This window comes from Ruegeria sp. BHSC037, from assembly GCF_059613045.1.
The window spans coordinates 230,687-344,785 of the sequence record NZ_JBXWRT010000001.1; the positions used below are offsets into that span (position 1 = coordinate 230,687).

A 114,099-nucleotide genomic window follows, 5' to 3' on the forward strand; every position below is an offset into this window, starting at 1 on the left:
GATGCCGCTGCGGGGGGATGGCGCGATGCGCCTGACCACGTCGCGGTACTACACGCCGTCGGGCCGCTCGATCCAGGCGCTGGGTGTCAGCCCGGACATCATCGTGGAACAGCCGCGCAACCGACCCGAAGAGGACGAGGACGAAGAGGCGGCCGCCCGCACCCGGTCCGAGGCCGATCTGCGCGGAAGCCTGAACAATGACAGCCTGACCGAGGACGAGAACCGCCAGATCGAAGAAGACCGCGCCAAGGCCGAGGCGACCGCGGAACTGCGCAAGCAGGATTATCAACTGGCCTATGCCATCGACATCCTGAAGGGTTTGTCCGCGTTCAACCCGACCGCCCGCGCCTCGCAGTAACGACCGGGCATCGAACAGCACGGGTCGCGCCGGGCGCGGCCCGTTTTCGTGTCGTCAGCTTTCAACCTTGTGCAGTTTCTTTTCGTCCAGCAACAGGGCAAGGATGATGCCCATCGAAACCGACAGGGTGGCAAACACGAAAGCCATGTTCATTCCCGTATCGAATGCCGTGGCAATGGCGGATTTGACCGTCTCGGCCTGGTCTGCATCCAGCTTGCCCATGATGGCCTGTGCCGTCCGGGTCGTCAGGGTGCCGCCATTGATCGCCTTCTGATCGGCGGCCGGCATGTCGATGCCCGCCTTGGCGAGCTGACTGCCGAGGCTGGACAGGCTGGTCGTGTACATGATCGCGGTGGCAACCGCGACCGAGACCGCGCCATAGACCAAATGCGCCATGAAGCTCAGGCCCCCGACCAGCCCGGCGCGCTCGGGCCGGACAGCACACACGGCGGCCGTACCAGAAGGCCCGACCGTCAGCGTGGCCCCCAATCCGATCAGGGCCATGCCCGGCAGGATCTGCAGGTATCCCAGGCTCATCGGCAGGATGACGATGCTGGCGGCGCCGGTCGTGGCCGACAGGTAGCCCCAGAACATGAGCCGCTTGGGGCCAAAGTCGTTGTACAGCGTGCCCGACACGATCGAACCGACGGCCAGCAGGACCGTCAGAGGCGCCAGGCCCAAGGCGGATTCGAAAGTCGACCAGCCCAGGACCTTTTGCATGTATTGCGGGAAATACAGCAGCCCCACAAAGGCGGCCGAGACATTGAACATGTTCAGCCCCAGCGTGATCCGGAATTGCGGGTTGTGCATCATCTGCGGCAGCAGCAGCGGTTGGCGCACACGATTTTCGACCCTCGAAAACAGCCCCAACAGCACCGCGCTGACGAAAAACACCGCCAGCAACGGAACCGAGAGCCACCCCCAGTCGGCCCCGACATCCAACCCGTACAGCAACAGCAGAACCGCCATCGACAAAATGCCCATTCCGGCAAAGTCGATGTGTTCGCCGTTCTTGTGATCGGTCTCGCGCGGGATCAGCGTCAGCGTGGTGCCCATCGAGACGGTCGAAAACACCACATTGGCGAGGAAGAACAGGCGCCAGTCCCCCAGATTGACGACGAACCCGCTGATCATCGGGCCAAAGACATTGCCGCTGGTGACGCCGGCCAGGATCAGGCCCATCACCAGCGCCCGGTGTTCGTCTCGCGAGACCTTGGTGGCGCCTAGGGCCAGGGTGCATGGCCAGACGCACCCGGCACCCACTCCCTGCAACGCCCGGGCACCGATCAGAAAATCCAGGTTCGGTGCGACGAGGCACAGAATCGACGAAAACAGAAACACCGACAGACCGATCAGCATGACCTTGCGGTGGCCGTACAGGTCTCCCAGCCGCCCGCCCGCGACCATGGTCATGGCAAAGAACAGGGCATAGATGTTCAGAACCCATTGGGTGCTGGTGATGTCGGCGTCGAAGGAATTCTCGATCGCGGGCACCAGCATCAGAGCACCGGTGAAGTCGATCCCGATGCCGAAGGCGGTCACCATCAACGCGATGACCTTGATGATGCTGTCGCGTTCCATGACGCATCCCGGCCGTTTCGAATGCCCCATCAAGCCACAAATCCCGTCAAATTGACAGGTCGCAGTTGGAGTCGGCCCGTGCGGCCCGGCGGATCGGGGTGGCGCTACCCCTGGTTCATTCTGCGCACGACGCGTTTCAGCATGTCCAACTCGGCCCGCAGCAGTTCAAGCTCGGTCCGGATGTCGCCCGAGGCCGGCGCCCCGGATATCACCGAAAAGTCGCCCAGTTTCGACTGGCGCTCGCAATCCCAGATGGTGACGCAATGCACCCCGTCCGACAGCAGGGCCGGCGGTACGGGAACCCGTAGCATCCAGCCCGCGTCGTTCGGAGTGACCTCGACGCCCGGCAGCGCCTCGCCCAGATGCCGGGCCTCGACCCGGGGTTCCGATGCGGCGGTCAGTTGCCCCTCCCAGAGGGCGTTTTCGAACCGGATCGGTACAAGCTTTGCATGGGTCATGTCGGTGTCCTTCACAGATCTGCGCGATGATAGCGGCACAGGGTCAGGTCGCGAATGACCACCCGGTTCATGGCCGGCCCGTCAAGGATCAGATCCAACCAGATTTTCTGGACCCGACGTTCGTTCAGTTCCAGGTGGGCCAGATCGAAATCCACCGTCGAAACCTCGGACCCGGGCGGCAGTTCCCGAAGGACCTGTTCGGTGTTTGGGCCGTGCTGGATATTCAGACGCGCGAACATCCGCGCCTGCCGCTCCTGTTCCGACTGGACGCTGGCGCGGAACATGTGCTGGCGGCTGAGGGCAGCCCGGGCCTCGGACGGCAATTCGACGGACACTGACAGGAACGAACCGCGGAAATCGAACACATCCAGAGCCAGACCGAACGGGGCCAGATCGCGTTCGTCGCTGTTGCGCACCTGCTGCATGCCGATCTCGGCCTGCGGGCAATCGTGGAAGATGGTCGTCTGTTCATCCAGCCGCTCCTGCCGCGCGACCGGACAGACGCCCCGTCCGGGCATCGGCCCGCGCCACAAGTCGGGTCGCCACGACCAGTCTGTGCCCAGCGGTTTGGGGAATTGTCGTGAACCGATCCGGGGCCGCATCAGGCGGCTGTCAGCCTCATGAATCAGGCGATTGAGCTCGAACCGTAGCAGGCGCGCCTGATCGCGCTGCAGGCGCAGTTGCGGCAGGCTGGCCGTGCCGGCGGTCGCGGCCGCCCGGCGCCATCGGTCCAGCACCTTTCGGTTGAAATAGCGTGTCAGAAGCTTGCGCATGAGCCCTTGCATCGAGAAACGCCACCTCTTTAGTCGATTTGCCGGGGCAGGATAAACCCGCCTTCGTGCGGGGTGCGGCAAAATTCGCGGTGACGCGGGGTGGGCGGAACAATTTTTCGGGTGTTCTTGAAATGGCTCCGGCCAAAGCTTACCGTCAGGCACCCGGCCGCAGTGGAACCTTTGCAACGGGCCGCAGTCCAAAACTTCAAGACAAGGCCGGGCATGGAACCCACCCTCTTTGCATTTATTTGGAAGCATTCGAAGAAACAGCAGTTCATCCTTCTGTTTCTGACCGTGATTTCCTTCCCATTCCTTTACGCCTCACTCGAGCTGCCCAAGCGGATCATCAACGACGCAATTGGTGCCACGGGCAACACGGTGACGTTTTTCGGCGTGACGGTGACGCAAGTTCAGTACCTTATGATCCTGTGCCTTGCGTTTCTGGGAACAGTGATCGCCGGCGGCATCATGAAGATGCGGATCAACACGATGAAGGGCATTGTGGCCGAACGCATGTTGCGCCGCCTCAGGTTCACCCTGATCCGGCGGATGCTGAAGTTTCCGAAACCCTATTTCTCTTCGACCAGCCAGGGCGAGCTGGTGTCGATGATCACCGCCGAGGCCGAGCCGCTGGGCGGGCTCATGGGCGATGCCATCGCCCAGCCGGTCTTCCAGTTCGGCCAGATGATGACCATCGTGACCTTCCTGTTCATGCAGAGCGTGTGGTTCGGGCTGGCCGCGATTGCGCTCATTCCGTTGCAGGCCTGGCTGATCCCGCGCCTGCAGCGCCAAATCAACTTGTTGAACAAGGAGCGCATCCAGGAAATCCGGCACCTGAGCACCGAGATCGGCGAGACCGCAGCCGGTATCAGCGATCTGCGGGTGAATGGCGGCTGGCGGTATCGGCTGGCCCAGTTCAGCCATCGGCTGGGAACCCTGTTCGAGATTCGCGTGAAGATCTACAACAAGAAGTTCTTCATGAAATTTCTCAACAACTTGATCACCCAGATCACACCCTTCCTGTTCTATTCGATCGGCGGGTATCTGGCGATCACCGGCAAGGTCACGGTGGGGGCGCTGGTTGCGGCACTGGGCGCCTACAAGGACCTCAGCGGCCCCTGGCGCGATCTTCTGACCTATTACAACCAGGTTCAGGACATGTCGCTGCGCTGGCAGGTCGTGACCGAACGCTTCAACCCCGACAACATGATCCCCGAGGAGCTGTTCGAAGGTGAACCCGACGCCATCCCGCATCTGCATGGCGACATCGAACTGAAGAACGTCACCGTGCGGGACGAGGACGGAAAGATCGTTCTGGAAGATATCGACCTGACCATTCCCAGCAAGGCGCGTGTGGCGATCAAGGCCTCGCACGAATCTGAGCGGCGCGCCCTGGCCGAGCTGCTCACGCGTGAGGTCTTGCCCGCCCAGGGCGAGGTCACCCTGTCGGGACACAAGCTGGACGAGCTGCACCAGGCCGTGATCGCCGCCCGGATCGGATACGCGCATTCGCGGCCCTACCTGTTCAGCGGGACCTTGGGCGACAACCTGCTGATGCCCCTGCGCACGCATCCCCAGTACGAAACCGAGGATGGCAAAGTGCCATCGCGCTTCGCGATCGAAGCGGCCCGGTCGGGCAATCTGCCCGATTCACTGTCCGATGACTGGGTTGATCCCAGCCTGGCGGGTCTGGACAGCGTTGAAGACATCCGGGATTGGTGGTTCCAATTGGTCGAGGCGATGGGGATCGACGAATTCATGCTGCGCCGCACGCTGCGGTCGCAGTTCGACCCCCGGCAGCATCCGGCCCTGGCCGACGAAATTGTCCGACTGCGGCCCAAGGTCGCCGAACGGCTCAGGGAAAAGGGGCTGGACAAGTATATCTTTCGGTTCGACCCGGACCAGTTCAACCCGGCGGTTCCGCTGGGGGGAAACCTGTTGTTTGCGTCGCCTCTGAATGACATTTCCGCAGACCTTCTGGCCGGGGATGCCCGGTTTCTGGAAATGCTTCGGGCGCATGAGCTGGATCGCGATGCGCTGAGCATCGCCAGCGCCGTTCTGGACACGCTGAACCAGACCTTCGGCCGCGAAGGCGCCGATCATCCTCTGTTCCTGCGCCTGGGGCTGTCGAAGGAACTGTATCACCGGCTGCTCGACATCGAGGAGCGCCGCCGCAGCCAGGGCGAAGACAGCCTGTCGGAGGGCGAGAAGGCCTTGCTGTTGACGGTGCCGTTCATGTTGACGGCCGAACAGATCGGGCCGAGCTTTCCCGAGGAATACAAGGACAAGATCCTGAAGATCCGCAAGACCCACGCCGACAGCCTGCACCAGTCCTTCGACGGGCTGTTCGTCAAGGTCGGGCCGGATGTCTACGTCCCGCGCCTGACGGTGATGGAAAATGCCATCTACGGCCGCGTGTCGCTGACCGCGGGTAGTCACGACCGGGACATCGAGGACGTGGTCGCCGAGGTGTTGAACGAGGCCGGGCTACGACGGCGGCTGGCGGCCATCATCTATGATCTGTCCACCGGTCTGGGCGGGGCCAACCTGCCGACGGTGTTCCAGGAAAGGGCGGCCTTTTCCCGCGCCGCGATCAAGCGGCCGGATATTCTGATCCTGGACAAGGTGCTGGCCAGTCACGATTCCGAAAGCCGGCATCAGACCCGCATGAAACTGCGGCAGCTGTTGCCCGATTCGATCATGATCTTTATGGAGGATCATTTTTCCCACCCCGAGGCCTATGACCTGTATCTCGAGATCAAGGACGGGCGCATTGACGGGGTTTCTCGGGCGGCCCTGCCGGTCGAGGAAGGCGCTTCGGATGACTTCACCCGCAAGCTGAAGGTGATTGCCGCCACCGAACTGTTCTCACGGCTGGATGGCCGCAACCAGCGGCTCTTGGCCTTTTCGGCAAAATGGTACGACGCGGCGGCCAGGCAGGTCATCTTCTCGCGCGGGCAGACGCCCGATGCGGCCTATCTGTGCGTGTCCGGCCAGGCCAGCCTGGAATGGTCGATGCCCGACGGCGAAAAGCGCCGCATCTCGACCGTCGAGCCCGGACGCCTGATCGGAGATCTGTCGATCATTACCGGCGCGCCGCGGCAACTGGATCTTGTCGCCCTGACCGATTGTTCGTTCCTGCGCATCGGCGCCGAGGAACTGAGGGCTGTCATCGAAAGCGATCCCACGGTTGCGGTCAGCCTGCTGGAAACGGTTGCGGGCTATCTGACCTCGGTATCCGAACGGTTCCTGGCGGCGAATATCGAGCTTCCCCCCGAGGTCGAAACCGGGGCTGGCGGATGACCGAGCCCGGCGAAGTGACACGCGCCTATGCGGCACACGAGGCGCTGGTCGCCCCGGTGCGCGCCCATGCGGCCTTGTGGCGGCTGTTCGGCGGGGTGGCCCTGGTGGTCGCGACCGTCGTCGCGTTGAACCTGGTGCTGTTCGCCGCCGTGGTCGGCCTGGCCCCGCCAGACCAGGTGGCCGGGTTCCAAAGCGGCGCGTCGCCGATGGCGGTGTTGATCCTGCTGTTCAGTTTCGGCTTTGTCACGCTGGCCGTGGCGCTTGCCGTCCGCCAGTTCCAGAATCGCAGCCTGTGGTCCGTCATCGGGCCCCGGCGCAAGGCGGTGGCGCAGTTCTGGCGCGTTCTGCGCGCGCTGCTCGTCCTGGGGGTCGTGCTGTTCCTGCTGCCACCCTATGGCATGGGCGTTTCGTTCGAACCCAACCTGCCGGTCGGTCTGTGGCTGGGTCTGCTGCCGCTGTCTCTGGCCGCAGTCCTGATCCAGACCAGCGCCGAGGAGATTCTGTTCCGCGGCTACCTGCAACAGTCATTGGCGGCACGGTTTCGTTCACCCGTGATCTGGATCGGCGTTCCCGCGGTTCTGTTCGCGGCCGGCCACTATGCGCCCAATGCCGCCGGCGAAAACGCGGCGCTGGTTGCGGTCTGGGCCTGCGTGTTCGGTGTGCTCAGCGCCGATCTGACCGCCCGCGCCGGAACCTTGGGGCCGGCCATCGCCCTGCATTTCGCCAACAATGTCACGGCATTGCTGATCGTGTCCCTGCCCGACAGCCTTGGGGGGCTGGCGTTGTTTCACCTGCCGTTCGACATGTCCGATACCGGGTTTCTCCGGCAATGGCTGTTTGTCGACTTCGGCGTGATGATCGTCGGGTGGCTGACGGCTCGCCTTGCGCTCAGGCGCTGATTGCATTTCCTTCCGTAGCGTCTTATTTGACTGCAACCCGCATCAGCAAGGTTCCGACATGAACTGGATCACGAACTACGTCCGCCCCCGGATCAACTCGATTTTCTCCCGCCGTGAGGTGCCCGAGAATCTCTGGCACAAATGCGACGAGTGCGGAACGATGCTGTTCCACCGCGAACTGGCGGACAACCAGAATGTCTGTACCCAGTGTGGACACCATATGCTGATCACCCCGCGCGAACGGTTCAAGCATCTGTTCGACGGTGGCATTTTCTCCGAGGTCGCGGTGCCCGCGCCCAAGGATGACCCGCTGCAGTTCCGCGATCAGAAGAAATACCCCGACCGCATGAAGGCGGCGCAGAAAAAGACCGGCGAGAAAGAAGCGATGCTGGTCGCCACCGGCGAGATCGGCCGCACCCCCATCGTGGCCGCGGCGCAGGATTTCTCGTTCATGGGCGGGTCGATGGGAATGTATGTCGGCAACGCCATCATCGCTGCCGCGCAAGAGGCGGTAAAGCTCAAGCGCCCGCTGATCCTGTTTTCCGCCGCCGGCGGCGCCCGGATGCAGGAGGGCATCCTCAGCCTGATGCAGATGCCGCGCACCACGGTCGCGGTAGAGATGCTGAAAGAAGCCGACCTGCCCTACATCGTGGTTCTGACCCATCCCACCACCGGCGGCGTGACGGCCTCCTACGCGATGCTGGGTGACGTGCATATTGCTGAGCCGAACGCGTTGATCTGTTTCGCCGGCCCCCGCGTGATCGAGCAGACGATCCGCGAGAAACTGCCCGAAGGCTTCCAGCGCGCCGAATACCTGCTGGATCACGGCATGCTGGACCGCGTCACCAAACGGACCGAGCTGCGGGACGAGCTGATCACGATCACCCGGATGCTGATGGGGCTTCCCCCGGCGGTCAAAGGCGATCTGCCCGCCCCGAAAGAGGGCGCAACCGAACAGCCCGATGCGCAGGCCAAGCCTGCCGAAGACAAGCCCAAGAAATGACCGCGCCCACATCCGACGTCATCCTCGACCGGATGATGGCGCTGCACCCCAAGATCATCGACCTGACCCTGGACCGCGTCTGGCGTCTGCTCGAAGCCTTGGGCAACCCGCAGGACAGGCTGCCCCCGGTGATCCACATCGCCGGCACCAACGGCAAGGGCTCGACCCAGGCGATGATACGCGCCGGGCTGGAAGGGGCCGGGCTGACGGCCCATGCCTATACCTCGCCGCACTTGGCGCGCTTTCACGAGCGCATCCGCTTGGCGGGCGAGCTGATCTCGGAGCCCGACCTGACCGCCGTTCTGGATGAGTGCTACACCGCCAATGGCGGCGAGAACATCACCTATTTCGAGATCACCACCTGCGCAGCCCTGCTGGCGTTTTCCCGCGTACCCGCCGACTACACGCTGCTCGAAGTCGGGCTTGGCGGACGGCTCGACGCCACCAACGTGATCGAAAAACCCGCCGTCACGGTCATCACCCCAGTCTCGATCGACCACGAACAGTTCCTGGGCAACACGCTGGCCAAGATCGCCGTCGAAAAGGCCGGCATCATCAAACGTGGCGTGCCCTGCATCGTCGGCCCGCAGCCGGACGAAGCGATTGAGGTCATCGAGGCTACTGCCGCCCGCCTCGGCGCACCGCTTCTGGCTTACGGACAGCACTGGCACGCTCACGAGGAACGTGGCCGCCTGATCTATCAGGACGAAACCGGCCTGCGCGACCTGCCGCTGCCGAACCTGCTGGGCGCCCACCAGATCCAGAACGCCGGCGCCGCACTGGCGGTCCTGCGCCACCTCGACCTGGGCGACGAGGCCTACGAGGCAGCGGTCACCCGGGCCGAATGGCCGGCCCGGATGCAGCGCCTGAAGACCGGCCCGCTGGTCGAACAGGCGCCCCGGGCCGAACTCTGGCTCGACGGCGGCCATAACGCCGCCGCCGGGCAAGCGCTGGCGGATGTCCTGGCCAAACTGCCGCCGCGCCCGACGCACCTGATCTGCGGCATGCTCAACACCAAGGACGTAACCGGCTACCTCGCGCCTCTGGCCGAAAGGGCAAGCTCCCTGACGGCCGTGTCCATCCCTGGTGAAGCCAACACGCTCCCTGCCGCGGAAACCGCCGCCGCCGCGACTGCCGTGAACCTGCCCGCCACCACCGCCGACAGCGTGGCCCAGGCACTGGCCGCGATCACCGCCCGCGACCCGCAAGCCCGGGTCCTGATCTGCGGCTCGCTCTATCTCGCCGGCAACATCCTGCGCGAAAACGGCTAAGGCTTCATCTGGCGGAAAATATCCCGGGGGAGCCGCGCGCAGCGCGGCGGGGGCAGCGCCCCCCCTATTGCCCCCAGTCCTGTGCCTGCATCTCACGCAGGCGCGAAGCCGTGCGCTCGAACTCGAACGTCCCCTCGCCCTCGACGTAAAGCATCTCGGGCTCCGCCGCCGCTGAACAAATCAGCCGCACCTTCGCCTCGTACAGCGCGTCGATCAGCGTCACGAACCGCTTGGCCTCGTTGAAATTGTTGCGCGACAGGCGTGGAATGTCCTCGAGCACCAGCACCTTGACCGCCTCGGCAACTGCCAGGTAATCCCCCGGCCCCAGCATCCGGCCGCACAGATCATAGAACGACGCCCGCGCCACACCATTGCGAAACGCGGGCAACACCACCTCGCGCCCCTTGACGTGCAGGGTCAATGGTTCGGCCGGTCCACCTGACAGGTCGGCCCATACGGCCCGGATCTTCTCCCGCGCCTCGGGTCCGATGGGTGTGAAATAGACCGGCGAGCCTTCGAGCCGGTTTTGCCGGTAATCCGTGGGCGACGTCAGCTCCCACACTTCGAGCTGCTGCTTGATGTGGTGGATGAAAGGCAGGAACAGCTGCCGGTTCAGGCCATCCTTGTACAGATCGTCGGGATGACGGTTCGAGGTGGTCACAACGACGACGCCCCCCGCATGCAGCAGGTCGAACAGCCGCCCGACGATCATCGCGTCGGTGATGTCGGTGATCTGCATCTCGTCAAAGGCCAGCAGCCGCACGGATTTCACGACCGAAGCCGCCACCGGCGCCAGCGCATCCTGCACGCCGGTTTCGCGCGCCTGGTGCATGCCGGCGTGGATTTCCTGCATGAAGGCATGGAAATGGACGCGCCGGGCCGGAACATCGCCCAGCGTTTCGACGAACATGTCCATCAACATGGACTTGCCGCGCCCCACCCCGCCCCACAGGTACAAGCCCTTGGGCGCCGGCGGCGCCTTGCGGAACAGCCCGCGTTTCACCGGCGCGGCCAGTGCTGCCCGGATACGCTCGAATTGAGGCAGAACGGCCTCTTGCGCGTCGTCGCGGTTCAGGGTGCCATCGGCAACGCGGGCCTCGTACAACGAGATCATGTCGGTCATGGCCCGAGCCATAGCGCCCGCCCGCGCCGTTGAAAAGAAGGCATCCTCCGGCACGCATCAATTTTGGTTAATCGTGACCGCAAAACTCCTGAATTGACGAGCGGGCCCAAGCGGATACTGTCGGCGGGCTGAACCCGGAGGCCCCATGACCCCAACCGCCCGTCTGCTAAACCCGGTGCTGATTGTCGGATGCGTGATCATCACGGTCAGCTTTGCCGTGCGCGCTTCGTTCGGCGTGTTCCAGATTCCGATCGCCGAGGAGTTCGGCTGGCTGCGCACCGATTTCTCGCTGGCCATCGCGATCCAGAACCTGGCCTGGGGCATCGGCCAGCCGATTTTTGCCGCCATCGCAGAGAAGATGGGCGACCGGCGGGCGATCATTCTTGGTGCGCTGACCTATGCGGCGGGGATGGTCCTGTCGGCTTGGTCCGTCACGCCCTTCGGGCATCAACTCTATGCCTGGCTGGTGGGCTTCGGTATCGCGGGCACAGGCTTTGGCGTCGTACTGGCGGTGGTCGGGCGGGCCTCGACGGACCAGAACCGCTCGATGTCGCTGGCGATCGTGACCGCGGCGGGCAGCTTCGGGCAGGTGATCGGCGCGCCCACGGCTGAATGGATGCTGACCTTCCTGCCCTGGCAGCAGGTGTTCATCATCTTTGCCATTGCAATTCTGGCCCTTGTGCTGACGCTGCCTTTCATGCGCGCGCCCGCGCAGGTCAGCAAGGCCGAGTTGGAGGAAAGCATGGGCCAGATCCTGGGCCGTGCCTTCCGCGACCCGTCCTATGCGCTGATATTCCTGGGTTTTTTCAGCTGCGGGTATCAGCTGGCCTTCATCACCGCGCATTTCCCGGCCTTCGTGACCGAGATGTGCGGCCCGATCCAGCCCGGTGGCGTGCTGCATTCGATGGGCATCACCACCACCTCGGCGTTGGGGGCGGTGGCGATCTCGCTGGTCGGGTTGGCCAATATCGGCGGCACACTGTTGGCCGGGTGGGCGGGTAACCACTTCCCCAAGAAATACCTGCTGGCTGCGATCTATTCGGCGCGTACCGTCGCGGCCGCTGCTTTCATCCTGCTGCCGATCACGCCCATGTCGGTGATCGTGTTCTCGATCGTGATGGGCTCGCTTTGGCTGGCGACGGTGCCGCTGACATCGGGGCTGGTGGCGCATCTTTACGGCCTGCGTTACATGGGCACGCTTTATGGCGTGGTGTTCCTCAGCCATCAGATCGGAGGGTTCCTGGGCGTGTGGCTGGGCGGCCGGATGTATGACATCTACGGCGATTACACCGTCGTCTGGTGGATCGGGGTCGCGGTCGGCGCCTTCAGCGCGATCGTTCACCTGCCGATCCGCGAAAACCGCCCCGCGCAGCCCGCGGCCGCCTAGGATCAGGCGGCCTCGTCCGGGGTCAGCAGACCTTCGGCCACCAGCCTTTCGGCCCAGCCCTGCGGGCCGTTGAAATGGTGGGTCTGCCAACCACGGCTACGGGCGGTTTCGATGTTGTCGATCCGGTCGTCCGTGAACAGCAGCGTCTCGGGCGGCAGGCCGCAATCCTGTTCGACCATCTGGTAGATCGGGGCATGCGGTTTCACCATCTTCATCCGCCCCGAGACATAGTGCCGGTCGAACTCGTTCAGGAACGGATAGACGGTGGTGGCATAGTCGAAATTCTGCACCCCGAAATTGGTCAGCGCAAAGACCGGCACGCCTTTGGCTCGCAGCGCGCGCTGCAGCCGGACCGAATGCGGGATCTCGGGCGCGGCCAGTTCGATCCAGTTGTCGTGCCACATGCGGATCTCGTCGCGCCATTCTGGGTGTTTCTCGGCCCAGGCATAAATCGTTTCGGTGAAATGATGCCCCTGATCGACCAGGTCGTTCATCCCGTGGAGGTCGACGGCCGAGAACATCTCGCGGCGCCGATCCTCGCCGATCACGCGGTCATAATACCGCTCGGGCTGCCATTCGATCAGAACGTTGCCGATGTCAAAAACGACCGCTTCTACGGGCATGAGATTTCCTGTTCGCTTGTGTTGCGTTCGGGGCCGACTGAACCAACCCGCCGGGCGGGATGCAAGGCCAAACTCAGGTCCGCAGGGCGGCGCGCATCTCGCGCTCGAGTGCGTCCAGAAACCGCGACCGGTCGGCCTTGGAAAACGGTTTGCCACCGCCCCCGGCGCCCAGCGGGTTGGCGGCGCGCAGATCCGCCATCAGATCGCGCATCGCCAGTTGCTGGCCGATATTGGCGGCGGTGAAGGCCTCGCCATTGGGGCGCAGCACCCGCGCGCCGGCCTCGACGCATCTGGCGGCCAACGGGATGTCCGAGGTGATGACGATGTCGCCCGCGCAGCACCGCTCGGCGATCCACTTGTCGGCCTCGTCCGCGCCTTGCGCCACGGTCACGATCTGAACCAGCGAATTGGCCGAAGGGCGCAGCCCGCCATTTGCGACCACCACCATCGGCACCTTGTGCCGCGTGGCGACGCGTTCGGCCTCGGCCTTCACCGGGCAGGCGTCGCCATCGACATACAAGGTCGTCACGCCTGCTTGGCCTTTTTGGGCGCCAACTTTGCTGGCTCGGGCGTGTCCGGTTTGCGCACCTTGAACTCTTCCGGGATCGGCATCCGGTTGAAGGCGTCGAGCCCGGCGATCTTGTAGGCCTCGGCCAGGGTCGGATAGTTGAAGGTGTTCTGCACGAAATAGTCCACCGTGCCCTTCAGGTTCAGCACCGCCTGGGCGATGTGGATCAGCTCGGTCGCGCCCTCGCCGACGATCTGCACGCCCAGCACCCGGCGGGTTTTCAGCGAGAACAGCATCTTCAGCATCCCGTGCTCGAGCCCCATGATATGCCCGCGCGAGGTCTCGCGGAACCGGGCGACGCCCACCTCGTAGGGAATGCCGCGTTCCTGCAGCTCTTCCTCGGACATGCCGCAGGTCGAGATTTCGGGCACCGAGTAGATGCCATAGGGGAACCACGGGCTTTCGGGCAGGGTGGGGGTGTCCAGCGCGTGGCATGCGGCCACGCGGCCCTGCTGCATCGAGGTCGAGGCCAGCGAGGGATGGCCGATCACGTCACCGGTGGCATAGATATGCGGTACCGAGGTCTGATAGGTCTTGCGGTCGACCGAAATGCGGTTGCGGTGGTCGGTCTTGATTCCAACCGCTTCGAGGTTCAGCGCTGAGGTGTTGCCCATGCGGCCCGCCGCAAACAGCAGCATCTCGGCCCGGACATGGCGGCCATTGGCCATGGTGACCTCGACATGCTTGCCAGCGTCCTCGATCTTCTCCACGGCCGAGCCCAGGCGCAGGTCCACCCCGTTTTCGCGGATCTGGTGGGTGAATTCTTGGATGAGGGTCTTGTCGATGAAATCCAGGAAGGTCTCGCGCGGTTCGATCAACGTCACCCGCACGTCGAGCGCCGAGAACATCGTGGCGTATTCCACCCCGATGACGCCTGCGCCGATCACGCAGAGCGAGCGCGGGATCTCGGCCATTTCCAGGAACTCGTCGCCATCAACGATGGTCTTGCCGTTGAAGGGCACGTAATCGGGGCGATAGGTCTTGGTGCCGGTGGCGATCAGGAATTTCGCGGCCGTCAGGCGGGTGGTGTCGCCCGCATCGGCGGTGACCTCGATCTCGTGCGGGCCGACAAAACGGGCCACGCCGTCCATGGTTTCAACGTGGTTGCGGTTGAACTGGTGTTCCAGCACGTCAACCTCGTAGTCCAACGTCATGTGCAGCCGGGCCTTGAGGTCCTCGGCGCGGATCTGGTCCTTGACCCGGTACGAACGGCCGTAAAAGCTGCGCTCGCGCCAGCCAGACAGGTTCAGTACCGTTTCGCGGAGTGTCTTCGACGGGATCGTGCCCGTGTGAACCGACACGCCGCCCAAACGGTCACGACGGTCAACCACCAGAACCTTGCGTTTCAGCTTGCCCGCCTGAATCGCCGCCGCGCGGCCCGATGGGCCCGAGCCGATGATGATCAGATCATAGTCGTATTCGCTCATCCCTTAGTCTCCGTACAGGGCTTCGGCGTGGAAGGTGACGTGGTCCTCCATGAAGGTGGACACGAAAAAGTAGGAATGATCATAGCCCGGCTGCAGCCGGACCGTCGCCTGTTGACGGCGTTCGGCGATGGCCTGGGCCAGGGTCTCGGGTCGCAGCAGGTCGATGAACTGGTCGTGGGTGCCGGTGTCGATCAGGATTGGGCCGTCAAAGCCCTTTTCCTTCATCATTAGCGCCGCGTCATGTTTGGCCCAGGCGGCCGGGTCGTCGCCCAGATAGGCGCTCAACTGCTTGCGGCCCCAGTCGCTGGCCGTGGGGTTCGAGATCGGCGCGAAGGCCGAGACCGACCGAAACCGGCCCGGCAGGTTCATCGCCAGCGTCAGCGCGCCGTGGCCGCCCATGGAATGTCCGGTGATGGCCTGGCGGTCGCCGTCTATGGCGAAGTTTTCGACCAGCAGCGCGGGCAACTCTTCGGCCACATAGCCCCACATGTTGAAATGCGGGGCCCAGGGGGTCTGGGTGGCGTTCACATAGAACCCGGCACCCTGGCCCAGATCGTAATCCTCGTGGTCGGCGACCCCCTCGCCGCGCGGCGAGGTGTCGGGGAAGACCAGTGCGATGCCCTGTTCTGCGGCCCAGCCCTGCGCGCCCGCCTTGACCATCGCGTTTTCATGGGTGCAGGTCAGGCCCGACAGATACCACAGGACCGGAACCGGGCGGTCCTTGGCCTCGGCCGGTAGGAACAGGCCAAAAGTCATGTCGCACTGGCACGCCGCTGAGGCGTGGCGGTACACACCCTGCACGCCACCGAAACAGGCGTTTTCGGAAAGGGTTTCCATCTGGCATCATCCTTACGTTGGCTTTGCGCCATGGCTAACGGGCAAGGGACGCCGCGTAAAGTGCAGCGGGCCGGGAACGCGGCTTTTTTGTCCTGCTTCAGGGGGTCCCGACCCAGGCGATCACCAAGGGAATGGTCAAAATGCTGACCAGGGTCGACAAGAAAATTGCCGCCGAGGCCCGGTGCGGCGCCACCCCGTAGTGCGCTGCCAGCATGTAGACGTTCCCGGCCACGGGCAGGGCGGCAGCGGAAATGGCCACGGCGGCGGCAAAAGGATCGGTCGGCAGCAGCCACAGCAGCACCACGGCCACACAGGCCGGATGCACGGCCAGTTTGCAAAAGCTGAGCCATAACGCGATCTGAACCCGCTCGGCCGATTTGGTGGCCAGCGAGGCGCCGATGGCGAACAGCGCGCCCGGCGTGGCGGCGCCGCCCAGAATGGTCAGAAAATCGTTCAATGGGGCCGGCACCGGCATCTGCAGGGCCGACCAGATCAACCCGGCCGAGATCGAGACGATCATGGGGTTCTTCAGCAAACCGAGCCCGATCAATCGCAATGTCCCGACGCTCAGCCGACCATCCCGCCCGCCATTGATCAGGATCACGATCAGCGAGGAAAACACCACCAGATCGACCGTCAGAACCAGCATGACCGGCCCGATGGCGGCCTCGGAGAACAGCATGGCCAGCATCGGCAGACCCAGAAAGCCCACATTGCCGATGGCCGCGCATTGCGCTTCGACCGCCGCGGTGGGGATGTCGAGCCCGCGCAGCCAGGCCACCAGCGTCGCCAGCGCGTAAACGCCCGCCGTGCCTATCAGATAGCCCAGCATCAGCCGCGCATTGAAGATCTCGGCAAAGGGTAGCGTGGCGGCAAAGCGGAACAGCATCGCCGACAGCGCGAAGTAGAACACGAACTTGGTCAGATAGGCCGTGGCGTCCTCGGTGAAGAACCGGCTTCGCCCGGCCCAGTATCCCAGGCCGATGATCGCAAAGAAGGGCAGGGTGCGCAGAAAGATATCGACCATGGGCGAAGTGGTAACATGATTTGACCGCTTCGCAAGTCGCGTGTCACCCGCTGCCGATCAATATCCCCGCCGCCAGTACCATCGCCCCGCCTAGAACCACTTGGAAGGCCGCACGGAAGAACGGCGTTTCCATGTACCGGTTCTGAATCCATGCGATGGCCCACAATTCGACGAACACGATGAAGAAGGCGATGATCGTCGCGGTCCAGAAGTCCGGAATCAGATAGGGCAGGGCATGGCCCAGCCCGCCCAGCGTGGTCATCACCCCCGAGGCCAGCCCGCGCTTGACCGGCGAGCCACGGCCCGACAACTCGCCATCGTCCGAGGCGGCCTCGGTGAAGCCCATCGAGATGCCCGCCCCGACCGAGGCGGCAAGACCCACCAGAAAGGTCGTCCACGGATCATGGGTGGCAAAGGCGGTGGCAAAGATTGGCGCCAGGGTCGACACCGATCCGTCCATCAGCCCCGCCAGCCCCGGCTGCACCCAGGTCAGAATGAATTGCCGATGCGCGATGGCCTTCTCGGCCTCTTTCTCGTCATGGCCCAGATGGGCCTGTTCCAATTCGTTTGCCGTGGCCTGATGCCCGGCCTCGGCCGCCGCCAGATCGCCCAGCAACTGACGGGTCGCGGCGTCGGTCGTGCGCGCGGCGGCGGCCAGATAGAACCGCTCGGCGTCGCGCTCCATCATCTCGGCCTCTTCGCGGATGCGCTCGATACCGAGGTTCTCGACCAGCCATATGGGGCGGCGGGCATAGAACCCGGCGACGTGTTCGCGGCGGATCAGGGGAATGACCGGGCCGAATCGCTTTTCATGCAACGCGATCAGTCGACGGCGGTGCTCGTCCTCTTCGGCGGCCATGCCGTCGAAGATCTTCGACGTCGCCGGATAGTCCTGGCGCAGCATTTCCGCATAGGACCGATAGATTCGCGCGTCGTCCTCTTCGGACGAAATCGCAAGCGCGAGGATTTCCTGCTCGGTCAGATCCTTGAAGTGTTTGCGTTGGGTGAAAAACCGCATCTCTGCCCCATTTTTAGAATGGTTCTAATATATCCGGTGCGATCGGGCATTCAACCCTTGTCGAAAACCGTTGAAACTGAACTGTACGGTTTATAGATTTGCAGCACCACCCAGCCAAGGAGACACCATGACCCAAGCCGCCACCATCGTGCGTACCGGACGGAAATTCGACCAGGTTCTGAAAGGCGCCCGTGAGGTTTTCATGGCGGACGGGTTCGAAGGCGCCAGCGTCGATGACATCGCACGCGCGGCGGGCGTATCGAAGGCCACGCTCTACAGCTATTTCCCCGACAAGCGGCTTCTGTTTTCCGAGGTGGCGCAGACCGAGTGCTGCCGTATGGCTGAAAACGTGTTGGCCATGATCGATGAGACCAAGCCCGTGCGCGAGGCGTTGATGATCACGGCAACCCATCTGACCCGGTTTCTGGTGTCGGATTTCGCGCAGCAGGTGTTCCGCATCTGCGTGGCCGAGCGCGACCGGTTTCCCGAACTGGGCAAGGCGTTCTACGAGGCAGGCCCCGCCAACGGCCAGCGCCAGATGGCCGAATACCTGGAAAAAGCCGTGGCCAAGGGCGAACTGGCGATTGATGACGTGCATTTTGCCGCCGAACAATTCGCCGAACTGTGCAAGGTGCGCCTGTGGACGCTGGCGGCCTTGGGGATCCAGACCCGGTTCTCGGACGAGGAAATCGACGAAGTGGCCAGGAACGCGGTCGAGATGTTCATGGCGCGGTACGGCACCTGACGGATCGGCTCAACCCGACAGCCCAACCAGCGCCACACCGCCCGCCATCAGAACTGCGGCCCCCAGCCTGCGCACCCAATAGCCTTCGTGCAGGAAGACGAAGCCGATCAGGGCCGCAAAAATCACCGAGGTTTCCCGCAACGCCGAGACCGCCCCCAGCGGTGCGAAATTCTTGGCATAGAGCACCAGTCCATAGGCCAGCATCGATACGAAACCGCCCAGAATGCCGATCGCCCAGGTGCGCGCCGGAAGCTGTGCCAGAACCTGGCGCCGTCGAAGGCCCACAAATCCGGCGATGAACAGATGCAAAAACGCTCCCCAAGCCCAGTAGCTGAGCGTGTTTCCAGACAGCCGCACCCCGATGCCATCCACAACCGAATAGACCGAGATGCAAAGTCCGGTACCCACCGCAAACCCCAGCGCTGCGCCGCCGACCCCTTGCCGGAGCGAGCTCCAACTGCTGAGCTGGATGCCGACCGCGATCAGGCCGATGCCGATCCAGGCTTGCAGGGGCAGAACCTCATCCAGCAAAAGATAGGCCCACAGCGCCACCAACGCAGGAACGATGCCCCGCGCGATCGGGTAGACGACGCTGAGGTCCCCATGCTGATAGGCTTTGCCCAGCATGTAGTAATAGCCGAAATGCACCACCGTGGACAAAAGGATGTAGACAAAGCTTTCGCCGCCCGGAAAGGGCAGGATAAGGATCATGACGCTGGCCGGGATCACATGCCCGAAGGCCACAAGGCCCAGCGTGGTCGTCCGGTCGCCCGCGGTTTTGACGATGGCGTTCCAGACGGCGTGCAGGATGGCAGCCGACAGAATGATTGCAACGACGAATGGGCTCACCGGCGGTCCTCAGGTGATGGGGCGGCCCCAAGCAGGATCGGCCCGGCTGCAACTTTCTCGCACCGGGCTGTCAGCGGGGCCGCGCCGGTGGTCGATTCCGGTTACATCGGATTGGCCTGCGCGCGCAAGGTTCCTAAGTCTGGAACAGCAAGAGTCCAAAGGCGCGTTGCTGGTCCTAAGCCGTTGCACGCCGTCCGGCGTCGATGCCGGCGATCTTGTCCAACAGGTCGATGATTTCACTCGTTCCGCTACCGCTCCGCAGGTTGGTGAATACGAATGGCCGATCACCGCGCATCCGGGCCGCATCGCGCTGCATCACCGACAGATCCGCTCCGACATGCGGGGCAAGGTCGATCTTGTTGATGATCAGGATGTCCGACCGGGTGATCGCGGGGCCACCCTTGCGGGGGATCTCTTCGCCCGCGGCCACGTCGATCACATAGATCGTCACATCGGCCAGTTCCGGGCTGAAGGTGGCCGAAAGGTTGTCACCGCCGGATTCGATCAGAACGATCTCGACCTCGGGGTGACGGCGCACCATCTCGGCCACCGCGGCCAGATTGATCGAGGCATCCTCGCGGATCGCCGTATGCGGGCAGCCTCCGGTTTCCACCCCGATCACCCGGTCCTGCGGCAGGATCTGCATGCGCATCAGCGCCTCGGCGTCTTCTTGCGTGTAGATGTCATTGGTGATCACCCCGATCGAGTGGGTGTCGCGCAGCGCGCGGGCGAGGGCGGCGGTCAGGCTGGTCTTGCCCGCACCGACCGGGCCGCCGATGCCCACCCGCAGAGGGCCGTTCATGCTGCTCATGTGCGGAATATCCTTGGTTGTTGAGTTTCATGTTGCATGGCCGCGATCTCGGCCAGAAAGGCGGTGCCGGACAGGGCGGACAGATCGGCCTCCACCGCCGCGTGCGCCTGATGTGCGCACAAGGGCGCCATGTCTCGGACGACCCCTTGCGCAGCGGTCTGGCCGAGGGGCATCAGCCGCTGCGCGGCCGAAACAAGATTGCTGATGAACGCATGCAAATACAGCCGCGCGGTCGGTTCCACCGGCAAACCGGCGTGGCGCGCGGCGCAGCCGACGGCGACGGGATAAGTCAGATCCGCCAGCTCGATGTCCCAGACCGCTGCCGTCACACCGCAGAAGGCAGCGCCCTGTTGCGCGGTCTCGAACCTGCGCTCGAAGGGGCCGGCGAAGGCGCGGGCCATATCGTCAAGTTCGGCCACGGCAAGCTCGGATTTGGCGCGCCAAGCGGCGGTCAGAAACAGGGCATCCGACCATCCGGCACCGTATTCCAGCACGTCGTGCAGCCAATCCCGCAGGCTGGCCGCATCGTGCACCGCGCCCGATTGAACCAGACGTTCCAGACCGTGCGAATAGGCAAAAGCCCCGACTGGGTAGGCGGGTGACAGCCACTGCGTCAGCGTCAGCAGATCAAGGTCAGTGGCTGTGGCCATGCGTCCGCCCGTGCCCATATGCGCCGCCTTCGGGGCTGAAGGGCGCGCGGATGTCTTGAACCGTCGCGCCAAGTTTCAGCAGCATGTCGCGGATCACATGGTCGCGGCGGATCACCAGGCGGTCGGGCTCGATCTGGCAGGGGGTGTGGCGGTTGCCGATATGCCAGGCAAGCCGAGTCAGATCGGGGCCGGTGACGGCGAACAGGTCCTCTTCGGCGGCAACCACCTCGATCAGGCGGCCATCGGCCAGTTCGAACGCGTCCCCCCCGTCCAGCGACGTCGTCTGCGACAGATCCACCAGGAACTCCTCGTTCTGGGTGGTGCGTAGCATCCGGCGGCGCAGAAAGCGGTCTTCGTAGTTCAGCGTCACGGTGCCATGGGTTTCGTCCCACTGACCGTTGCGGCGGATTTTCTGTGATGTGGCAAGCATCGAGGGCATCCCTTTTCAGAACAGGAAATAGCGTTGCGCCATGGGCAGGGTTTCGGCGGGTTGGCAAGTCAGCAATTCACCGTCGGCGCGTACCTCGTAGGTTTCGGGGTTCACGTCGATTTCGGGCAAGGCATCGTTCAGTCGCAGATCGCGCTTGCCGATCGCCCGGGTGTTGCGCACGGCGACGGTCTGCTTGGCCAGGCCCAGACGCGCGGCGATGCCGTCCTCTTGCGCGGCTTCCGACACGAAGGTCACCGCGCCCTGCTCGACCGAGCGGCCATAAGCCCCCCACATCGGCCGGGAATAGACCGGCTGAGGCGTGGGGATTGAGGCGTTCGGATCGCCCATCTGCGCACAGGCGATGGTGCCGCCCAGCAAAACCATCTCGGGCTTCACGCCGAAAAAGGCGGGGTTCCACAGCACCAGATCGGCGCGTTTGCCCTCCTCGATGCTGCCGATATGGGTACCCAGCCCGTGCGCGATGGCCGGGTTGATCGTGTATTTCGCGATATAGCGGCGCACGCGGAAATTGTCGTTTTCGCCCGTTTCTTCAGGCAGGCGCCCGCGTTGTTTCTTCATCTTGTCGGCGGTCTGCCATGTGCGGATCAGCACCTCACCCACGCGGCCCATCGCCTGACTGTCGGACGCGATGATGCTGAAGGCGCCCATGTCGTGCAGAATGTCCTCGGCCGCGATGGTCTCGCGCCGGATGCGGCTCTCGGCAAAGGCCACGTCCTCGGGGATGGATTTGTCGAGGTGATGGCAGACCATCAGCATGTCCAAATGCTCTTCGACCGTGTTCACCGTAAAGGGCCGGGTCGGGTTGGTCGAGGAGGGCAGCACATGCGTTTCGCCGCAGATCTTGATGATGTCGGGGGCGTGGCCACCGCCCGCGCCCTCGGTGTGGAAGGCGTGGATCGTGCGGCCTTTCATGGCGGCCACGGTGTTTTCGACGAACCCGCTTTCGTTCAGCGTATCGGTGTGGATCATCACCTGCACGTCCATCTCGTCGGCCACCGACAGGCAGCAATCGATGGCCGCAGGGGTGGTGCCCCAGTCCTCGTGCAGCTTCAGGGCGCAGGCCCCGGCCAGGACCTGTTCGCGCAGAGCAGCCGGTTGCGAGGCGTTGCCCTTGCCCGCAAAGGCCAGGTTCATCGGAAAGGCGTCGGCCGCCTGCAGCATGCGCCCGATATGCCAAGGGCCGGGCGTGCAGGTAGTGGCTAGCGTGCCATGCGCCGGGCCGGTGCCGCCGCCCAGCATGGTGGTCAGGCCGGAATGCAGCGCATCCTCGATCTGTTGCGGGCAGATGAAATGGATGTGGCTGTCGAACCCGCCGGCGGTCAGGATGCGGCCTTCGCCGGCGATGGCCTCGGTACCGGGGCCGACGATGATATCGACGCCGGGCTGCGTGTCGGGGTTGCCCGCCTTGCCGATCTTGGCGATGCGCCCGTCCTTCAGGCCCACATCCGCCTTGTAGATGCCCGTCCAGTCAACGATCAGCGCATTGGTGATCACGGTGTCCACCGCGCCTTCGGCGCGGGTTGCCTGAGACTGGCCCATGCCATCGCGGATCACCTTGCCGCCGCCGAACTTTACCTCTTCGCCATAGGTGGTCAGGTCGCGCTCGACCTCGATGATCAGGTCGGTATCCGCCAGCCGCACCTTGTCGCCCTTGGTGGGGCCGTACATGGCGGCATAGTCGGAACGTTTGATCTGGGCTGGCATCAGAGGTCTCCCATGACTGCGCCGTTGAACCCGAACACGCGCCGCGCGCCGCCGATCGGGATCAGCTGCACTTCGCGCCGCTGGCCGGGTTCGAAACGCACGGCGGTTCCGGCGGCGATGTCCAGCCGCATGCCGTGGGCGGCGGCCCGGTCGAAGTCCAGCGCCGGATTTGTTTCGGCGAAATGATAGTGCGAGCCCACCTGCACGGGCCGGTCGCCGGTATTGGCCACCATCAGGGTGATCGCCGTCGCGCCCGCGTTCAGCTCGATCTGGCCGGGGGCAGTGATGACCTCACCGGGGATCATTTGCGCGCCTTCAGCCAGAATGCGACGCCGCCGATCGCCAGCAGCAGGACCAGCACCAGCCAAGTGCCCGAGTCATGCGGGTGCAGGTGCGGTCCGTCATGCGCCAGCGCGGGTGCGGCCATCAGGGCGAAGGGCAGGAAACCCAGGTATTTCATCGTCATCTCCTTCAGCGGATGGGGTTGTGCACGGTGACCAGCTTGGTGCCGTCGGGAAACGTCGCCTCGACCTGCACCTCGTGGATCATCTCGGGGATGCCGTCCATGCACTGGTCGCGGGTGAGGACCTGCGCGCCGGCCTCCATCATGTCGGCGACCGAGCGGCCGTCGCGGGCGCCCTCGACCACGGCATCGGTGATCAGCGCGATGGCCTCGGGGTAGTTCAGACGCACGCCCCGGGCCAGGCGCTTGCGCGCCACCTCGGCGGCCATGGCGATCAGCAGTTTGTCTTTTTCACACGGCGAGAGTTGCATGTCAGATCATCCAGGGTCTTGGCAGGGAATTGCGGGTCAGCCGGTTCAGGATCGGCACAAGGGTCTGGCGCAGCGCGAAACCGTCGGGCGCCAGCAGGCGCATCAACAGCATGTCATCACCCAAAAGGCTGACGCCGCCGGTGTCAGGCAAGGCCGCGCGGATCGGGTCCAGATGCGCAGCGGCATCCGGGCGGATCAGTATCAGGCTGCTGAGTGCGCCGGCGCCGTCGCCAACGCCTGGCCGGGCCATTTCCGCCGCCAGATCACCGGTCAAACGCAGCGCGTCCAGATGCGCCAGTCGGCCCGCGCGCCAGATTTCGATGCGGTCTTGGAAGTGAGCCGATGTCACCTGCTCGCCCATCGCCGCGCGGCCGAAGATCAGGGATTCCACCAGCAGCATGCTGGCATCGGGGGCCACATCGACACGCAGGCGGCGGTCGATCGCGCAACCATCGAACAGGATGGTTTCCTGCGGCAGCCAGTTCAACTGGCCGCCCGTAGCCACGGTCAGATGTGTCCGAATCTGGCCCGGAGCTGCTCCGGACGCGCGATAAGCGCGCTCGGCCGCCTGCGTGGTTATGGTCAGACGCGAATCTGCCCCTGCGGTGGCAGACAGGTCAAATCTGTCTCCGCCGGTGACGCCGCCGGCGGTATTGACCAGCACGGCCTGCATGTCAGCGCCATCGCGCCGTGGAAACAGCAACTTCAGCGACCCTTGCTGGCGCAGGTCCTGCAACTCGGTCCGGCCAGCGCGCCCAACCACGGACACCACGCCCCGCCCGACGGCACGAGGAGGCGCGGCGATCGCTTGTGCGGGCGTTATTGCGGACAAAGAAGTAATTGGAAGCTCCGGGCGAGAGGACTGTCGGATGCGAAAGCACCACAGCCATTTCCTCGAGTCAGCGCAGCCCGGCAGAGGCAATTGGGTCAGAACACTCGTTAGCCCATTTTCTGGGCACTATTTCCCCTGTCGCCCGAAGAATAATCACTTCGCCAATGCCTGTGATAATCCGGCCCTCGGCCACAAATCAAAAGAAAAGGGCGGCCAGTTTGGCCGCCCGTTCCGGTGTCTGTCGTCGGTCAGAGCGTGATGCGGAAGGCCGCGAAACCGTCGGCCCCGTTGCCTGCATCTTCCAGCGCCAACCCTTTGACGTCGCTGATGTAATCACGCGCTTTGGGGCCGGTTTCAAACAGAACTGTGGTGTCGCCCAGCGGTGCGAAGGACCAGTTGCCGTCGGCCTTGGGGTCGATCGTGCCTTGCTCGACGATATAGCGCACGATCACGTCGCGGTTGGTGTCGGGGGCCTCGAACACGATAGTGTCGCCCATCGCGCCCGGGAACGATCCGCCGCCCGAAGCGCGGTAGTTGTTGGTGGCAATGATGAACTCCATGTCGTCGGTCACCGGAGCACCGTTGAACTGCAAGTTCACGACGCGCGCTGCGTCGGGGTTGACCTCTTCGCCCTTTGGGCCAAAGCGCGAGGGCTGAGACAGGTCGATCTGATAGGTCACACCGTCGATCACGTCGAAATTGTAGGACGGGAATTCGGGGTTCAGCAGCAGCGCATCCTTGGCGCCCGGCTCGATCTGGTTGAACATCCCGGCCGAACGCTCCAGCCAGCCGCGCAATTGCGCGCCGTTCACGCGAACCGCGCGCACGGTGTTAGGATAGAGATACAGATCGGCCACGTTCTTGATCGCCACATCGCCCACCGGGACGTCGGTATAGTATTCGGGGCCACCCCGGCCACCGGCCTTGAAAGGTGCCGCGGCCGACAGGATCGGCAGGCCCTCATGCTCGGTGCCTTTCAGCATCTCTTCGATATACCATTTTTGCGCGATCGACACGATCTGGACCGAGGGGTCGTCGGCCACCAGCGCGAAATAGCTGTGCAGCGGGGCCGAGGTCTTGCCCACCGCGCGGCGCACATAGGCCAGCGTTTCCTCGTGATCCTGCGCGACCGAGGCCAGCACCTTGGGGTCGTCCTCGACCAGCGCGGTGATCGAGCGGTCTTCGTTGCGCTTCGAAATCGGCCGGGCCTCGGAGGTGGTGGTGACCACGCGCCATTCGTTGCCGTCGCGTTCCAGCAGCAGGTCAAGCACGCCCAGATGCGACCCCCAGAACCCGCCCATGACGGCCGGCTTGCCCATCAGCGTGCCCTTGTCCACGTCAACGCCGGCACGGTCGGCGAAGGTGGGCGAGGGGAAGACCAGGTGGTTGTGCCCGGTCACCAGCGCATCGATGCCATCGACCCCGGCCAGCGGGACCGAGGCGTTCTCCATCCCGTCCGCGTGATCGGCCGCGCCGATGCCCGAATGCGACAGGGCCAGGATCAGATCGCAGCCCTGCTCTTTCATCTCGGGCACAAAGGCTTTGGCGGTCTCGACGATGTCGCGGGCCTGCACGTTGCCTTCCAGGTGGCGGCGGTCCCAGTTCATGACCTGCGGCGGGGTGAAGCCGATGACGCCGATGCGGATCGGCTGCTTGCTGCCATCGCCCAGCTCGATCTCGCGGTCGAGGATGACATAGGGCTGCACCAGCGTCTTGTCTGCGCGCGGATTTGCACCCTGTTCCTTGGCGATATTTGCCAGCACGATCGGGAACTGCGCCCCGGCCAGCGATTTTTCCAGAAAGCTCAGGCCATAGTTGAACTCGTGGTTGCCCAGCGTCGCGGCATCATAACCCAACGTGTTGAACGCGTTGATGATCGGGTGGGTGTCGCCATCGTTCATGCCACGCTCGTAGGCGATGTAGTCGCCCATCGGGTTGCCCTGAAGAAAGTCGCCATTGTCGACCAGCATCGAGTTTGTGGCCTCGGCCCGGATCTGGTTGATGATCGAGGCCGCGCGCGACAGACCTACCGTATCGCGCGGCTTGTCGGCGTAGTAGTCATAGGGAAAGACGTGAACGTGAATGTCGGTCGTTTCCATGATCCGCAGATGCGCCTGATTGCTTGCGGCGGCGGCGGAAAACGGGTGCAGGGAAACCATGGCGACGCCAGCCGTGGTGGTGGCCAGGAATTGACGCCGCGACATCGCGAATTTGCTGGATAGGGTCATGAAGCACCTCTCGAAATAAATTGGTCGACGCATCATCTGAACGTTAATGACGACAATGACGTGACAGCGCGATCCGCGGGGATCACCCGGCGCGCCGATGGTTCAGACTGACCGCTTTTGACACCCGAGTAAAGCGTCCACGCGGCCATCGAGCTGCGCTCGGGCGGTGCGGCGCCTAACGCGCCGTGGTGCGGGCCCAGGCTGGGGCGCCCGGGCCGCGGCCTCAGTCTTTTTTCACGTCGCTAGCAAACCGCGCGGCGTTTTCCCGCGCAAAGGCACTGGCATCAGCCGCGGCATCCCAGAACTGAGGATTGGCCTTGGGAATGGTCAGCGCCTTCTGAACTGCGGGCCGGGCGTCGATGCGGTCGAACCATGCGTTCAGATGCGGAAGATCATCGACCTGAACCCGTGCCCAGACATAGGCCCGCGCCCAGGGGTACAGCATCATGTCCGCGATCGTATATTGCCCCGCCGCGATCCAGTCGCGCCCATTCAGGCGATCATTCATCACCTCCATCAGGCGGCGGCTTTCGTCCACGTAGCGGCGGATCGAGAACGGTTCGGTATGACCGTTGGGGGCGGCAATATGCTGGAAATACATCGCCTGGCCCATCATCGGACCCACATGTCCGACCTGGAACAGCATCCATTGCATCACCTCGGACTGCTGCACGGGGTCAGAGGGCAGGAATCGACCGTATTTCTGCGCGAGGTGCCACAGGATTGCGCCGCTTTCGAAAATCGCCCGTCCTTCTTCTCGGTCCTCGATCACCGGAATCTTGCCGTTGGGGTTCAGCGACAAGAACGCCGGCGTCTTTTGTTCCTGTTTGGAAAAGTCGATGGGGGTTAGGTCGTAGGGCACGCCTGCCTCTTCCAAGAAGATCACCGGTTTGTAGCCATTCATCGTGGCCGCGGTGTACAGGTGAATGTCAGGCCGCGACATGCGCGATCTCCTCGAAATGCTCTTTCAGATGCGCGTCGAACCTCTGGAAATCCTGTTCGATCCGGGGGTTCTTCATCACGTCGAAGGCCGCGAAGGTGGGCAAAGGCTGCATCGCCAGAAACTTGGCGTTCAGGTGCATGGGCCACAACAGGTCGTCGACGCTGGCCCCGGCAAAGAACGGCTCGGCCGGGTTGTCGAACGCCTCACGCGGGGCGTTGAAGGTGACCGACAGCATGTATTTCGTTCCGTGCAGCAGGCCACCGGTGCCATAGTTGGCCTTGGGCGCCTCGGCGGTCCGGCCGTCGCCGGCCAGCAACCGGCCGTCCATGCCCGCGGTGTAGACCTCGTCGATGTATTTCTTGAACACCCACGGTACACCCATCCAGTTCACCGGAAACTGCATGATGACCACATCCGCCCAGACATGCGCGTCGATCTCGGTGTTGATGTCGTACCCTTCGGCAACCGTGGTCATACGCACCTCGTGGCCCATACCGGCCAGTGCGTCCTGCGCCCGTTGCACCAGCGACGCATTCAGGCGGCCAGGTGCGAACTCGTAAGGCTGCGTACCGTTCACGATCTGGATCTTGCTCATCTTCATATCCTTGGTTTTGAAACTGCTTGCCCCTTGACTTTGGCCGGGGTGAAACCGAACTTGAGAACAGTAGTGAGGAATTGCAACCAGTTTACTTTTTGTAATCTACTGGATTGGAGAAGGCGATGCGTGCCCGTATCGAACAGGACGACCAAGGAAAGCGGCAAGCAGTGGATGCGTGCCGCGAACCATGCCCCATCGAACGCGGCATGCGGATCATCGGCGGCAAGTGGACCGGGTCAATCTTATGGCACCTCAAAGACGAGCCGGTGCGGTTCAATGACCTTTCGCGGATGATCGGTGGGGCCAGCAAAAAGATGATCGCCGAACGCCTGCGGCAATTGGAGCAACAAGGGCTGGTTCACCGCCAAGTGCTCGAAACCTCGCCGGTTTCGGTGCAATATTCGGTTACGGATTTGGGGCGCACTGCACTCGGTTTTCTAGACGAGCTGCGGAAATGGACCGAAACATTACCAGGCGGTGAAACCTGACTGGCGCTATGCCTCGGGGGATTGTTGCAAACCGTTGGAGATCTGGGCTGCGGCGCGCGTGACGCGAGCAGCCATCGCCTCAAGCTGGGCGTCCGAAAAACGGGTTGTGGGCCCGGAAATGGACAGGCCGGCAATCACGCGCCCCAAAACATCGAAAATGGGTGCCGCAATACAACGCATACCCAGAAAGCGCTCTTCATCGTCAATCGCCCAGCCTTGCGCCCTGCATCTTTGCAGTTCGTGCTTCAATTGCGCGACATCGGTGATTGATTTCGGTGTCTGGGCCTCGAGTTTCGACTTGCGCAGTAGGGTCTCAAGACGACCGGGGTCCATGTGAGCCATTATTATTTTGCCAACACCTGATGTGTGAAACTTGGTGGTGGTACCGTTCTTTATCGAGGCGCGGATCGGGTTGTCCGATTCGACTTGAACCAGGTACAGCAACGCTCCTCCGTTCTCGATGGCCAGATTGGCGGTTTCGCCTGTCTCCGCCGCGAGGGTGCGCATGACGGGCGGTGCGATTTCAAGAAGGTTCGAGCCGGGCTCAAACGCGTTGCCGATCCGGTATGCCTGTGGCCCGATGCGCCACATTCCGTCTGTCCCGTCCTGGGACACCAAACCCCGATTTTGGAGTGTTGCCAAAGCCCTGTGCACAGTTGGCGCCGGAATTCCGGTCTCGGTCGAAATCGCCGAAAGCGACGCCCGGCGCATGTCCGCCAAACACGAAAAGATACGCAGTCCGCGGTCCAGCGCCATCACCGGCGAGACATCGTTCGTTTCCATCGGAGATTTCCTGCGCGGACGTCCTCGGCGCGCGGCGGGCGTTTGTTCGGTCATGGAAATCCAAGCATCAATTCGTCAAATTCGTGTCCCTTTAACTTAGCGGCCAGAGCACAGTAAAAAAATGAAAAATATAATAGTGTTCAAAAACATAATGTTATGCGATTTTTTCTGCCTTTTTTTCAGGTATTTCCAAAATCTTTTGAAAAAATGGGATTCTGGCTTATCGTTGAGGCATCCGCAGGAGGGCGGATCGGAGCCAGCACCGCGCAAACGGTCAGTGCCCAACCAAGGGAGGAAACATGACAAAATCTTTGAACCGCAGAAATTTTCTGCGCGGGTCGGCCGTTGTGGGCGCAGGTGCGCTTGCGGCACCCGCGGTACACGCGCAGGAGGGAACCACACTCAAGATGCAGGCGGCCTGGGGCGGAGGCATCTTTCTTGAAAACGCTCAATCCTATGTGAACCGTGTCAACGAGATGACGGGAGGCCGCCTGACCATCGAACTGCTGCCCGTGAACTCGGTCGTGAAGACCAGCCAGATGCAGGACGCGGTTCACCGCGGTGTTCTGGACGCGGCCCATTACGTGGCGGCCTATTGGTATTCGAAATCCAAAACGGCCTCGCTGTTTGGGACTGGCCCCTGTTTTGGCTGGTCCAGCCAAGAAGTTCTGGGCTGGGTCTATTACGGCGGCGGTCAGGAACTGTTCGACGAATTGATGGCCAACTTGGGTCTGAACGTCGTGTCGTTCTTCAACTCGCCCATGCCGGCGCAGCCGCTGGGGTGGTTCAAAGAGCAGATCACCAGCGCCGACCAGATGAACGGTCTGAAATACCGGACCGTCGGATTGGCGGCGGATGTTCTGTTGGAAATGGGCATGTCTGTGGTGCAGCTGCCGGGTGGCGAGATTCAGCCTGCGATGAAGTCCGGCCTGATCGACGCGGCCGAGTTCAACAACCCGACATCAGACCGCGACTTCGGCATGCAGGACGTTTCGAAACATTACCATCTGGCCTCGTTCCACCAGAGCCAGGAATTCTTCGAGGTCACATTCAACAAGGACAAGTACAACGCCCTGTCGCCCGAGCTTCAGGCAATTCTGAAATACGCCTCCGAGGCCGAGAACTCGAACTTCTATTGGCACAACACCAAGCGCTACTCGGAAGATCTGGTAAAGCTGGCCGAAGAGCAGGGCGTGAACGTCTATCGTACGCCCGACAGCGTCATGCAGGCGCAGCTGGATGCTTGGGACGTGGTGGTCGAGCGGATTTCAGGCGAGGACCCGTTCTTTGCCAAGGTCATCGAAAGCCAGAAGGCCTATGCCAAGACGGTCATGAACTATCTGAACCTGAACCAGCCCGACTACAAGCTGGCCTACAAGCACTACTTCAGCTGACCAACGACGTCAGTAGCACCAAAGGAGGTCGCGCCCCGCGCGCGGCATCCTAATACGGGGTAGAACAGGCGAGGGACGGACCTTGATCAAGACAATCCACGCCATCGAAGGGCTGAGCCAATGGGTCGGCAAGGCCTTCGGATGGTGCATTCTGATATTGACGCTTTCTGTATCGTACGAAGTCTTCGTGCGCTATGTGCTCAACAGCCCGACCGTATGGGCGTTCGACATGATGGTACAGATGTATGGCGCGCTGTTTCTGATGGCAGGCGCCTATGCGTTGGCCCAGGACGCGCATGTCCGGGGCGACGTCCTTTACAGACTGTTTTCCGTCCGCTGGCAGGCGCGGGTCGATTTCGTTCTGTACATCCTGTTCTTTTTCCCGGGTATGTTTGCCCTGTTCTGGTACGGCTGGGAAATCGCAGCCGACAGCTGGCGCTACAAGGAAGTGAGCTGGAACAGCCCCGCGCGGATTCAGATCTATTTCTTCAAAACCCTGATCCCGCTTGCAGGCTTTTTGCTGATGGTCCAGGGCCTGGCCGAGATGGGCCGGTGTTGGTTGGCCATGCGCGATGGCGAATGGCTGCCGCGTCTGGATGATGTCCGTGAAACCGAAGACATGCTGATGGACGAAACCATCGACCGTCTGAATGCGACCCGTACCGAGAAAGGAGGGCGCAGCGATGACTGATCCTCAAGTCGCCATCCTCATGCTCAGCCTGTTCATCGTACTGGTACTGCTGGGCTTTCCGATCGCGTTCACGCTTTTGGCGATGGGCGTGGGTTTTGGGTACTATGCATACTACCAATCCGCCCCCGAAACCATTTCGGACATCTTCAACAACAACATATTCTACTTGCTGAACCAGAACACCTATTCGGTGATGGAAAATGACACGCTGGTCGCCATCCCTTTGTTTCTGTTCATGGGATACGTGGTTGAACGGGCCAATATCGTCGACCGATTGTTCTTCTCGCTGTATATGGCGGCTCGAAACCTGCCGGGGTCGCTGGCAATCGCTGCCCTGATGACTTGCGCGGTGTTTTCGACCGCGTCGGGGATCGTTGGGGCAGTGGTCACGCTGATGGGTCTTTTGGCCTATCCGGCGATGGCCAATGCCGGATACCAGCGCAGCTTTGCGGCCGGCGTCATTTGTGCCGGCGGAACGCTCGGAATTCTGATCCCGCCATCGATCATGTTGATCGTCTATGCGGCAATCGCAGAGTTGTCGCCACTGCGCCTCTATGCCGCCGCCGTATTTCCCGGCCTGATGCTGGCAGGATTGTACATCGTTTACGTGATGGTGCGGGTATGGCTGAACCCGTCGCTGGCCCCAAAGCCGGCCGAGGGTGACATCCCGCCCAAACGTCAGATCTATATGGATCTCTTGGTTTCCTTCGTGCCGCTGACCGTGCTGATCTTGCTGGTCCTCGGCTCGATCCTGGGCGGGCTTGCAACTCCGGCCGAGGCGGCTGCGATGGGTGCGCTCGGCGGGTTGGTTCTGGCCATGATCTATCGGTCCCTGACCTGGGATAAAGTCAAGCAAAGCGTCTTTCTGACCGCCAAGGCGACGGCGATGGTCTGTTGGCTGTTCGTCGGATCGTGGACTTTCGCGTCCGTGTTTTCCTATCTGGGGGGGCATGACGTCATCGAACACTGGGTCGTTGGCATGAACCTGCAGCCTTGGCAGTTCCTGGTTCTGGCGCAGTTGATCATCTTTCTGCTCGGCTGGCCGCTGGAGTGGTCCGAGATTCTGATCATCTTCGTGCCGATTTTCCTGCCGATGCTCGAGACCTTTGGGGTGAACCCGTATTTCTTTGCGATGCTCGTTGCCCTGAACCTTCAAACCTCTTTCTTGACCCCGCCAATGGCGATGTCAGCCTATTACCTGAAGGGGGTTCTGAAGTCGCAGATCGAACTGATGGAGATCTTCCGCGGGCTGATGCCCTATCTGGCGATCGTGATCCTGTGCATGGTGCTGATGTACCAGTTTCCGGGCATTGCGTTGTGGTTCCCGGACTATCTGTTCGGTGTGTGGGTGCCATGACGAAACACGACCTGACCCTGCTTTCGGCGGTTCACGCCGCCGATGCCATCCGGGCAGGCCGGATCACGTCACAGGCGTTGGTCGAGGCCTGCCTTGAAAGGATCGAGCAGACTGAGCCGGCGATCCGCGCCTGGGCTTATCTGGATGCGGGATCGGCGCTGGATCAGGCGCGGGAATTGGACCGCATCCGCAAAGCCGGGCGACCGACTGGAAAACTGCATGGCGTTCCGGTTGGCCTGAAGGATATCGTGGACACCCGCGACATGCCGACCCAACGGGGCAGCGCGGTGTTCGCCGGTCGCCAACCTGATGCCGACGCGCGGTTGGTCGAACGTCTACGCGACTCCGGTGCGGTGATCTTGGGCAAAACAAAAACCACTGAATTTGCCTTCATGCACCCGACCGACACGACCAACCCGTTTGATCCCACCCGTTCACCGGGCGGTTCATCCAGCGGTTCGGCCGCCGCCGTGGCCGCGCGGCATGTGCCGCTGGCGATTGGAACGCAGACAGGTGGATCGGTGATTCGTCCCGCCTCGTTCTGCGGGGTCTTCGGCATCAAGCCCACCCGTGGCACGATCTCGCGCAGCGGTGTGTTCCGCACCTCGGTCTCGCTCGATCAGATCGGCGGCTTTGCCAACTCGCTCGAAGATGCGGCGCTGTTGATCGACGCGGTGTCCGGCTATGACCAGACCGACCCCGCCAGCTTTGTCCGACCGCGCGGCGAGATGCTGGCCGGCGCGAGGGCCGAAGCCCCGGTCGAGCCTGATTTTGTGTGGCTGGACTTTCCCTTCAACGACCGTCTTGACGAAGATGCGGCCGAAGGCCTGAACGCCGTCGTCGACGCCCTCGACGGGCGCGTCGAACGCATTCCGGCCTCGGCACAGCTGGCTGATCTGGCAAACGTGCACAAAGTGATCTACGACCATGAGATCAGCCAGAACATGGCCGAGATTGCCGCAAGCGATCCCGACAGGATCAGCGCCGAGATGCACGAGGCCATCATCCGGGGCCAGAAGATCAGTGCGGCGCAATACGAAGATGCCTTGGGCATCATGGCCTCGGCTCAGGAGTTTTTCGCAAACTTCTTCAACGATTACGATGCGGTCATCGCACCGGCGGCAACGGGGCAGGCGCCCCTGCTCAGCGCCGGCCATACCGGCGATTCCGTGTTTTGCCTGACGTGGACGCTGGCCGGCCTGCCCTGTCTGAGCCTTCCCTTGCTGGTTGGTGAAAATGACCTCCCGGTCGGGGTCCAGTTGGTTGGGGCCGCCGAAGAGGATGACAGGCTTCTGCGCACAGCCGCTTGGTTGCAGCGCCAACTCGCCGCCGGGCCAGAAACAGGAGTATGAAATCATGTCGCGCTTGACGAACATAATCATGGCCGTGATCGGAACCGGGTTGATGATGGCCTTTGTTCTGGGCCTTGCCCACAGCATCTCGACCGGGTTTGCCGGGTTTTGGGGCGGGTTTCCGTTTCTGGTGATCGCGATCTTCGTGATCGCGCTGGCGCTGTACAACTTCTGGGAAGATGCCATCAAGAAGGACTGACGCCATGAGCGACAAACCCGTCCTGTGGCTTCCGCGTCGTGTGTCTGATGCAACGATCGCTCGGGCGCGACGCGACTATGAGGTGGTGCTGAACGAAGCGGACACACCCGGCACAGCCGACGATATCATCAGGATGAGTGCGCAGGTCGATGCGATGATGCCCTGCCATTCCGAGCATTTCACTGCCGAGGTCGTAGCCCAGTTGGATCCGCGGCTGAAGATCATCGCCAACCACTCGGTGGGTGTCGATCATTGCGATCTGGCGGCGCTTGCCGCCCGTGGAGTCGTGGTGACCAATACCCCGGACGTTCTCTCGGACGCCACGGCCGAGCTGGCGATGCTGTTGATGCTTGGGGCTGCCCGCCGTGCGGTCGAGGGGGACCGGTTGGTGCGCAGCGGCGGATGGAACAACTGGAGCCCGTCTTTCATGGTGGGCAAACAGGTGACCGGGGCCCGCCTGGGGATCATCGGTATGGGGCGCGTTGGGCGGGCTTTTGCAGCCAAGGCCCGCGGATTCGACATGCAAATCCACTATTTCAACCGCACGCGCTTGTCACCGGACCTGGAGCAGGGCGCAATCTATCATGCCAGTCTCGACAGCTTGCTACCTGTTGCGGATTTCCTGTCCTTGCATTGCCCCGCGACGCCGGACACCACGAACCTGATGAACGCCGAGCGGATTGCCGCTTTGCCGGATGGCGCCGTGCTTGTGAATTCGGCGCGCGGCGCGCTGGTGGATGAGGATGCCCTGCTGAACGCGATCAAAAGCGGCAAGCTGGCGGCGGCCGGACTTGATTGCTTTAAAACCGAACCGGGCGGAAACCCGGGTTTTGCGCCGTACGAAAACATCTTCATGCTCCCGCATATCGGCAGCGCCACGACCACGACGCGCGATGCGATGGGGTTTCGTGCTCTCGACAATCTGGACGCTTTCTTTGCCGGCAAAACCCCTCGGGATCTGGTGTAAGGCGACCTGAAGGCTGCGGATGTCTCGATCATTGCCGCAGTTCAAAGCCGGGAAGTGTTCGCGTTCGGATCGGTCTAATGCTTCTAGGCGACCGGCCCGGTGGTTTCGCGGGCGATGAAGCGGGCCGAGACCTCGGAAACGGTGGCAGGCATGTCCGGATCATTGATCCGGTCCAGCAAGGTTCGTGCCAGTCTGCGGCCCAGCTTTTTGGGCGAAACCGCCATGGTGCTGAGGGCCGGGATCGCGACCGAGGCGTCCTCGGTATCGTCAAATCCGATGATCGACACGTCGCGCCCGGGCTCCAGGCCGGCGCGCATCAACCCGTAACAGGCACCTAGGGCGACCATGTCGCCGTTGCAGACGATGGCGGTCACCTCGGGATGGGCGTCGCGCAGCTTCAGCATCTGCTCCATCCCCGCGCGCTTGGTATCGGGCGAGGGCCAGATGACAGGCGCGGCCAGCGATCTGGCCTGAACGGCGCGTTGATACCCGGCGATCCGGTCCTTGCGGACCGGGTTCATGCCGGTGCCGCCGAAAAACGCGATGTGCCTGTGGCCCAGGTCGGCCAGATGATGCGTGGCCGTTTCGGTCGCCTCAGCATTGCGGATGCCGACATGGTCGAAATCGGGGCTGATGTGACGCAGAAAGGTCACCGTGGGTACCCGATGGGTGCGCAGCAGGTCCAGCGTCTGCGCGCTGGTTTCCAGCGCAGGTACCCACAGCAGGGCGCCGCGCCCGTTGCGGATGAAATCCCGCAGTTGCCTGCCCTGACGGTCCGCGTCGTCGCGTGTATCCAGGATAGAAACCAGATACCCCTCGGCCTCCAGCAACTCGACCGCACCACTGACCACTTCGGCGTTGAACGGGTTTGCGAACTGGTTCAGAACGAACCCGATTTCCCGGTTCTCGCCCGACCGCATCGACGCCGCGCGCGAGTCCGTGACATAGTGCAAGGCCTCGGCCGCCTGCAGCACTTTCTTGCGGGTCTGCTCGGAAATCCGTCCGGTGCCGCGCATCACCTGGCTGACTGTCGGAATCGAAACTCCGGCAGCTTTGGCGACACTGGCGAGGGTAGGTTTGGCGGGCATTTCTCGGACTTCTGGTATATCGTTGCATCATCAAAATGCCCAACCCGCATGGGTATTGCAACGTGCAATTCCTGCGAACTTCAAAACATCGGGCCAACCGATTGGCAAAAATTCGTTGACGTAAGATATATCGTTATACCATGCTGACCGCATCGCTTGGGGTGAGTCGCTGCTCGACACGCACAGCAAACCGACCCCACCAGGCAGAACGGGCGAAAGGCCCAATCGAAACTCTGGGAGGAGTCCATGTCAATTCAATCCAAGCTGGTCGGTGCCGCATCCGGCCTTGTTCTGGCCCTGGCCACAAACGTGGCGCAGGCCGAGGTTCTGTTCTGGTCGACGCAGGCCAAGCCGGTCGAAGAGGCGCAGGCCATGCGCGAACAGGTTCTTTCAGGCTTCGAGGGTGGCGTGGACTACCAGCCCAATGACGGCGGCCCCTGGCTGACGCGTCTGCAGGCCGAATTGCAGGCCGGCTCGGGTACCATCGGCGTGCTGGGCGCGCTGCATGGTGATTTCTCGGCGATGAACCCCGATGATCTGGTCGACCTGGATGATCTGGGTATCGCTTCGGCCTCGGACACGTTCAACGAACTGGCCAAGCTGGGTACTAACAGCCTGCAATACATCCCCTGGATGCAGGCCAGCTATATCATGGCGGCCAACAAGGAGGCGCTGCAGTACCTGCCCGAAGGTGCCGACATCAATGCGCTGACCTATGACCAGTTGATCGAATGGGCCGCCAACGCGCATGAGGCTGCGGGCGAGCCGAAATTCGGCTTTCCGGCCGGACCCAAGGGCCTGAAGCACCGCTTCTTCCAGGGTTATCTGTACCCGTCCTATACGAACGGCGTGGTGCGGACCTTTGCCAGCGATGAAGCCGTAACCGCGTGGGAAAAATTCCGCGAGCTGTGGGCACATACCAACCCGGCCTCGACCAATTTCTCGTTCATGCAGGAACAGCTGCTTTCGGGCGATGCCTGGATCGTGTTCGACCACACCTCGCGTCTGGCGCAGGCGTTCAACGAGCGGCCTGATGACTTCGTGGCCTTCCCGGCCCCGGCGGGCCCGACCGGGCGCGGCTTCATGCCGGTTCTGGCTGGGGTTGCGATCCCCAAAACCGCACCGGACATGAAAGCGTCCAAAGCTCTCGTCGCCTACATGATGAAGCCGGAAACCCAGATCGCAACACTGCGTGCCACCAACTTCTTCCCGGTCGTCGCGGTTGACCTGCCCGCGGACCTGCCGCCGGCCGTCAAGGCCGCAGGCGACGCGGTCGCCAAGATGAGCGGCTCGGCCGATGCCAACCCCGGTCTGCTGCCCGCGGGACTGGGCGACAAGGGCGGTGACTTCAACCGTGTCTATACCGATGCGTTCGAGCGGATCGTGCTGGCCGGTCAGGACATCCGCACCGTGCTGGACGATCAGAAAGGCGCGCTGGAGGCGATCATGCAGGAAACCGGCGCGCCCTGCTGGGCTCCGGATGCGCCTTCGGACGGTCCATGCCCCGTCGAATAAGGGTCTGACCTGATCCCGACACCGGGCTTGACGCGGGCCCGGTGTCCCCCGAACTCTCTGCCCGAAACCACCGGAACTTCCGCAAGGAAAGGAGCGATCAGATGAACGCTCGTGTGTTGCCCTATGTGCTGATCCTGCCCGTGACGGCGTTTCTGTGTCTGTTCTTCCTGTATCCTTTCGTTTTGGTCGCCAAACAGGCCTTCAGCACCGGGGACGGATTCACGCTGGACAATTTCCGGCAGGTGGTCGGGTACTGGAAATTCCCGATCTCGTTGCAGAACACGCTGCTGCTGGCGGCGGCGGTGGTTCCAGTGCAACTGGCGCTGGCGTTGCTGATGGCCACCATGGTCAACAAGATGCAGCGCGGGCGCGATCTGGTTCTGTATGTGTGGACCATCCCGCTGGGTATCTCGGATCTGGCAGCGGGCATCATCTGGCTGGCAATCTTCGAACAGTCGGGTTTTTTGAACTCCATGCTTGCTGGGCTGGGCGTGGTGGACCGGCCGGTGAATTTCCTCAGCTATCAGCACCCCGGCGTGGTGTTCCTGGCCATCGCCCTGGCCGAGATCTGGCGCGCCACCGCGATCATGCTGGTGATCCTGGTGGCCGGGATCGGCCTGATCCCCAAGGAATATTACGAGGCGGCCGAGGTCTTTGGCGCCTCACCCTGGAAACGCTTCACCCGCATCACCCTGCCGCTGCTGCGCCCGTCGTTGCAGACGGCACTGGTGCTGCGCGTGATCCTGGCCTTCGAGGTGTTCGCCGTGGTTTTGGCCTTGGGCGGCACCCTGTTCCCCGTCCTCATGAGCGAAACCTACGCCTATCAGTTCGACCTGCTTGACAGCGGCGCAGCGGCGGCGATGGCGCTGATCATCCTCGCCATCTCGATCGGGTTCACCCTGATCATCCTGCGCGCCCTGCGTGTCCCGAAAGGAGCCACGATATGACGACCGTCACGACCGATGTCTCCGCGCCCGATACGCGCCGGGCCGGACGCTATGTCTACATCGCCGCGGTGGTGCTGCTGTGCGCCTGGGTGCTGGTGCCGCTATATTTCCTGCTGATCAACACGCTGTCCTCGCCGGAAACGGTGAACAGTTTCCCCAAGCCCTTCATCCCCGAATTCGACTTGGGCAGCCTGGGGTTCTTTGCGGGCTTCGCGGGCATCCTGACCGCACTCAAGAACTCGATCCTGGTGGCCGGGCTGACGATGATCATGTCGATCCTGATCGGCGCGCCGGCGGGCTATGCCCTGTCACGGTTCGACTTTCGCGGGAAAGAGGCGTTCCGCCTGCTGATCCTGCTGACCCGTGCCTTTCCGCTGCCGCTGCTGGCGCTGCCCTTGGCGGTGATGTTCATCCAGACGGGGCTGGATGACACGGTATTCGGCCTGTCCCTTGTGCACACCACGCTGGCGCTCCCATTTGCGGTGCTGATCACCTTTTCGCTGTTTTCCGGCATCCCGCTGGAACTGGAAGAGGCCGCCTGGACGCTGGGCTGCACCCGGCTGACCGCCTTCACCAAGGTGGTGCTGCCGTTGATCCTGCCGGGGATCACGGCCTCGGCCATCTTCGCCTTCGTGATCTCGTGGAACGAGGTGTTCGCCGCCGCCGTCCTGACGATCGAGAACCGGACCCTGACGGCCTTTTTGCTGCAGAACCTCGACACCTCGCCGCTGCATCTGAAATTCGCGGGCGGTTTCATCCTGGTCGTGCCGGCGCTGATCTTCATCTTCGCCGTGCGCAAATACCTGTTCGCCATGTGGGGCATCGCCAACCGCTGACAGCCCCAAGGAGTTGGAATAATGGCAGAAATTCAAATCAAGAATGTCGCGAAACGCTTTGGCAGCTATCAGGCGCTGCACGACATCAACCTGACCATCCGGGACCAGGAATTCATGGTTCTGCTGGGGGCCTCGGGCTGCGGCAAGACCACGCTGCTGCGGATCATCGCCGGGCTGGAGACCGCGACCGAGGGCGAGGTCTGGATCGGCGGGCGCCGGGTGGATCACCTGCCGCCCAAGGATCGGGGCATCGCCATGGTGTTCCAGAACTATGCCGTATTCCCGCACCTGACCGTGTTCGAAAACATCGGGTTCGGCTTGCGGATGCAGAAACTGCCCAATGACGAGGTCAAGCGCCGGGTCGAGCGCACCGCGGGCCTGATGCATATCGACCAGCTGCTGGGGCGCTATTCGGGCGAGCTGTCCGGCGGTCAGCGCCAGCGCGTCGCCGTGGCCCGCGCCCTGGCGATGGAGCCCGACGTGATCCTGATGGACGAGCCCCTGTCGAACCTGGACGCGCTGCTGCGGATGGAGATGCGGGCCGAGCTCAAAGGCGTTCTGGCCGAAAGCAACACCACCGCCATCTATGTCACCCACGACCAGGTCGAAGCCATGAGCATGGCCGACCGGATCAGCGTGATGCATCAGGGCAAGATCGTTCAGGCGGCCTCGCCGATCGAAGTCTACCGCAACCCGGCGGCCGAGTTCGTGGCCGGGTTCATCGGCAATCCGCCGATGAACTTCTTGCCCGCCACTCCGACCGGAGACGGTAAATGGACAGTCGCGGGCCAGATCCTCGACGGGCCGTCCCGGACCACGCCGCTGCATTTCGCCATCCGCCCCGAGGATCTGCGCCCGGCCGACACGGGCCTGGCCGCCACGGTCAAGGTGGTCGAACCGTTGGGCGCGCACCTTCTGGTCACCTGCAGCGTGGATGGCGCCTTGTTCCGCGCGGTTCTGGACAGCGATCTGACCGTCCGCCGCGGCGACACCCTGACCCTGGCCCCGCAGCCAGACCGGGTGCGCTGGTTCGACCCCGAAACAACCCTGGCCGTAGCCTGAGGAGCGCGAAATGAAACAGGATCTGATCGAACAGGCCCGCGCCGTTCTGGCCCGTAATGACCGGGGCGACTACACGGTGCCCACCCACGGCCTCTATCCGTTCCAGTGGAACTGGGACAGCGCGCTCAGCGCCCTTGGGTTCTCGCATTTCGACGAAGCCCGCGCCTGGCGCGAGATCGAGACCTTGTTCCGGCATCAGTGGGATGACGGCATGGTGCCGCACATCATCTTTCACGAGATGAATGACGGCTATTTCCCGGGGCCGGACGTCTGGGCCACGGGCCACGCGGTTCCCACCTCGGGCATCACGCAACCGGCGGTGGCTGGGTTCGCCGTGCGGCGGATCCATGCGCGGGCGAAGAACCGGGCGCTGGCCGATGCGCAGGCCCGCGCCCTGCTGCCCAAGATTCATGCCTGGCACCAATGGTTCTACACGAACCGCGACCCGCAGGGCACCGGACTGGTCGCCATCATCCACCCGTGGGAATCGGGGCGCGACAATTCGGTCGATTGGGACGCGGCGCTGGCCCGGGTCCCGACCGAGGGCGTGGCCCCGTTCCAGCGTCGCGACGTAGCCCATGCCAACCCGGCGCACAGGCCGACTGATGAAGAATACCGCCGCTATATCTGGCTGGTACAACATTTCCGCGACCTTGGCTGGGATAATTCCAAGCTGCATGACGCCTCGCCGTTCCGGGTTGTCGATCCGGGATTCAACGCGATCCTGATCCGCTCGTGCCTGGACTTGGCGGCGCTGGCCGACGACCTGGGCGAGGCCGAGATCGCAAGCGCTTCGTGCGCCTATGCGCAAGCGGGCATCGCGGCGATGGACGCCCTGTGGAGTGAGACCCGCGGGCAATATCTGTGCTTTGACCGTGTCACCGGGGAGCTGATTGACAGCCCTTCGATCGGCGGCTTGTTGGCGGCGTTCTGCCCCGTCCCCGAGCACCGCGCGCAGGCCATCGCCCAGCGGTTGGACGCCATCGGTGCCGCAGTCCCGTTTCTGGTGCCCAGCCACGACCCGGCGGCCCCGGAGTTCGACGGTCTGAGGTACTGGCGAGGCCCGGTCTGGCTGATCGTGAACTACATGATCGCCGATGGGCTGAAACGCGCGGGCCAGAGCCGGATCGTGCAGCGGATCGTCGACGACAGCCTGCGCCTGATCGAACAAAGCGGCTTTGCCGAGTATTACGACCCGGTCACCGCCGAACCCTGCGGCGGCAGCAGCTTTACCTGGACGGCCGCGATGGTGATCGAGATCCTGAACGCGGAAACCACCCCGGCATGAGGGGCGCGCCACCGGTCCCCACCCAACGGGCATGGGCCTGACCGATGGTGGGCCCGTCCATTGTTTCCGCCCCCGGGCAGGAGGACTGGGTAGAGCAAGCCCTTCTTGCGGAATTGCGGACAACCGCGCCGCAAGGGGTCAATGACAGCGTCACGCTGATTGCGCAGGACGGCTCCAAACGGGTGGGCGGCCTGCATGGCGCAGCCTCCTATGGGTGGCTGCTGATCAAGACCTTATGGATCGATCCGTCCCACCGACGCCGCGGTTTGGGCCGGCAGTTGATAGACCAAGCCTTTGCCGAGGCGCGCCAGATCGGGTGTCATTCTGCATGGCTGGACACATCCAACCCGGCCGCCGCGCGGTTCTATGAGGCTTCGGGATTCGAGCCCTTTGGTCGCCTGACCAACACGCCCACGCAAAGCCCGCCCGGACATTGCCGTTGGTTCTTGTGGCGCGCCTTGCCGTAGCCGTGGCCACGCCGCCCTCACAACCGTTTTGCCGGATCGAACACCTGTTGCCACCGCTGTGCATAGCGGGATTTATCAGCCTTAGGCGCAAGGGCGGGAACCACCGGAGGCGTACCCGCCAGAACTGCCTCGATCGATTTGCGCCACGCCTTGGGATCGGATCCGCACGGAATCACACCGCTTGCCCCGATCCGGTCTCGCAGACCGTCGACCATGCTGACGATGACCGGACGCTGCGCCGCGCGCGCCTCATCCGCCACCAGCCCATAGGCCTCCCACCGCGAGGGCATCGCCACCACGTCCACGGTCCGATAGGCTTCGGCTGGGTCGTCGGCGTGGCCACGAAACTCAATCCGCTGGTCGCCTGCGGCCAAGGCCACAAGGCGGTCGCGCTGGCTGCCCTCACCAAAGATCACAAGCCGCGCATCGGGGTTGGGGCACATACGAAACCCTTCGATCAGAAGATCGAAGCCTTTCTGCGGCTCGAGCCGTCCGATCGCACCGATGACCCGGGCCGCCTCGACCGGCCCGGCTGCGCGGGCAACCGCGCTTAGGTCAACCTGGGGCGAAATCACACTCAGCTTGGATGCGGGGGTCAACCGCCGTTCAGCCATCCAACCGGCCTGCGCCTTGCTGACGGCGATGACCTGATCGAACAACGAATAGGTCACGCGCAGCATCGCAAAGAACCGCCGCTTGTGCGGCACGTTCAAGGCGGTGAAAGACCGAGTATAGCTGTGCTCGACATGCACCAGCCGCGTGGTGGGATGCATCGCCCGCAAGGCCGAGAAGGCCGGCAGGCAGCGCCAGCCGGGGGCGATGTGGCACACGATGACATTGGCGTCGAAACTGCCCCAGCTGAAGGCGGTCCGCTTGACCGGGCGAACCTCTTGGTGGACTTCGCCGGCCAGTTCGGGCAGCTGCGCAAGATGGTCGAGCATACGCATGACTCCGCCGGCCGTGGTGTCATCAACAAGGTGAAGAACGGTGATCTTGGACATTTGGAAACCTCGGTTCAGATGGAAGTCTGGCGGCGCATGAGGCGACCGGCTTGAACAACAGGCGCTGGCCCGACCGCGCGCAGGGCTGCGGCTGCGATGATGGTGGTCAACGTTTTGGCGGGTTCTTCGATCAGGGGCCGGGCGCTGGTTGAAACCGACCGCTGCGCAAGCTCCCAAGCCTTGTGCGGATCCAGATTGCTGACTGCGCGGCGCGCAAGATAGCGCAGCTGATAGGCGCGCGCCGCCGCCTCGTGCCGGGCAAAGAATTCGGGGTTCAGCGGACGCAGCTTGTCGACCATCCGCTCCCACGCCTGCAACTGCCGGTCCAAGGCCGCCGACAGGCCGGTCGCGTGGATCCGGTAGCGGGTCAGCAACCCAGGTACGCCTGCGATTTGCCAATCCGTCGTCAGCATCAGCCGCAGCCAGCATTCGATGTCCTCGGACTGGCGGAAGGTTTCGTCAAAGACCCAGTCGCGCTTGGACTCGAACGCCGGACGGTAGGCCAGATCCAGCAAGGCCGATTTGCGCATCACCGCTGCCGATCCATTGCCGATCGGGTTGCGTTTCAGGACATGTGCCGCCGTTACGTCCCGCAGGCGCGGCGATTGGCGGACGCGCATCAGCCGACCACCCTCGTCAATCATGGCACTGCCGGAATAGCTGATCGCAAGGTCGGGTTCGGCCTGCAGGTGGCGCACATGGGTGGCCAGCTTTTCGGGCAGCCACAAGTCGTCGGCGTCGCAGAAGCCAACGAACTCTCCCCGCGCGGCCGCAATGCCGGTATTGCGCGCCCCGGCCAAGCCACGGTTTTCCTGCCGGATCACCCGCACTTTTGGGTCGGTCGCATGGGCGCGGGCAATGGCCCGGGTTTCGTCTTGCGAACCGTCATCCACGATGATGATCTCGAAATCGTCATGGGTCTGCGACAGAAGCGAGGCCAGAGTCTCGGCGAGGGTCGCGGCGGTGTTGTAGGCGGGAACGATAATGGATGCCTGGGGCATTTTGGGTCTCCTGGTTGGGATCAGCGGGCAAACAGCGCCTGACGGATCGGGCGGGGCAGGGCGGGGGCCAGTGCCGCGCCAAGTGCAGTGGGCACACCGCGCCGAATGGGGTTGAGAAAGCTGCGCGCACTCAGCGCCAGACCGGCGCGGGCATAGGCGCGGGCCATCGACGGTTCTGCCCCCAGACGCAGCGCGCGGCGGGCCAGATACCGCATGTAAATCGCCTCAGATGCAGGCGATGGTGAAACGCCATAGCGGGCCGCTGTTGCAACCGCCCTTGCGCGCCCGGCCCGCATCGCCTCGAGGTCCGAAGACAGACCGCTGCCGCTGGTCCGGTACCAGACCTGCAGGCGATCGACGCCGATGATCACGTGGCCTTCGCCTGCCAAGCGGATCAGCAGCTCGAGATCCTCGTTGTGGACCGCAGCCGGGTTCAGTCCGCCGACAGCAGCGAACACCTGGCGGCGCACTGCAAGGTTCGACATCGTGCACACCGCATTTTCCGCCAGCAGGTCTGGAATGGTCAGGGGATCGGTGGGAACCGTTGAGCGCGTCGGACAATCGCCGGGGGTTTCGGAAAAGAACCCAATCTGGCCAAACGCCACATCAATGCTGGTATCTGCAAACAACCGGTCCAGTTGGGCCAGCTTGTCGGTGACCCACAGGTCATCCGCGTCGCAGAACGCGAGGATGTCGCCGGTGGCCACAGTTGCACCATGGTTGCGCGCAGAGCTGGGGCCGCGATTGGGGTTGGCCTCAACCCGCACCCGGGCGTCGCGCGTGCAAAATTGCCGGACAACTTCGGTCGTCTGGCGCGAGGGCTTGTCGCCCACGCAGATGAGTTCGAAATCCGCAAAGCTCTGCACCAGCAGGCTATTCAGGGTGGCGGCAATGGTTGCCGCGTCATTGTGGAAGGGAACGATGATGGAAAACCGGGTCATTGGGCGCGCGCCTCCTGAGTGATTGTAGAACCCCGCGGCAGCAGCGCCCAGGAAGCGGCCAGCATGATGGCGCTGCAGGTGCAGACGTACCCGACGGCGACGGGCATCAGGCCGAGCGGCGCCATCAGGGTAGTGTTGGCGATCAGGCCCACGGCCAGAACCGTGCTGACCCGTAATTCGGTGACGGGGCGGTTTTCCGACCGCAGCCACCCGGCGACCGCCGACCAGATCACCGTCGGCAGGGCCGCAAGGCACAGAACCGATACCACCGGGGCGATTTCGGCCCAGCCCTGTCCCAGCAGCAGCGGCACATAGACCGGGGCCAGTGCCGCCTGCAGCAAAACCAGCGGCGTCAGGATCAGCAGCGACAGGCCCAGCCCGTGGCGCAGCGCCCCGTGCTTGTCCTCGGCCGCGCACAGATGCGGGAACAGAACGACCGAGAAGGCTTGCGTGAACGAAGTGGCCAGCCCAAGGCCCGCATTGAAGGCCATGAAATAAATGCCAAGCGCCTCGGCGCCCATCATTGCGCCCACCACCAGCTTGTCTGCCTGCAGGCGCAGAACCTTGACCAGTTCGACGCCCAGAACGGCCCAGCCGTAGACCGCGAAAGGTTTCAAGGCTGCAAACCCGGCCCGACGATCAGGCGACCACCGACGCAGGCGGCGCATCAGCACCAGCCAGACAGGTGCAGTCAGCAGGCGCGGCAGAACCAATGCCAGGGGCGAGGCCCAGACTACCGCAAGCAGCGCCGTCAGGGCATTGGCCCCCACGACTTGCCCGCCGGCGATCGCGGCGGTCTGCTGCAGCTTGCCCTCGCGCATTGCCAGTGCGGCCTGAACCAGGCCCGCCGGCATGAACAGGTATTCCCCGGCCAGCACCGCCAACAGCATCGCCAGCATCGTGTGGCCCATGGCGAACAGCGCCGCCGCGACAGCCAGTTGCAGCAGGCACAGCCCCGCGCACCAGACCCAGAAGATGCGGTGCGCCGTGTTGCACCGCTGCGCCAGCTCCTCGGGCGGGGCCTGAATGATACGCTGGTTCACCCCGTTCTCGGTCAGCGCCTTGAGGATGTCGCCCGCCGCCAGAGCCGCTGCGGCCAGACCGATCGCTTCGGGGCTCAGGGTACGGGCAACGGCCACCACGACGACCAGCCGCGACGCCTTGGCCGCCACTTCGGAGGCGGTATAAGCCAACAGGTGCCGCAGAAAACCGGAATGTGCAAAGCTGTGCGTCATGACGCCGTGATCCCGAAAAACGGTTGTTGGTTCCGTTTTACGGGTGGCCAAGGTCTGTGTCCCGGACGCGGTCGGACGGGGCAGAGGACCGTTCGGAGAGGGACCTATCCGAATGGGACAAGCCGTCATCCCGATGCCGGACTGACGCAGGCCGCGCGGCGGGGTTTATCTTCTGTGACAGATCAGGAGATGAAAATGACCATGAGTTTCAAGACTTTCCTTATTACGGCGGTCAGCGCCTCGACCCTGCTGGGGTGCAGCAGCATGCAGACCCCCCGCAACATCGAAGCCGTATCACGCGGCGAAAGCTATCAGGCGCAATACCGCGAACCCGGACGTCGGCGGGGCGACACGCCATTGCTGCAAGCCGCCGCGATGAACGGCCAGACCTGCATGCCGCAGGCCGGCGACCAGGGCGCACGTGCCTATGCGAAATGGTCTCAACCAGCGCTCAGCCCCTTGTTGGGCGAGAAACTCTCGCGCAACGACATGGTTCAGATCACCATCGAAGGGGATGATCTGCTGAGCGACGCTTATGTCGTTTCGCGTGACGGAGACCTCAAGCTGCCCTACCTGCCACCCGTGCGCGCCCAGGGCCGCACCACCGAGCAGGTCGAACAAGAGGTGGCCCGCGTTCTGGTTGCGGCCCAGTTCTATGACGCCGAACCCCGCGTAACCGTGAGGGTCAGCGATTTTGCCTCGGTGACCGTGGGTGTGCGCGGCGCGGTGTTCGAGCCGCACTCGGTCGAGATCGGCGGTGTTCCGGGCGATTCCCTCGACCGTCGGCGCCAGGGCGCGCTGGGGGCCTCGACCGAAGGGCGCAACCTGTCGGTGGCGCTGCGGGCCGCGGGCGGGGTGCGGCCGGATGCCGATCTTTCGGCGGTCGAGCTGCACCGTCAGGGGCGCATCTATCGCATGGATCTGCGCGGCGTGTTCGAAGGATCGGACCCGACCGACATCATGCTGCTGACCGGCGACCAGATCGTGGTCAACAGCCGAGGGTGCTTCCAGGACGCGCTGATGCGCCCCAGCCCGATCAGCCCGCCCGGCGTGACGCTTTACATGTCGAACCTGACCCAACCGGCCGCGGGCAACGCCCAGTCCGCCATCGGGCGCGACGTGCGCGAGGTGCCGTATGGCACCCGGTTCCTGCAAGCCGTGGTCGACAGCAACTGCGTCGGCGGGTCGAAGACGACAAACGCTAACCGCAGCGCAGTGCTGTTCACGCGCAACCCCGTGACCGGATCCTCGGTCGTGATCGAGCGCAATATCGAAAAGCTGCTGCGTCGCGGAGACCGCGACGACTACGATCCCTATGTTCTGCCGGGTGATGCCGTTGCCTGTTACGACAGCAAGGTCACCGGAGTTACCGAAATCGCCCGGTCGCTGGGCATCGTCGGGGCCGCGGTTCTGCTCAGCCCTTGACCGCACCGGGGGCGGGCAGCGCAGCTTTTGCCCGCTCCCATACCGTGGGCAGACCGCACAACAGGTCAGCGACTTGCTGACGGTCTGCGGATTTTGCGGCCATCTCGATTGCAGTCAGCGCATTACGGAACCCAATCGCACCAAAGGTCGCCGCGCTTCCCGCCAGCCTGTGACATTCCTGCGCGACCTGGTCCAGATCGGCTTCACCGGCCTCCAACTGGGCAAGTTGCGCGACGATGGCATCCCCTTCGGACAGGTATTTGGCAAGCAGCTTATCAAACACGTCGGCGCCGAGGCTGGCGCGCAGATCGCCGATGTAATCCGCTTCGTCCTCGGGCTGGATCAAAGCGTCGGGTTCGGTGACCGCCCTCAGGGCCTTGCGCAAGGCATCCAGGGCAATCGGCTTGCCGACAAAGGCCGTCATCCCGGCAGAGCTAAACTCGTCGACCGCATCAGGCAGCACGTTGGCCGAAACGGCAATGATCGGTATGTCCGCCGAAGGCCCTCCCCCGCTGCGGATGTGGCGCGTCGCAGTCGGGCCGTCCATGACCGGCATACTGATATCCATCAGGATCACGTCGAATCGATGCGCTGCCGCCGCGTCCACGCCCAGTTGACCGTTCTGGGCAACCGTCACCCGGTGGCCGTCCAGTTTCAGCATGTTGCAGATCACCTCGCGGTTGATATCGTTGTCCTCGACCACCAGCACGTCCAACGGCTGGGCGTGCTGAACCTCTGGCTGGTCGCTGTCAACGTTGGCGTCCAATTCCGCGTCCTGCAGCGGCAGGCGAACCCAGAACACGCTGCCCTCGCCGGGCGTGCTTTCGACGCCGATCTCTCCGCCCATGGCCTGAGCAAACCGACGTGCGATGCCCAGTCCCAGACCGCTGCCCCCGGTGGCTCGACCGATGGTTGGATCACTGGTGTGGAAATCATCAAAGATCACGTCGACCTCATCCGAGCCAATACCGTTGCCCGTGTCGATGATGCGGAATTCAAAGATGTTGGCACCGGCAGAGGCGCCAGGCTCGGTTACTTCGACCTCGATCGAGATCCGGCCGTTTTCGGTGAACTTGATGGCATTGCCCACAAGATTCAGAAGAATCTGCCGCAACCTTTGGGCATCGGCGGCGACGCAGGGGCGCGCCTCGCCCACCCATTGCCAAGAGATAGAGTTCCCCCGCGATGCGGCGTTGCCGCTTTGACCGTCCACAATCTCTTGCAGGATGTCGTTCAGGTCGGTGGGCTGCAACGCGACCGACAGTTTCCCGGCCTCGAACCGGGCGATGTCCAGAACGGAGTCGACGTGGCTCAGGAGGATCTGGCCCGAGATTTCCATGTTCTCGACGAACCGCGCCTGTTCGCGGGTGGTGCGGGTGTTCTTCAACAGCGTGAGGTTGCCCAGCAGCCCGTTCAGCGGCGTGCGGATTTCGTGGCTCATCACGGTCAGGAAATCGGCCTTGGCCTTTTCACCGGCCAGGGCTTGGTCGCGGGCATGGATCAGTTCCTGCTGCGCCGCCACCCGCTGCGAGATGTCACGGACAAAGCCAATGATGATTTCCTGATCACCCGCCCGGGCCGATTGCAGCGCCAGTTCGACCTGGAACTGCTCGCCGTCCGCGCGCATCGCCTCCAACTGGACCCGCCCCTTACCGACGACATGCCGTTCTCCACCAGCCTGCATACGTTCCATGCCGGCATGATGAGCCGCGCGCAGATGCGGCGGCACGATCAGGTCACCAATCGCGCGACCCCGTGCCTGATCTGCCGTATAGCCGAATATTGCCTCGGCAGCTGGGTTGAACTCGATCACGTCGCCCTTGGAATTTACCACGATCACCGCGTCCAACGAGGTGGAGAGGATCGTGTTCATCCGTTCATTCGCCTGCCGCAGCGCCTTGCCGCGGCGCGTGGCGCGCTGGTTGACCACCAGAAGATAGGCGCTGACGGCACCCAAGGTCAGAAGCAAGGCTCCCGACAGAATCGCCAATCGCAGAAGATTTGCGGCGGTCTGGGTGCGCTGCTGGTCCGACTCGGTGGCAAAATACGAGATGCCCGAAACGGCCAACGTGCGGACATGCGGACCGATCTCAAGGGCGGCGCGTTTCAGATCGTCCAGTTGTTCGGCCAGCTCCGCATCCGGCCCGTCGATCAACGGGATTGCGGCGTTCAGGTGCTGGGTCACCCGCTCCAACGGCAAGCGGAACCGGTCATCCTGGCGCAACGGTTGAAACACACGGGATTGTGCCAGCGTATCGACACGGCTGTAGAACAGGTCGAACCGCCGGCGCACCAGATCCAATGTGCCATGTTCCGCGTCCTGGGCCGCCGACGCAGTTTCCAGAGCGTTCAGGTAGGACAGATAGTCAACCTCGACCTGCGACAGCGTCCATTGGACATTGTCCGAAGGCGCCGCCCGCCGGTCGTTGAAATCTGTAAACACCTGCGCCGACAGCCACGCTACCGCGACCAGACCTAACAAAACGCCAAAGCCGATGAGCCCGAAGACCCATCGGCGTCGCAAAATGTGCGTGCCGGTACCGCTCAACCCGAGCCCCATCGATAGTTCACTGCGCTTTACTCATTACTGCACTCGGTCCGGTTGCAAGCTATTTAACGACCTCGAGGCGATCGAGTTGCCAAATGCTGCGCGAATAGGTCACCTCGGTCTGGTATTTCGGGTCGCTGTCATAGGGGTAGACGATCCACAGCGGGCCCTTCTGCCGGCGCGACATCTCGGCGCCGTCCATCTCATAAGCCACGATCGGGTCGCTTTCAGTAACTGAGTCTATCGGGATTTCAACCGCATAGTCGTTGATCGCCGTGGCGCGGATCATGCGGCCATCTGCACCGACAGCCTCCAGCAGGACCGACAACGGCACGCCGACAAAGGTGTTCTCACCTTCGGTCCAGATCGTCGAGGTCGCAAAAGTCCGCGCGGGCAGGGCTTTCAACATGTCCATGTCGAACCGCGCTCCGTCCTCGGCTCCGGGCCGAGTCAGGTTGCCGGTGATCGTCAGAACCACCTCTCCGGTGGGTTCGGCCAGATCCTTAGCCTGTGCCTGGCCCAAGGTCAGAACCATTGCCAGAGCTGCAAGTAAAATCCGCATGTCATTCTCCTAGTGTCCAGCTGCACAAGATCAGAAAGCTTAGCAGGGCAACAGACGGGCATCGGGATAAGCACCTATCCGAACGGATAGGTGCCCTTCGTTATGCGGCCGGGCGCAGGTGGCCCATGCGCTGCGCCATGATCCGCTCAAACTCTTGGCGCAGCTCTGACCGCTGCAGGGCAAAGACCGCGGTGGCCTCAAGATACCCGGCGACCGAGCCGCAGTCGAAGCGTTCACCCGCGAAGGCATAGCCCGAGCAGCCAGCGGTTTTGATATCCGCAGCGATGGCGTCGGTCAGCTGAATTTCATTTCCCGCACCCGGTGCCTGGCCGGCCAGACGACCAAAGATCGACGGCTGCAGGATATACCGCCCGACGATGCCGAAATTTGACGGCGCCTGCTCGGGGTTGGGCTTTTCAACCAAGCCGCGCAGGCTCTGCACACGCCCGGCCTGCAGAGCGATATCGACCACCCCGTAGGACCCGATCCTGTCGGACGGCACGGATTGGGTCGCAACCATGTGGCCGTTTTGGTCACAATAGCTTTGGACCATCTGTGCCAAGGCTGGGCGTCGGGCGCTGATGACGTCATCGGGCAGGATCACGGCAAACGGCTCGTTGCCCACACATTCGCGCGCCAGCGACACAGCATGGCCCAATCCACGGGGCGCGTCCTGCCGGACAAAGCAGTATTTGCCATCCTCCAGATCGGCGCAGCGCAGGTTGTTCAACAACTCGGTTTTACCACCATCCTTCAACTTGCGTTCAAGCGCCGTATTCCGCCCAAAATAGGCCTCCAGCGCGGTTTTTTCGGGCGACGTAATGAAGATGAACTCTTCAATCCCGGCCGCGCGCGCCTCGTCGACGGCATATTGGATCAGCGGGCGGTCGATCAGCGGCAGCATTTCCTTGGCCACGGTCTTGGTCGCGGGCAGAAACCTTGTGCCCAGTCCGGCGACGGGAAAGACGGCTTTGCGAATCTTGGTCATATCAATTCTCCTTGGGTTTTCTCAGTAGGCGCCGCGGCCGGACACGACGGCCCGCACGGTCATGGCAATCAGCATCAGATCCAGAAGGGCCGAGCGGGACCGCACATAGGCCGTGTCCAGGTCAATCATCCGGTCGAAGTCGATGGCGGCCCGGCCCGACACCTGCCACAGGCCGGTGATCCCGGGGCGGACGGCCAGGCGTTCAAGCGCGCGCGGCGGGTATTTGGCGACCTCCTCAGGCAGGGCAGGGCGCGGTCCGACGATCGACATGTCGCCCTTGAGGACGTTGAGGATCTGCGGCAGTTCATCCAGCGAGAAGCGGCGCAGAAGCTTGCCCACCCGTGTCACACGCGGATCTTGACGTGCCTTGAAGCACACGCCTGCGCGGTCGGACTGCGCCAGCAGGCTGGCCCGTTGTGCTTCGGCGTCGGTGGTCATCGAGCGGAACTTGTAGACGGTGAAGGGAACCCCGTTCCTGCCCACCCGCGTCTGCCGGAACAGGGCCGGGCCCTGGCTGTCCAACCGGACAAGCGCGGCAATGGCCAGCATTGGAAGGGCCAGAACCGTCATGGCCGCCAGCGCAACGGTCAGGTCAAGACTACGGCTGGGCGTCAGCCCGCCGAGAGCCTGGGCGACGCACCGGCCCAGAAACTCGAAATTTCCGATCAGATAGCGGCGGGCCATGCGGCGCGGCTCCATCGCCAGCCGCCACGCCCATTCCATCCGGGTCCGCCGCACGATCCCGGGGGCCCGCCGGACGTTGCCCGCCAGAAAGTCGAACAACGCGCCGACACCCAGCACCAGGTTTGGGTTCAGCCGTGCGCGGTGCCGCGTGATCCACAGTTCTTGCAGCGGAACGCCCATCGCCACCAGCAGGATATCTGCGCCGGACTGGTTGATCTCGTCCAAGGCTACGTCCGCCCGTTCGATGCCCCCAAACCCGTCGCGGGAACCGGCAATCCTAAGGCCGGGCGCCATGTCTTGCAGGCGCGCTGCTGCGGCCTGTGCGGTGCCGGGCGTTCCGCCCAGCAGATAGACCGACTGGCCCAGCTTGGCCGCGCGCCGGACCAGGCGCGGGACAAAGTCGGTTCCGTTCAGGTTCTCGGCCAGGCGTTCGCCCTGCATCGAGGCTGCAAGCTCGACCCCGATCCCGTCGGGCAGGACGAGGTCGGCTTGCGTCAGGGCTGCTCGATATTGGTCATCCTTTGCCCGGACATTCGCGCAATGCGCATTCAGGAAAAAAACGGTTCGGCGGTGACCGTCCAAAAGCGTGTTGATGACCGGCCCGGATTCTGCATTCACCACCGGCTGCCCAAGGATTTCGGTGATCGGCAGCGCGGTGCCGGGCGTGGTGTGTGCGCCGTCGAAAAGGGCGTTTGCGGCTTGGAAGTGCATGGAACTCTCCGAACATGAATTGAACTGTTGCCCTAAACCTGTCCGCGGTGTCGGCACCGGTACAGACGAGCATCAGGAGAGTTGGCGGAGAAATCGGCTGATCGGCACGGCCCGGATGCGGCACCGCCCGGAAATCCGGCCAGTTGCTCCTATCCGATTGGGTATCTGCCTGTCCGTTCGGTAGGCTTCACCGCCGATCATCAATGCTTTATTAACCTTTTCAGGTGTGGGTGGAGGCACATGGAGTTCATTGATGAAAGTTCTTATCGCCGACGATCACGATCTGGTTCTGGACACGCTTGTCGCCTTCATCGAGGCCACGGGCGGGATCGAACCCACCACCGCGCCGGATTTTGCGACCGCAAAGGCCAAGATCGAATCCGAGGGTCCGTTTGATCTGGTTCTGCTGGATCTGAATATGCCTGGCATGAACGGGCTGAGTGGGCTGGAAACCTGCATTGGCATGGATCGCGCGCGGCATGTGGCGCTGTTCACCGGCGATGCCTCGCGCGGTCTGGCCGAACGTGCGCTCGAACTGGGGGCCGCCGGGTTCGTGCCCAAGACCCTTCCGGCCAAGTCGCTGGTAAACGCCATCCGTTTCATGGCCATGGGTGAGCAATATCTGCCCGTCGGTTTCATGAGCGCCGAGCAGCCGAACGACTCCCATCCGATGGCCAAAAAACTGACCGAGCGCGAGCGCCAGGTCCTCAAGGGTCTGACCGAGGGCAAGTCGAACAAGGAGATCGCCCGCGATCTGGACTTGTCCGAGCCGACGATCAAGCTGCATGTGAAAACGCTGTACCGCAAAGTGGGTGTCAGCAACCGGACCCAGGCCGCAATGGCCGCGCGCGAGGCGGGCCTGTTCTGACCCACGCCCATCCTTTCGGATAGGGGGCCTGTCCCAACCCGCCCCAGTCTAACCCATTGCTCAGCGGACAGCCCATGCCGTCCCGGTCTATCACTCCTTTGAAAGAGGATGTGATATGCCGAACCAGATTTCCGACAACCATCAGCCCCTTGCGCCCAACCGTTCCTGGGACTGGGCGCGTATAAGCCGCAGCGACATCCGGTCTCTGGGTTGGCGGCGCGTCCTCAAGGGTGGGCGGTTGACCGATGCCGGACGATTGCCGCGATATGTTGCGCTTTTTCTTCTGGGGTCCAGCTGCATCTGGGCCCCGATCAGCGGGTATCTGGCAACCGCGCCGGTCAAATACGCATCCCACGCATCGTTGATCCTGCCGGGATCGGGCGCGTCGGCCTCGGTCAATCTGGCCAATATCGGGCAGGCCTCGTCCTACGCCAATTCAGCCTTTGCCAACGGGTCGATCAGCCCCACCGAAACCTACAAGCGCCTGCTGTCTGCGGATCGCATCCTGGATGCGGCGGCGCGCGCCGTCGGCGCGGAACGCGATGCGTTCGGCAAGCCGCGCATCCGCCTGGTGGACCAGACCAGCCTGATCCATATCGAAATGGAGGCCGCCAGCCCGGGGGACGCGCAACGCCACGGCGATGCCCTTGTCGCTGCGTTCTTTGCCGAGATCGACGCCTTGCGCGCGGACGAAATCGCCACGCGCGAAGCCAGCAACAGCGGCGCAATCGAAGACTATCAGCGCTCGGTTCGTGAAACCCGCGCTGCGATCGAGCAGTTGCAGCGGCAGAGTGGGCTGCTCTCTGCCGCCCAATACCGTGAGCAGGTGGCCGCCACTGACCGTGCGCGCCAAACGCTGCGGGCCGAGGAAAGCACGCTGGCCCGCCAGGCCGAGCGCGTCGCGGCGCTTGAGGTCGCGCTGGATCTGCCTCCGGATGCCGCTGCGGTGACGCTAAAGCTGTACGCCGACGCGCAATACATGTCGCTGCTCAAGGATGTCTCGACCGGCGCGGCCAAGCTGGCGCAGGCCGATGCCAATTACGGGCCGCGCCATCCGGTCTATCGCACAGCGCGGGAGGAATATGAAGGCGCACGGAAGGTCGCCGTCCAACGCGCGGCCGAGGTGACCGGCCTGTCGGTCGAGCAGCTTTCGGGTCTGGACCGCGCCCCCGAGGGAGAGCGCGCGCAGTTGCTCAGCGAGCTTGTCCGCGAAAACGCCCTGCGCGCGGGGCAGGAGAAGCATGTAAAAACCCTCGCCGCACAGGTCGCGGCCGAAACTGCGCGCCTGTCCGCGCTGGCGCCGGTGGCCGCCGAACTTGAAGACCGTCAAAGGGATTTTGCCGTGGCCGAAGCCGTTTTTGCCTCGGCCATCGCCCGGTCGGAATCGAAAAAGACCGATGTCTATGCCTCGTACCCGCTGATCCAGGTGCTGGAAAATCCGTCGCTGCCGGACCGGCCGTCTTCACCCAACAAGAAGCTGTCGATCGCGGCCGGGATTGCCGCCACGTTGATGCTTCTGATCGGGCTGACGCTGGCATGGGTCCGTAACCCGCTGATCTCGCGGCTGTTGAAAGACACAGGCGAGAACAAGGCTTGACCCGGGCCGAGCCGCAGAACCCGGCCGAGCGGCTTGTCTGGTGCGCGCTGGTCTGGACATGGCCGTTCTATGCCATCGGGGCGCTCTATGTCGTGGGGCCGGTGCTGGGATGGTCCTTGGCGGGGTTGGCGGCGCTGGCCTTGTATCTGGGGCCGGCGATCCGTTCGGATCTGCGGGCCACCGGGCCGGTTCCGGCGCTGGCTTGGCTATGGATGGCCGGCATGCTGTTGATGCTGTTTGCACTGTGGGCCGGCCATCTGGATTGGGGGCTGGGGCTGAGCAAGACCATCAAGTCCTCGATCGGCTGGGCCAAGGGCTGGGCGCTTATTCCATTGTTCATCCTGGCCGGGGCCGTGCTGCCGATCCGGCGCGAGGTTCTGGTGCGGGGCCAGTGCAGACTGGGGCTGTGGACCCTGTGCCTTGCGCCCCCGCTGATGGCGGCACCTTATCTGGGCCTGCCCAGCCAGATCTTCACCTCACCGCTCAAGGCGGTAGGTGGGCCGGGGCCCGAGTATTTCTCAGTCTATCTCTACACGATCGACCCGGCCAGTTGGACGCCCCGGTGGCAGTTCTTCGCGCCCTGGTCGCCATTTGCCGCCCTGCTGGGGGTATGCATGGTCCTGTTCGCGCTAGAAGAGCGGCACCGTGGATGGATGACCGTCGGGCTGAGCGCGGGTATTCTCATGATCCTGGCGTCGAAATCCCGCATGGGGCTGGTCGGGCTGGTGGCCTGCACACTGGGACCGCGCCTTTTGCCTTTGGTGGCGCGCAGCATCGGATGGTTTCTGGTGTCGGCCGTGGCGACGGCGTCCGCGGCGTGGGGGGCCGCTGCAATTGATCTGGGAAACCAGGCACTGCACAATTTCAAATCGGCCCGCGCCGACAGCACACGCGTGCGCGAAACCCTGCAACGCATCGCCTATGAACGCTGGCAGTCCGACGCGGTGCTGTTTGGTCACGGAACGGTTCAGCCCGGTGCGCATTTGGTCGAATACATGCCCATCGGAAGCCACCACACCTGGTACGGCCTTCTGTTCGTTAAAGGCATCACCGGTTTCGTGGCGTTTCTTGTCCCCTTCGCCGTGCATTTCGGCGTGGTGATCACCGACGCGGTCCGGTCGGCGCGCGGGCGGCTGCCGCTGGGCCTGCTGATGACCCTGCTGCTGCTGACCTTCGGCGAAAACATCGAGATCGAGGCCTATCTGCTCTGGCCCGCGCTGCTGATGCTGGGATGCCACCTGCGCGAAATGGCAGAGGTCCGGGCTCAGCCGAGCGCGTAACCGGCCCCGCGCACGGTGCGGATCGGGTCATCCCCCCCACGCACCGTCAAAGCTTTTCGCAAACGCCCGATATGCACATCGACGGTCCGGGTATCCACGTAGATATCGCGCCCCCAGACCCGGTCGAGCAATTGTTCGCGACTCCAGACCCGGCCCGGCTTTTCCATGAAGGTCGACAGCAGCCGGAACTCGGTCGGGCCCAGCTTGATGTCCTCGCCCGCGCGGGTGACACGGTGGGTTTCGCCATCCAGAACGATGTCATCGTATTCCAACCGCTCGCCCACGGCAGCGGGGCGGGTCCGCCGGAACTGGGATTTGACCCGGGCCATCAGCTCGATCACCGAATAGGGCTTGGTGACATAGTCGTCGGCACCGGTTTCCAGCCCCCGCACCTTGTCGACCTCGTCGGACCGGGCCGACAGCATGATCACGGGGATCGCACGGGTGGCCGCGGTCATCTTCAGCTGCCGGCAGATCTCGATCCCGGAAACGCCGGGCAGCATCCAGTCCAGCAAGATAAGGTCGGGCGGGGCCTCTTTGATCTGCAGCAGGGCTTCGTCGCCGTTCTCGGCCTGTACGACCGTGAACCCCTCGGCCTCAAGATTGTAGCGGATGATCTCGCGCTGGGACGGCTCGTCTTCGACGACAAGGATCGTAGGGGTGGGCATCACCGGACCTCGGTCATTTCCGTTGGTGTCTGATCCTGACGTGGACGATCATCATCCGGTAACTCGCCGGTGACCAAATAGATCGTCTGCTCGGCGATGCCGGTGGCGTGGTCGCCGATTCGCTCAAGATTTTTTGCGACAAAGTGCAAATGCATGCCGACGGTGATATTGGCCGGTTTCTCCATCATGTGCGTCAGCAGGGTCCGGAAAACGTTGTTGTAGATCGAATCCACCTCGGCATCGCGTTCACGGATGCTTTGCGCCGCGTCCAGATCACGCTGCATAAACGCATCCAGTGCGTCGGCCAGCATGCCCTGAACCATTTGGGCCTGACGCGCAATCGCTGCGCTCACCTCGTCCAGGCTGGACGATGCCGCAATGGTGATGGCGCGCTTGGCGATGTTCTTGGCGTGGTCGCCGCTGCGTTCCAGTTGATTGGCGATGGTGAAGGTGGCCAGAACCACGCGCAGATCGACGGCGGTGGGGGCACGGCGCGCTATGATGTTGGCGGCCTCGGTCTTCACCAGCTCTTCCAACTCGTCGATGCTGCGGTCGGCCTTGACCGTCCGTTGGGCCAGATCCATATCCCGATCGCGCAACGCGTTGATTGCATCGGACAGCCCGGTTTCGACCAGCCCACCCATGCGCATCAGGTGTGCCTGGACGGCCTCCAATTCCGTGTCGAAGGACCGGACGATGTGCTTTTCCTTCATGGCTTCGTCGGTCATCCGATCCTCCCGGTGATATAGGATTCGGTGCGGGGATCTTCGGGGTTGGTGAAGATCTGGCCGGTGTCACCGTATTCGACAAGGCTGCCCAGGTGGAAAAACGCGGTTTTCTGGCTGACGCGGGCGGCCTGCTGCATCGAATGGGTCACGATCACCACCGAGAACCGCTCGCGCAGTTCGTCGATCAGTTCTTCCACCTGCGCGGTGGCGATCGGGTCCAGTGCCGAGCATGGCTCGTCCATCAACAGCACCTCGGGCGAGGTGGCGATGGCGCGGGCGATGCACAGGCGCTGCTGCTGGCCGCCCGACAGCCCGGTGCCGGGCGCATGCAGCCGGTCCTTGACCTCGTCCCAGATGGCGCCGCGGCGCAGGGATTTTTCCACGATCTCGTCCAGGTCGGCCTTGGTCTTGGCCAGCCCGTGGATGCGTGGGCCGTAGGCGATGTTGTCATAGATCGACTTGGGGAACGGGTTGGGTTTCTGGAACACCATTCCCACCCGCGCCCGCAACTGCACCGGATCGATGCTGGGGTCATAGATATCCTCGCCGTCCAGCCGGATGTCGCCCTTGACGCGGCAGATGTCGATCGTGTCGTTCATCCGGTTCAGGCAGCGCAGGAACGTGGACTTGCCGCAGCCCGACGGCCCGATAAAGGCCGTGACCGTCTTGTCGAGAATGTCCACCGAGACGTCCTTGATCGCCTGGGTTTCGCCATAGAAGACCTGGACGTCCTGCGCCTTTATCTTGACGGCATCGACGGCGACGCCCGGTTCGATCTTGCTCATGTCATTCATCATGATGATCCCTTTGCGCTTACCAGCTGCGCTCGAATTTGTTCCGAAGATAGATCGCGATGGCATTCATCGTGACCAGGAAACCCAGCAGCACCAGGATCGCCGCCGAGGTCCGGCTGACGAAGCCGCGCTCGGGGCTGTCGGCCCAGATGAAGATCTGGGTGGGCAGGGCGGTGGCGCTGTCGAACGGGCCGGCCGGGGCCGAGGTGATGAACGCGTTCATCCCGATCAGCAGCAGCGGGGCCGTTTCCCCCAGCGCCTGCGCCAGCCCGATGATCGTTCCGGTCAGGATGCCGGGCATCGCCAGCGGCAGCACATGGCCAAACACCACCTGATGCTTGGACGCGCCGATGCCCAGGGCCGCCTCGCGGATTGACGGCGGCACCGCCTTGAGCGCGGCGCGGGTGGCGATGATGATCGTCGGCATGGTCATCAGCGCCAGCGTCATGCCGCCCACGAACGGGGCCGAGCGCGGCAGGCCGAACCAGCCGATGAACACCGCCAGCGCCAGCAGGCCGAACACGACCGACGGCACCGCGGCCAGGTTGTTGATATTGACCTCTATGAAGTCGCTGATCTTGTTCTTGGGCGCGAATTCTTCAAGGTAGATCGCCGCGCCGATGCCCAGCGGGAAGGAAATCGCGAAACATACGAACAGCGCCCAGAACGACCCGATCAGCGCGCCCTTCAGACCAGCCAGTTCCGGGAATCGGCTGTCGGCATTGGTGACCAGGCCGGTGTTCAGCGGCTTGCTGATTACACCTTGGGCTTTCAGCTGGTCGAACCAGGCGATCTCGGCATCGTTCAGACGGCGGTTCTGCTCGGGCGTGTCGCGGTCGATGGTGCCCTTGTTCAGCTGGTCATACGGATCCGATACCGGCACCGTCAGCGTGATGGTCTGCCCGATCAGAGAAGGGTCAGCCACCACCCGGTCGCGCAGTTGAAACTGGGCGCCGTTGGACAGGATGCCCGCCAGGGCCTTACGGGTGGCCCGGTCGCTGGTGTCCACCTCGGGCAGCAACTCGGACAGCGAGGCTTGCAGCACGTCCTTGAAGCCGCCGCGCGGCAGCTTTTCGGGCTTGATCTCCTCGGGGTCGACATAAACCTCGAGCGTGATCTTGGTCTGGGTAAAGGCCTGATATCCCGACGATACCAGCGAGGCCACCAGGATGAACAGCATCAGAAAGGCAAAGCCGATGGCGCCCAGGCCCAAGCCCTGCAGCAGCTTCTGCTTGCGGTTGCGGCGGGTCAGGCTGGCGCGTACGGCGTCGGCGGTGTTGCCCTGCGGGGGCGTCATTTCGGGTCCTGCGGTCAGGTCAGCCATGGTCTTGGCCTCAGTCATAGGCTTCGCGGTACTTGCGCACGATGCGCAGCGCGAAGACGTTGATGATCAGGGTGACGACGAACAGCATCATGCCAAGGGCAAAGGCCGCCAGCGTCTTGGGGTTGTCGAACGAGGTGTCGCCGATCAGAAGCGTGACGATCTGCACGGTCACCGTGGTAACGCTGTCCAGAGGGTTGATGGTCAGCGAGGCGATCAGGCCGGCGGCCATGACCACGATCATGGTTTCCCCGATCGCGCGGCTGACGGCCAACAGGATGCCACCGACGATGCCGGGAATGGCGGCAGGGAAAAGCACGTTCAGAACCGTCTCGGCCCGGGTTGCCCCCAGCGCCAGCGCCCCGTCGCGCAGCGAACGCGGTACCGCCGACAGGGCGTCATCGGTGAAAGACGAGATGAACGGGATCAGCATGATGCCCATCACGCTGCCTGCGGCCAGCGCCGTGTTGGGCGACACCGGAATGCCCAGCGAGGCGCCGAAACTGCGCATCGCCGGCGCCACCACCAGGATCGCGAAGAAGCCATAGACTACAGTCGGCACGCCGGCCAGGATCTCCAGCACCGGCTTGGCCACCGCCCGCAAGCGGTCGGGTGCGAATTCGTTCAGGTAGATGGCCGACAACAGGCCCACCGGAACCGCCAGGAACAGCGCGACCACGGTTATGACGATGGTGCCGAGAATGACCGGAAGCCAGCCGAAGGCACCTTCGGCCGCAATCTGGTCTTCGCGCAGAGGGATCTGCGGTTCCCAATTCAGGCCAAAGAAGAACTCGGTGATCGGCACCATCTCGAAAAAGCGGATGGATTCGAACAGCAGCGCGGCAATGATACCGACGGTCGTAAAAATGGCGACGGTCGAGCAGAAGATCATCAGGCTTGACACGATGCGCTCGACCCCGTGGCGAGCGCGGAACGCAGCCCCCACGCGCGAGCGGGCAAAGGCCACGATCGCCAACGACAGAACGAGGACGATCGACAGCAGAACCCATCCCGACATCTTATGGAGCTCAAGATACCGCTGGGCCGCGGCCATCTTCCATTGTTCGGGCTCGCCGAAGATCTGCCCGCGCGAGATCGACTTAATCTCGGCCAGCACCAACTGGCGCCCGCCAGTGTCCAATCCGTCAAGGCTGCCGGCAGGCAGGCCCGACATGACCACATGGTCGATCACCGGGCCTTGCAGGATCAGCCACAGTACGATCAGCACAAAGACCGGAACCAGCGTGGACAGAAAAGAAAACAGCCCGTGATAGCCGGGCAGAGAGTGCAGACGCGCCCCATCTGCGCGCAGACCGGCTGCAGCCCGCCGGTTCAGCAAATATCCAAGGATACTGACGCCCAACAGCGCCGCAAACACGAAAGTCGTCATCTGCCCCCCAGGCAAAAAAATAGGCTGCCCGGTTTCGTGGCCGGACAGCCCTGTGAATTGCAAGTCTTACGACTTGGGTTCCATGTTCTGGCCGTTCAGGATTGCGTCCTGCAGCTCTTCACGGCGCTCGTCGGACAGGGCCACCAGGCCACGCTCGGCCAAATAGCCGTCAGCGGCCAGCGCGTCGTCCGACATGTATTCTTCCAGGAATTCGTCCAAGTTCGGGATCACGCCGCGATGCGCGTTCTTGACGTAGAAGTACAGCGGGCGGGACACCGGATAGGACTTGTCGGCGATGGTGTCGGCATTCGGCTCGACGCCTTCGATCTTGACCGGCTTCAGCTTATCCAAGTTTTCGTACAGGAACGAGTAGCCGAAGATGCCAACGGCGTTCGGGTCCGCCTCGAGGCGCTGAACGATCAGGTTGTCATTTTCGCCCGCTTCGACGAAGGGTCCGTCGGTGCGCATGCGCGAGCAGTTTTCCTTGACCCAGTCGCCATCAAACCCGCCATTCTTGACAAAATCCAGCTCTTCGCAGCCGGCATGCATCGCCAGCTCGACGAAGGCGTCGCGGGTGCCCGAGGTCGGCGGCGGGCCATAAGCCAGGATTTCCACGGCTGGCAGGTCGGGGTTGACTTCGTTCCAGGTCTTGAACGGGTTGTCCTTCCACTCGCCATCAACCGGCACCTGGGCGCCAAGGGCCAAGTAGATGTCACCCAGCGACAGGTCCCAGTCCTGATCATTGCCGCGCGAGATGGCGATCGACAGGCCGTCGAACCCGATCAGGGCTTCCGAGATGTCTGTGACGCCGTTCTTTTGGCACAGCTCGTATTCCGAGGCCTTCATGGCACGCGATGCGCCGGTGATGTCGGCGGTGTTTTCACCGATGCCTTCGCAGAAGATTTTCATGCCGCCGCCGGTACCGGTCGATTCGACGATGGGCGAGGCTGCGCCGGTGTTGTTGGCGAACTGCTCGGCGACGGCCTGGGTGTACGGGAACACGGTCGAAGATCCGACGATGCGGATGGCGTCGCGCGCCGAAGCAGCAGACGCAGCAATGGCGGTGATTGCCAGAACCGAAGCGGTCAGTTTGATGGTGGTCATGGTCACTCCTGAAACTCAGCTTTGGCCGCCCCCTGCGGCCTTGGCGACTGCTCTAAGCGGGACGTGCGACGCTTATGTAACGGCAGTGTAACAGTTTCATGACAAAGCGCGCAGGGTTCGGGTTTTTGCGGGATCTCCTGCGCCGAATCCTGCTGAAATGGAGATGAGGCGGTCCAAATAACACCTGGCGTGCAGGGAAAATGGCCCCATACACACAAGTGAATGGACTCGGCGCCCCGATTCGAGGATCTTGGTGATCCAGTTTCGAATCATACCGATGGCCGGGTGACAGGAGCGTTGATATGCTGACCAGACGACACTTTGTTGCGACATCGCTTGCTTTGTTCTCGCAGCCGATTCTGGGTGCGTTGCCGGCCTCGGCCGCGACCGCGTCTCAATGGGCAGCATGGGATGCGCAGGTCACGCCGGGCAATTACGATCCGGCCGCGTCGAACCCCTGGGGTCTGCATCCGCGGTTCCTGCCCCGCCGGGTTCAGACCAACCGGCCGCTGAAACCCGGCGACATCCATGTGGATGCGGTGGCGCGGTATCTGTATTTCATCGAAGATGGCGGTACCGCCATGCGCTACGGCGTGGCCATCGCGCGCGGTGATCTGTACGAGCCCGGAACCTATACGATCAAACGCAAGGCCAAATGGCCGCGCTGGACGCCCACCGCCGACATGATCCGCCGCGACCCGCAGGATTATGCCCAGTTCGCCGACGGCATGCCGGGCGGGCCGAAAAACCCGCTGGGGGCGCGGGCGTTCTATCTGTATCAGGGCAATCGCGACACCTATCTGCGCATCCACGGCACGCCTTATCCCCGGTCGATAGGTGGCCGCGCCAGTTCAGGCTGCGTGCGCATGGTGATGGCGCATATCATCGGCCTGTATGACCGGGTTCAGCCCGGCGCCACGGCACATCTCTACCCGCCCGAGCAGCCGATCACGGCCTCGGCCTGATCAGGCGCGGGCGCAGATCGGGCGCCCCTCGACGGTTCTGAGCGGCAGATAGGTCGTCTCGACCGGGCCGACATGGCGGTACCAGTAACACCCATCCTCGGGCATGATCCGAACCGCGTTCAAGTTCTGGCCGGGCGCGGCAATTGCGATCACCCCTTCGGGCACCTTGGCCAGGTCGCCGGGCGCGGACGCGCCGGACATCGACGCGGTTTCCGTGCAGGCGCCCACTGCCAGCAAAACTGCCGCATATTTCAAGTCCGATTTGGCCAACATCGTGTACTTCCCCGTGCTGTTTCCCGGTCCGTTTGCCGCACAAAGTTGCATCCTGACGCGCGCAGTTCAATTCGCTGCGTACAATAGGTGTGACAGCGTGGCTTTTCTGCGCAGGGCGTTGCGAACAAATTTGGGTTGACCTTCCAGCGCGGTAAGGCGGCAGAAGACGCGCAAACCGCGAATGCATCTACAACCAAGTGAAACGAGCCGATGAACAAACTGACGCTTTTGATTGGCGGCGTTCTGATCGCGGGCGCTGCCGTATTTGTCTACAACTTCAACCAGCAGCCTACGGGCCATTCGATGGCGGTGCCCGATACGTCGTCGCTGTCGCAGGGGGAACCAATCGCGCAGGTCCGGGTGCCGGCGACGTTCAGTGCGCAGGCGCAGATGGGAAAGGTTGCCTTTGACGCTAAATGCGCAGCCTGCCATGGAATGAATGCGACGGGGCTGGAAGGGCTGGCGCCGCCGTTGGTACACAAGATCTATGAGCCCAGCCACCACGGGTTCGAGGCCTTTCAGCGGGCGGTTCAATATGGTGTTCAGGCCCATCACTGGCGCTTTGGCGACATGCCGCCGGTCGCTGGCTTGACCCGTGCAGACGTGCAGGGCATCGTTGCCTATGTCAGGGAACTGCAGCGCGAGAACGGGATAGACTGAACCTTGCACAGCTGGGCGGACAGGATGATCGGACGGTGGCTTCTGGCCTTGGGCTTGGTCTTGGCCGGTGTTCTGGTGTTCTCGGAACCCGCCTTGGCGCATGGGGGCGATGGGGGTACACATGCCGTCGTCGATCTGGAAACATCCGACCCCGACCATGTCGAACAGGGCCACCCGGGTCATTGCCACGGCGGGGCCTTCTGCAACGGCGTGGCAATGACCTTGGCCGCGCCCGTCGTTTCCGCTCTGGTATCAAGGATCAGCCGCCGTGCCATCCCGCCGGGCCGGTACCGGATGTTGCCGGTGGCCCTGTTCGATCCGCCCCCGCCGCGCGCCGTGTCCTGAGTCACGAAAGGCCCCTTTCGGGGGCGAGTTGAAGCAGACAAACAGGACAAGACGATGACCCTTTCAAAACTGACGACGGGAGCCGTGCTGGCGTCGATGATCGCCGTAACCGCCCTGGCGCATGGTGGCGCCACCGGGATCGTGAAGGAACGCATGGACGGTATGTCCGCCATGAAGGACGCGATGAAGACCCTGACGCCGATGATGCAGGGCAAGACACCCTATGACGCCGCCACAGTCCGGCGCGCGGCCGAGACGATCGGGCGCCATGCCGGTGACAGCATGACACGGCTGTTCCCCGAAGGCAGCGACGGCATGCCCTCCGAGGCCAAACCCGAGATCTGGCAGGACTGGGAAGCCTTCGCCGAACTGGCCGAGCAGCTGCAGACCTATGCCGAGGGGCTGGTCCTTGCGGCCGACAACGGGCTGATGATGGCCCGTGCCGGTCAAGGGTCCGGCATGATGGGCGGATCGGGCATGATGGGTGGCGCCTCGATGATGGGGGGCGGGGCCATGATGGGCGGAACCCCCGGGCGCGAGGAGCTGTCCGAGATGCCCGCCGATGGCGTGTTCATGATGCTGGGCCAAAACTGCTCGGCCTGTCACACGCGGTTCCGGTCGGAATAGGGTGCCACGATGAAACGCATCTATCGCTTGGGCCTTGCCTCTGCCGTACTGGCTGCGGCGGGGCTGGCCGCCGTGGTCGCGTGGCCAATCGGTCTGACGCCGCAACTGCCCGAGCTGACGGGCGACGTTGACCGCGGGGCCTACCTGGCGCGGGCGGGCGGCTGCATCGCCTGCCACACCAATTTCGCCGAGGGTGGCGCGCCCCTGGCCGGCGGCGTCAAGCTCGAAACACCCTTTGGCACGGTGTATTCCCCGAACCTGACCACAGACCCGGACCACGGCATTGGCGGCTGGTCGATCGAGGCATTTGCCAAGGCCGTGCGTCAAGGCGTGGCACCGGACGGGCAGCCCTATTACCCAGCCTTCCCGTACCCGTTCTACGCCGATTTCACCGATCAGGACATTGCCGACCTGTGGGCGGCGTTCCAGACCGTGCCGCCGGTGGGCACGCCGTCCCGCGCGCAGCAGATGGCCTTTCCCTTCAACCAGCGCTGGGGGCTGAAACTGTGGCGCGCGGCGTTCCTCGAGCCTCCGCGCACCGATCCGGTCCCCGGCAAAGGTGATGTGTGGAACCGCGGCCGGCTGCTGGTCGAAGGCGCCACTCACTGTGCCGCCTGCCACACCGGGCGCAATCTGTTTGGTGCCCGCAAATCGGATACCGAGCATTTCAAGGGCAGTGATGCACTGCCGGGCGGCGACAAGGCGCCGGCCATCGACTATGAAACCCTGCAGAGGCTGGGCTGGACGGTCGACAACCTGGCCTATGCCCTGCGCACCGGCATTATGCCCGACGGTGACGTATTCGGCGGTGCCATGGGCGAGGTCGTGACCTACGGCACCAGCTTCCTGACCGAAGCAGACCGCCGCGCCATGGCCACCTATTTGTTGGACGACCATGACGGATAGTGAAAAGGTGGAGCCGCGGGGCAAGCCGCGCAGGACGACATTGCCCTGGGTGGCGCTGACGGCCGCCGTCGTGATGGGTGCTGCTGGCGCCTTTGGATGGATTTCAGGCGCTGACCTCAGTGACGAACCCTCCGATCCGGTGCGGGGGGCGGTGCTCTATGCCGAGAACTGCGCCGCGTGCCACGGGGCCAACCTTGAGGGTCAGCCGGACTGGCAGACGCCCGACGCCAACGGTGTTCTGCCGGCCCCGCCGCATGACCGCACCGGCCATACTTGGCATCACGGAGACGGTATGCTGTTCGCCTATACCAAGCTGGGCGGTGCCGAGACGCTGAAACGCATGGGCGTGACCGGGGTACAAAGTGGCATGCCCGGTTTCGCCGATACTCTGACCGATGCAGAGATCCGAGACATCCTCGGTTTCATCAAATCCAGTTGGACGGAGCGCGAGCGTGAGATGCAGCAACTGCGGACCGAGGCCGAAGACGGCGGACCTTTCGAGGACTTTCGCTGAGTACACCTTGACCTTCCACCTGCTGGAACCCTTATGTAGCGGGTCAGCAGCGATTCAATGGTGACGAAATGACCCAGATTTCACACGCCCGACTTCAGGTTCAGGGAATGAACTGCGCCTCGTGCGTCGGCCGCGTCGAGCGAGCCCTGAAGGCCGTGCCCGGCGTCGAGGACGCCTCGGTCAACCTGGCCAGCGAAAGCGCCCAGGTCGATTTCCACGCGCCCGCTGACCTGCCGACCATCCTCGGCGCGCTCGAGGCGGCCGGGTATCCCTCCGCGATCGAAGAGGTCACGCTGGACATTCAAGGAATGAACTGCGCCTCATGCGTGGGCCGCGTGGAACGGGCGCTGTTGGCGGGGCAGGGGGTCGTGGCGGCCTCGGTCAACATGGCCTCGGAAACGGCCACGGTCCGCTATGTGGCAGGCTCCACCACGCCCGAGGCCATCGCCGCGCTGGCCACGGCGGCGGGCTACGCCGCCACCCTCCGAGACGCGGCACGGCCCGAGCCCGAGGACCGCAAAACCGAGGAAATCCAGCACCTGGCCCGGCGCACGAGTTTTGCCGCGATTCTGGCTCTGCCGGTCTTTGTTCTGGAAATGGGCGCGCATGTCGTTCCCGGAATGCACCATCTGATTGCCCAGACGATCGGTCTGCAGACCAGCCACCTGTTGCAATTCGTACTGACCACGATCGTTCTGTTCGGGCCGGGGCTGCAATTCTATACCAAGGGCTTTCCGGCCCTGTTGCGGGGCGCGCCCGACATGAACTCTCTGGTCGCGCTGGGGACCGCGGCGGCCTATGGGTACTCGCTGGTGGCGACCTTTGCGCCTGGCCTGCTACCGGCGGGCACCGCAAACGTCTATTACGAGGCGGCGGCGGTCATCGTGGTGCTGATCCTGCTGGGCCGCTTCCTCGAGGCGCGCGCCAAGGGCCGCACCGGTGAGGCGATCCGCAAGCTGGTGGGGCTGCAAGCCAAGACCGCGCGGGTCGAGCGCGATGGCCGCGTGGTGGAACTGCCCGTCGATCAGATCGTCGTGGGCGACATAGTGCATGTCCGCCCCGGCGAGAAGATCCCGGTGGATGGCGCCGTGCTGACCGGGCGGTCTTATGTGGATGAAAGCATGATCACCGGCGAACCGGTGCCGGTCGAAAAGGCCGAGGGCGCCGCCGTGGTTGGCGGCACCGTGAACGGAACGGGGGCGTTGACCTTCCGGGCCGAAAAGGTCGGGGCCGACACGATGCTGGCGCAGATCATCCAGATGGTCGAACAGGCACAGGGGGCCAAGCTGCCCATCCAAGGTCTGGTCGACCGGATCACCCTGTGGTTCGTTCCGGCCGTGATCTCGGTTGCCGTGGTGACGGTTCTGGTCTGGCTGCTGTTCGGCCCGGACCCGGCGCTGAGCCTGGCGCTGGTGGCCGGGGTCTCGGTTCTGATCATCGCCTGCCCCTGCGCCATGGGTCTGGCCACGCCGACCTCGATCATGGTGGGCACCGGGCGTGCGGCCGAGATGGGTGTGCTGTTCCGCAAGGGGGACGCGCTGCAGATGCTTCAGGAAACCACCGTCGTTGCGCTGGACAAGACCGGCACGCTGACCGAGGGCCGGCCCGAACTGACCGACCTGATCGTGGCCGACGGCATGGCCGAGGACGCGGTGCTGCGCCTTGTCGCCGCGGTCGAGGCCACGTCGGAACACCCGATCGCAACCGCGATCACCCGGGCCGCCGAAAGCCGCCGGTTGTCTCTGCCCAAGCCCGAAGCGTTTGACTCGATCACTGGCTACGGGGTGCAGGCAATGGTCGAAGGCCACCGGGTTCTGATCGGCGCCGACCGCCTGATGGCCCGCGAGGGGATCGAGATCGGCGGGCTGGCAGAGCGCGGCGCGAACCTGGCCGCCAAGGGGAAAACGCCGCTCTATGCCGCGATCGACGGGCGTATCGCGGCGGTGATCGCCGTGGCCGATCCGATCAAGCCCGGCACGCCCGCCGCGATCCAGGCCCTGCATGACCTGGGTCTGAAGGTCGCGATGATCACCGGTGACAACGCCGCCACGGCCCGGGCCATCGCCGCGCAACTGGGCATCGACCACGTGGTCGCCGAGGTGCTGCCCGAAGGCAAGGTGGCAGCGCTCGAAAGCCTGCGCGCAGACGGAGGCAAGCTGGCCTTCGTGGGCGACGGCATCAACGATGCGCCCGCGCTGGCGGCGGCGGATGTGGGCATCGCCATCGGCACCGGCACCGACATCGCGATCGAGGCGGCCGACGTGGTGCTGATCTCCGGTGACCTGACCGGCGTGGTCAACGCGTTCGACATCAGCCGACGCACCATGCGCAACATCCGGCAGAACCTGTTCTGGGCCTTTGGTTACAACACGCTGCTGATCCCGGTGGCCGCCGGGGTTCTGTACCCGTTCGGCGGGCCGCTTCTGTCGCCGGTTCTGGCCGCGGGCGCGATGGCGCTGTCCAGCGTTTTCGTCCTGTCCAACGCCTTGCGGCTGCGTTGGGTGAAACCGGCCCGAACACCACAGGACGCTCCCGAAGAAACCCGCATCCTGACGCTCAACCCGGCCAATGCCGACTAGACAAGGAGGGAACCATGAATATCGGAGATGTCGCCGAGCGCTCGGGCCTTCCGGCCAAGACCATTCGTTACTACGAAGACATCGGCTTTATCAAACCCCGGCGCGGCGCCAACGGATACCGGCATTTCGACGAAAAAGAGCTGCACAAACTGGCGTTCATCGGCCGCGCCCGGTCGCTGGGCTTTACCATCGAAGACTGCCGGACGCTTTTGGCACTGTACGAGGACAAGCGTCGCGCCAGCGCCGATGTAAAGCGCATCGCCAAGCAAAACCTGAAGGAAATCGACGCGAAGATCGCCGATCTCAAGGCCATGCGCGCCACGCTGTCTCACCTGGTCGCGGAATGTGCCGGCGATGACCGCCCGGATTGTCCGATCTTGAATGACCTTGGGCGGATTTGACCGCATCCGTCTGCGACACATTCCACAGGATGGTGGCGGAAACCCGCGTCGTCCGGTCTCGTTTGTCCTCGCATCACTCCAGAAGAAGCCCAACGCCGACATCAAGGCGTTGGGAAGGAACACCCGCCTCTGCGAATAAAGCTTTGTAAAACGCTCGTTCAGAAACGGGGCGCAAGTTACGAACCGAGTTTCGCCCCAACCCAGTGTCCCGAACAGAGCGTCTTTTGTTAGCCCACCCGGTTGACTTGGCTTTGCCGATACCCAATTTCCGCGGCCTACGCATAACAGAGGTTTGCCGAAATGAACCGTATCCTAGCAACCGTTCTGGCCTTGGGCCTGGGCACTGCCGCAACCGCCGAAACCCTGCGCGTGGGCATGTCGGGCGGGTATTTCCCCTTTACCTTCGTTAAGCAGGACGTGCTTCAGGGCTTCGAGGTCGACGTCATGAACGCCGTTGGCGAAAAGACAGGGTTGGACATCGCGTTCGAGACCATGTCGTTCTCGGGCCTGATCGGCGCGCTGGACGCGGGCCGGATCGACACGATCGCCAACCAGATCACCATCACCCCCGAACGCGAAGCCCGGTTTGCGTTCAGCCAGCCCTATGTGATCGACGGCGCGCAGGTGGTCGTGCGCAAGGGCAACGACACCATCAAGGGGGTCGAAGATCTGAAAGGCCACACCGTCGCCGTCAACCTCGGCTCGAATTTCGAGCAGCTTCTGAAAGAACTGCCGTATTCCGACGAGATCGAGATCAAGACCTACGAGGCCAACATCGCGCAGGACACCGCCTTGGGCCGTGTCGATGCCTTCGTGATGGACCGCGTGTCCTCGGCCCAGCTGATTGCCGAAAGCCCGCTGCCGCTGGAGCTGGCCGGCGCGCCCTTCTCGGAAATCCGCAACGCCCTGCCGTTCCGCGATGACGCGGAAGGCCGGGCTTTGCGCGACCGGGTCGATGCGGCGCTGACCGAGCTGAAGCAGGACGACACCCTGGCGGAAATCTCGGTCAAGTGGTTCGGAACCGACATCACGGCGAACTGAAGCCATGCGGGGATTGGACCTTGAATATATGCTGGGGCTGGTCCCCGTCATCTTGGGCTATGTGCCGCTGACGCTGGCGATGGCTTCGGCCGCCATGGTGCTGGCGCTGGTTCTCGCGGTGGCGCTGGCGGTGGAACGTGTCTTTCGCGTGCCTGTGCTGGATCAGCTGGTACTGCTGTTCATCAGTTTCTTCCGCGGCACGCCGCTGCTGGTGCAACTGTTCCTGTTCTACTATGGGTTGCCGCAAGTTCTGTCTTTCCTGACCGCGATTGACGGGGTGACCGCCGCGATCATGGGGCTGACGCTGCACTTTGCCGCCTACATGGCCGAAACCATCCGCGCGGCGATCATCGGCGTCGATCGCAGCCAGTGGGAAGCAGCGCAGTCCATCGGCATGACCCAAGGCCAGTTGATGCGGCGGGTGGTCCTGCCGCAGGCGGCCCGCGTGGCGGCTCCGACGCTGGTCAACTACTTCATCGACATGATCAAGGGCACCTCGCTGGCCTTCACCCTCGGCGTGACCGAGATGATGGGCGCGGCCCAGAAAGAGGCGGCGGGCAGCTTCCTGTATTTCGAGGCCTTCCTGGTGGTCGCCGTCATCTACTGGATCATGGTCGAAGGTCTGAGCCAGGCGCAGAAGGTCCTCGAGATCCGACTGAACAGGGCATATGCACGATGATCCGTATCGAAGGACTGACCAAACGGTTTGGCGGCACCGACGTCCTGAACACCATCGATCTCGAGATCGCAAAGGGCGAGCGCGTCGTCGTCATCGGCCCCTCGGGCACCGGGAAATCGACGTTGCTGCGCTGCATCAACTTTCTGGACACGCCCGATGCGGGCCGCATCACGGTCGGAGGCATTTCGGTCGATGCGACACGGGCCAGCCGTGCCGATATTCTGGCCCTGCGGCGCGCGACTGCCTTCGTGTTCCAGAATTACGGCCTGTTTTCACATCGCACCGCGCTGGAAAACATCATGGAAGCGCTGGTCACCGTGAAGAAACGCCCCCGCGCAGAGGCCGAGGCGCAGGGCCGTCGCATCCTGAAGGAAATCGGTCTGGCGGAAAAGGCCGACAGCTATCCGGCCAGCCTGTCGGGCGGACAGCAGCAACGTGTGGGGATCGGCCGCGCCATGGCGATCGGGGCGCAGTTGATGCTGTTTGACGAGCCGACCTCGGCGCTGGATCCGGAATGGGTCGGCGAGGTGCTCGACCTCATGCGTTCGGTCGCCGCGCAACGCCAGACCATGTTGATCGTCACGCATGAGATGCGTTTTGCCCGCGAAATCGCCGACCGGGTGATCTTCATGGAGGGCGGTCGGATCGTGGAACAGGGTCCTCCGGCACAGATCTTCGATGCGCCGAAAGACCCGCGTTTGCAGCGGTTTTTGGCGCGCGTCAGTGCCTGACGACGCGGCCCCGCCCTCGGGGGCGCAAAGCCCCCTGTCCATCGCGCCACGATCGGGCGTGGTCCCTGCTCACAGCTGCGACCCGATCGGCAGCAGGCTCAGGAACCCTGCAACGATGTGATCCCAGGCGCTGCCCGTTGGCTCGGCATCATATTCCAGCACCGTTCCGTCGGCCGCACGGGTCCGCCAGGTCAACTGCCCGGCTGGCCCCAGCGTGACCCGGTACGTATAGGCGGGTAGCGCGTCGTCCAGCGCACCGATGGCCTGTTCGGTCAGGGCGGGCGAGTCGATCAGGATTCCCATCTCGGTGTTGATGTTGACCGAGCGGGGGTCCCAGTTGAACGACCCCACGAACAGGTATCGATCATCAATAGCGAAAGCCTTGGAATGTAGCCCCGACCGAGACTGCGCCCAGTTGATGCCCTGTCGCTGCTGTTGATAGTTGTCGGGTCGCAGTTCGTACAGATCGACGCCGCCGCGCAGCAACGGTCTGCGTTTCGTGGCGTAATGGGCATAGACGGGAAGCACATCGTTCGATGCCAGCGAGTTGGTGACGACCCGGACATCGACGCCTCGGCGCTCGAGTGCGGTCAGCCACCGGACACCGCTGTTGCGGGGCACGAAATAGGCCGAAACGATGGTGACCTCGGATTTTGCTGTCTCGAAATATGGCAGCAGTTGCGCGGCAAGGATCGGATCCGCGATGTCGGCGCCGGCTGCCTTGGCAGGCGGGTCCGCATAGAGTCGGGCCGGCACCCAATCCAGCGAAAGGGCCCCGTCTGCAAAGTTTTCCTGCGCCGACCGGCGCAGCGCGGCGCCATAGGGTGTTCGCTTCGCGTCTTCGACCAATTGGCGCAACCGGTCGCGGGCGGCGGCAAGGCTGAATTCCGGCGGCCCGACAACCGCGCGAGCGGGCACCGCGAACGGGCTGTTCCAGTAGGCATCGAAGCTTTTGGAAACTTCGGTCACCACCGGCCCCGCAGCCAGCACATCGAGATCGGCATAGTTCATTTCCTCGCGCGCGAGAAAATACTCGGCCCCGATGTTCCGCCCGCCGACGATGGTAAACAGATTGTCGGCCGTCATGGACTTGTTGTGCATCCGTCGATTGATCCGCTTGAAATCGGTCAAACCGGCCACGACCAAGCTTTGATCGCGCCAGAACGGGTTGAACAGCCTGATTTCGATGTTTTCGTGCAGGTCCAGTGCGGCGGTCATCGCGTCATAGCCTGCGGTGTCCATATCATCCAGCAACAGCCGGACGCGCACCCCGCGATCAGCCGCCTGAAGAAGGCTGGCCGCGAACAGATGCCCCGTCGGGTCGTCATGCAGCAGGTAGTATTGTGCGTCGATCGTGCGTTCGGCGGCGGCCGCCATCAACAGCCGAGAGACCAGCGCCTGTTCCCCGTCGCTGACAAGTCGCACGCCCGAGCGCCCATCGCCGGGGTCCCCCAACCGGCGCGCGACGCGTCCCAGTTTGCTGTCTTCACGGGCGGGCTGATAGGTCGATACCGTCTTTTCGTATACGCGCTCCCTAGGTGCGCAGCCAAGCAGCGCGACCAGACAGACCAGACCGGTTATGATTTGCCGCAGCTTCATGCAGACCCTCCCCTCGCCGGGGTACAGATGACACTGTCACGGCCCCCCGGTTCAAGCCCCTGCGGATCAGCGGTGCAGGTTTTCGGCGGCCTGTGGCGATTGCGCAGGGCGGGTGCGTCAGCTTCGTTCGCCGTAGTGGTCGCCGATTGCCTTCCGATCCGAGACGCCGGAGGCAGAAAGAAAACACCATTGGAACGCGCATCGCGCGGCGTCTACAGGCCCAAGACCGGTTCAGGCAGAACCCGCATGCAGACAGCGGCAAAAAACAGACCACTGCCCGACAGCACGAACACATGCCAGATCGTGTTGTGATACGGGATCCAGTTCAGCAGATAGAACGCAACGCCGGCCGTGTAGACCAGCCCACCCGCGATCATCAGGATCACGACCGCCGAGGGCAGATCGGCCAGAACACCCTGGCCTGCCCACACGATGGCCCATCCCATCATCAGGTAAAGCGCCAGCCCGAACCACCGGAACCTGTGCGGAGCGATCATCTTCAGGGCCGAACCCAGCGTGGCCGACGACCACAGACCAAACAGCAAGCCCGGCGCCTGCCCGCCGGACAACAGCAGGAACGGCGTATAGGTTCCGGCGATCTTGACGTAGATCCCCGAGTGGTCGAGACGCCGCAGAACATCGGTCCATTCCGGGCTCTGGCTCATGTTGTAGAGCGCTGAAAAACTCAGCATCAAGACAAGCGTCACGCCGTAGATCAACGCGCCCCAGACCGCGGCGGGCTCGGGTCCGGACTGCACGGTCTGGCCGACCAGGATCGGTACCGCGACCAATGCCGCACCAACGCCCAGTACATGAACCACCCCGTCGCTGACGCGTTCGGACCGGCTGTAGGTCGGGCGAATTTCGGCAAAGGATTTCATCCCCACCAGGATAGGCCAGCGCTCGGCCCCGGGCAAGCCGGGTGTCGATGACCTTCGGGTGTCGGGCCTCTATGAGGGTTGATCGTCCGCCTTCGGGTCCTTGTAGCGGTTGAGGTCCAGAACGCCGGACTGAACCGGCGCTTGCCGTGCCAACATCTCGTGCAGGCGGTCGCTGAGCCTCCAGAAGTCGGAGCTTGTCCTGCGTATGCCGTAAGTGGCGATGACATTCATATAGTCGCTTTGCGAGCGGATCGCCTTCACGGCAGACACGAAGTCGGGCAACGCGTCGCTGGACACGCGGAAGAAGAAATTGGGATAGCTTCCGATCAGCCCGGGCAACACCGTGATCGTGTCGTCCCGGGGCAGGCGTCGTGCGTGTTCGCGGAACAGAAATGCAACGTTGGAATGGGCCTTGTCATGGACGAGGGAAAAGACCTCGGTCTGGTCTTCGCCATGTTCGACCAGCAAAACCGACAGGTCGGGCAGATATCTGACCCACGGGCCGGTTTGGCTGGACAACTGCCGCAGCAGCGTCGCGCTGGGGTCGCTGGTACAGGCGTCACCCGTGCAGCGATTGATCGGGTCGGTGACCGGCCAGAGCCCGTTCCCGCGGTTCAGCAAGTTCAGCAGAAACTCGGCCTTGGGGTTGTCGGTGCCGAAGGCGATCCCGGTCGGGAAATCGTCATCGAGACGGCGCTGATGCCAATAGGTGTGCAACTCGGCAAGAAATCCCTGATACCAGCCATCATGCATCCGGGTTCGGATTTCGGCCGGCATGAAGGTCAGGAAACTATCTTCGCTCTCCATACGCAGCTCATTCATGTACAGCCGTGTGGCCAGCTGATGCGCGACCCGGCCGAACACGTCATAGCCTGCGACCAGATTGTAATAGATCCTCTCGAACACCGGATAGTCGATCACCCAGGCGGTTTCCGGGATGTCGCCGTGAAACCCGATCATCGCCGAGGCGTTGTCAAAGTGCCGAAACACGGTGATCAATGCCTGTGGATTCGTCCCGCCCCCGTCCCAGATCGCATCATAGCCGAACCCCGTCCGATGCGCCGGGCTGTTGCGATAGCGGGCGTCGCGAAACTGAAGGTATTCCACCTGGTTGCGGTGATAGAGCGACTGTAGATCGCCCAGCACCCCTTCATCGGCCCTGGCGACCGGCAATTCGAGATAGGCCGCGCCCTGGGCAAGATAGCTGGGATCGGTCACCGACAGATCCGCCTCGGGGTCAAGGAAACTGACCCAGAACCGGTCTTCGATCACGTTGACCGCCGTCTGCCCATGACAGACCGGGCCTCGGATGAAGCTGCGCACGAAGAACAGCGCGTCGTCCAACAAAAACTCATAGCGGCTGCGGGCGGGGAGCGCAGCGAAGGTGCTGAACGGGTTGCCGCCCTCTGCATCGCCATAGGGCGGCAGTTTTTCCAGCGACCAGTCGGGTTCAAGAAACAGCTCCCTATAACGGTCCATACGCCGGGACCCGAACGGATAAACGAGGTGTTCCTTGTGCACGATGGTCTCGGTCACAAGTTGCAGCCGATAGTAGAACGGCCTTGCGCCGGGGTCGTCGAAGGGCCGGCGGGACGCGATGACGGAGATCGGCTGCCCCGGCGGCGTCGTGGACCTTACCATCTGAAAGAACCGGCGCGGGTCGTCATCCGGGAAATGCAGGCGCGCCAGGAACAGATGTTCGAACAAGTAGCGGCTGGTCAACCGGCTACGGAGATCGTCGGCGTTCAGAAAGGCCTCCCACCTATCGACCTTCGCCTGGACCGAAGCTGGCATATCCGCTGCTTCCGGATCGAGTGTCCCGCCGGCCCGCGCCCATTCGCGCAACAGGGTGAACTCGTCATCCGACAACCGCGCGGCAGCGTAGGGCATTCCGGCCAAGGGGTGTTTGCGCCGAAACGCATCGAATTCCTGCGGCGACGGGCAGACCAGTTCGCGGTTGATCGAAAGACCCAGCTCCTGCGGAACGGGCTCTCCCTCGGGCAGCGGCGCGGCGTGGCCCAGATCCAGAAAGCGTTCCAACAGGCTGAGTTGCCCGGGCTTTTGCCCCGGATCTCTGGTTGCGGGGTGGAACCCCAGCGCGCGCCAGTCCGGCACGGTCCGGGCGTCGAGCCCAAGCCGCGTGGGCGGCGCATCTGTCAGCCGGTCGGTGTCGTAGACCACCTGCTTGGTCCCGCCGCGCGCCACGCCTTCGGGCGCGGTCAGCTTCAATTGGCAGGGCGCGTCATAGCAGCTGTGGCAGACGACGCATCGTCGGTTCAGCAGGTCTCTGACCTGTACGGTGCCCGTCACGCCCGTCTCGACGGTGTTCTGGGCGCAGGCACCCATTGGGATGATCAACCCAGCCAAAACGATCAGTGCAAGGCCGGCTACCGTCATTCGGAATTGAAAAAATCCGCTGCGCTGCATGGCTGGACTCTGCCCGATCAAGGAATTGAAACGTCAGCGCAGTCTGATCCGCCCAAACCTGCGTGTCGAGACATTTTCGGCCGCACTGACCGATTGCTTGATTGACACCGCAGAACCCCGCATGATCAGGCATGGACAGCACGGTCGAGACATGGCTGCACGATCTGGGCCTGGACCAGTATGCCGATGCGTTTGCACAGAACGACGTCGATGAACGGGTGCTGCCCTTGCTGTCCGACGCTGACCTGCGCGAACTGGGTGTCAGCCTTGGGCACCGGAAGCTCATACTGGCGGCGGCGCGGGATTTGGGCGGCACGCCGGACGGGTCGCCGCACCCTGCCATCCCTTTGCCCGAAGCGGCGGGGACCGTATCCGACCAAGCTGACCTTGCGGCTGCCGAGCGCCGGCACCTGACCGTGTTCTTTGCCGATCTTGTCGGCTCGACCGAACTGACCAACCGGATTGACCCGGAAGACATGCGGACCCTGCTGCAGCGCTATCAGGACGCCGTCGCCGGGGCCGTCAGCCGGTATGGCGGCTATGTCGCCAAATATCTGGGTGACGGGTTGCTTGTCTTTTTCGGTTGGCCGCGCGCCTACGAGGATCACGCGATCCGCGCGGTCAAAGCAGGCCAGGAGTCGGTGGCGCGGGTCAAGGCGCTGCAAACCCCGGACGGGACACCGCTGTCGGTTCGGATCGGCATCGCCAGCGGCGACGTGGTCGTCGGTGACGCGATCGGCAAAAACACCTATGAGGAAGGGGCGATGACCGGGCCGGTCTTGAACCTGGCCGCCCGCATCCAGGAACGAGCGCCGCCGAACGCCGTGGTCGTCCCGCAGGAGGACGCCACGACGGCGTTGCAGGGCGTATTCGAATTCGCCGAACTGGGGCAGGTTCCGCTCAAGGGGTTCGATGCACCGCGGAGTTTGATGCAAGTCTTGGCGGAACGCAGCGCCGAGAGCCGCTTTCGCGCCGTGCATGACGGTGCGGCCCAAAACAGGTTGATCGGGCGCGAGACGGAAAAGGACATCCTGCTGCAGTCGTGGCGGCAGGCGCAGGATGGCGCGGGCCAGGTGATCCTGCTGGGCGGCGAGGCCGGTATGGGCAAGTCCCGGCTGGTCGAGGCGTTTCTTGCGGACCCCAACGTGGCGGAACACGCCGACATCATCCGCCTGAACTGCTCGCCTTACCTGACCAGCAGCCCGTTTCACCCGGTCGCGGCACGGATTTCGCAGGATGCGGGCGTTGGGCACGATTTTGACGACGACAGGGTTCAGTAGCATGTGCGCGGGATGCTATCCCGGCGTCAGGGTCTGAAACTCGAGCAGGTGCTCCCGGTATTTGCGGCCCTGGTTGCGCCGCACAGCGCGCTGGCCCAAACGGTTCTGAACCTTTCGCCGCAAGAGCAGCGTGATCTGACGATTCAGACGCTGATCACCACGGTCAGGGCGCGAGCGTCAAATCGTCCCGTCATCATTTTCGTCGAGGACGCCCATTGGATCGATGCCTCGACCTTGGCCCTTCTCGAGCGGTTCAAATCGATCTGTGTCGACCTGCCGTTGCTGATGGTTATCACTCATCGCCCCGAATGGGAAATGCGGACCGGCGCCGGCGATACCCATGTCCAGACATTGCAGTTGCGTCGCTTCGGGCCTGCCCAGGTCGGCGACCTGATCGAATCGTTGACCGGCCGCCCGACCGACCCCGAAATGGTGGCCAGCATCATCGAGAAAACCGACGGAATCCCGCTGTTCGTCGAGGAATTGACCCGAACGATCACCCAGACGGGCGATCTGCGCAATGTGCCCTCGTCGCTCAAGGGCACGTTGATGGCTCGGCTCGATGCGGTGTCGCCCGGCGCCAAACAGGTCGCCTTGGCCGCCTCGGTGATCGGGCGCGAGTTCGAGCCAGACCTGCTGCTGGAAATCATGTCCCTGGGCCCGGAGGACCTGCACACGCATCTCGATGAGTTGAGCCGCGCCGGTCTGATTTTTGAAAGTGGCCACCGCAAGGGGCATTTCGTATTTCGCCACGCGCTGATCCGCGACACGGCCTATCAATCCATGCTCAGCACCACACGCAAGGTCCAGCACGCCCAGGTGGCCCGAGCGCTGACCCTGCACCGCGCCGCTGACATCGAGCGCCGCCCGGAACCCGTCGCCCGGCACCTGACCGAGGCCGAGGATTGGGCCGCTGCCTTTGAACGGTGGCGCGCGGCCACCGAAATGGCCTTGGGCAGATCGGCCAGCCAAGAGGCCTTGGCCAACGCGGCTGAAGCGCTGAAGGCCGCGGGCCAGTTGGGCTCTGACGACAGCCGCGAGGTGATTGTTGCTACTTCACTGCTGGGGCGTGCCCATGACAGCGCCGGGCAATTGCCCGAGGGGATTGCGCTGCTGCAACAAGCCATGGATGCGGCGCGGCGCACCGGCCGGGATGCGCTGGCCGCGGATATCACGAACCAGTTTGCGGATACCTGCATGATGGCCGGCCGGAATCATGAAAAGGCGATCTCGCTCTGCCTCGAGGCGCTGGAAAAACTGCCCGAGCAAGACGAGGCGCGCCGCTGCAGCCTCATGGGACAGATCTCCAAAGCCTGCATGTTCATTGGCCGCCTTGCCGAAGGTGCGGAATATGGTCAACGATGCATGGACTTGGCCGCGCGGCTGGGCGACCACAAATCGCAGTTTCACGTCATGATGACCCGCTATGGTGCGCCGTTCATCGCCCGGCAGGGCGACGACCGCTGGAACTGGCGGGAAAATCTGGAGGCGATGCACGCGACGGCGGAAAAACTGGGCAGCATCGACCAGGGGCGCGACCGCACGCTCAGCTTGTTCGTCGGCGCCGAGATGGCTGACCGTGCGTTGGTCGACAGCTCGCTGGACCTGTTGACCGAGATTTCGAGCAAGGACATGCATCTGCAACTTTATTGGGTGCAGATTCATGCCCGGGCCATGGTGGACATCTTGGACGGTCGGTTCGACCGGGCCGAAGCCTATGCGACCGAGGCGTTGAAGATCGGCCGCCAGACTCACGGTGCCCATGTCGAGGGCGTGTATGGCGTTCAGATGTTCACGATCCGTCGGGAACAGAACCGCCTTCACGAAGTGGCGCCCGTCGTCAAACGCCTGATGTCCGACAACCCGGAAGATGTCGCTTGGAAGCCCGGCTTTGGCCTGATCGCCGCCGAGCTTGGCTATTCCGAGGCGGCTGAACGCATCCTCGATGAGTTGTCCGAAACCGGCTTCGAGCTGCCGGAGGATGCGATGTATTCGACCACTCTGGGCTATCTCGCCGATATCTGCGTAGCGGTCGAACGGCGCGACCTCGCCGAGATCATCTATCAGAAACTGTTGCCCTTTCGCGATCTGACCATCACCGCCGGGGCAACTACCGTCTGCACCGGCGCCGCTGCACGACGGCTGGGCGCGCTGGCGGCGCTTTTGGGCGAATGGGACACTGCCGAGAGTCTGTTCGACACCGCGATGGCCGTCGATACAGCGATGGCCGCTCCACCCTGGATCGCCCATAGCCAAGCCGCCCGAGCCCGAGCATTGCGCCGCCGAGGTCGCCCTCAGGACCTTAGCATTGCCTTGGAGCTCGAGGTGGCAGCGTTGGCAACCGCGCGAGAATTGGCTATGGTTTCCTTGGCGTCAAGACTTGAGGGAGCAGCGTCCTAGTTTTCAGAAAGTGTGTACCGGGGGGTGCCATGCCAAGATATATCATTGAACGAAATTTTGCCGAACAGCTTGATCTGGGAGACGACGACAAGATCAAGATCAAGGAAATCAACGATGAAGAGGGGATCGAGTGGATATTCTCGTTCCTCAGTGCCGACAAGCGCAAGACCTATTGCCTGTACGAAGCCCCGGACGAGGAAAGTCTGCGCAAGGCGGCGAAGCGCCTGAACATTCCTGCTGACGTCATCACGCCGGTTGACCGTGTCGACCCAGGCCTTTTCGCCTGACGTAGCATCCGATCTCAGTTGCGCCCGACGCCGGCAACAGGCGAAAGGGCACCCGCCGAGGCAGACAAGCAAGGATCCTGTCCACCTGATCTGGAGGACCGATCATGTTTGACCTGATAACGCTGAACGGCAGCACCAAATCCGTGGACCAAGACGCGCTTGACGCTTTGGACGCGGCGCTACGCGGCTCCGTCTTCCTACCCGGAAGCCCGGAATACGATGACGCCCGGACCACTTGGAACAGCATTGTCGACCGCAAACCCGGCTTTGTGATCCGGGCGCTCGGCGCCAGCGATGTGCAAAAGGCCATCAATTTCGTGCGCGAGGCGGGGCTGATCATGTCCGTCCGCTCGGGCGGACATCAGATTGCCGGGCATGCGGTGGCCGATGATGCGGTGATGCTGGATTTGTCGCAGATGAAATCGGTGCATGTCGACCCGAAGGCGCGCACCGCGCGTGTGGCGCCAGGCGCGGTACTGGGTGACGTAGACCGAGAGACGCAGGCTCACGGGTTGGTGGTTCCGACCGGCATCAACTCAACCACCGGGATCGCCGGGTTGACCTTGGGCGGCGGCTTTGGCTGGACCACGCGCAAGTTCGGCATGACCATCGACAACCTGATCTCGGCCGAGGTGGTGCTGGCCGATGGCGCGATCGTGACCGCGTCGGAAAGCAGCCACCCGGACCTGTTCTGGGCCATCCGTGGGGGCGGTGGCAATTTCGGCGTGGTTACCTCGTTCGAGTTCCGCCTGCATCCGCTGGGGCCGCAAGTCCTGTCCGGCCTTGTGATCCACCCGCTTGAACAGGGTCCCTCCCTGTTGCCCGAATACGCCCGGATCGCCGACACCGCCCCTGACGAGCTGACGGTCTGGACGGTGATGCGCAAGGCCCCGCCCTTGCCCTTCCTGCCCGAAGACTGGCACGGGCGCGAGGTGCTGATCTTTGCCGCCTGTTATGCCGGGCCCATCGAAGACGGAGAAGCCGCGATGGAGCCGCTGCGCGCCCTCGGAGACCCGATCGTGGACGTGATCGCGCCGCACGCCTTCGTCGACTGGCAGGCCGCGTTCGACCCTCTGCTGACCCCCGGCGCGCGCAACTATTGGAAAAGCCACGATTTTGATGCCTTGCCCACGGATGCGGTCGCAGGGCTGCTCGACAGTATCTCGACCTTGCCGGACCCGGCTTGTGAAGTGTTCATCGCCCACGTCGGCGGCGCGATGGCACGGGTCGAGGCTGCGGCGACAGCCTATCCCCAACGCTCGGCCCATTTCATCATGAACGTGCACACCCGTTGGGAAGACCCAGCCAATGACGATGCCTGCATTGCTTGGGCGCGGGCGCTGTATGACCGCATGGTGCCGTATGCAACCGGCAGTGCCTATGTCAATTTCATGCCCGCGGATGAGGCCGCCGCCCTGTCATCGGCCTATGGTGCGAACGCGGCCCAATTGTCCCGGATCAAAGGCAGGTACGACCCCGGCAACCTGTTCCGGGTGAACCACAACATTCCACCCGCGTGACGGCTTGAACTTCTTGCGGTGTTTGGCATAGACCGCGACCAACTGGACAGGGTCGGCGGGCAACACTACCGTGGGCCCGACATTCCCAACAGGAGACCCAGATCCATGTCCAAGATGCTTTCGATCGCGGCCGCAACCCTTGCGTTCACCGCAACTTCGGCCCTTGCGGATGGGCATTGCGCCGCGGGCAAGACCCTGACCGAGGGCAAGTTCACCGTGGCCACCGGAAACCCGGCCTATTACCCTTGGGTGATGGATGACGCGCCCGAGTCCGGCCAAGGCTTTGAAGCCGCCGTCGCCTATGCCGTGGCCGAGGAAATGGGCTTTGCCGCTGATGACGTGGTTTGGGTCCGGTCGTCCTTTGACGAGGCGATCCAACCCGGCGCCAAGAACTTCGACGTGAACATCCAGCAATACTCGATCACGCCCGAGCGCGATCAGGTCGTCGATTTCTCGGCCCCTTACTACACCGCGCCGATGGCGGTTCTGGTCAGCGCAAACGCCGTTGACACCCCGCCCACGCTCGAGGCGCTGAAGGGCCTGCAATGGGGCGCGGTCGGCTCGACCACAGCGGTGCCGAAACTGGCCAACGTAATCCAGCCAAATGCCGATCCGCTGCTCTATGGCGACAATGCCGATGTGAACGCGGCCATGACCGCGAACCAGATCGACGCCGCGCTGTTCGACCTGCCCACTGCCCTGTTCCTGAGCGCGGTGATGATCGAAGGGTCCAAGGTGATCGGCCAGTTCCCTGCCGATCAAGGCGACAACCCCGATCAGTTCGGCATGTTGATGGAGGAAGGCAACCCGCTAAAATCCTGCGTGGATTCGGCCATCGCCGCGCTGACCGAAAGCGGCAAGCTGGCCGAGATAGAGGCCAAGTGGCTGCAGGACACGACGGGCGTTCCGCTGATCAAGTGACATGACACAGAACAGAACGGCGGGTCCGACCCGCCGCGAACTTTTTGAGGCGCAGCAGCGGCGGCGATCGATCCGGATCGCCGCGACCAGCACCGTTCTGGTCGTGTTGGCGCTGATCGTGCTGGTGCCGCTGGCACCGGGCTGGGCCAAGGTCCAGCAGAGCTTTTTCAACGGCGAGGTTCTGGTCAAGACCTTCCCGAAGCTGCTCGAGGCCTTTAAGATCAACGTGATGATCTTTGCTTGGTCGGCGCCCGCGATCGCGGTGCTGGGGCTACTGATCGCGCTGGCCCGCGACACCAAATCGCCCGCTCTGTTCCCGTTGCGTATCTTCGGCGCGGCCTTCACCGACATATTCCGCGGCGTGCCTGTGATCCTGACCGTCTATCTGATCGGCTTCGGCATTCCCGGGCTGGGTCTGGCCCGGCCGTGGAACTCGCCCTATATCTGGGGATCGCTGGCGCTGATCCTGACCTATTCGGCTTATGTGGCCGAGATTTTCCGCTCGGGCATCGACAGCGTACACCACAGCCAGCGCGCCGCCGCCCTGTCGCTGGGCCTGACCGAAGGCCAGGTGATGCGCGACGTGGTGCTGCCACAAGCCGTCCGCAACGTCGTGCCCTCGCAGATGAACATGTTGATCGCGCTGCAAAAGGACGTGTCGCTTCTCAGTTTCATCGGCCCGGTCGAGATCTTCCGCCAGGCCGGCGTGTTCAAATCGCTGCTGGCCAATTTCACGCCTTATGTGGGCGCGGCGATCATTTTCCTGATCGTGACCATCCCGGCGACGCGCTATGCCGACCACCTGATGGCCCGGCAGATGCGGGAGCGGCGCTGATGGCGAAACTGAACTTGCGCAACGTCGTCAAACGCTTTGGCGACCGCACCGTCTGCGACGGCATCGACCTGACCGTGGACGAGGGGCAGATGGTCTGCCTGATCGGCGCTTCGGGGGCGGGCAAATCCACCGTTCTGCGCTGTATCAACCTGCTCGAGCCGATCGAGGATGGTGAGATCCTGCTGGACGGGGTCGACATCTCGGTGCCCGGGCTGGATCCGCAATCGGTGCGCGCCCGCATCGGCATCGTGTTCCAGAGCTTCAACCTGTTCCCGCACATGACGGCGCTGGACAACGTGATGTTGGCGCCGCGTCGCGTGCGCGGCCGCACGCGCGCCGAACTGCTGCCCCAGATCGAAGAGATGTTCGAACGCTTCGGGCTGGCCGACCGGATGCACAACTATCCCGACCAACTATCTGGCGGGCAGCAGCAGCGCGTCGCGATCGTGCGCGCCCTGGCAATGCAGCCCGAGGTGATGCTGTTCGACGAGATCACCTCGGCCCTGGATCCGCAATTGGTGGGTGAGGTTCTGGACGTGCTGCTGATGCTCAAACAGCAGGGCATGACGATGGTGATGGCCACGCACGAGATGGGCTTTGCCCGGCAGGCCGCCGACAAGGTGTGTTTCCTTCAGAACGGCCGCATTGTCGAGGAAGGTCCGCCCGAGCAGCTGTTCGACCACCCGCAGCAAGACGCCACACGGCAATTTCTGGCGCGCGCGCTCAAGTAAACGCCGGCGCCGGTTCAAAAATTGAACATTGCACGGGCCGGACGCCAACTTCGTGCTAGAGTCCACCGAACTGCCATATGCTGCTGGAGGTTCGGAATGCGTCTTTCAACCCTGTCTGCCGTGTGCGTTGCTGCCGGTCTTACCCTCAGCAACATGGCTTTGGCCCAACAGGTCGCTGACACGATCTATACCGGTGGTCCGATTCTGACGATCGATGACGCCCGGCCCACGGTACAGGCGGTCGCGGTCAAGGATGGGCGGATCATCGCAGCAGGTGAACTGGCCGAGATGCGCAGCCATCAGGGCGACGACACGACGATCTTTGATCTGGACGGGCGCGCAATGTTGCCCGGCTTTGTCGACAGCCACGGTCACGTGGTCATGGGCGGTTTGCAAGCCTTGTCGGCGAACCTGCTGGCACCACCGGATGGCACGGTCACCGACATTGACAGCCTGCAGGCGGCGTTGTCCGCGTGGGCCGAGGCCAATAGCGACACGGTCGAAGCGATGGGGATGATCATCGGCTTCGGCTATGACAACGCGCAACTGGCCGAGCTGCGCCACCCCACCCGTTCCGAACTGGACGCGGTATCGCGCGACGTTCCGATCATGATCATCCACCAATCCGGCCATCTAGGGGTCGGCAATTCCAAAGCGCTCGAATTGGCCGGGATCACCGCAGAAACCGAGAACCCGCCCGGAGGCGTGATCCGAAAGGACGATGCCGGCCAGCCAAATGGCGTGCTGGAGGAATACGCATTCTTCGGCGCCTTGGTGCCCCTGCTTGGCAGTGTCGGCGAAGACGGACTGCAGACTTTTGCGCGCGCCGGCAGCCGGATGTGGGCGCGCTTTGGCTACACCACCGCGCAAGAGGGGCGCTCCTCGGGTGCAGCAGTTCAGGCCCTGCGCCGGGTGGCCGCGGACGGCGACCTTCCGATCGACGTGGTGGCCTTTCCCGACGTTCTGGAATCGCGCGATTTCATCGCATCGGACGCGTCGCGCACCTATGCCGACCGGGTGCGAGTCGGCGGGTGCAAGCTGACAATCGACGGCTCGCCGCAAGGATTTACCGCGCTGCGGGATCGGCCCTACTACGATCCGGTCGGGGATTACCCGCCCGGCTATGCCGGCTACGCCGCCATCACGCGCGAGCAGTTGCAGGATTCGGTGAACTGGTGTTTTGAGAACGGTCTCCAGATCCTGACCCACTCCAATGGCGAGGGGGCCACGGACATGCTGATCGCCGCCATTGACGAGGCGCGGTTGACCTATGGCGATCCGGGCAATCGGCCTGTTCTGGTGCATGGTCAGTTCCTGCGCGAGGATCAGGTGGCCAGCCTCAAACGATTGGGCGTGTTCCCATCGCTGTTTCCGATGCACACCTTCTACTGGGGCGACTGGCACCGCGACCACACGGTCGGGCCGGTCAATTCCGACAACATCTCGCCCACCGGCTGGGTGACCGAGCGCGGCATGATGTTCGGTACGCATCACGACGCGCCTGTGGCATTTCCAGACAGCATGCGGGTCTTGGCAGCGACGGTTACCCGGCGCACCCGGTCGGGCGACATCCTGGGCCCGCATCAACGGGTCGATGTGATGACGGCGCTCAAGGCGATGACGATCTGGCCGGCATGGCAACACTTCGAAGAAGACCAGAAGGGCTCGATTGAGGTGGGCAAACTGGCCGATTTCGTGATCCTTTCGGACGACCCGACCGCGGTCGACCCCGAAACGCTGGCCCAGCTTCGTGTGGTGACCACCATCAAAGAGGATGCGGTGATCTTCGACGCCGAAACAACGGTCAAAGAGGGGCGACTGGACCGTCGCCCCCTTGCCCCCGACCCGGTGACGGCACATCTGCTGCTGCATGCGCTGTATCAGGGCATGGATGTCGAACGGCCTTGGCTGGCGGACTTCACGCAGCCCTCGACCGAATGAATCGGCTTTCCGAGGTGGGGCAATAGAGATACCGTCGCCACATGGTGCTTTTTCTGAGCCTTGTTGCGGCAATCGCCGGTCTGGTGGCCTGGTATTTCTGGTCGAAGTCCAGGGCCAGGGCCGCGCTGCTGCAAACACCGCTGAGCGATGAAGAGCGGCGGACCATCCACGCGACGGTGCCGATCCTTGAGCGGCTGCCTGCCAAGCTGCGCGCCACTTTGGAAGGCAAGATAAACCTGTTCCTGAACCAGGTCGATTTCATCGGCTGCGACGGGCTTGAGGTCACGGACGAAATGCGCCTGTCGATTGCCGCACAAGCCTGCCTTCTGGTCGTCAACTCGGACCAATGGTACGACAATCTGACGACGGTCCTGATCTATCCCAACGCTTTCAAGTCTCGCCAACAGCGGCACAGCGGCTATGTCGTGACCGAACAAGAGATCATCCGTACCGGCGAAAGCTGGGATCGGGGGCCGGTGATCCTGTCCTGGGCGCACAGCCGGCAGGGCGCGGCAAACGATCATGACGGGCACAACGTCGTGTTCCACGAATTTGCCCATCAGTTGGATGACTTGTCCGGCGGCACCAACGGCGTGCCCGTACTGGCCAAAGAGCAGAGCTATGCCGGGTGGGCGCGTGTTTTTTTGGCGGCCTTCGACGCGCATGTGCAAGCGGTCGAGACGGGCCGGCGCACAGTGATCGACCCCTATGGTGCCACCGGACACGAAGAGTTCTTTGCCGTCACGGTCGAGCTGTTCTTTGAGCGGCCCAAGGCCTTGAAGCAGGTCGAACCGGCATTTTATTCGGAATTGCGCAAGTTCTTTCGCGTTGATCCTGCAAACTGGTCGTAGGATCGCCGGCCCAGATGTCTCGGAATGCGGCGATCAGCCGGAAAAGGCGCGGCGTTCATCCGATTGCGTGGTCTTCAGCGCGCGGGTCAAGCAGATTGCGCCCATGCCAACCAGGACAAAGCAAGTTCCGGCGAGCATATAAACCAACAGTGCGGTCAGAACCGAATACCCGGACAACAGGGCGGCCACGGCCAGACCAAGGCTGAATATCATTGCCAATCCGACGATCCCCAACACTGTCCCAGTCCCTCCGGTCATGAATCGCGACCCGGTTGTGAGAGGACCAAGATGCCCACCACTCAAGCCGCAATTCGATTACGGTTTCAAATCATGGCAAAAGTTTGAACTGCCAAGGGTTAAAATTTGGTTAGCGGTTGCCTGTCTGCACCGATCCCACCACGCGAATCCATGAACTGTTGCGATATGGTACGGTGTGCGCTACATGCCGGATCAAGTGTTGCAACGGCAAGGCGTGAGGTGCAAATCGGTTCATTTGTGCAAGGTTTTGCCGATGGTCAACGCGCCGGGTGTCAGGCTTGGTCGACCTGCGACAGCAGCAGAACCCCTGCCATGACCAACCCGATGCCGGCGATTTTCTGAAGGCTCAGCGTTTCCGAAAACAGGACGTAGCCGACGACAAGAATACCAACCATCGCCAACCCCGTGACGGCCGGATAGGCGATGCTCAACTCGATCCCGCGGATGGCGACGATGAAACTGCCCAGCAGAAGCAGCCCGCTGGCCAGCCCGGCCCACGCCCAAGGAGATGCCACCAAGGCGCGGATGTCAAACGGACCGGACAGCTGTTGAACGGCCAGTTTGAATGACACGTTGGTGCAGATGTTCGCGCAAACCGCAAGCAGCAAAGAAGACCAGTAGAGTGACATGTTCCTTCTCCTCGGTTGTCGGGTCCGTCACAGGCTGAGGTACTTGGCAGCCAGCGTGACCACCACGAAGGCTGCGCCGACCATCAGGCTGATGCGGTCGCGCAGCGCGAACAGAACCGGGTCGTCGGCCACCCGCCCGCGCCGCGCCCCGACCCAGATCCGGTTGCCCCAGTACAGCAGCAGAAGGCACAGCAGCCACAAGATTTCGGGGGTCCGGTAGATGGTCTGGACCTCGGGGCTGTTGATGTACAGCGCCAGAATGACCACCGCCGCGGTGATGTTTGCGACGCCCAGGCTGAACATCGTCTCGCTGTCGGCATGCGAATAGTCCCGGCCATGCACGGTGCTGTCATCGGCGGGGGCCGCGGCCACTTCGACATAGCGTTTCAGATAGCCCAGGCTGACAAAGATGAACATCGAGAAGGCCAGAAACCAGGACGACAGGACGATACCGGTGGCGGCTGAGCCCGCGATCACCCGCAATGTGTACAATGAAGCCAACACCATAACGTCCGCCGTGGCGATCTGCTTGACCCAAAAGGAATAGGCCATGGTGATGGCAAGGTAGGCGATCAGCACCAGGGTGAAATTGACCGGAAGGAAAAAGACCGACAGTCCGAAGGCGACGATCGGCAGGGCGATGGCCCCGACCACGCCCGCCCGCAGCGAAAGGTCGCCCGAGGGCAGGGGACGGAACTGCTTGCTGGTATGCTGGCGGTCGGCCTGCAGATCGACAAGATCGTTCAGGAAATACACGCCCGATGCACAGAGGCTGAAGCAGATGAAGGCCAGCAGCGACGCCAGCACGCTCTCGATCGGCAGGTGCTGCTGTGACGTGAACAGAGGCGCAAAGATCAACGCGTTCTTGGCATATTGATGCGGACGCATCGATTTTAGGAATGCTCTCCAGCCGGGTGGCCGCGAGTTGACGACCATTTCGGCTTTGTCCGCCGCCCGTGCTGCATCCACATCCCGTGCCGGTGCATTCACCAAGATTTCGGTCTTGGCTGCGGCCCAGATCGGACGGTCCGCTGCGGTGTCACCTGCGTAGGTGAAGGGATCCTGTCCGGCCATATTCCGGATCGCGGCCAGTTTTCTGGCGCCTTTCAGGTTGTGCGTTGCGTCGGTGGCCAGGACAGTATCGAAAAGGCCCAGATGCTCGGCCACCGGTTCGGCAAAGGCCTTCGGCGCGGCCGTCGCCAGAACCAGCTGCCGGCCCTGGGCCTTTTGTTGCTTCAAATACGCCAACAGCGCCGTTTCGTAGGGCAGACCGGCCGGGTCGATCCGAACCTGCTGCGCGATGCGGGATTTGGCATAGGCGATGCCGCGAAACAGCCAGAGCACCAGCACAAATATGTTCAACGGGTTCTTCGTCAGAAACTGAACGATGGCCTCGACAAAAAGATCGGTCCTGACCAGCGTGCCATCCAGGTCGACGAAGATTCTTGCGGGCTTTTCACTCATCAACGGGTTCTTCTTTCGGTCCGGGCATCCTTGAAAGCGAACCTTGCCGACCTGCCGGACCTTCGCCCGGCAGGGCCGCCACACGCGGTCTCAAAGCTTCACCAGGCGGCCACCGGCCACCTCAATTCCTTTCTTTGCAAAGACGTTGCGCGTGTCGAATATCATCGCGGCTTCGCGCGCCACCAGCGCATAGTCGGGCGCGCTGTGGTCGGTAATCACCGCCACCGCGCCATAGCTTTTCAGGTTTTCCGCCGTCAGAGGCATCGATTCCCGCCCGGCCAGATCCGGGTACTCGCCCCCTTCCGGCAGGCTGGGGAAGAACGGATCATGGTAATCGACCCGCGCGCCCAGCTTCTCCAGCTCTTGCAGCAGCACCAGCGCGGGGCTGCGGCGGGTATCCTCGACGTCGCGCTTGTAGGCGATGCCCATCAGCAGGATGCGTTGGCCGGCCAGAGGTTGGTCGGTGTCGGCCCCATCCGGCGCCAGCCGGTCGGCCATCCGGCGGGCCAGCGCGCTTGGCACGGCATCGTTGCTGGACCGGGCCAGGTTGATGATCGGCGTGTCGGATCCGGCATCGGCCGCGCGCCAGGCCAGATAGGCCGGCGAGACCGGGATGCAGGCGCCGCCGATCCCCGGACCGGGATAGAAGGGCATGAACCCGAAGGGCTTGGTGGCGGCGGCGTCGATCACTTCCCATACATCCACGCCCATTGCGTCCAATGCGGTCTTGAGTTCGTTCACGAGCGCGATGTTCACCGTCCGAAAGCTGTTTTCCACCAGCTTGACTGCCTCGGCGGTGGCGGCCGAACTGACCGGAACCGCGCGTGTCACAATGGCGCGATAGAACTCCTCGATCAGTTGCAGCGACAGCGGATCGTCGGCGCCGACAACCTTGGGAATGTTGTGGGTGTCGAACTTGTCATTGCCGGGGTCTTCGCGCTCGGGCGAGAAGCCCAGAAAGAAATCGACCCCCGCGCGCAGGCCGTCCGCTTCTAGCAGCGGCTGCACCAGCGTCGTGGTAGCGCCCGGCCAGACGCTGCTTTCCAATACCACCAGCTGTCCGGGCCGCAGATGCTGCGCGATGGTCTCGGCGGCGGCTGCGACAAAGCGCATGTCCGGGTCCTGGCTGTCGGTCAGCGGCGTGGGGACGCAGATCAGGATGATGTCGGCCTCGGTCAGCGCTGCCGCGTCCTGCGTTGCCCGGAACCGTCCGCTGTCCACGGCTTTGGCGATTCGGTCTGGTGCGAGGTACGAGATGACCTGCGCACCTTGATTGATCCGCGCGACCCGCTGCGGGTTCAGGTCGATTCCGGTGGTGTCAAAGCCTTTGTCATGGGCGGTCAGCGCCAGAGGCAGGCCGACATAGCCCAGCCCGACCACGGCGACCCGCGCCTCGCGCGCGGCGATGCGCTGTCTGAGGGCCTGGTGATGTGAGGTTTCGAGATTCATGATGTACCCTGATCATACAAACTGGAACTGAAATCAATTGCCGTCTTGGACCTAAACAAACCGCCCTCAACCACCGATACGGAGGATCGGGGCCGAATCCAATAAAATAGTCTCGCCCGGGCAGGGCGCAGATTGAATGTTTCCAAATAGGGCGCAATGGCACCTATTGCCGTGGACTGTACTGTGGCAGCTTGCGCAGTCGGACGATGCTGCAATTTTCCTATTTCCCACCCAGCGCCCGCTGAAACGACTGTTCGGCCATGGCCGCGCCCTTGTCCCACCCGAACCCTGACGCCCGGGCCAGCGCCTTGTTCGACAGGTCGTGTCGCAGGCCCGGATCGGACAGCAGGCGGATGGCCTGGTCTGCCAGCGCCCGGCTGGATGTCGGGTCGAAATACAGCCCGCCATCGCCGACCACCTCGGGCAGGCTGCCGCGATCCGAGGACAGGACGGGCGTTCCGCAGGACATCGCCTCGAGCGCGGGCAAGCCGAAACCCTCCCACAGCGAGGGAAATACCAGCGCGTCGGCGGCGTTCAGCAAGGCGGCCAGTTGGGTGTCGTCGATCTCTCCGGTAAACAGGATGTTTTCGGAACACGCGGCATTCGCGGCTGCACTGGCCTTGAGGTCTGCGACGTTGTCCCAGAACCGGGCCCCGGTCGTGCGCCCGACGATGGCCAACCGCGTGTCGGGAAACGTGGCGACGATGCGCGGCATCGCCTCGATCAGGCGCAGCACGTTCTTGTGCCGGTTGAACCCGCCTACATAGACCAGAAGCGGCGCGTCCGGCGGGATGCCATGGCTTTGCCGGACACGGTCCAGCTGCGACTGGTCCTGGGCGGGGGCAAAGATCGGCTCGGCCCCTTCGGTGATCGTGTCGATCTTGCCGCGCGGAATGCGCAGGATGGCCGCCAGGTCGGTTGCCGAAGCCTCGGAGATCGTCATCACCCGCGTCGCCTGTTTTTTGGCCAGCCAGCATTTGGCCTGCCACAGGCGGAAGTTCAGCTTTCGGGGAAAGATCAGGTCGGGAAACCGCTCGGGGATCGTGTCGTGAAAGCACACCACGCTGGGTCGCCGCGCAAGCAGGGGAAAATAGGAATAGACCGCCGGATAGAAGAACAGGTCGCACTGAATCTGCCTGGCGGCCCGCGCCATCGTCATCAGGTCGGCGCCTTTGCGGGCCCGCGCGCCTGAAGAGGCCTCGGACATCGAAGCCCCGGACCCGGCGACCCGTATCTCGACCCCGTCCGGCACCACACGCGTGGGGGGGTGATCGAACAGCAGCGTGTACCGGTACCCCGTGTCCCGGCTGACCAGCGCGTGGATCAGGTTGCGGGTGAAGCGGCCAAACCCGCGTTCGTTTTCCCACGATGTTGCGTCAACGGCGATATGTGTCAAAACCCAGAAACCTCGAAACAAGAAACACTGAAAAAAACCGTCAATTACGGGGCGCCGTGGCGCGATTGAAGATAGGTGCGTGTGGCGTCGAGCCCGGCGGGCAAATCGTATTCAGGCCGATAGCCCAGGCGCGCGCGGGCGAGGTCGATCCGGCAGACCCCATGTGCCGCGAACAGTTCGAGCATGGCGTGGTCGGGAAAGACCTCGGCCGGACCGGGCAAGCGGCGCTTCAACTCGTGAACCATGGTTTCGAACTTCTCGCGACCGATCAGGCTGCGGGCGGCGGCGCTGACGCGCGCGGCCAGAGCTGGCCGGTCGGGCGGGGCGTCCTCCGATGGCGCGGGCAGCCGGGCCTGCAGCGCGGCCAGTGGGGAATGGCGCACCTGACCCCGCCCGATGATCCGGGCATAGCCAAGCAGCAGGTCCGACCAGGCGAAAGGTGCCGCGCCGGAAATGATGAAACGCTCGCGGTCCAGATCCGGCAGGATCGCCGCGCGCAACAGAGCCTGCACCAGATCATCGACGAATACCCCGTTGCAGACACCTTCGGGATCGGGCAGGACCACCGTTCCACGCGCCAGCCAGTCGGCCAGCTGGTCGGTCCACATCCGGCTGTGCGGGCCATAGACCAGCGTCGGCTGCAGGATCGCCGCGGGGCAGTTCCCTTGCATCAAGGTCTGCTCCATGGCCTGCTTGGCCTGCCGATAGGCCGACCCGCCCGGCCTTTGCATGGGGCTGTTTTCATCCAGATCCTGATGTGGCCAGCCGTCATGCACGACGATCGAGCTGACATGGACGATCCGGCCGACGCCCGCGGTTTCGGCGGCGGATCTGAGCACCTCGAAATCCGCAAGGTTTTGGGTTGCGGGCGCGCGCATGTCATAGGCCAGGTGAAACAGCACCTGTTGGCCGCGCAAGGCGGCCTGCATCAGAGGTCGGTCAGACAGGGCGCCCACCTCGACCCGGACCCCGAGCGCGGCAAGATCGCGCGTGCCGTGCCGGGTTCTGAGCAAAGCGGTGACGTTTGCCCCGGCCTGGGTCAGCTGTTCCAGCAGCCGCCGACCGACGAACCCCGTGGCACCGGTGACAAAGACTGGGCGGCCAGCAAGGTCCTGCCATTGGGCTTGGTTCCCGGTGTGGGTCCGATCCGTCAAAACTCGATCCAAAGCAACATGTTGTCCGAGGTCAGCCTAGCGCAACGCGCTGGCCTGTGCTACTGCGCAGGAAAGGAATGTTGGATTGGAGCGCGGGTTTTGCGCCGGGCCACCGCCGGATCCGCGATTGAAGGACCGAGCACCCTAAGGTGCCGTTCCCAAGGTTGATTGTCGTGTGCGCCGGACCGGTTCGGTCGGGCGAAAGTATTGAGTGAAGGAGTTGTTTCATGCGTATCGGGGTTGTCGGCGGGGCCGGGAAAATCGGGAAATTGCGGGTCGAGACCATCCAGGAGTGCCCGGACACGACGCTGGCGGCCGTCATGGATCTGTCGGAAGAGGGTGCCCGGGCCGTAGCCGGCGGGGCGCCGGTCTTCACCGACCTGGACCGGTTTCTGGACACCGATATGGATGCCGTCGTGGTCTCGACACCGCCGCACCTGCACGAGGCCCCCTGCCTGGGCGCGCTTGCGCGGGGGCGGCATGTGCTGGTCGAGAAACCGATGGCCAACTCGGTCGAGACCTGCCGCCGGATCCTGAAGGCGGCCGCAGCCGCGAACCGGGTCGTCGCGACCGGGTTCAACATGCGGTATTACCCGGCCTTCGCCTATGTAAAGGACGCCGTGACCAGCGGCCAGATCGGAACGCTGACCCATGTGCGGGCCTTCGGCGGCCATGACGGGCTAGCCCATTTCGCCCACGATTGGGAATACCGGACCCCGCTGGCGGGCGGCGGCGCGATGTGGGACATCGGGATTCACCTGACCGACCTGGTGCGGCATCTGCTGGGCGAGGTTACGTCGGTCTATGGCGTGGCTAGCGAGTCCGTCTGGAACTTGGCGGGGTCCGAGGACAATGCCATGGCGATCTTCCGCAATCCCGACGGGCTGGCCGCGATCTATCAGGCCACATGGGATGAATGGCGTGGATACGACTTTGTCATCGAGGCACATGGAACCCACGGGCTGGTGCGCGGGGCCTATGCGCCGATGAAGAACGTGCTGGTGACCCTGCCGGAACCGGGCGGAAAACCGGTCACGACCACCCGGCACTATTTCGACATCGCGGTCCGGGAAAAGCTGCGGTCGTGGAAATCGACGGCCAAGTTATCCTTCGCCGAGGAACTAAGGGATTTTCTGAAACTGTGCGACGGGGACCTGAGCGTCCGGATTGCCGACGGGAATGCCGGTCTGCGCGCGATCGAGATCGCCTTGGCGGTGGCCGAGAGCAGCCGCACCAACGTGCCGGTCGAGTTGCCCCGCTTGCTGCCCGAGCGTCCTTGACCGGGATCAGGCGTGGTCGGGTTCCGGCCCCTGCACATAGCCTGCAAGCTCGCCCAACGCCCACATCGTGACGATCAGAAAGATCAGGGGGGATGCTTTCCAGAAGTCGCGCAGATGTATCCGTTTCTTCCGCTGGGTTGAATAGTGCCGCGCAAACAGAACGAAGGGCAGCAAGGGGGTCACAGCGGCGCGAAAGACACGCTTGGCGGCCGAAATCTCGCCGGAATGTATCCGCGCGTATTTTCGCCCCCAATGAAACCACTCGACCGCCAGCAGATGTGTCGGGATGCGTGGCCGGAATTGCGTTGTGCGGGGGTGTTCTGACAGGACCAGCTTGTGACCAGCCGCCTGTAATGCCGCGTGGATCGAGGGTTCGTAGAACCGCTCTTTGTAGAGGGCCTGCAATTCACGCAGGGTATCGGCCCGGTAGCAGACGTTTGTTGCCGACAGAAAATCGGCCTCGGAGGTCGGGATCGGCGGCATGTAGCGGCTGAAGTCACAGATGTGAACCGCCCAATTCCACGCCGTGTCGTGGCCGTTGTCCACGCATCCCCCCACTGCGGCCGCGCCGGTTTGCCGTTGCAGGTCGATGGCGGAGGCCACCCAGTCTTCCCGCGGGATGCCCCGGTCTTCGACCATGCCGATCAACCGGCCGCGCGCGGCCTTGACGCCCTCGGCGCGGCGAATGTCCCAGAACCGGTGCAGTTCGAGCGCGTTGCGCGGCACCTGGCCCCGGGCGACCACGCCCAGATCCAGAAACCGGAACTCGGGGAAATCGGTCTGCAGGTCGGCGGCTTCGCGCGATAGCTGGTCGTAGGGAATGATGACTTCGAACTGATGCGTGCCTGACTGGTTCCGCAGTGCGTTCAGACAGTTGCGCAGCGCAGCGCCTCCATCGACGATGGCGACGATCACGGACAATTCGGGTCGGGTCGGATCGGACATCGGCCGCTATCCCGCTAGCGGACCTTGGACAGGGACTGTCCGGCCCCGAACCAGTAACCCGAAATCTCACCCGCCCCCCAGGACAGCGCAAAAGGCACCAGAAGCGGCAGCGACCGAAGCAGCTGTGGCACATGCCTCTTCTTGGACAGGATGTTGCGGACCACCCGCGCAAAGACGACCGGCGGTAGGGCAAAGGCCAAACAACCCATCAGAGCGCGTTTCGTCGCGGGTTCGCCGCGGACCCGCGCCCCGGCGAAGCTTTTGGAGTAGAGATATCGCTGTGCCATATACAGCCCGAAGGTGTAGTGCATCTTGTGGCCGGCGACGATGTCGTTGCGCATGACCAGTTTCGCGCCTGCTTGGCGCATGTAATCATGTAGATGGTTTTCCCATTTGCCGTCGTCCAGCACCGCGTCGCATTTGCTCAGCACGTCGCGTCGATACACGGTGTTGTTGCCGGGCAGCCAATCACACGGTCCGTCGGCCAGCGGCGGCAGGACCGCGCTGTATTCACACAGGAACGCCGCCCAATCGATCAGCGAGTCGGTCGCCTCGTTGTCGACCGGCCCGGCAACCGCATCCGCGCCGGCGGCGATCTCTTCCAGCATCCGGGCGGTCCAATCCGGCGGGACGATGACGTGATCCTCGATCACGCCGACCGCATCCGCCGAGGCCGTCCGGATGCCAACTGCCCGCATCTGCGGGATCGTGGCTTCGGCGCCCACCGAGATGACATGAACGTCGGGAAATTCGGCCTGGACCTTCTGGGCAAAGCCGCAGCCCAGACGCTCGACCGCCAGGACCTCGGGTCTAGGGCCGGTCTGGTTGCGCAGCGCGGTCATGCAGCCTTGAAAATCGGAATAGGAATTGACGCAGGGTATGACGACCGAAATCTGATGTGGTTTCATGACTAAATCTCCAATCCTGATCGTAATGCAAAACCGGTCGTCTGCGCGCCCATAATCCGAAATATTGAATTTGAACGTGCTTGAACACAGCGATCAAAGGTCGGCTGGCCAACTGTCAAAAAAATTTGCCCATTGATTCAAAGGTGACCGGATTGTGGCATCAGTGGCAACAGTCCTGATTTGGGCTTCGCGGGCGAAACCGGCTTGGCCAATCCGTGCGGGGGCATGGATTTGGCCATCCGCCCTGATCTGACCCAGTCTGGGCCGCTGCGTTTTCAGCGGCCAGTCGTACAAAGGGCGCTGATATGCGTGGCGTCGCACAAGTGCTCTTGTTACACCTTCACTACCGAATGCAGTTGGAATGAACCATGCAGACAGAACCCGGAACGGATGTCCGCCAGCCCCTGCGCATCGCGCAGATGTGTACCGATTTCGGAATGGGTGGAATAGCACGCCATGCGCTGGACCTGAGCACTTGGCTGACGGGTCGCGGGCATGAAATCTATCTGGCCGGCAGCCCCGGAAACTGGGCGAACGAACAACTGAGCGATCGATTTCTGTCGGTTCCGACGCGCGGTGTTGCGGCGGATGGCGGGTCGGTTCTGCGGCGACTGTCAAACGCGGGGCGGGGCGCGCAGTCGCTGCGTCGCTGGTTGCGCGAGGCGAACGTCGACGTGATCCATGCGCATGAATCCGCTCCGGCCCTGGTGGCATTGCTGGCGCGGATGGGTCTGAACATTCCACTGGTCGTGACCTATCACGGCTCGGACCCCGACCGGATCAGGGGGTTCGGCGCCATTGCGCGCCATGCCGACCTGATCGTCACGCCCAGCCACCGCGCCGCCGAGGACCTTGTGGCGATCGGGGGTATTTCCAAGGGCAAGCTGCGGGTGATCGGCCTCGGGATCAAGCCGCCCCCCGTAGACCTGCCGGAAGACGTGGCCGCGTTGCGTGACCACCTGTTGCGCGGGGGCACGCGCCTGGTCGTGACCATCGCCCGGGTGGCGCATCAGAAAGGGATCGACATTCTGATCGAGTGTGTGGCGCGCCTGAAGGGCAGCCATCCCGAATACCGCTTCGTCGTGGTCGGCGATGGGCCGCTGGATCGCGAGATGCAGGCGTTGGCCACGGATCGCGGCCTGGACGGGTATCTGCAGTTCGTGGGGCGGACGGATGTTCCGTACCGGTATCTGCGGGCGGCGGATCTGATGCTTTTGACCTCGCGGTGGGAGGCCCTTCCGATCTCGATTGCCGAGTCGCTGCAGACCGGCACACCGATCGTCGCGACGGATTGTTCCGGGGTGCACGAACTGGTCGACGACACGGTCGGGGCCTGCGTTCCCATCGGTGATGTCGCGGCGATCATACAGGCGGTGACAGAGGTGCTGGAAGATGATGCGAAACGCGCGGCCATGGCGGCAAACGCGTTTCAGAGATCGAAAGCGTCCCGCTTTGACCCCGACCATATCAACCGGCAGATCGAAAGCCTGTATCTTGGGCTGCAGGAGCGGTAGGCCCGGTCGGTGGCGACTTGTGCCTTTCGATCGGGGCGGGGATCGTGTTTCATGCCCCGAAGGTGTTGGTTCTTGAGTATTGTGACATGCGTTCGTTGAAAATCCTGATGTTCACTACCTTCTATCCGCCCTATTCCTTCGGTGGCGACGCGGTGGGCATCCAGCGCATGGCACGGGCGCTTGTCGCGCGCGGGCATGACGTGACCGTGGTGCATGACGAGGACAGCTATCTGATCCTCGGCGGCAAGCCCCAACCCGAAGGCGACCCGGACGGAGTGCGCCGGATCGGACTGCGCAGTCGCTATGGCATGCTGTCGAACCTTCTGACCCAGCAGACCGGCCGCCCGGTGGTGCACGCGGGCCGCATTCGTCAGATTCTGGACCAGCAGCAGCCGGATATCATCTGGCACAACAACACCTCGCTCATCGGAGGGCCGGGCCTGTTGCCGATGGGATCGGGCCTGAAGATCTATGAGGCGCATGAACACTGGCTGGTGTGTCCTACCCATGTCCTGTGGCGCCATGGGCGTGAGCTGTGCGACAAACGCCAGTGCCTGCGCTGTGTCCTCAGTTACAGGCGCCCACCACAGCTGTGGCGGTATACCGGGGCGCTGGACCGCGCCTTGGATCACATGGACCTGATCGTCGCAAAAAGCGAATTCAGCCGCGCCAAGCATCGCGAATTCGGGCTGCGCCACGATATGCAGGTGCTGCCGTATTTCCTGCCCGACCTGGACCCATCGGCGCTGCCCGAACCGGCCGTGCATGACCGCCCTTATTTTCTGTTCGTCGGTCGCCTGGAAAAGATCAAGGGCTTGCAGGACGTGTTCCCTGCCTTTGACCGATACCCCGATGCCGACCTGCTGATCCTGGGCGACGGCGACTATGCGCCCGAGCTGAAACGACAGGCCGCGGGCAACCCGCGGATCCGGTTCCTGGGCCGCAAGACGCTGGATGAGCTCAATGCCTATTACCGGGGGGCGATCGGTCTGATCGTGCCCTCGGTGTGCTATGAAACCTTCGGCATCATCCTGATCGAGAGCTTCCGACTGGGAACGCCGGTGATTGCCCGGCGTCTGGGCCCCTTTCCTGAAATCGTCGAGCGGGCAGGAGGTGGGGCGCTGTTCGACACGCAAGAGGATCTGATCGCTGCCATGCGTGAACTGCAGCACGAGCCGGGGCGGCGCGACAGTCAGGGCCGTGCCGCGCGCGCCGCGTTTCTGGAAATCTGGCACGAAGACAAGGTTCTGGCCGCCTATGGTGCCGCACTGGCCCGCGCCGCGTACGGCAAGGGCGACCGGGTGCTGGCCGCTGCGCTCGAGGCCGGAGCATTTGAGACCGGCGCGCAGGCCTGACCGTCGGATCAGGGCGCACAGGACCCGATCCGGTGGGCGTTCGCCATGACCGAAAAGGTGATGGTCGTCGCTGGAATGCTGGGAAAGACCGAGGCATCGACGAGATGCACACGCGACAGACCGCGGGGCCGTCCCAGCGTATCCGCCTGCCCGGCTTCGGGCAGCTTGGCCATGGGCATCGACCCGCCGACGTGAAAGCTGGACCCCACGGCCCCCTGTCGGCGGGCAAAGCCCAGCGGCAGCAACCCGGCCAGCCTCAGAACCTCCGCGATGCGCGCGGCGGCCTTGCCGGACACGGCGTCGGTTTCGTCATTGCCCGTTACCGTCGGGACAAGCCGCCCGTCCGAGGCAAGAGTCAGTCCGATCCGAGCCGAATGCGCCGAGTGCAGAAACACCTGGGCCACGATCAGCCGCCGCGCCAGCATGCGCCACAACGGCCCCGAGCCGGGAAGCCGGGCGCCGTAGTTGCGGATCAGGTCATGGGCGAAGAATTCGTTCCAGGTGTACAGTTGCGCATGGACCATATGGGGCGAGACGGCCGCGTCGTCCAGCTCGACGAAGATCTGCGGCAAAGTATGGAAGGGTCCGGCATCCGGGCGGCGGGGCAGGTGCCATCGGTGCAGACTGGGCAGAAAGAAATGCTGACTGTCCAGCAGGCGCAGGCTGGCGTCGGGAGCCGGAGAGGACAGCAGCAGAATGCGCGCGGTCTCGAGCACCCCGGCAGCGATGAAGACGCGGTCGGCCTGAATGGTCTCGCCCCCGTCGAGCGTGACCGTGACCGCATCGCCCTGTTCCTGAAACCGGTTCGCCAGCCCGATCCGGTACCGAAAGGCCGAATGGTGGCGCAGCCCCTCAAGCGTATGCGCGGCCGAATAGATCAGCCCCCAAGGACAACCATGCAGACATTGACCGCAATACCGGCACCCGGTCTCGACCGCCAGCCGCGACGCCCCGGCCCGGACACCCAGTTGGGCCAGATCGTCTTTTCGCAGTGTCAGCCTGTCGAGCACTCGTTGGGCTTGTACCGAGGGGGTCAGCGGGGTTCTCTCGCGCATCGAAAAGGCCGGAAACAGGTCTTGCAGGGCGTCAGTCTGCCCGCTGATGGGCATGAAGGTGGCGACGGCGCGGTAATGGGGTGCCAGATCCTGATCGGTGATCGGCCAATCCTGCATGTCGGCCGCCCGGTTGGGCAGAACGGCAGAGCCCCACAGGTTCGACAGCCCGCCAGCCGCGTGCGACGCCCGCAATGCGACCGCGTCTGGATCGGTCAGCGTCATCGCGCCGGGTTCCATGGCGAAATCGGACCCAAACCGGCGAACCTGTCCCGCCGGGGTGTCGAATTGCGGGGCCTGCCAGGCCCGCCGGTCCTGCGGCGACCAGCTTTTGGGGTCGGTGGCGGCCAGACGGCCGCGTAGAGCCACCGCCGGCTCGTCGGGTCTGCGCCCGCCATCCAGCATCAGAACCCGGCGACCCCGGTCCAGAAGGGCCGAGGCGACCGACACGCCCGCCGGTCCGGATCCGATCACCAGATCGGTCACGGCGCGCGGCCCGCCCGGATCGCGACGGGGACGGTCATGTCGTCACTTGTCCCTGCATCTCGGCCACGATGTCGTCGATGATCTGCTGCAGCGTCCGCATCGGCCGGAACCCGGTCACGCGTTCAAGTTTGGTGACGTCCGGCAGCCGCCGCTGCATGTCCTCGAACCCGTCGGGATAGACCGTGTCATAGGGCACATGGCGGATCTCCGATCGGGATCCGGTCGTTCGGATGACCTGCTCGGCCAGCCTGCGGATCGTGACCTCCTGGTCGGTGCCGACATTGAAGACGTCTCCGCGGGCCTCGGGCAGGTGCATCAGGCGGCACATCGCCTCGACCACGTCGGCCACATGCCCGAAACAGCGCGACTGGTCGCCGGTTCCGTGTACCATCAGGGGGGCGCCGTCCAGCGCGGCCCGCACGAAATTGGGCAGAACCATTCCATAGCGCCCGGTCTGCCGCGGACCGGTCGTGTTGAAGAATCGCAACACCGTGACCGGCAGCCCGGATTCACGTGCATGCGCCAGGGCCAGGAATTCATCCAGAGTCTTTGCGCAGGCATAGGACCAGCGCAGATTGCGGGTGGCGCCGATGGTCAGGTCGTCCTCTTCCTGGAACGGAAACTTGGTGCTTTTGCCATAGACCTCGGAACTGGATGCGATGAAGGTATGGGTCTTGTCGGTCAGCGCCGCATCCAGCACGTTTTCGGTGCCGGCAACATTGGTCAGGATCGACCGGCTGGGTTCGTCCATGATCAGTTTTACACCGACCGCTGCCGCCAGGTGAAACACCACATCGGCCGGGCGCACCAGATCTGCAACCAGCTGCCGATCCAGAATGCTGCCCTCGACGAAGGAAAAATCGGCGTGGTCCGCCACCCCGGCCAGATTGGACATCAGCCCGGTCGACAGATCGTCGAGAACGGTCACCCGATGTCCTTCGCCGATCAGCCGTTCGGTCAGATGAGACCCTATGAACCCGGCGCCGCCGGTAATCAGAATGTGCATGTGTTCGTACCAGTCACTTACCAAGAACCAAATTCAACCTCTGCCGACCCGCGCTGATAAACCCGGCGCCGGCCGTCTTTGAAATTTACCACGGCTTTCCCCGAACCCGCGCCCGCAACCCGCGCAGGGCCTTGCGGACGGTCAGATAGGGGCCGCCGCGCCCCGCCAGATGCGCCCGCCACCGGGCGATGTCGGTGAAATAATACATCTCGAGCCGGGGCAGATCATGGATGTCATCCCCCGATCGGGCCACGCCCAGCCGGGTTCCGACCGCGCTATCATACCGCCGGGCGATCATCTGGCGGACAGTGGGGTTCGAGGCGCCGTAGGGCGGCGCGAAATGCCGGATCGGGCGGTGCAAGCGGGCCGAGATTTCAGCCCCGCTGGCCTCGATTTCGTGTTGGGCTGCCCCGGCGTCCAGTGCCGTCAGGTCCGGATGACTGATGCTGTGGGCGCCGAACTCCACGCCCTGATCGGCCAGGCTTTCGATCTGGTCCCATCGCATCAGCGGCCGGGGCGGGACATGCCCGCCGGCCCAGGAATCGGTGCCGCCGATCCGGCCCGAAGGCAGATAGACGATGGGCTGAAACCCATGGTCGCGCAGGATCGGCCAGGCGGTGTCGGCGAAATCGGCGAACCCGTCGTCAAAGGTTATGACGACCACGCGCGGGGAAGGGGGGGCGGCTAGGGCGTCAGGCGTCACCACCGGCAGGCCCGAGTCGGCCAGCGCCCGCATCTGTTCGGCAAAGATACGCGGCGCGATTGACGTCGGTCCGGGCGCGTCCGAAATCGCGTGATACATCAGGATATTGGCCTGCCAGTCGGACATGGCTCAGTCTTCCACCACATGCGAGGCGAAGACCTCGCGATACCGGTTCCATTTCGCGCGATCGACCCGGCCTGCATCGTCGATGCAATCGGCGGCGCCATAGGCCATGGCAAAGGCATGGTGGGTGTTGTCATGGGCAAACAGTCCCTGCCGCCCGAACACCAGCAGGCCATCGAGCCCCGACAGCCAGCGATCGACGGTGTCGAACCGCGCTTCGTAGCCGATGTCATAGACCGGATAGGCATGGCTGAGCCGACGGGTTTCGCAGCGCCGGACCGGAACCGTGACCGGCAGGCCCAGCTGACCCAGCCACTTGGTGAACTCCTGCCCCAAGGCCTCGTCGGACATGCTCCACCATTTCTCGTCCGGGTCGCAGGGCAGTTCGGCGCACAGGACCGTCACGCCCTTTGGCGAGCCGCTGGCGTTATAGTTCTTGGGTTCTGACATGCGGCTGATCGGGATCGACAGCTCGGGGAAATAATGTGCGTCGAACTCGGTGAACTGGTCGGTTTCCAGCACCAGATACAGCAGGATCATGCCGCGAAACCGGATGCCGCGGGCCGCTTCTACCACATCGGCGGGCGGGTCGGGTATCAGGCGCGTCAGCGCGGTCAGCGGGATGGTAGACAGGATCAGGTCGCCGGTCAGCTGTCGTTCGCCGCCGGCGTCGCGGACGGTCAGGCCGCAGACGTGGTTTCCCTGCCGCTGGATTGCGGTGATTTCGGTGTCGAACAGAAATTCCGCGCCTTTTGTCCGGGCGCTCTCGCGCATTGCGTCCGAGATCTGCCCGAACCCTTTGCGCGGATAAAAAAACCGCCCCGCCGTTTCGCTGCGCAGCCCGGGCAACAGCCGCAGCATCTTCATCAGGATCTTTCCGACCGACCCGCTGCCCACCCGTCGTTCCGCCAGCTTGACCGCCAGCTTCTCGGGCTCCAACCCCCACAGCTTGCGCACATAGGGAAAATAGAAATTGTCAGAGATCGTCGGACCCAGCCCGTCATACAGAACGGTCGAGAAGGTCTGTTGGCCTTGGTGTTTCTTGCGGAAGGGTTTCAGCACCATGTCGCCGATCAGCGACAGGGCGAAGGGTTTGGGCAGACGCAACACCGCATCGGTCAGCTTGAGCGGAAAATGGATCCACTTGCCGCCCAGCCGGATGCGTCCATGGCGGGGGCGCAGCAGCAGATCATCGCCCAACAGGGTCTTCACGTCCTGCAGCACTTCGGGTTCGGCTGCGGGATGGAACCGGTGCGAGCCGTAGTCGCAGACCACGCCTTCGACCGGGAACGAGGCAGAGTTGCCGCCCGCCACCGAGGCCCGTTCGACGACGGTCACGCGCGCCTTGCCCGCCAGCGCATGGGCGGCCGCCAGGCCCGCCGGACCTGCGCCCAGGATGATGATATGGGGCTGATCGCCCAATCGGGGTTGGGAAACATCCGTCACTTGCACTCTTCCTTTCTCGAACGCGTGGGCGCAGCAAGACTCATCCCTGAGACCAACAGAACCAGCGCGCCGATTCCGCCCGCCGAAAACAGAACCACCTGCCAGACCAGCCCTGCGGCAACCACCGCTGGGGCGCTGACTCCAAAGGGCACGAGGAACCCGGCCAGCGTCGCCTCGCGTAGCCCGAGCCCGTTCAGGGACACAGGCAGAACCGCGATGATCTTGGCCAGGGGCCAGGCAAAGACCCACGCGCCGGCGTCCACCGAAACGCCCGCAGCCCGTGCCAGCCACCAGGCCAGAAGGACCAGCGAAAGTTGAATAAGAACCGAAGCCGAGAAGACGATGGCCAGAAGGCCGGGCCGGGCCGCAAACCCGGCCAGGGCATCGGCCAGCCTCAGGGCAAAGCTGCGCCCCGGCACGGCCGGGAAGGCGCGCCAGATCAGCGGTAGCAACCACGGCAGGGCGACCATTCCGACCATCACGGTCAGCACGATCACGGCCGCGGCCCCGATCGCCGTCGTCCCGGTCGCGCCGTCCCAGACCAGAACCAGACCCAGCCCGGACAGGGTCAGCAGGGCCACCATGTCGATCACCCTGTCCACCGTGGCCGCAGCAACCACTTGGGCCCCGTCGCGCATTGCGGCCTGCGCCATGGCTGCGCGTACGGTGTCGCCGCCGATCGCGCCGGGCAGGCACAGGTTGGCGGCAAGGCCGGCAAAATGGGCGCGGATCGCCAGCAGGGGCGAAATCCGGCGATTCAGCAACAGCCACCATTTCAACGCTGCGGCGACATGGGCCAGCAGGAACAGAACCAGTACGGCCAGAAACACCGGGGGCGGAATGGCCTTGAGCGCCGCCACGATCGCGTCAGCCGGCAAAAGCCAGAACAGACCGGCCAGCATCACGCCGGACCCGACCAGCCGGATCAACCAGCGGCGCGTGACCGGATCGGAGGGTAGCAGGCGCCCCATGTCACGGCCGCAGGTGGAGGCGCGAAATCATGTCGGCAATCAGCCCCAGCGACCAGATCATGATGGCCGCCAAAAACGAAAACACCGCGGTCTCGCTGAGGTTCCAGTAGAAGATGTCGACGATGAACTTGACCAACCCGAGCGTGAAGAAAGCCAGACCCAGCGGGATGAAAACGCGCAGCGGGTTGAACAGGGTACTGATGCGCAGGATCAGGATGATAAAGTTCAGAAAATCGATCGGACGGATCTTCGATTTGCCGATCCGCTTTCCGTACTCGATCGGAACATAGATCATCCGCTTGCCGTTCGACGTCATGCACAGCGTGATCGTGGTGGTGAACGAGAAATTCTGCGGCAGCAGCGGCAGGAACGGGATCAGCTCGGATTTGCGGAACACCCGCAGCCCGGAATTCAGGTCGTTGATCTTGCGCTCGGCCAGAAACGAGGCGAAGGCGAACAGGAATTTCTTGGCCGGCCGCCGCAGCAGCGGCACGTTTTTCATCGCGGCGCCCCGATCCCCGACCACCATGTCCTGATCGCGACACAGGGCCAGCATTTCAGGCAGGTAGCGCGCAGGGTAGGTGCCGTCGGCATCGAGGATAGCCACGTATTCATGCTGCGCCATGCGTACGCCGCGCTTGAGGCTGGCCCCATAGCCCGAATTGACGTCGTTGAAGGTGACGGTTGCCCCGCTGGCTTCGGCTTCGGCGCGGGTTCCGTCCTCGCTGGCATCATCCACCACGATGATCTCGTAGGGGATGTTCAGCGGTCCGAGATGCGCGCGAACGTCTTCCACCGTCGCGCGAACGGCGTTTTCCTCGTTGTAGGCCGGAATGACCACGCTCAGGCTCATGCCGGTGACATCCGGCGTGCCTGACTCATCCGTGTTGGCGCGATCCGTGCCGATTGGTTCTGCAACTTTGTTCATGAAACCCAAAACCCTAACCTACTCAAAATCAATTCTGTTCATACTCACCCGGGGGGCGTCCATGAAAATGGTCGCGGCCGTCCCGGAAACTTCCCGCCTATGGCAATCCGACACCTGAGCACCGAGCGTATCGGCAAAACAGGGCGAAATTGGACCGTTTCCGCGCCTGGCCGCCATTTTTTCGTATTTTGCGCCCTATGTTCATCACCTCACCAGATCGGCGGCCCGAGGTGAAAGGTGACGACCGTTTCGCTGCCGTCCTCTTTTGCCAGATGCGCAGTGATGTCGTTGGCCTGTTGCGCGGGGTTCAGTCTGAACCGCGCCTTGCCCGGGCCGTCGGCGGCGGTCTGAGGGCCGGTCACCTCGGGGGTCTGGCCGTTGACTTCGACCCGCGCGATCCTGAGCGCGGGGTCCCGCACGCGCAGTTCGACGTCGAGTGGCTTGCCGGCCCTCAGCGGGTCGCGCAGGATCAGCCGGGCGACCGGGGGCATTCCATCGGCCGGGGCGACGCGGCTGGTGCGATGGGCGCCGGGGCCGAAATTGTAGAGGCCGGCGGCCACGACCGCCGGCACCAGCAGAAGGTAGCCCCAGCGGAAGATGCCCAGCCCACGCCAGATCCGCCGCAGCGGACCATATTGCGCGGCCTCGGGGGCTAGCCGTGCGGCAAAAATCACGGCGCCGGTCACGGCCACGCCGGTTGCGATCAGCCCCATGACAAGCCACAGCACCCGCGAAAAGGCGCCCCCCCAGAACCCGTAGTGCAGCTCGTCGACGACGTTGCGCCAGCGTGCAAGGCTGGTGTTGTCATTCGGGGTGAAGGCGCCCGTGATCTCGAGCGTGGTGGGGTCCACCGCCACGGTGCTGAGCCCTCGAATATGCGGCATCGACGGCAGATATCCCACGAAGCGGAAGCTTTCGGTGGTCTTGCCCGGCAAAGTCACGCCCGTGGGTTCGAACCCCTGCAGGCCCGTGCGCGCGCGGGCCTCGGCCCGATCTAATAGATCGGGTGTGAATCCGGCGGGCAGCACGGTTTCCCGTGCGGCCGCTGGCTGTGGCTTGGGGCGGTGGCCGTCTATGCCGAAATCACCCAACAGAAAGATGAAGGCGGTGACACCGCTGATCAGCAGCAGGGGCGTGGCCCAAAGAGCGGTCAGCCGGTGCATTCCGCCGGCCCAAGGCCGCAGGCCGTTGGCCGTTGTGGGCCAGCGCAGAAACCCTCTCCAGAACCGCCGATAGGTGATAAGGCCGCTGACGATCTGGAACAGCAGTATGATCGAGGTCGCCGCCACCGCCTTGTAGACGATGCTCTGACCCGACAGCAGTTTGACATGGAGCTCGCGGAGGATTTTCTGAAACCCGGGATAGCCGGTGGTCTCGACAAGCGCGCCGGTGGCGGGATCGGTCCAGAAGACGACCTGTTCGCCCCAGCCGGTGCGGCCTTCGGCCCGGTCGACGAACCACGGGGTGGGACGCTTGGTGATGGTTTGAACGGTGCTGTGAGGATGCGCGTCCTTGATGCCCTTGTAGATCGCTCCAAAACTGGCCGTGCGGTCCTCTTCCGCGGCGGTGGTCCAGATTGCGGGGCGGGTCAGTGCCTGAATTTCATTGCCGAAGACAAGAATGGAACCTGTGAGGAACAGAAAGGCAAAGAAGATCGACAGATGCAGCCCCAGCCATGTGTGAAAGGTGAAAAGGCGGTTGCGTAATTTGCGGTTCATGGAACGGCCCGAAGGTGCACGGTATCAGAAAAGGAAAGGTCGTTAGCGGTGCCACTCGGGCCCAGAGCCTGGTTTGCACGGCATAGTCCTTGCCCGACCGGACTTTTTACAGGTCGGGCAAGGGGCAACCCGTTGGGTTGCCGTTCATTCCAGAACGGCGCCTTTGCCGACACGCTCGGCCCGGGCCGCCTGTCTTTTGGGTTTTGCCTCGAACTCCTCATGATAGGACCTCTCGACATTGACGTCCCAGACATCGTTGTCTTCCCCCAGGATGTTGCGGGCCGCATACATGGCCGACAGCATCGAGTGATCCTGGTTGTTGTAACGGTGCAGCCCGTTGCGTCCGACGGTCTGGAAGTTTTCCAGCGTCTTCAGCCAGCTGCTGACGGTGTCCAGGGCGTCCTTGTATTCGCTGTCATAGACGGGATAGGCCTTTGGCTGCCGGATCACGGCGTGGTCAATCACGTCCGACGCCTTGGCCAGGCCCAGCTGCTCCAGCTCTTCGCTGGCCAGCTTCCTCAGGTCCTCGTCGCTGGACGACCAAAGCCCGTCGCCCTTCTGGCAGAAATATTCCATACCGATCGAGGCAGTATTCTGGTCGGGCAGCATTTCGGCCGACCAGGCGCGGAAGTTCTGAATGCGCCCGACCTTGACCTTGGGGCTGTGGATGTAGATCCAGTTGTCGGGGAACGGGTCGGCGTGGTTCAGCACCAGCGTCACGATCAGGAAATCCCGGTATTTCAGCCGGTCGGCGGCCTCGATCACCTCGGGCGGCGGCGGCGGGTCAAAGGCGTGGATCAGGTCGCGCACGGCCATCGAATTGATGAACTCGTCGGCCTCGACCCGTTCGGTGGTTTTCTCACCTTTTTCGTTCCAGTGGCGGATGTCCACTGAAGTCACCCGGTTGCCATCGCGGTTGACCCGGAACACCTCGGAATGGGTCTCGACCGAGCCGCCTTGTTCCCGGATCAGGTCGCGGGTCTTTTCCCACATCATGCCAGGGCCCAGGCGGGGGTATTGGAATTCCTCGATCAGGCTGGCCGTGTCATTGGCGCCCGAGATGGCGTTCCAGACAGCCTTGGGCAATGACAGGTTCTTGATCCGCTGCGCGGCCCAGTCGGCCCGGATCTCGGACGGGGGAATCCCCCAGACCTTCTTGGTATAGCTGTGGAAGAAATGCATGTAGAGCCGGCCACCAAAGCGGTTGATCACCCATTCCTCGAACGTGTCTTCCTGCGGCTTCGGCCGGATCTTCCATTTGATGAAGCTGCCGATGATCTTGTAGGTCTCGTACGGGCCGATATTGCCGAGCGCGTTGAAGATGCGCAGCGGATAGTCATAGAACTTGCCGCGATAGAAAATCCGGCTCAGGCGCTGGACGGTGATGAAGTCATCCCCCATCACCTCGTGCCACATGTCTTCGACCTCGCGCACCTTGGTGAAGAACCTGTGCCCGCCGATGTCAAAGCGGTATCCGTTGTGGGTTTCGGTGCGCGAGATGCCGCCCACCATGTCCGAGGCCTCGTAGACCCGCGGGACATGCTTGTCGCTCAGTTTCTGAAGTTCGTATGCAGCGGTCAGACCTGCTGGTCCGCCACCGATGACGACGACCGGAACAGTATCGTTTTTCAATTCACTCACACCAAATCTCACACAAAATAGCTTGGGTCAGGCTACTAGAGGCTGCACCAACTTCGCAACAAATTCCTGTCACACGCTCGCTTCGTGATCCCAGGCCGCTCAAAAAGTGCCCGACGCGCGAAAGTTGCGCCGCGCGCCGCAAGCGATCAATGACCTGGTTCACATCTACCGGCCCCCACGCGATTTGGGCTCGCGGCTGCGCCGTCGAGGAGTTGCCGACGCGTTGCACCAAAGGCCGGACAGGCTGCAAACACTTGTTTTACCGGAAAATCATTCGCGCGGGGCGCATCGAAATCGCACCGACTTCCGCAGTCTGTGTCCGGCGGGCGGGACGGCTGGCGCCGGCATGACCGCCGCAACGTCGAACGGTTCCAATACGCCCTTTTTGAATATGTACCCAAGGTAAACAATCGCCCATTTGCGGGGGGATTGTTTTGTTTCGGTGGCGCCCGGGGCGGGACTCACGTTCGGGGAGGGCGAATCTTGTGCGTGTTTCAGACCCGCACCGGCCGCTCAGTTCCGCCTGACCTGCAGTTTCTGCCGCTGACCCAGAACGTGGTATTCGAACAGGCACCAGACATATACGGCCGCGGAGTAGACATAGTAGACTTGGTGATACAGCAGGCATTTGACGGCAAACCAAAGCCCACCATGCCCGGCCATTGTTCTGAACAGGTCCAGATTGATCGCGAAGGCGATACCCAGCAGGATCAGGGGGACAGGCCAAAGGCCTGGCCAGAACGGCAGAATCAGAATGGACAGAATCAGCAGCCCCGCGACGGCCGCGCGCGCGCGCTCAGCCATGGAGGTGTTCAGATCGTCCGTCAGCCCCTCGCGCGAGATCATCAGGCGGGACCATGGCAGGGCCCGGCAGAAGATATCGGTGCTCAGGCTGTTGCGGATCGTCCAGATCTTTAGATGTTTTCCCTGCAGGCGCGGTTCGACCAGAATGCGGCGGCCGGATTCTGCGATGCGATAGCCCAGTTCGATGTCCTCGATCGAGGGGATCTCGTAGGTCTTGACGTCAAAGCCGCCCACCTCGAGGAAGACGTCCCGGCGGATGGCGCCGCACCCGGCCCAGAACGTGCGTGCCTCGCGCCGGGCGCGCTGATGGTGATAGCGGTGCAGCAGGTTCTTGTATCGCGAAAACCACGACTGCCCGTCCGGCGCGTCGTCATAGGATCCGAAAACCGCGCCGACATTGTCCTCGGACATGGCGCGGCGGATGTGTTCGGGGCCGTCCGGCCAGGCGATGACGTCGGAATCGACGAACCACAAGATGTCGCCCGTGGCCTGTTCGGCCGCCAGATTGCGCGCGGCGCCCGGCCCGCCATTGACCGGAGTCGTCAAGACCGTCGCCCCCATTTCGCGGGCCAGCGCGGCCGTGCCGTCCGGGGACTGGTCATCGACCACCAGAACCTCTTGGACCGTGCCGGCCTTCAACATCTCGATCAAAGGGGGCAGCACCCGGGGCAACAGGTGTTCGGCCCTGTAGGCGGGCATCACCACACTGATCGTCGGTTGGTCGTTTTGCATCATTCATCCTCGGTGGGCGTTCGTGGTCTAGAGCGTGGATTTCGCACCAGAACGAGCAGGGTGGCGGCGAAGGGCAGCAGCCACATGACCCGCGCCCCGTAACGGTCGGCTGGCTGGGAAACGCCGCCGCATACCAGCGCGTTTACGGCGATTCCGATCAACAGGAACAGCGTAAACACCCGGTAGGGCGCAGCGACCTGGGCAGGCCACAGCAGCAGAACGGCCACGATCGCCCCCGAGACCGCATAGATCGCGAAGTGGACCCCCACCAGCGGGTCGATCCAGGTCTGGGATCGTTTCAGGGTCGTTTTGTCCAGGACGGCAAGCTGATCTTCGGGCAGGCCCGAGAGCTTTTTGGCGTTGCGTATCGTGGCCGAGTTGGGGATCGTCATCGCCACGCTGTGCGTTCCAAGCTGTCTCAGGGCGTTCTTGCCCAATGCGGTTACCGTCGCGACGGGATAGGCGGACAGGACGCGCAGAAAGAACTGTCGCTGTTCCAACGCGATGGCCTGCTGATCCTCGGGCGGCAACAACCGGAACGAGCCCAGCCGCGGGGACCGCTCGAAAATGATATGTGACGCGGTCAGGCGGTATGGATCATCCGACCATGTCAGGGCCTCGTGCAGGGCGCATGTCGCCAGGTCCGGCGCAGGGCAGACATCGTCCAGATAGGCCAGCCCCGGCCCGTCGACGATCAAGCGGGCGGTGATGTGAGGCGTATAGACCACGTCTTTGTGGGTGACGGTTTCGACGGCAACTTCGAAAGCTTTCCGTTCGGCGATCGAGAACACGGCAAGGCACGTCGCGAACCCCGCCGCCAGCCAGCGCCCCTGGCCGATCCGTAACGCGGCGGCCAGAACGACCAGAGGAACCATCAACACCGCGATGCCCAGATGCGACGGGTGCAGGACCGTAGAAAAGGTGCCGAGCGCCAGTGCTCCCAGTGCCTCGGAAACGTGCATCCGGTGGCCTGCAGCCACCACGGCGGCGACAAGGATCAGCATGACCGGCGTGAAAATGTCGGGCATGACGTAGGCGACATAGAAGGGCAGCGACGTCGTCGAAGCCGCCAGCAGCGGAAGGCAGACCAACTGAGCGGTCGAACGTGCCGTCGGCGCGACGCGTCCAAGCATCCGCATCGCCAGCCAGACGGCCATCAGCACAAGGCCCAGTTGCAGCCACGCCAGACCGGCCAGCCATCCGACGCGCCAGAATGCGGCCA

The 114,099-nt window shown here is 63.4% G+C and carries 107 protein-coding genes (2 of these 107 only partly in view); 47 read left to right on the forward strand and 60 right to left on the reverse strand.

Annotation, left to right across the window (positions count from 1 at the left end):
• A protein-coding gene (locus AC2FMN_RS01060; protein ID WP_496685472.1) for a S41 family peptidase crosses the window boundary here: on the forward strand, positions 1–358 show its 3' portion. 989 nt of this gene lie to the left of the window's left edge; only the last 358 of its 1,347 coding nucleotides appear in the window; the start codon falls outside the window, past its left edge; its stop codon occupies positions 356–358.
• Positions 359–412: 54 nt separating this feature from the next.
• On the opposite strand, the gene AC2FMN_RS01065 is transcribed toward AC2FMN_RS01060, so the two are convergent.
• The 3 genes from AC2FMN_RS01065 to AC2FMN_RS01075 all read right to left on the reverse strand — a co-directional run bounded on the left by AC2FMN_RS01065 (position 413) and on the right by AC2FMN_RS01075 (position 3,170).
• Positions 413–1,939, reverse strand: a complete 1,527-nt coding sequence (locus tag AC2FMN_RS01065) for an MFS transporter (protein ID WP_496685475.1) — start codon at positions 1,937–1,939, stop codon at positions 413–415.
• Positions 1,940–2,043: 104 nt separating this feature from the next.
• Complete coding sequence (locus AC2FMN_RS01070) at positions 2,044–2,397, reverse strand: hypothetical protein (protein WP_496685478.1); 354 nt, start codon at positions 2,395–2,397, stop codon at positions 2,044–2,046.
• Positions 2,398–2,408: 11 nt separating this feature from the next.
• Positions 2,409–3,170, reverse strand: coding sequence for a DUF6478 family protein (locus tag AC2FMN_RS01075; RefSeq protein ID WP_496685480.1), 762 nt, complete (start codon positions 3,168–3,170; stop codon positions 2,409–2,411).
• A 222-nt stretch (positions 3,171–3,392) separates the two neighbouring features.
• On the opposite strand from AC2FMN_RS01075, the gene AC2FMN_RS01080 reads away from it, so the two are divergent.
• The 4 genes from AC2FMN_RS01080 to AC2FMN_RS01095 are packed head-to-tail and all read left to right on the forward strand — an operon-like array spanning position 3,393 to position 9,646.
• The gene (locus AC2FMN_RS01080; protein WP_496685482.1) at positions 3,393–6,473 is read left to right on the forward strand and encodes an ABC transporter transmembrane domain-containing protein; all 3,081 of its coding nucleotides are present in this window, start codon (positions 3,393–3,395) and stop codon (positions 6,471–6,473) included.
• Complete coding sequence (locus AC2FMN_RS01085) at positions 6,470–7,372, forward strand: CPBP family intramembrane glutamic endopeptidase (protein ID WP_496685483.1); 903 nt, start codon at positions 6,470–6,472, stop codon at positions 7,370–7,372. The genes AC2FMN_RS01080 and AC2FMN_RS01085 overlap by 4 nt, the downstream gene beginning before the upstream one ends.
• 58 nt (positions 7,373–7,430) lie before the next feature.
• On the forward strand, positions 7,431–8,375 hold the full coding sequence (gene accD, locus AC2FMN_RS01090; protein WP_496684051.1) for an acetyl-CoA carboxylase, carboxyltransferase subunit beta: 945 nt from the start codon (positions 7,431–7,433) through the stop codon (positions 8,373–8,375).
• Positions 8,372–9,646 carry a bifunctional folylpolyglutamate synthase/dihydrofolate synthase gene (locus tag AC2FMN_RS01095; RefSeq protein ID WP_496685486.1) on the forward strand — a complete coding sequence of 425 codons (1,275 nt, stop codon included), beginning with the start codon at positions 8,372–8,374 and terminating at the stop codon, positions 9,644–9,646. Before accD ends, AC2FMN_RS01095 begins: the two co-directional genes overlap by 4 nt.
• Positions 9,647–9,710: 64 nt before the next feature.
• On the opposite strand, the gene zapE is transcribed toward AC2FMN_RS01095, so the two are convergent.
• On the reverse strand, positions 9,711–10,769 hold the full coding sequence (gene zapE, locus AC2FMN_RS01100) for a cell division protein ZapE (protein ID WP_496685487.1): 1,059 nt from the start codon (positions 10,767–10,769) through the stop codon (positions 9,711–9,713).
• A gap of 145 nt (positions 10,770–10,914) precedes the next feature.
• Between zapE and AC2FMN_RS01105 the strand changes: the two genes are divergently transcribed.
• Positions 10,915–12,156 carry an MFS transporter gene (locus AC2FMN_RS01105; protein WP_496685489.1) on the forward strand — a complete coding sequence of 414 codons (1,242 nt, stop codon included), beginning with the start codon at positions 10,915–10,917 and terminating at the stop codon, positions 12,154–12,156.
• A gap of 2 nt (positions 12,157–12,158) precedes the next feature.
• On the opposite strand, the gene AC2FMN_RS01110 is transcribed toward AC2FMN_RS01105, so the two are convergent.
• The 6 genes from AC2FMN_RS01110 to mbfA form a co-directional block, all read right to left on the reverse strand.
• Entirely contained in the window at positions 12,159–12,779 is a 621-nt protein-coding gene (locus AC2FMN_RS01110) for an HAD family hydrolase (RefSeq protein WP_496685492.1), read from the reverse strand.
• 73 nt (positions 12,780–12,852) lie between these two features.
• Complete coding sequence (locus AC2FMN_RS01115) at positions 12,853–13,308, reverse strand: YaiI/YqxD family protein (RefSeq protein WP_496685494.1); 456 nt, start codon at positions 13,306–13,308, stop codon at positions 12,853–12,855.
• The gene (gene sthA / locus AC2FMN_RS01120; RefSeq protein ID WP_496685496.1) at positions 13,305–14,774 is read right to left on the reverse strand and encodes a Si-specific NAD(P)(+) transhydrogenase; all 1,470 of its coding nucleotides are present in this window, start codon (positions 14,772–14,774) and stop codon (positions 13,305–13,307) included. Before sthA ends, AC2FMN_RS01115 begins: the two co-directional genes overlap by 4 nt.
• Positions 14,775–14,777: 3 nt before the next feature.
• Positions 14,778–15,611: an S-formylglutathione hydrolase gene (gene fghA, locus AC2FMN_RS01125; RefSeq protein ID WP_496685497.1), complete on the reverse strand. Its 834-nt coding sequence runs from the start codon at positions 15,609–15,611 to the stop codon at positions 14,778–14,780.
• Positions 15,612–15,708: 97 nt separating this feature from the next.
• Positions 15,709–16,638, reverse strand: a complete 930-nt coding sequence (locus AC2FMN_RS01130; protein WP_496685499.1) for an AEC family transporter — start codon at positions 16,636–16,638, stop codon at positions 15,709–15,711.
• Between the two features lie 43 nt (positions 16,639–16,681).
• A complete protein-coding gene (gene mbfA, locus AC2FMN_RS01135) occupies positions 16,682–17,656 on the reverse strand; it encodes an iron exporter MbfA (protein WP_496685501.1) in 975 nt (324 codons plus the stop codon).
• A gap of 127 nt (positions 17,657–17,783) precedes the next feature.
• Between mbfA and AC2FMN_RS01140 the strand changes: the two genes are divergently transcribed.
• Entirely contained in the window at positions 17,784–18,401 is a 618-nt protein-coding gene (locus AC2FMN_RS01140) for a TetR/AcrR family transcriptional regulator C-terminal domain-containing protein (RefSeq protein ID WP_490362398.1), read from the forward strand.
• A gap of 9 nt (positions 18,402–18,410) precedes the next feature.
• Here AC2FMN_RS01140 and AC2FMN_RS01145 read toward each other — a convergent pair whose 3' ends face one another.
• The 12 genes from AC2FMN_RS01145 to AC2FMN_RS01200 all read right to left on the reverse strand — a co-directional run bounded on the left by AC2FMN_RS01145 (position 18,411) and on the right by AC2FMN_RS01200 (position 28,238).
• On the reverse strand, positions 18,411–19,250 hold the full coding sequence (locus AC2FMN_RS01145) for an EamA family transporter (RefSeq protein ID WP_496685503.1): 840 nt from the start codon (positions 19,248–19,250) through the stop codon (positions 18,411–18,413).
• 175 nt (positions 19,251–19,425) lie between these two features.
• Positions 19,426–20,061 (reverse strand): urease accessory protein UreG, encoded by a 636-nt coding sequence (gene ureG / locus AC2FMN_RS01150; RefSeq protein WP_170359481.1) that lies wholly within the window; start codon positions 20,059–20,061, stop codon positions 19,426–19,428.
• Positions 20,058–20,711, reverse strand: coding sequence for an urease accessory protein UreF (locus tag AC2FMN_RS01155; protein WP_496685504.1), 654 nt, complete (start codon positions 20,709–20,711; stop codon positions 20,058–20,060). Before AC2FMN_RS01155 ends, ureG begins: the two co-directional genes overlap by 4 nt.
• Positions 20,695–21,141 (reverse strand): urease accessory protein UreE, encoded by a 447-nt coding sequence (locus tag AC2FMN_RS01160; RefSeq protein ID WP_496684212.1) that lies wholly within the window; start codon positions 21,139–21,141, stop codon positions 20,695–20,697. Before AC2FMN_RS01160 ends, AC2FMN_RS01155 begins: the two co-directional genes overlap by 17 nt.
• A gap of 15 nt (positions 21,142–21,156) precedes the next feature.
• Positions 21,157–22,866 carry an urease subunit alpha gene (gene ureC, locus AC2FMN_RS01165; protein ID WP_496685507.1) on the reverse strand — a complete coding sequence of 570 codons (1,710 nt, stop codon included), beginning with the start codon at positions 22,864–22,866 and terminating at the stop codon, positions 21,157–21,159.
• Entirely contained in the window at positions 22,866–23,171 is a 306-nt protein-coding gene (locus AC2FMN_RS01170; protein WP_496685510.1) for an urease subunit beta, read from the reverse strand. The genes ureC and AC2FMN_RS01170 overlap by 1 nt, the downstream gene beginning before the upstream one ends.
• Positions 23,168–23,326, reverse strand: coding sequence for a hypothetical protein (locus AC2FMN_RS01175; protein ID WP_496685513.1), 159 nt, complete (start codon positions 23,324–23,326; stop codon positions 23,168–23,170). The genes AC2FMN_RS01170 and AC2FMN_RS01175 overlap by 4 nt, the downstream gene beginning before the upstream one ends.
• An 11-nt stretch (positions 23,327–23,337) precedes the next feature.
• Positions 23,338–23,640, reverse strand: a complete 303-nt coding sequence (locus AC2FMN_RS01180; RefSeq protein WP_496685516.1) for an urease subunit gamma — start codon at positions 23,638–23,640, stop codon at positions 23,338–23,340.
• 1 nt (position 23,641) lies between these two features.
• Entirely contained in the window at positions 23,642–24,403 is a 762-nt protein-coding gene (locus tag AC2FMN_RS01185) for an urease accessory protein UreD (RefSeq protein WP_496685746.1), read from the reverse strand.
• 317 nt (positions 24,404–24,720) lie between these two features.
• Positions 24,721–26,700: a bifunctional 2',3'-cyclic-nucleotide 2'-phosphodiesterase/3'-nucleotidase gene (locus AC2FMN_RS01190; RefSeq protein WP_496685519.1), complete on the reverse strand. Its 1,980-nt coding sequence runs from the start codon at positions 26,698–26,700 to the stop codon at positions 24,721–24,723.
• 223 nt (positions 26,701–26,923) lie between these two features.
• On the reverse strand, positions 26,924–27,643 hold the full coding sequence (locus tag AC2FMN_RS01195; RefSeq protein WP_496685522.1) for a glutathione S-transferase family protein: 720 nt from the start codon (positions 27,641–27,643) through the stop codon (positions 26,924–26,926).
• Positions 27,630–28,238 (reverse strand): NAD(P)H-dependent oxidoreductase, encoded by a 609-nt coding sequence (locus AC2FMN_RS01200; protein ID WP_496684198.1) that lies wholly within the window; start codon positions 28,236–28,238, stop codon positions 27,630–27,632. Before AC2FMN_RS01200 ends, AC2FMN_RS01195 begins: the two co-directional genes overlap by 14 nt.
• Before the next feature lie 125 nt (positions 28,239–28,363).
• Between AC2FMN_RS01200 and AC2FMN_RS01205 the strand changes: the two genes are divergently transcribed.
• Positions 28,364–28,729 (forward strand): winged helix-turn-helix transcriptional regulator, encoded by a 366-nt coding sequence (locus AC2FMN_RS01205; protein WP_496685524.1) that lies wholly within the window; start codon positions 28,364–28,366, stop codon positions 28,727–28,729.
• A 6-nt stretch (positions 28,730–28,735) separates the two neighbouring features.
• On the opposite strand, the gene AC2FMN_RS01210 is transcribed toward AC2FMN_RS01205, so the two are convergent.
• The gene (locus tag AC2FMN_RS01210; protein ID WP_496685526.1) at positions 28,736–29,566 is read right to left on the reverse strand and encodes an IclR family transcriptional regulator; all 831 of its coding nucleotides are present in this window, start codon (positions 29,564–29,566) and stop codon (positions 28,736–28,738) included.
• A gap of 245 nt (positions 29,567–29,811) precedes the next feature.
• Between AC2FMN_RS01210 and AC2FMN_RS01215 the strand changes: the two genes are divergently transcribed.
• From AC2FMN_RS01215 to AC2FMN_RS01240, 6 genes are all read left to right on the forward strand, one after another.
• A complete protein-coding gene (locus AC2FMN_RS01215; protein WP_496685528.1) occupies positions 29,812–30,906 on the forward strand; it encodes a TRAP transporter substrate-binding protein in 1,095 nt (364 codons plus the stop codon).
• An 82-nt stretch (positions 30,907–30,988) separates the two neighbouring features.
• Entirely contained in the window at positions 30,989–31,597 is a 609-nt protein-coding gene (locus AC2FMN_RS01220; protein ID WP_496685530.1) for a TRAP transporter small permease subunit, read from the forward strand.
• Positions 31,590–32,954, forward strand: a complete 1,365-nt coding sequence (locus AC2FMN_RS01225; RefSeq protein ID WP_496684519.1) for a TRAP transporter large permease — start codon at positions 31,590–31,592, stop codon at positions 32,952–32,954. The genes AC2FMN_RS01220 and AC2FMN_RS01225 overlap by 8 nt, the downstream gene beginning before the upstream one ends.
• Positions 32,951–34,306 (forward strand): amidase, encoded by a 1,356-nt coding sequence (locus tag AC2FMN_RS01230; protein WP_496685532.1) that lies wholly within the window; start codon positions 32,951–32,953, stop codon positions 34,304–34,306. Before AC2FMN_RS01225 ends, AC2FMN_RS01230 begins: the two co-directional genes overlap by 4 nt.
• Positions 34,307–34,310: 4 nt before the next feature.
• Entirely contained in the window at positions 34,311–34,505 is a 195-nt protein-coding gene (locus AC2FMN_RS01235; protein ID WP_496685534.1) for a hypothetical protein, read from the forward strand.
• Positions 34,506–34,509: 4 nt separating this feature from the next.
• Entirely contained in the window at positions 34,510–35,472 is a 963-nt protein-coding gene (locus tag AC2FMN_RS01240; RefSeq protein ID WP_496685537.1) for a 2-hydroxyacid dehydrogenase, read from the forward strand.
• A gap of 83 nt (positions 35,473–35,555) precedes the next feature.
• On the opposite strand, the gene AC2FMN_RS01245 is transcribed toward AC2FMN_RS01240, so the two are convergent.
• On the reverse strand, positions 35,556–36,560 hold the full coding sequence (locus AC2FMN_RS01245) for a LacI family DNA-binding transcriptional regulator (protein ID WP_496685538.1): 1,005 nt from the start codon (positions 36,558–36,560) through the stop codon (positions 35,556–35,558).
• A gap of 246 nt (positions 36,561–36,806) precedes the next feature.
• Between AC2FMN_RS01245 and AC2FMN_RS01250 the strand changes: the two genes are divergently transcribed.
• The 6 genes from AC2FMN_RS01250 to AC2FMN_RS01275 all read left to right on the forward strand — a co-directional run bounded on the left by AC2FMN_RS01250 (position 36,807) and on the right by AC2FMN_RS01275 (position 42,675).
• Positions 36,807–38,075, forward strand: a complete 1,269-nt coding sequence (locus AC2FMN_RS01250; RefSeq protein WP_496685540.1) for an ABC transporter substrate-binding protein — start codon at positions 36,807–36,809, stop codon at positions 38,073–38,075.
• 101 nt (positions 38,076–38,176) lie between these two features.
• Entirely contained in the window at positions 38,177–39,022 is an 846-nt protein-coding gene (locus tag AC2FMN_RS01255) for a carbohydrate ABC transporter permease (RefSeq protein WP_496685542.1), read from the forward strand.
• Positions 39,019–39,858 (forward strand): carbohydrate ABC transporter permease, encoded by an 840-nt coding sequence (locus AC2FMN_RS01260; RefSeq protein WP_496683710.1) that lies wholly within the window; start codon positions 39,019–39,021, stop codon positions 39,856–39,858. The genes AC2FMN_RS01255 and AC2FMN_RS01260 overlap by 4 nt, the downstream gene beginning before the upstream one ends.
• A gap of 21 nt (positions 39,859–39,879) precedes the next feature.
• The gene (locus tag AC2FMN_RS01265; RefSeq protein ID WP_496685545.1) at positions 39,880–40,920 is read left to right on the forward strand and encodes an ABC transporter ATP-binding protein; all 1,041 of its coding nucleotides are present in this window, start codon (positions 39,880–39,882) and stop codon (positions 40,918–40,920) included.
• A 10-nt stretch (positions 40,921–40,930) separates the two neighbouring features.
• On the forward strand, positions 40,931–42,208 hold the full coding sequence (locus tag AC2FMN_RS01270; RefSeq protein WP_496683705.1) for an amylo-alpha-1,6-glucosidase: 1,278 nt from the start codon (positions 40,931–40,933) through the stop codon (positions 42,206–42,208).
• Positions 42,209–42,321: 113 nt separating this feature from the next.
• Complete coding sequence (locus AC2FMN_RS01275; protein WP_496685547.1) at positions 42,322–42,675, forward strand: GNAT family N-acetyltransferase; 354 nt, start codon at positions 42,322–42,324, stop codon at positions 42,673–42,675.
• 17 nt (positions 42,676–42,692) lie between these two features.
• On the opposite strand, the gene AC2FMN_RS01280 is transcribed toward AC2FMN_RS01275, so the two are convergent.
• The 4 genes from AC2FMN_RS01280 to AC2FMN_RS01295 are packed head-to-tail and all read right to left on the reverse strand — an operon-like array spanning position 42,693 to position 46,853.
• The gene (locus AC2FMN_RS01280) at positions 42,693–43,676 is read right to left on the reverse strand and encodes a glycosyltransferase family 4 protein (RefSeq protein WP_496685549.1); all 984 of its coding nucleotides are present in this window, start codon (positions 43,674–43,676) and stop codon (positions 42,693–42,695) included.
• Between the two features lie 14 nt (positions 43,677–43,690).
• The gene (locus AC2FMN_RS01285) at positions 43,691–44,677 is read right to left on the reverse strand and encodes a glycosyltransferase family 2 protein (protein ID WP_480727647.1); all 987 of its coding nucleotides are present in this window, start codon (positions 44,675–44,677) and stop codon (positions 43,691–43,693) included.
• 20 nt (positions 44,678–44,697) lie between these two features.
• Positions 44,698–45,618 carry a glycosyltransferase family 2 protein gene (locus tag AC2FMN_RS01290; RefSeq protein ID WP_496685551.1) on the reverse strand — a complete coding sequence of 307 codons (921 nt, stop codon included), beginning with the start codon at positions 45,616–45,618 and terminating at the stop codon, positions 44,698–44,700.
• Entirely contained in the window at positions 45,615–46,853 is a 1,239-nt protein-coding gene (locus tag AC2FMN_RS01295) for an oligosaccharide flippase family protein (protein ID WP_496685553.1), read from the reverse strand. Before AC2FMN_RS01295 ends, AC2FMN_RS01290 begins: the two co-directional genes overlap by 4 nt.
• Before the next feature lie 195 nt (positions 46,854–47,048).
• Between AC2FMN_RS01295 and AC2FMN_RS01300 the strand changes: the two genes are divergently transcribed.
• Positions 47,049–48,278: a polysaccharide biosynthesis/export family protein gene (locus AC2FMN_RS01300; RefSeq protein ID WP_496685556.1), complete on the forward strand. Its 1,230-nt coding sequence runs from the start codon at positions 47,049–47,051 to the stop codon at positions 48,276–48,278.
• On the opposite strand, the gene AC2FMN_RS01305 is transcribed toward AC2FMN_RS01300, so the two are convergent.
• The 4 genes from AC2FMN_RS01305 to AC2FMN_RS01320 all read right to left on the reverse strand — a co-directional run bounded on the left by AC2FMN_RS01305 (position 48,268) and on the right by AC2FMN_RS01320 (position 53,771).
• Entirely contained in the window at positions 48,268–50,721 is a 2,454-nt protein-coding gene (locus AC2FMN_RS01305) for a hybrid sensor histidine kinase/response regulator (RefSeq protein WP_496685559.1), read from the reverse strand. The two genes, AC2FMN_RS01300 and AC2FMN_RS01305, sit on opposite strands and share 11 nt — an antisense overlap.
• 166 nt (positions 50,722–50,887) lie before the next feature.
• On the reverse strand, positions 50,888–51,388 hold the full coding sequence (locus AC2FMN_RS01310; protein WP_496685562.1) for a putative pterin-binding protein: 501 nt from the start codon (positions 51,386–51,388) through the stop codon (positions 50,888–50,890).
• 100 nt (positions 51,389–51,488) lie between these two features.
• Positions 51,489–52,376, reverse strand: a complete 888-nt coding sequence (locus AC2FMN_RS01315) for a UTP--glucose-1-phosphate uridylyltransferase (protein ID WP_496683680.1) — start codon at positions 52,374–52,376, stop codon at positions 51,489–51,491.
• Between the two features lie 21 nt (positions 52,377–52,397).
• Complete coding sequence (locus AC2FMN_RS01320; RefSeq protein WP_496685565.1) at positions 52,398–53,771, reverse strand: WecB/TagA/CpsF family glycosyltransferase; 1,374 nt, start codon at positions 53,769–53,771, stop codon at positions 52,398–52,400.
• Between the two features lie 253 nt (positions 53,772–54,024).
• Between AC2FMN_RS01320 and AC2FMN_RS01325 the strand changes: the two genes are divergently transcribed.
• From AC2FMN_RS01325 to AC2FMN_RS01335, 3 genes are all read left to right on the forward strand, one after another.
• Positions 54,025–54,639, forward strand: a complete 615-nt coding sequence (locus AC2FMN_RS01325) for a response regulator transcription factor (RefSeq protein ID WP_496683674.1) — start codon at positions 54,025–54,027, stop codon at positions 54,637–54,639.
• A 115-nt stretch (positions 54,640–54,754) separates the two neighbouring features.
• The gene (locus tag AC2FMN_RS01330; RefSeq protein WP_496685567.1) at positions 54,755–56,236 is read left to right on the forward strand and encodes a GumC family protein; all 1,482 of its coding nucleotides are present in this window, start codon (positions 54,755–54,757) and stop codon (positions 56,234–56,236) included.
• The gene (locus AC2FMN_RS01335; RefSeq protein WP_496685569.1) at positions 56,233–57,516 is read left to right on the forward strand and encodes an O-antigen ligase domain-containing protein; all 1,284 of its coding nucleotides are present in this window, start codon (positions 56,233–56,235) and stop codon (positions 57,514–57,516) included. The genes AC2FMN_RS01330 and AC2FMN_RS01335 overlap by 4 nt, the downstream gene beginning before the upstream one ends.
• Here the strand turns inward: AC2FMN_RS01335 and phoB are convergent.
• The 6 genes from phoB to AC2FMN_RS01365 all read right to left on the reverse strand — a co-directional run bounded on the left by phoB (position 57,501) and on the right by AC2FMN_RS01365 (position 63,521).
• Positions 57,501–58,184, reverse strand: a complete 684-nt coding sequence (phoB, locus tag AC2FMN_RS01340) for a phosphate regulon transcriptional regulator PhoB (protein WP_496684579.1) — start codon at positions 58,182–58,184, stop codon at positions 57,501–57,503. The two genes, AC2FMN_RS01335 and phoB, sit on opposite strands and share 16 nt — an antisense overlap.
• Complete coding sequence (gene phoU, locus AC2FMN_RS01345) at positions 58,184–58,912, reverse strand: phosphate signaling complex protein PhoU (RefSeq protein WP_496685571.1); 729 nt, start codon at positions 58,910–58,912, stop codon at positions 58,184–58,186. Before phoU ends, phoB begins: the two co-directional genes overlap by 1 nt.
• Entirely contained in the window at positions 58,909–59,706 is a 798-nt protein-coding gene (pstB, locus tag AC2FMN_RS01350) for a phosphate ABC transporter ATP-binding protein PstB (RefSeq protein ID WP_496685573.1), read from the reverse strand. The genes phoU and pstB overlap by 4 nt, the downstream gene beginning before the upstream one ends.
• A 19-nt stretch (positions 59,707–59,725) precedes the next feature.
• Positions 59,726–61,048, reverse strand: a complete 1,323-nt coding sequence (gene pstA / locus AC2FMN_RS01355) for a phosphate ABC transporter permease PstA (RefSeq protein WP_496685576.1) — start codon at positions 61,046–61,048, stop codon at positions 59,726–59,728.
• Positions 61,041–62,417 carry a phosphate ABC transporter permease subunit PstC gene (gene pstC / locus AC2FMN_RS01360; protein WP_496683068.1) on the reverse strand — a complete coding sequence of 459 codons (1,377 nt, stop codon included), beginning with the start codon at positions 62,415–62,417 and terminating at the stop codon, positions 61,041–61,043. The genes pstA and pstC overlap by 8 nt, the downstream gene beginning before the upstream one ends.
• 66 nt (positions 62,418–62,483) lie before the next feature.
• Positions 62,484–63,521, reverse strand: coding sequence for a substrate-binding domain-containing protein (locus AC2FMN_RS01365; protein WP_496683071.1), 1,038 nt, complete (start codon positions 63,519–63,521; stop codon positions 62,484–62,486).
• Positions 63,522–63,823: 302 nt separating this feature from the next.
• On the opposite strand from AC2FMN_RS01365, the gene AC2FMN_RS01370 reads away from it, so the two are divergent.
• Complete coding sequence (locus AC2FMN_RS01370) at positions 63,824–64,486, forward strand: L,D-transpeptidase (protein ID WP_496683074.1); 663 nt, start codon at positions 63,824–63,826, stop codon at positions 64,484–64,486.
• On the opposite strand, the gene AC2FMN_RS01375 is transcribed toward AC2FMN_RS01370, so the two are convergent.
• Positions 64,487–64,759, reverse strand: coding sequence for a hypothetical protein (locus tag AC2FMN_RS01375; RefSeq protein WP_496685579.1), 273 nt, complete (start codon positions 64,757–64,759; stop codon positions 64,487–64,489). It abuts the gene before it with no gap.
• A gap of 210 nt (positions 64,760–64,969) precedes the next feature.
• Between AC2FMN_RS01375 and AC2FMN_RS01380 the strand changes: the two genes are divergently transcribed.
• The 10 genes from AC2FMN_RS01380 to AC2FMN_RS01425 all read left to right on the forward strand — a co-directional run bounded on the left by AC2FMN_RS01380 (position 64,970) and on the right by AC2FMN_RS01425 (position 73,242).
• Positions 64,970–65,419, forward strand: a complete 450-nt coding sequence (locus AC2FMN_RS01380; RefSeq protein WP_496685581.1) for a c-type cytochrome — start codon at positions 64,970–64,972, stop codon at positions 65,417–65,419.
• A 24-nt stretch (positions 65,420–65,443) separates the two neighbouring features.
• Complete coding sequence (locus AC2FMN_RS01385) at positions 65,444–65,764, forward strand: hypothetical protein (protein ID WP_496685583.1); 321 nt, start codon at positions 65,444–65,446, stop codon at positions 65,762–65,764.
• 54 nt (positions 65,765–65,818) lie between these two features.
• Positions 65,819–66,391 carry a c-type cytochrome gene (locus tag AC2FMN_RS01390; protein ID WP_496683086.1) on the forward strand — a complete coding sequence of 191 codons (573 nt, stop codon included), beginning with the start codon at positions 65,819–65,821 and terminating at the stop codon, positions 66,389–66,391.
• Positions 66,392–66,400: 9 nt separating this feature from the next.
• A complete protein-coding gene (locus AC2FMN_RS01395; protein WP_496685585.1) occupies positions 66,401–67,297 on the forward strand; it encodes a c-type cytochrome in 897 nt (298 codons plus the stop codon).
• A 73-nt stretch (positions 67,298–67,370) separates the two neighbouring features.
• On the forward strand, positions 67,371–67,811 hold the full coding sequence (locus tag AC2FMN_RS01400; RefSeq protein WP_496685748.1) for a c-type cytochrome: 441 nt from the start codon (positions 67,371–67,373) through the stop codon (positions 67,809–67,811).
• Positions 67,812–67,879: 68 nt separating this feature from the next.
• Positions 67,880–70,390 (forward strand): heavy metal translocating P-type ATPase, encoded by a 2,511-nt coding sequence (locus AC2FMN_RS01405; RefSeq protein WP_496685587.1) that lies wholly within the window; start codon positions 67,880–67,882, stop codon positions 70,388–70,390.
• A 14-nt stretch (positions 70,391–70,404) separates the two neighbouring features.
• Complete coding sequence (cueR, locus tag AC2FMN_RS01410) at positions 70,405–70,791, forward strand: Cu(I)-responsive transcriptional regulator (protein ID WP_496683096.1); 387 nt, start codon at positions 70,405–70,407, stop codon at positions 70,789–70,791.
• Positions 70,792–71,091: 300 nt separating this feature from the next.
• Positions 71,092–71,832 (forward strand): amino acid ABC transporter substrate-binding protein, encoded by a 741-nt coding sequence (locus AC2FMN_RS01415; RefSeq protein ID WP_496685589.1) that lies wholly within the window; start codon positions 71,092–71,094, stop codon positions 71,830–71,832.
• 4 nt (positions 71,833–71,836) lie between these two features.
• Positions 71,837–72,511, forward strand: coding sequence for an amino acid ABC transporter permease (locus AC2FMN_RS01420; RefSeq protein WP_496685590.1), 675 nt, complete (start codon positions 71,837–71,839; stop codon positions 72,509–72,511).
• Positions 72,508–73,242, forward strand: coding sequence for an amino acid ABC transporter ATP-binding protein (locus AC2FMN_RS01425; protein ID WP_496685591.1), 735 nt, complete (start codon positions 72,508–72,510; stop codon positions 73,240–73,242). Before AC2FMN_RS01420 ends, AC2FMN_RS01425 begins: the two co-directional genes overlap by 4 nt.
• Before the next feature lie 69 nt (positions 73,243–73,311).
• Here the strand turns inward: AC2FMN_RS01425 and AC2FMN_RS01430 are convergent, their stop codons facing one another.
• The 3 genes from AC2FMN_RS01430 to AC2FMN_RS01440 form a co-directional block, all read right to left on the reverse strand.
• Positions 73,312–74,841 (reverse strand): phospholipase D family protein, encoded by a 1,530-nt coding sequence (locus tag AC2FMN_RS01430; protein WP_496685593.1) that lies wholly within the window; start codon positions 74,839–74,841, stop codon positions 73,312–73,314.
• Positions 74,842–75,053: 212 nt separating this feature from the next.
• Positions 75,054–75,722, reverse strand: a complete 669-nt coding sequence (gene trhA, locus AC2FMN_RS01435; RefSeq protein ID WP_496685594.1) for a PAQR family membrane homeostasis protein TrhA — start codon at positions 75,720–75,722, stop codon at positions 75,054–75,056.
• A gap of 69 nt (positions 75,723–75,791) precedes the next feature.
• Complete coding sequence (locus tag AC2FMN_RS01440) at positions 75,792–78,119, reverse strand: fatty acid cis/trans isomerase (RefSeq protein ID WP_496685596.1); 2,328 nt, start codon at positions 78,117–78,119, stop codon at positions 75,792–75,794.
• Between the two features lie 161 nt (positions 78,120–78,280).
• Here AC2FMN_RS01440 and AC2FMN_RS01445 point away from each other — a divergent pair, with 161 nt between their 5' ends.
• From AC2FMN_RS01445 to AC2FMN_RS01485, 9 genes are all read left to right on the forward strand, one after another.
• Complete coding sequence (locus AC2FMN_RS01445) at positions 78,281–79,429, forward strand: adenylate/guanylate cyclase domain-containing protein (RefSeq protein ID WP_496685597.1); 1,149 nt, start codon at positions 78,281–78,283, stop codon at positions 79,427–79,429.
• A 12-nt stretch (positions 79,430–79,441) separates the two neighbouring features.
• On the forward strand, positions 79,442–81,829 hold the full coding sequence (locus tag AC2FMN_RS01450) for an ATP-binding protein (protein WP_496685599.1): 2,388 nt from the start codon (positions 79,442–79,444) through the stop codon (positions 81,827–81,829).
• 29 nt (positions 81,830–81,858) lie between these two features.
• On the forward strand, positions 81,859–82,116 hold the full coding sequence (locus AC2FMN_RS01455; RefSeq protein WP_496683117.1) for a DUF4242 domain-containing protein: 258 nt from the start codon (positions 81,859–81,861) through the stop codon (positions 82,114–82,116).
• Between the two features lie 104 nt (positions 82,117–82,220).
• Complete coding sequence (locus tag AC2FMN_RS01460) at positions 82,221–83,636, forward strand: FAD-binding oxidoreductase (RefSeq protein WP_496683119.1); 1,416 nt, start codon at positions 82,221–82,223, stop codon at positions 83,634–83,636.
• Positions 83,637–83,741: 105 nt separating this feature from the next.
• Positions 83,742–84,557, forward strand: coding sequence for an ABC transporter substrate-binding protein (locus AC2FMN_RS01465; RefSeq protein ID WP_496685602.1), 816 nt, complete (start codon positions 83,742–83,744; stop codon positions 84,555–84,557).
• A gap of 1 nt (position 84,558) precedes the next feature.
• A complete protein-coding gene (locus AC2FMN_RS01470; RefSeq protein ID WP_496685604.1) occupies positions 84,559–85,392 on the forward strand; it encodes an amino acid ABC transporter permease in 834 nt (277 codons plus the stop codon).
• Complete coding sequence (locus AC2FMN_RS01475; protein ID WP_496683126.1) at positions 85,392–86,123, forward strand: amino acid ABC transporter ATP-binding protein; 732 nt, start codon at positions 85,392–85,394, stop codon at positions 86,121–86,123. Before AC2FMN_RS01470 ends, AC2FMN_RS01475 begins: the two co-directional genes overlap by 1 nt.
• A 96-nt stretch (positions 86,124–86,219) precedes the next feature.
• Entirely contained in the window at positions 86,220–88,064 is a 1,845-nt protein-coding gene (locus AC2FMN_RS01480; RefSeq protein WP_496685607.1) for an amidohydrolase, read from the forward strand.
• Positions 88,065–88,105: 41 nt separating this feature from the next.
• Positions 88,106–88,915 carry a M90 family metallopeptidase gene (locus AC2FMN_RS01485; RefSeq protein WP_496685610.1) on the forward strand — a complete coding sequence of 270 codons (810 nt, stop codon included), beginning with the start codon at positions 88,106–88,108 and terminating at the stop codon, positions 88,913–88,915.
• Positions 88,916–88,948: 33 nt separating this feature from the next.
• Here the strand turns inward: AC2FMN_RS01485 and AC2FMN_RS01490 are convergent, their stop codons facing one another.
• From AC2FMN_RS01490 to AC2FMN_RS01515, 6 genes are all read right to left on the reverse strand, one after another.
• Positions 88,949–89,128 carry a hypothetical protein gene (locus AC2FMN_RS01490; protein ID WP_496685613.1) on the reverse strand — a complete coding sequence of 60 codons (180 nt, stop codon included), beginning with the start codon at positions 89,126–89,128 and terminating at the stop codon, positions 88,949–88,951.
• A 317-nt stretch (positions 89,129–89,445) separates the two neighbouring features.
• Positions 89,446–89,802, reverse strand: a complete 357-nt coding sequence (locus tag AC2FMN_RS01495; RefSeq protein WP_496685616.1) for a DMT family transporter — start codon at positions 89,800–89,802, stop codon at positions 89,446–89,448.
• 27 nt (positions 89,803–89,829) lie between these two features.
• Positions 89,830–91,266 carry a UbiA family prenyltransferase gene (locus AC2FMN_RS01500; protein WP_496683134.1) on the reverse strand — a complete coding sequence of 479 codons (1,437 nt, stop codon included), beginning with the start codon at positions 91,264–91,266 and terminating at the stop codon, positions 89,830–89,832.
• A 90-nt stretch (positions 91,267–91,356) separates the two neighbouring features.
• The gene (locus AC2FMN_RS01505) at positions 91,357–92,715 is read right to left on the reverse strand and encodes a nucleotide sugar dehydrogenase (protein WP_496685619.1); all 1,359 of its coding nucleotides are present in this window, start codon (positions 92,713–92,715) and stop codon (positions 91,357–91,359) included.
• 220 nt (positions 92,716–92,935) lie between these two features.
• Positions 92,936–94,111, reverse strand: coding sequence for a glycosyltransferase family 4 protein (locus tag AC2FMN_RS01510; RefSeq protein WP_496685621.1), 1,176 nt, complete (start codon positions 94,109–94,111; stop codon positions 92,936–92,938).
• A gap of 44 nt (positions 94,112–94,155) precedes the next feature.
• Positions 94,156–95,265 (reverse strand): NAD-dependent epimerase/dehydratase family protein, encoded by a 1,110-nt coding sequence (locus tag AC2FMN_RS01515; RefSeq protein ID WP_496685623.1) that lies wholly within the window; start codon positions 95,263–95,265, stop codon positions 94,156–94,158.
• Between the two features lie 227 nt (positions 95,266–95,492).
• Between AC2FMN_RS01515 and AC2FMN_RS01520 the strand changes: the two genes are divergently transcribed.
• On the forward strand, positions 95,493–96,545 hold the full coding sequence (locus AC2FMN_RS01520; protein ID WP_496685626.1) for a Gfo/Idh/MocA family protein: 1,053 nt from the start codon (positions 95,493–95,495) through the stop codon (positions 96,543–96,545).
• Positions 96,546–96,551: 6 nt separating this feature from the next.
• Here the strand turns inward: AC2FMN_RS01520 and AC2FMN_RS01525 are convergent, their stop codons facing one another.
• On the reverse strand, positions 96,552–97,490 hold the full coding sequence (locus tag AC2FMN_RS01525) for a hypothetical protein (RefSeq protein WP_496685628.1): 939 nt from the start codon (positions 97,488–97,490) through the stop codon (positions 96,552–96,554).
• 14 nt (positions 97,491–97,504) lie between these two features.
• Positions 97,505–98,398 (reverse strand): glycosyltransferase family 2 protein, encoded by an 894-nt coding sequence (locus tag AC2FMN_RS01530; protein WP_496685631.1) that lies wholly within the window; start codon positions 98,396–98,398, stop codon positions 97,505–97,507.
• Between the two features lie 368 nt (positions 98,399–98,766).
• Between AC2FMN_RS01530 and AC2FMN_RS01535 the strand changes: the two genes are divergently transcribed.
• Positions 98,767–99,912, forward strand: a complete 1,146-nt coding sequence (locus AC2FMN_RS01535) for a glycosyltransferase (RefSeq protein ID WP_496685632.1) — start codon at positions 98,767–98,769, stop codon at positions 99,910–99,912.
• A gap of 86 nt (positions 99,913–99,998) precedes the next feature.
• Positions 99,999–101,267 carry a glycosyltransferase family 4 protein gene (locus tag AC2FMN_RS01540; RefSeq protein WP_496685635.1) on the forward strand — a complete coding sequence of 423 codons (1,269 nt, stop codon included), beginning with the start codon at positions 99,999–100,001 and terminating at the stop codon, positions 101,265–101,267.
• An 8-nt stretch (positions 101,268–101,275) separates the two neighbouring features.
• On the opposite strand, the gene AC2FMN_RS01545 is transcribed toward AC2FMN_RS01540, so the two are convergent.
• The 10 genes from AC2FMN_RS01545 to AC2FMN_RS01590 all read right to left on the reverse strand — a co-directional run.
• Positions 101,276–102,805 (reverse strand): GMC oxidoreductase, encoded by a 1,530-nt coding sequence (locus AC2FMN_RS01545; protein WP_496685638.1) that lies wholly within the window; start codon positions 102,803–102,805, stop codon positions 101,276–101,278.
• Positions 102,806–102,839: 34 nt separating this feature from the next.
• The gene (locus tag AC2FMN_RS01550) at positions 102,840–103,811 is read right to left on the reverse strand and encodes an NAD-dependent epimerase/dehydratase family protein (protein ID WP_496685640.1); all 972 of its coding nucleotides are present in this window, start codon (positions 103,809–103,811) and stop codon (positions 102,840–102,842) included.
• A gap of 85 nt (positions 103,812–103,896) precedes the next feature.
• Entirely contained in the window at positions 103,897–104,640 is a 744-nt protein-coding gene (locus tag AC2FMN_RS01555; protein ID WP_496685642.1) for a polysaccharide deacetylase family protein, read from the reverse strand.
• 3 nt (positions 104,641–104,643) lie between these two features.
• Positions 104,644–106,083 (reverse strand): protoporphyrinogen/coproporphyrinogen oxidase, encoded by a 1,440-nt coding sequence (locus AC2FMN_RS01560; protein WP_496685644.1) that lies wholly within the window; start codon positions 106,081–106,083, stop codon positions 104,644–104,646.
• A complete protein-coding gene (locus AC2FMN_RS01565; protein WP_496685646.1) occupies positions 106,080–107,054 on the reverse strand; it encodes a lysylphosphatidylglycerol synthase transmembrane domain-containing protein in 975 nt (324 codons plus the stop codon). Before AC2FMN_RS01565 ends, AC2FMN_RS01560 begins: the two co-directional genes overlap by 4 nt.
• Before the next feature lies 1 nt (position 107,055).
• Positions 107,056–107,982 (reverse strand): glycosyltransferase family 2 protein, encoded by a 927-nt coding sequence (locus AC2FMN_RS01570; RefSeq protein WP_496685647.1) that lies wholly within the window; start codon positions 107,980–107,982, stop codon positions 107,056–107,058.
• A 209-nt stretch (positions 107,983–108,191) separates the two neighbouring features.
• Positions 108,192–109,700, reverse strand: coding sequence for a PepSY-associated TM helix domain-containing protein (locus tag AC2FMN_RS01575; RefSeq protein ID WP_496685649.1), 1,509 nt, complete (start codon positions 109,698–109,700; stop codon positions 108,192–108,194).
• A gap of 144 nt (positions 109,701–109,844) precedes the next feature.
• Complete coding sequence (locus AC2FMN_RS01580) at positions 109,845–111,341, reverse strand: NAD(P)/FAD-dependent oxidoreductase (protein ID WP_496685652.1); 1,497 nt, start codon at positions 111,339–111,341, stop codon at positions 109,845–109,847.
• A 513-nt stretch (positions 111,342–111,854) separates the two neighbouring features.
• Positions 111,855–112,877, reverse strand: coding sequence for a glycosyltransferase family 2 protein (locus tag AC2FMN_RS01585; protein ID WP_496685653.1), 1,023 nt, complete (start codon positions 112,875–112,877; stop codon positions 111,855–111,857).
• Positions 112,877–114,099: the 3' portion of a hypothetical protein gene (locus AC2FMN_RS01590; RefSeq protein WP_496685654.1), read on the reverse strand. Its footprint extends 283 nt past the window's final position; the window shows 1,223 of its 1,506 coding nt (coding positions 284–1,506); its start codon lies beyond the right edge, outside the window; the stop codon is at positions 112,877–112,879. Before AC2FMN_RS01590 ends, AC2FMN_RS01585 begins: the two co-directional genes overlap by 1 nt.

Bases quoted from the DNA above. Each gene is read 5' to 3' on its own strand.
- AC2FMN_RS01065 (WP_496685475.1), bottom strand. From the start codon at position 1,939: ATGGAACGCGACAGCATCATCAAGGTCATCGCGTTGATGGTGACCGCC.
- AC2FMN_RS01070 (WP_496685478.1), bottom strand. From the start codon at position 2,397: ATGACCCATGCAAAGCTTGTACCGATCCGGTTCGAAAACGCCCTCTGG.
- AC2FMN_RS01075 (WP_496685480.1), bottom strand. From the start codon at position 3,170: ATGCGCAAGCTTCTGACACGCTATTTCAACCGAAAGGTGCTGGACCGA.
- AC2FMN_RS01080 (WP_496685482.1), top strand. From the start codon at position 3,393: ATGGAACCCACCCTCTTTGCATTTATTTGGAAGCATTCGAAGAAACAG.
- AC2FMN_RS01085 (WP_496685483.1), top strand. From the start codon at position 6,470: ATGACCGAGCCCGGCGAAGTGACACGCGCCTATGCGGCACACGAGGCG.
- accD (WP_496684051.1), top strand. From the start codon at position 7,431: ATGAACTGGATCACGAACTACGTCCGCCCCCGGATCAACTCGATTTTC.
- AC2FMN_RS01095 (WP_496685486.1), top strand. From the start codon at position 8,372: ATGACCGCGCCCACATCCGACGTCATCCTCGACCGGATGATGGCGCTG.
- zapE (WP_496685487.1), bottom strand. From the start codon at position 10,769: ATGACCGACATGATCTCGTTGTACGAGGCCCGCGTTGCCGATGGCACC.
- AC2FMN_RS01105 (WP_496685489.1), top strand. From the start codon at position 10,915: ATGACCCCAACCGCCCGTCTGCTAAACCCGGTGCTGATTGTCGGATGC.
- AC2FMN_RS01110 (WP_496685492.1), bottom strand. From the start codon at position 12,779: ATGCCCGTAGAAGCGGTCGTTTTTGACATCGGCAACGTTCTGATCGAA.
- sthA (WP_496685496.1), bottom strand. From the start codon at position 14,774: ATGAGCGAATACGACTATGATCTGATCATCATCGGCTCGGGCCCATCG.
- fghA (WP_496685497.1), bottom strand. From the start codon at position 15,611: ATGGAAACCCTTTCCGAAAACGCCTGTTTCGGTGGCGTGCAGGGTGTG.
- AC2FMN_RS01130 (WP_496685499.1), bottom strand. From the start codon at position 16,638: ATGGTCGATATCTTTCTGCGCACCCTGCCCTTCTTTGCGATCATCGGC.
- mbfA (WP_496685501.1), bottom strand. From the start codon at position 17,656: ATGCGGTTTTTCACCCAACGCAAACACTTCAAGGATCTGACCGAGCAG.
- AC2FMN_RS01140 (WP_490362398.1), top strand. From the start codon at position 17,784: ATGACCCAAGCCGCCACCATCGTGCGTACCGGACGGAAATTCGACCAG.
- ureG (WP_170359481.1), bottom strand. From the start codon at position 20,061: ATGAGCAGCATGAACGGCCCTCTGCGGGTGGGCATCGGCGGCCCGGTC.
- AC2FMN_RS01155 (WP_496685504.1), bottom strand. From the start codon at position 20,711: ATGGCCACAGCCACTGACCTTGATCTGCTGACGCTGACGCAGTGGCTG.
- AC2FMN_RS01160 (WP_496684212.1), bottom strand. From the start codon at position 21,141: ATGCTTGCCACATCACAGAAAATCCGCCGCAACGGTCAGTGGGACGAA.
- ureC (WP_496685507.1), bottom strand. From the start codon at position 22,866: ATGCCAGCCCAGATCAAACGTTCCGACTATGCCGCCATGTACGGCCCC.
- AC2FMN_RS01170 (WP_496685510.1), bottom strand. From the start codon at position 23,171: ATGATCCCCGGTGAGGTCATCACTGCCCCCGGCCAGATCGAGCTGAAC.
- AC2FMN_RS01175 (WP_496685513.1), bottom strand. From the start codon at position 23,326: ATGAAATACCTGGGTTTCCTGCCCTTCGCCCTGATGGCCGCACCCGCG.
- AC2FMN_RS01180 (WP_496685516.1), bottom strand. From the start codon at position 23,640: ATGCAACTCTCGCCGTGTGAAAAAGACAAACTGCTGATCGCCATGGCC.
- AC2FMN_RS01190 (WP_496685519.1), bottom strand. From the start codon at position 26,700: ATGACCCTATCCAGCAAATTCGCGATGTCGCGGCGTCAATTCCTGGCC.
- AC2FMN_RS01195 (WP_496685522.1), bottom strand. From the start codon at position 27,643: ATGTCGCGGCCTGACATTCACCTGTACACCGCGGCCACGATGAATGGC.
- AC2FMN_RS01200 (WP_496684198.1), bottom strand. From the start codon at position 28,238: ATGAGCAAGATCCAGATCGTGAACGGTACGCAGCCTTACGAGTTCGCA.
- AC2FMN_RS01205 (WP_496685524.1), top strand. From the start codon at position 28,364: ATGCGTGCCCGTATCGAACAGGACGACCAAGGAAAGCGGCAAGCAGTG.
- AC2FMN_RS01210 (WP_496685526.1), bottom strand. From the start codon at position 29,566: ATGACCGAACAAACGCCCGCCGCGCGCCGAGGACGTCCGCGCAGGAAA.
- AC2FMN_RS01215 (WP_496685528.1), top strand. From the start codon at position 29,812: ATGACAAAATCTTTGAACCGCAGAAATTTTCTGCGCGGGTCGGCCGTT.
- AC2FMN_RS01225 (WP_496684519.1), top strand. From the start codon at position 31,590: ATGACTGATCCTCAAGTCGCCATCCTCATGCTCAGCCTGTTCATCGTA.
- AC2FMN_RS01230 (WP_496685532.1), top strand. From the start codon at position 32,951: ATGACGAAACACGACCTGACCCTGCTTTCGGCGGTTCACGCCGCCGAT.
- AC2FMN_RS01235 (WP_496685534.1), top strand. From the start codon at position 34,311: ATGTCGCGCTTGACGAACATAATCATGGCCGTGATCGGAACCGGGTTG.
- AC2FMN_RS01240 (WP_496685537.1), top strand. From the start codon at position 34,510: ATGAGCGACAAACCCGTCCTGTGGCTTCCGCGTCGTGTGTCTGATGCA.
- AC2FMN_RS01245 (WP_496685538.1), bottom strand. From the start codon at position 36,560: ATGCCCGCCAAACCTACCCTCGCCAGTGTCGCCAAAGCTGCCGGAGTT.
- AC2FMN_RS01250 (WP_496685540.1), top strand. From the start codon at position 36,807: ATGTCAATTCAATCCAAGCTGGTCGGTGCCGCATCCGGCCTTGTTCTG.
- AC2FMN_RS01255 (WP_496685542.1), top strand. From the start codon at position 38,177: ATGAACGCTCGTGTGTTGCCCTATGTGCTGATCCTGCCCGTGACGGCG.
- AC2FMN_RS01260 (WP_496683710.1), top strand. From the start codon at position 39,019: ATGACGACCGTCACGACCGATGTCTCCGCGCCCGATACGCGCCGGGCC.
- AC2FMN_RS01265 (WP_496685545.1), top strand. From the start codon at position 39,880: ATGGCAGAAATTCAAATCAAGAATGTCGCGAAACGCTTTGGCAGCTAT.
- AC2FMN_RS01270 (WP_496683705.1), top strand. From the start codon at position 40,931: ATGAAACAGGATCTGATCGAACAGGCCCGCGCCGTTCTGGCCCGTAAT.
- AC2FMN_RS01280 (WP_496685549.1), bottom strand. From the start codon at position 43,676: ATGTCCAAGATCACCGTTCTTCACCTTGTTGATGACACCACGGCCGGC.
- AC2FMN_RS01285 (WP_480727647.1), bottom strand. From the start codon at position 44,677: ATGCCCCAGGCATCCATTATCGTTCCCGCCTACAACACCGCCGCGACC.
- AC2FMN_RS01290 (WP_496685551.1), bottom strand. From the start codon at position 45,618: ATGACCCGGTTTTCCATCATCGTTCCCTTCCACAATGACGCGGCAACC.
- AC2FMN_RS01295 (WP_496685553.1), bottom strand. From the start codon at position 46,853: ATGACGCACAGCTTTGCACATTCCGGTTTTCTGCGGCACCTGTTGGCT.
- AC2FMN_RS01300 (WP_496685556.1), top strand. From the start codon at position 47,049: ATGACCATGAGTTTCAAGACTTTCCTTATTACGGCGGTCAGCGCCTCG.
- AC2FMN_RS01310 (WP_496685562.1), bottom strand. From the start codon at position 51,388: ATGCGGATTTTACTTGCAGCTCTGGCAATGGTTCTGACCTTGGGCCAG.
- AC2FMN_RS01315 (WP_496683680.1), bottom strand. From the start codon at position 52,376: ATGACCAAGATTCGCAAAGCCGTCTTTCCCGTCGCCGGACTGGGCACA.
- AC2FMN_RS01320 (WP_496685565.1), bottom strand. From the start codon at position 53,771: ATGCACTTCCAAGCCGCAAACGCCCTTTTCGACGGCGCACACACCACG.
- AC2FMN_RS01325 (WP_496683674.1), top strand. From the start codon at position 54,025: ATGAAAGTTCTTATCGCCGACGATCACGATCTGGTTCTGGACACGCTT.
- AC2FMN_RS01330 (WP_496685567.1), top strand. From the start codon at position 54,755: ATGCCGAACCAGATTTCCGACAACCATCAGCCCCTTGCGCCCAACCGT.
- phoB (WP_496684579.1), bottom strand. From the start codon at position 58,184: ATGCCCACCCCTACGATCCTTGTCGTCGAAGACGAGCCGTCCCAGCGC.
- phoU (WP_496685571.1), bottom strand. From the start codon at position 58,912: ATGACCGACGAAGCCATGAAGGAAAAGCACATCGTCCGGTCCTTCGAC.
- pstB (WP_496685573.1), bottom strand. From the start codon at position 59,706: ATGAATGACATGAGCAAGATCGAACCGGGCGTCGCCGTCGATGCCGTC.
- pstA (WP_496685576.1), bottom strand. From the start codon at position 61,048: ATGACTGAGGCCAAGACCATGGCTGACCTGACCGCAGGACCCGAAATG.
- pstC (WP_496683068.1), bottom strand. From the start codon at position 62,417: ATGACGACTTTCGTGTTTGCGGCGCTGTTGGGCGTCAGTATCCTTGGA.
- AC2FMN_RS01365 (WP_496683071.1), bottom strand. From the start codon at position 63,521: ATGACCACCATCAAACTGACCGCTTCGGTTCTGGCAATCACCGCCATT.
- AC2FMN_RS01370 (WP_496683074.1), top strand. From the start codon at position 63,824: ATGCTGACCAGACGACACTTTGTTGCGACATCGCTTGCTTTGTTCTCG.
- AC2FMN_RS01375 (WP_496685579.1), bottom strand. From the start codon at position 64,759: ATGTTGGCCAAATCGGACTTGAAATATGCGGCAGTTTTGCTGGCAGTG.
- AC2FMN_RS01380 (WP_496685581.1), top strand. From the start codon at position 64,970: ATGAACAAACTGACGCTTTTGATTGGCGGCGTTCTGATCGCGGGCGCT.
- AC2FMN_RS01385 (WP_496685583.1), top strand. From the start codon at position 65,444: ATGATCGGACGGTGGCTTCTGGCCTTGGGCTTGGTCTTGGCCGGTGTT.
- AC2FMN_RS01390 (WP_496683086.1), top strand. From the start codon at position 65,819: ATGACCCTTTCAAAACTGACGACGGGAGCCGTGCTGGCGTCGATGATC.
- AC2FMN_RS01395 (WP_496685585.1), top strand. From the start codon at position 66,401: ATGAAACGCATCTATCGCTTGGGCCTTGCCTCTGCCGTACTGGCTGCG.
- AC2FMN_RS01400 (WP_496685748.1), top strand. From the start codon at position 67,371: ATGGGTGCTGCTGGCGCCTTTGGATGGATTTCAGGCGCTGACCTCAGT.
- AC2FMN_RS01405 (WP_496685587.1), top strand. From the start codon at position 67,880: ATGACCCAGATTTCACACGCCCGACTTCAGGTTCAGGGAATGAACTGC.
- cueR (WP_496683096.1), top strand. From the start codon at position 70,405: ATGAATATCGGAGATGTCGCCGAGCGCTCGGGCCTTCCGGCCAAGACC.
- AC2FMN_RS01415 (WP_496685589.1), top strand. From the start codon at position 71,092: ATGAACCGTATCCTAGCAACCGTTCTGGCCTTGGGCCTGGGCACTGCC.
- AC2FMN_RS01420 (WP_496685590.1), top strand. From the start codon at position 71,837: ATGCGGGGATTGGACCTTGAATATATGCTGGGGCTGGTCCCCGTCATC.
- AC2FMN_RS01425 (WP_496685591.1), top strand. From the start codon at position 72,508: ATGATCCGTATCGAAGGACTGACCAAACGGTTTGGCGGCACCGACGTC.
- AC2FMN_RS01430 (WP_496685593.1), bottom strand. From the start codon at position 74,841: ATGAAGCTGCGGCAAATCATAACCGGTCTGGTCTGTCTGGTCGCGCTG.
- trhA (WP_496685594.1), bottom strand. From the start codon at position 75,722: ATGAAATCCTTTGCCGAAATTCGCCCGACCTACAGCCGGTCCGAACGC.
- AC2FMN_RS01440 (WP_496685596.1), bottom strand. From the start codon at position 78,119: ATGACGGTAGCCGGCCTTGCACTGATCGTTTTGGCTGGGTTGATCATC.
- AC2FMN_RS01445 (WP_496685597.1), top strand. From the start codon at position 78,281: ATGGACAGCACGGTCGAGACATGGCTGCACGATCTGGGCCTGGACCAG.
- AC2FMN_RS01450 (WP_496685599.1), top strand. From the start codon at position 79,442: ATGCTATCCCGGCGTCAGGGTCTGAAACTCGAGCAGGTGCTCCCGGTA.
- AC2FMN_RS01455 (WP_496683117.1), top strand. From the start codon at position 81,859: ATGCCAAGATATATCATTGAACGAAATTTTGCCGAACAGCTTGATCTG.
- AC2FMN_RS01460 (WP_496683119.1), top strand. From the start codon at position 82,221: ATGTTTGACCTGATAACGCTGAACGGCAGCACCAAATCCGTGGACCAA.
- AC2FMN_RS01465 (WP_496685602.1), top strand. From the start codon at position 83,742: ATGTCCAAGATGCTTTCGATCGCGGCCGCAACCCTTGCGTTCACCGCA.
- AC2FMN_RS01470 (WP_496685604.1), top strand. From the start codon at position 84,559: ATGACACAGAACAGAACGGCGGGTCCGACCCGCCGCGAACTTTTTGAG.
- AC2FMN_RS01475 (WP_496683126.1), top strand. From the start codon at position 85,392: ATGGCGAAACTGAACTTGCGCAACGTCGTCAAACGCTTTGGCGACCGC.
- AC2FMN_RS01480 (WP_496685607.1), top strand. From the start codon at position 86,220: ATGCGTCTTTCAACCCTGTCTGCCGTGTGCGTTGCTGCCGGTCTTACC.
- AC2FMN_RS01485 (WP_496685610.1), top strand. From the start codon at position 88,106: ATGGTGCTTTTTCTGAGCCTTGTTGCGGCAATCGCCGGTCTGGTGGCC.
- AC2FMN_RS01490 (WP_496685613.1), bottom strand. From the start codon at position 89,128: ATGATATTCAGCCTTGGTCTGGCCGTGGCCGCCCTGTTGTCCGGGTAT.
- AC2FMN_RS01495 (WP_496685616.1), bottom strand. From the start codon at position 89,802: ATGTCACTCTACTGGTCTTCTTTGCTGCTTGCGGTTTGCGCGAACATC.
- AC2FMN_RS01500 (WP_496683134.1), bottom strand. From the start codon at position 91,266: ATGAGTGAAAAGCCCGCAAGAATCTTCGTCGACCTGGATGGCACGCTG.
- AC2FMN_RS01505 (WP_496685619.1), bottom strand. From the start codon at position 92,715: ATGAATCTCGAAACCTCACATCACCAGGCCCTCAGACAGCGCATCGCC.
- AC2FMN_RS01520 (WP_496685626.1), top strand. From the start codon at position 95,493: ATGCGTATCGGGGTTGTCGGCGGGGCCGGGAAAATCGGGAAATTGCGG.
- AC2FMN_RS01525 (WP_496685628.1), bottom strand. From the start codon at position 97,490: ATGTCCGATCCGACCCGACCCGAATTGTCCGTGATCGTCGCCATCGTC.
- AC2FMN_RS01530 (WP_496685631.1), bottom strand. From the start codon at position 98,398: ATGAAACCACATCAGATTTCGGTCGTCATACCCTGCGTCAATTCCTAT.
- AC2FMN_RS01535 (WP_496685632.1), top strand. From the start codon at position 98,767: ATGCAGACAGAACCCGGAACGGATGTCCGCCAGCCCCTGCGCATCGCG.
- AC2FMN_RS01540 (WP_496685635.1), top strand. From the start codon at position 99,999: ATGCGTTCGTTGAAAATCCTGATGTTCACTACCTTCTATCCGCCCTAT.
- AC2FMN_RS01550 (WP_496685640.1), bottom strand. From the start codon at position 103,811: ATGCACATTCTGATTACCGGCGGCGCCGGGTTCATAGGGTCTCATCTG.
- AC2FMN_RS01555 (WP_496685642.1), bottom strand. From the start codon at position 104,640: ATGTCCGACTGGCAGGCCAATATCCTGATGTATCACGCGATTTCGGAC.
- AC2FMN_RS01565 (WP_496685646.1), bottom strand. From the start codon at position 107,054: ATGGGGCGCCTGCTACCCTCCGATCCGGTCACGCGCCGCTGGTTGATC.
- AC2FMN_RS01570 (WP_496685647.1), bottom strand. From the start codon at position 107,982: ATGAACAAAGTTGCAGAACCAATCGGCACGGATCGCGCCAACACGGAT.
- AC2FMN_RS01575 (WP_496685649.1), bottom strand. From the start codon at position 109,700: ATGAACCGCAAATTACGCAACCGCCTTTTCACCTTTCACACATGGCTG.
- AC2FMN_RS01585 (WP_496685653.1), bottom strand. From the start codon at position 112,877: ATGCAAAACGACCAACCGACGATCAGTGTGGTGATGCCCGCCTACAGG.